Origin of the sequence: Rossellomorea aquimaris (genome assembly GCF_020171925.1) — a bacterium.
Taxonomy (GTDB): Bacteria; Bacillota; Bacilli; order Bacillales; family Bacillaceae_B; genus Rossellomorea; species Rossellomorea aquimaris_F.
Genome location: NZ_JAIVAR010000001.1, coordinates 230686 through 346028, shown reverse-complemented (window position 1 = coordinate 346028; position 115343 = coordinate 230686). Strand labels below are relative to the sequence as shown.

96 protein-coding genes, 1 tRNA gene, 1 riboswitch and 1 other annotated feature (2 of these 99 only partly in view) are annotated in these 115343 nt (G+C 41.8%); of the genes, 12 read left to right on the top strand and 85 right to left on the bottom strand.

All coding sequences use genetic code 11. From position 1 onward, the window contains the following. The 19 genes from metH to LCM10_RS01540 all read right to left on the bottom strand — a co-directional run. Positions 1 to 994 carry the start of a methionine synthase gene (metH, locus tag LCM10_RS01630; protein ID WP_224874100.1) on the bottom strand. The gene continues 2456 nt to the left of window position 1, outside the view, so the window shows 994 of its 3450 coding nt (coding positions 1-994); it begins with the start codon at positions 992 to 994; its stop codon lies beyond the left edge, outside the window. Beyond that, positions 975 to 2825, bottom strand: coding sequence for a bifunctional homocysteine S-methyltransferase/methylenetetrahydrofolate reductase (locus LCM10_RS01625; protein WP_224874098.1), 1851 nt, complete (start codon positions 2823 to 2825; stop codon positions 975 to 977). The genes metH and LCM10_RS01625 overlap by 20 nt, the downstream gene beginning before the upstream one ends. A 17-nt stretch (positions 2826 to 2842) precedes the next feature. Beyond that, positions 2843 to 4027: a cystathionine beta-lyase gene (gene metC / locus LCM10_RS01620; protein ID WP_224874096.1), complete on the bottom strand. Its 1185-nt coding sequence runs from the start codon at positions 4025 to 4027 to the stop codon at positions 2843 to 2845. After that, positions 4020 to 5141: a methionine biosynthesis PLP-dependent protein gene (locus LCM10_RS01615; protein WP_224874094.1), complete on the bottom strand. Its 1122-nt coding sequence runs from the start codon at positions 5139 to 5141 to the stop codon at positions 4020 to 4022. The genes metC and LCM10_RS01615 overlap by 8 nt, the downstream gene beginning before the upstream one ends. Before the next feature lie 92 nt (positions 5142 to 5233). Beyond that, a riboswitch (SAM riboswitch) is annotated at positions 5234 to 5336 on the bottom strand. 146 nt (positions 5337 to 5482) lie between these two features. Continuing rightward, the gene (locus LCM10_RS01610) at positions 5483 to 6478 is read right to left on the bottom strand and encodes a tryptophan--tRNA ligase (RefSeq protein ID WP_224874093.1); all 996 of its coding nucleotides are present in this window, start codon (positions 6476 to 6478) and stop codon (positions 5483 to 5485) included. 47 nt (positions 6479 to 6525) lie between these two features. Next, positions 6526 to 6771, bottom strand: a binding site (T-box leader). Positions 6772 to 6823: 52 nt separating this feature from the next. After that, positions 6824 to 7450 carry a metal-dependent hydrolase gene (locus tag LCM10_RS01605; protein WP_224874091.1) on the bottom strand — a complete coding sequence of 209 codons (627 nt, stop codon included), beginning with the start codon at positions 7448 to 7450 and terminating at the stop codon, positions 6824 to 6826. Positions 7451 to 7532: 82 nt separating this feature from the next. Then, on the bottom strand, positions 7533 to 8162 hold the full coding sequence (locus LCM10_RS01600) for an NUDIX hydrolase (protein ID WP_224874090.1): 630 nt from the start codon (positions 8160 to 8162) through the stop codon (positions 7533 to 7535). A 53-nt stretch (positions 8163 to 8215) separates the two neighbouring features. Continuing rightward, positions 8216 to 9136, bottom strand: coding sequence for a GNAT family N-acetyltransferase (locus tag LCM10_RS01595; RefSeq protein ID WP_224874088.1), 921 nt, complete (start codon positions 9134 to 9136; stop codon positions 8216 to 8218). Between the two features lie 106 nt (positions 9137 to 9242). Beyond that, the gene (locus LCM10_RS01590; RefSeq protein WP_224874086.1) at positions 9243 to 9806 is read right to left on the bottom strand and encodes a VanZ family protein; all 564 of its coding nucleotides are present in this window, start codon (positions 9804 to 9806) and stop codon (positions 9243 to 9245) included. Positions 9807 to 9902: 96 nt separating this feature from the next. Next, positions 9903 to 11792: a selenocysteine-specific translation elongation factor gene (gene selB / locus LCM10_RS01585; RefSeq protein WP_224874084.1), complete on the bottom strand. Its 1890-nt coding sequence runs from the start codon at positions 11790 to 11792 to the stop codon at positions 9903 to 9905. A 377-nt stretch (positions 11793 to 12169) separates the two neighbouring features. Next, on the bottom strand, positions 12170 to 12763 hold the full coding sequence (locus tag LCM10_RS01580) for an SCO family protein (protein ID WP_224874082.1): 594 nt from the start codon (positions 12761 to 12763) through the stop codon (positions 12170 to 12172). Positions 12764 to 12922: 159 nt separating this feature from the next. Then, positions 12923 to 13216, bottom strand: coding sequence for a hypothetical protein (locus LCM10_RS01575; RefSeq protein ID WP_224874080.1), 294 nt, complete (start codon positions 13214 to 13216; stop codon positions 12923 to 12925). A 121-nt stretch (positions 13217 to 13337) separates the two neighbouring features. After that, the gene (locus LCM10_RS01570) at positions 13338 to 14486 is read right to left on the bottom strand and encodes a Ger(x)C family spore germination protein (RefSeq protein ID WP_224874078.1); all 1149 of its coding nucleotides are present in this window, start codon (positions 14484 to 14486) and stop codon (positions 13338 to 13340) included. Continuing rightward, entirely contained in the window at positions 14467 to 15945 is a 1479-nt protein-coding gene (locus tag LCM10_RS01565) for a spore germination protein (RefSeq protein WP_224874077.1), read from the bottom strand. The genes LCM10_RS01570 and LCM10_RS01565 overlap by 20 nt, the downstream gene beginning before the upstream one ends. A gap of 12 nt (positions 15946 to 15957) precedes the next feature. Continuing rightward, positions 15958 to 17037 (bottom strand): endospore germination permease, encoded by a 1080-nt coding sequence (locus tag LCM10_RS01560; protein ID WP_224874075.1) that lies wholly within the window; start codon positions 17035 to 17037, stop codon positions 15958 to 15960. Between the two features lie 444 nt (positions 17038 to 17481). After that, the gene (locus LCM10_RS01555) at positions 17482 to 20613 is read right to left on the bottom strand and encodes an AAA family ATPase (protein ID WP_224874073.1); all 3132 of its coding nucleotides are present in this window, start codon (positions 20611 to 20613) and stop codon (positions 17482 to 17484) included. Next, positions 20610 to 21755, bottom strand: coding sequence for an exonuclease SbcCD subunit D (locus LCM10_RS01550; protein WP_224874071.1), 1146 nt, complete (start codon positions 21753 to 21755; stop codon positions 20610 to 20612). Before LCM10_RS01550 ends, LCM10_RS01555 begins: the two co-directional genes overlap by 4 nt. A gap of 164 nt (positions 21756 to 21919) precedes the next feature. Continuing rightward, positions 21920 to 22057 carry a YvrJ family protein gene (locus LCM10_RS01545; protein ID WP_224874069.1) on the bottom strand — a complete coding sequence of 46 codons (138 nt, stop codon included), beginning with the start codon at positions 22055 to 22057 and terminating at the stop codon, positions 21920 to 21922. A gap of 174 nt (positions 22058 to 22231) precedes the next feature. Next, positions 22232 to 22759: a hypothetical protein gene (locus LCM10_RS01540; protein ID WP_224874068.1), complete on the bottom strand. Its 528-nt coding sequence runs from the start codon at positions 22757 to 22759 to the stop codon at positions 22232 to 22234. Positions 22760 to 23621: 862 nt separating this feature from the next. Here LCM10_RS01540 and LCM10_RS01535 point away from each other — a divergent pair. The 5 genes from LCM10_RS01535 to LCM10_RS01515 all read left to right on the top strand — a co-directional run bounded on the left by LCM10_RS01535 (position 23622) and on the right by LCM10_RS01515 (position 28711). Then, positions 23622 to 23718: transfer RNA gene (locus tag LCM10_RS01535), tRNA-Sec, on the top strand. Between the two features lie 1017 nt (positions 23719 to 24735). Then, on the top strand, positions 24736 to 25326 hold the full coding sequence (locus LCM10_RS01530; protein ID WP_224874066.1) for a recombinase family protein: 591 nt from the start codon (positions 24736 to 24738) through the stop codon (positions 25324 to 25326). 1472 nt (positions 25327 to 26798) lie between these two features. Beyond that, positions 26799 to 27302, top strand: coding sequence for a DUF697 domain-containing protein (locus tag LCM10_RS01525; RefSeq protein WP_318247478.1), 504 nt, complete (start codon positions 26799 to 26801; stop codon positions 27300 to 27302). A 7-nt stretch (positions 27303 to 27309) separates the two neighbouring features. After that, on the top strand, positions 27310 to 28116 hold the full coding sequence (locus tag LCM10_RS01520) for a hypothetical protein (protein WP_224874064.1): 807 nt from the start codon (positions 27310 to 27312) through the stop codon (positions 28114 to 28116). A 223-nt stretch (positions 28117 to 28339) separates the two neighbouring features. Continuing rightward, a complete protein-coding gene (locus LCM10_RS01515; protein WP_224874063.1) occupies positions 28340 to 28711 on the top strand; it encodes a hypothetical protein in 372 nt (123 codons plus the stop codon). Between the two features lie 129 nt (positions 28712 to 28840). Here the strand turns inward: LCM10_RS01515 and LCM10_RS01510 are convergent, their stop codons facing one another. The 7 genes from LCM10_RS01510 to LCM10_RS01480 form a co-directional block, all read right to left on the bottom strand. After that, entirely contained in the window at positions 28841 to 29521 is a 681-nt protein-coding gene (locus LCM10_RS01510) for a hypothetical protein (protein WP_224874062.1), read from the bottom strand. Between the two features lie 17 nt (positions 29522 to 29538). After that, positions 29539 to 32106 (bottom strand): UvrD-helicase domain-containing protein, encoded by a 2568-nt coding sequence (locus LCM10_RS01505; protein ID WP_224874061.1) that lies wholly within the window; start codon positions 32104 to 32106, stop codon positions 29539 to 29541. 77 nt (positions 32107 to 32183) lie between these two features. Beyond that, positions 32184 to 32717, bottom strand: a complete 534-nt coding sequence (locus LCM10_RS01500) for a hypothetical protein (protein ID WP_224874060.1) — start codon at positions 32715 to 32717, stop codon at positions 32184 to 32186. 23 nt (positions 32718 to 32740) lie between these two features. Then, positions 32741 to 33703 carry a DNA-processing protein DprA gene (dprA, locus tag LCM10_RS01495; RefSeq protein WP_224874059.1) on the bottom strand — a complete coding sequence of 321 codons (963 nt, stop codon included), beginning with the start codon at positions 33701 to 33703 and terminating at the stop codon, positions 32741 to 32743. 16 nt (positions 33704 to 33719) lie between these two features. After that, on the bottom strand, positions 33720 to 35219 hold the full coding sequence (locus LCM10_RS01490; RefSeq protein ID WP_224874058.1) for an HAD-IA family hydrolase: 1500 nt from the start codon (positions 35217 to 35219) through the stop codon (positions 33720 to 33722). An 18-nt stretch (positions 35220 to 35237) separates the two neighbouring features. After that, positions 35238 to 36515: a cold shock domain-containing protein gene (locus LCM10_RS01485; RefSeq protein ID WP_224874057.1), complete on the bottom strand. Its 1278-nt coding sequence runs from the start codon at positions 36513 to 36515 to the stop codon at positions 35238 to 35240. Between the two features lie 1172 nt (positions 36516 to 37687). Continuing rightward, entirely contained in the window at positions 37688 to 39016 is a 1329-nt protein-coding gene (locus LCM10_RS01480) for an ATP-binding protein (RefSeq protein ID WP_224874056.1), read from the bottom strand. A gap of 286 nt (positions 39017 to 39302) precedes the next feature. Here LCM10_RS01480 and LCM10_RS01475 point away from each other — a divergent pair, with 286 nt between their 5' ends. Then, a complete protein-coding gene (locus tag LCM10_RS01475) occupies positions 39303 to 39731 on the top strand; it encodes a DUF2621 domain-containing protein (RefSeq protein ID WP_224874055.1) in 429 nt (142 codons plus the stop codon). A gap of 152 nt (positions 39732 to 39883) precedes the next feature. On the opposite strand, the gene LCM10_RS01470 is transcribed toward LCM10_RS01475, so the two are convergent. From LCM10_RS01470 to LCM10_RS01460, 3 genes are all read right to left on the bottom strand, one after another. Continuing rightward, positions 39884 to 40363: a CcdC family protein gene (locus LCM10_RS01470; RefSeq protein ID WP_224874054.1), complete on the bottom strand. Its 480-nt coding sequence runs from the start codon at positions 40361 to 40363 to the stop codon at positions 39884 to 39886. Between the two features lie 108 nt (positions 40364 to 40471). Continuing rightward, positions 40472 to 40834 (bottom strand): response regulator, encoded by a 363-nt coding sequence (locus tag LCM10_RS01465; RefSeq protein WP_224874053.1) that lies wholly within the window; start codon positions 40832 to 40834, stop codon positions 40472 to 40474. 202 nt (positions 40835 to 41036) lie between these two features. Continuing rightward, positions 41037 to 41744 carry a cytochrome c biogenesis CcdA family protein gene (locus LCM10_RS01460; RefSeq protein ID WP_224874052.1) on the bottom strand — a complete coding sequence of 236 codons (708 nt, stop codon included), beginning with the start codon at positions 41742 to 41744 and terminating at the stop codon, positions 41037 to 41039. A gap of 256 nt (positions 41745 to 42000) precedes the next feature. On the opposite strand from LCM10_RS01460, the gene LCM10_RS01455 reads away from it, so the two are divergent. Further along, positions 42001 to 42177 (top strand): Spo0E family sporulation regulatory protein-aspartic acid phosphatase, encoded by a 177-nt coding sequence (locus LCM10_RS01455; protein WP_224874051.1) that lies wholly within the window; start codon positions 42001 to 42003, stop codon positions 42175 to 42177. A 72-nt stretch (positions 42178 to 42249) separates the two neighbouring features. Here the strand turns inward: LCM10_RS01455 and LCM10_RS01450 are convergent, their stop codons facing one another. The 9 genes from LCM10_RS01450 to LCM10_RS01410 form a co-directional block, all read right to left on the bottom strand. After that, positions 42250 to 44058 (bottom strand): ABC transporter ATP-binding protein, encoded by a 1809-nt coding sequence (locus LCM10_RS01450; RefSeq protein ID WP_224874050.1) that lies wholly within the window; start codon positions 44056 to 44058, stop codon positions 42250 to 42252. Next, positions 44040 to 45812 (bottom strand): ABC transporter transmembrane domain-containing protein, encoded by a 1773-nt coding sequence (locus LCM10_RS01445; protein WP_224874049.1) that lies wholly within the window; start codon positions 45810 to 45812, stop codon positions 44040 to 44042. The genes LCM10_RS01450 and LCM10_RS01445 overlap by 19 nt, the downstream gene beginning before the upstream one ends. 126 nt (positions 45813 to 45938) lie before the next feature. After that, positions 45939 to 47063, bottom strand: coding sequence for a CamS family sex pheromone protein (locus LCM10_RS01440; RefSeq protein ID WP_224874048.1), 1125 nt, complete (start codon positions 47061 to 47063; stop codon positions 45939 to 45941). 163 nt (positions 47064 to 47226) lie between these two features. Continuing rightward, positions 47227 to 47445, bottom strand: coding sequence for a YneF family protein (locus tag LCM10_RS01435; protein ID WP_224874047.1), 219 nt, complete (start codon positions 47443 to 47445; stop codon positions 47227 to 47229). Between the two features lie 84 nt (positions 47446 to 47529). Continuing rightward, the gene (gene sirA, locus LCM10_RS01430) at positions 47530 to 47967 is read right to left on the bottom strand and encodes a sporulation inhibitor of replication protein SirA (protein WP_224874046.1); all 438 of its coding nucleotides are present in this window, start codon (positions 47965 to 47967) and stop codon (positions 47530 to 47532) included. A gap of 264 nt (positions 47968 to 48231) precedes the next feature. Further along, positions 48232 to 50235: a transketolase gene (tkt, locus tag LCM10_RS01425; RefSeq protein WP_224874045.1), complete on the bottom strand. Its 2004-nt coding sequence runs from the start codon at positions 50233 to 50235 to the stop codon at positions 48232 to 48234. 511 nt (positions 50236 to 50746) lie between these two features. Further along, on the bottom strand, positions 50747 to 50980 hold the full coding sequence (locus LCM10_RS01420; protein ID WP_224874044.1) for a DUF896 domain-containing protein: 234 nt from the start codon (positions 50978 to 50980) through the stop codon (positions 50747 to 50749). Between the two features lie 82 nt (positions 50981 to 51062). Continuing rightward, the gene (locus tag LCM10_RS01415; RefSeq protein ID WP_224874043.1) at positions 51063 to 51722 is read right to left on the bottom strand and encodes a recombinase family protein; all 660 of its coding nucleotides are present in this window, start codon (positions 51720 to 51722) and stop codon (positions 51063 to 51065) included. Between the two features lie 13 nt (positions 51723 to 51735). Then, positions 51736 to 52059 (bottom strand): LysM peptidoglycan-binding domain-containing protein, encoded by a 324-nt coding sequence (locus LCM10_RS01410; RefSeq protein ID WP_224874042.1) that lies wholly within the window; start codon positions 52057 to 52059, stop codon positions 51736 to 51738. A gap of 158 nt (positions 52060 to 52217) precedes the next feature. Between LCM10_RS01410 and lexA the strand changes: the two genes are divergently transcribed. After that, positions 52218 to 52838, top strand: a complete 621-nt coding sequence (gene lexA / locus LCM10_RS01405) for a transcriptional repressor LexA (protein WP_224874041.1) — start codon at positions 52218 to 52220, stop codon at positions 52836 to 52838. Between the two features lie 94 nt (positions 52839 to 52932). Here the strand turns inward: lexA and glnA are convergent, their stop codons facing one another. From glnA to hflX, 4 genes are all read right to left on the bottom strand, one after another. After that, positions 52933 to 54267 (bottom strand): type I glutamate--ammonia ligase, encoded by a 1335-nt coding sequence (gene glnA / locus LCM10_RS01400; protein WP_224874040.1) that lies wholly within the window; start codon positions 54265 to 54267, stop codon positions 52933 to 52935. Positions 54268 to 54306: 39 nt separating this feature from the next. Further along, positions 54307 to 54723 carry a MerR family transcriptional regulator gene (locus LCM10_RS01395; protein WP_224874039.1) on the bottom strand — a complete coding sequence of 139 codons (417 nt, stop codon included), beginning with the start codon at positions 54721 to 54723 and terminating at the stop codon, positions 54307 to 54309. A gap of 147 nt (positions 54724 to 54870) precedes the next feature. Beyond that, the gene (locus LCM10_RS01390) at positions 54871 to 56139 is read right to left on the bottom strand and encodes an aminotransferase class I/II-fold pyridoxal phosphate-dependent enzyme (protein WP_224874038.1); all 1269 of its coding nucleotides are present in this window, start codon (positions 56137 to 56139) and stop codon (positions 54871 to 54873) included. Beyond that, positions 56139 to 57410 (bottom strand): GTPase HflX, encoded by a 1272-nt coding sequence (hflX, locus tag LCM10_RS01385; protein WP_224874037.1) that lies wholly within the window; start codon positions 57408 to 57410, stop codon positions 56139 to 56141. Before hflX ends, LCM10_RS01390 begins: the two co-directional genes overlap by 1 nt. A 192-nt stretch (positions 57411 to 57602) precedes the next feature. Here hflX and LCM10_RS01380 point away from each other — a divergent pair, with 192 nt between their 5' ends. Further along, positions 57603 to 58211 (top strand): trimeric intracellular cation channel family protein, encoded by a 609-nt coding sequence (locus LCM10_RS01380; protein WP_224874036.1) that lies wholly within the window; start codon positions 57603 to 57605, stop codon positions 58209 to 58211. Between the two features lie 93 nt (positions 58212 to 58304). Here the strand turns inward: LCM10_RS01380 and spoVK are convergent, their stop codons facing one another. From spoVK to LCM10_RS01330, 10 genes are all read right to left on the bottom strand, one after another. Continuing rightward, positions 58305 to 59246, bottom strand: a complete 942-nt coding sequence (gene spoVK, locus LCM10_RS01375; RefSeq protein ID WP_224875567.1) for a stage V sporulation protein K — start codon at positions 59244 to 59246, stop codon at positions 58305 to 58307. A gap of 377 nt (positions 59247 to 59623) precedes the next feature. Continuing rightward, positions 59624 to 59857 carry an RNA chaperone Hfq gene (hfq, locus tag LCM10_RS01370; RefSeq protein ID WP_224874035.1) on the bottom strand — a complete coding sequence of 78 codons (234 nt, stop codon included), beginning with the start codon at positions 59855 to 59857 and terminating at the stop codon, positions 59624 to 59626. Positions 59858 to 59883: 26 nt separating this feature from the next. Continuing rightward, positions 59884 to 60843, bottom strand: coding sequence for a tRNA (adenosine(37)-N6)-dimethylallyltransferase MiaA (gene miaA / locus LCM10_RS01365; RefSeq protein ID WP_224874034.1), 960 nt, complete (start codon positions 60841 to 60843; stop codon positions 59884 to 59886). Between the two features lie 674 nt (positions 60844 to 61517). Continuing rightward, on the bottom strand, positions 61518 to 63908 hold the full coding sequence (locus tag LCM10_RS01360) for a penicillin acylase family protein (protein WP_224874033.1): 2391 nt from the start codon (positions 63906 to 63908) through the stop codon (positions 61518 to 61520). Between the two features lie 129 nt (positions 63909 to 64037). After that, on the bottom strand, positions 64038 to 64571 hold the full coding sequence (locus LCM10_RS01355; RefSeq protein ID WP_224874032.1) for an MFS transporter: 534 nt from the start codon (positions 64569 to 64571) through the stop codon (positions 64038 to 64040). Further along, entirely contained in the window at positions 64568 to 66016 is a 1449-nt protein-coding gene (locus tag LCM10_RS01350) for an FAD-binding oxidoreductase (RefSeq protein WP_412103354.1), read from the bottom strand. Before LCM10_RS01350 ends, LCM10_RS01355 begins: the two co-directional genes overlap by 4 nt. A 234-nt stretch (positions 66017 to 66250) precedes the next feature. Beyond that, positions 66251 to 68143 carry a DNA mismatch repair endonuclease MutL gene (mutL, locus tag LCM10_RS01345; protein ID WP_224874031.1) on the bottom strand — a complete coding sequence of 631 codons (1893 nt, stop codon included), beginning with the start codon at positions 68141 to 68143 and terminating at the stop codon, positions 66251 to 66253. Positions 68144 to 68156: 13 nt separating this feature from the next. Further along, positions 68157 to 70793 carry a DNA mismatch repair protein MutS gene (gene mutS, locus LCM10_RS01340; protein ID WP_224875565.1) on the bottom strand — a complete coding sequence of 879 codons (2637 nt, stop codon included), beginning with the start codon at positions 70791 to 70793 and terminating at the stop codon, positions 68157 to 68159. A 131-nt stretch (positions 70794 to 70924) separates the two neighbouring features. Further along, positions 70925 to 71560 (bottom strand): DedA family protein, encoded by a 636-nt coding sequence (locus LCM10_RS01335; protein WP_224874030.1) that lies wholly within the window; start codon positions 71558 to 71560, stop codon positions 70925 to 70927. 106 nt (positions 71561 to 71666) lie between these two features. Beyond that, a complete protein-coding gene (locus tag LCM10_RS01330) occupies positions 71667 to 72518 on the bottom strand; it encodes a hypothetical protein (RefSeq protein ID WP_224874029.1) in 852 nt (283 codons plus the stop codon). Positions 72519 to 72658: 140 nt separating this feature from the next. Here LCM10_RS01330 and LCM10_RS01325 point away from each other — a divergent pair, with 140 nt between their 5' ends. Then, positions 72659 to 73585, top strand: a complete 927-nt coding sequence (locus LCM10_RS01325; protein WP_224874028.1) for a VanW family protein — start codon at positions 72659 to 72661, stop codon at positions 73583 to 73585. 48 nt (positions 73586 to 73633) lie between these two features. On the opposite strand, the gene LCM10_RS01320 is transcribed toward LCM10_RS01325, so the two are convergent. The 13 genes from LCM10_RS01320 to LCM10_RS01260 form a co-directional block, all read right to left on the bottom strand. After that, entirely contained in the window at positions 73634 to 74011 is a 378-nt protein-coding gene (locus LCM10_RS01320) for a glyoxalase (RefSeq protein ID WP_224874027.1), read from the bottom strand. Positions 74012 to 74175: 164 nt separating this feature from the next. Further along, the gene (locus tag LCM10_RS01315; protein WP_263621352.1) at positions 74176 to 75522 is read right to left on the bottom strand and encodes an aspartate aminotransferase family protein; all 1347 of its coding nucleotides are present in this window, start codon (positions 75520 to 75522) and stop codon (positions 74176 to 74178) included. Positions 75523 to 75540: 18 nt separating this feature from the next. Further along, the gene (locus LCM10_RS01310; RefSeq protein WP_224874026.1) at positions 75541 to 77007 is read right to left on the bottom strand and encodes a CoA-acylating methylmalonate-semialdehyde dehydrogenase; all 1467 of its coding nucleotides are present in this window, start codon (positions 77005 to 77007) and stop codon (positions 75541 to 75543) included. 185 nt (positions 77008 to 77192) lie between these two features. Beyond that, complete coding sequence (locus LCM10_RS01305; protein ID WP_224874025.1) at positions 77193 to 78785, bottom strand: PucR family transcriptional regulator; 1593 nt, start codon at positions 78783 to 78785, stop codon at positions 77193 to 77195. A 231-nt stretch (positions 78786 to 79016) separates the two neighbouring features. Continuing rightward, positions 79017 to 79220, bottom strand: a complete 204-nt coding sequence (locus LCM10_RS01300) for a hypothetical protein (protein ID WP_224874024.1) — start codon at positions 79218 to 79220, stop codon at positions 79017 to 79019. A 69-nt stretch (positions 79221 to 79289) separates the two neighbouring features. Beyond that, a complete protein-coding gene (locus tag LCM10_RS01295) occupies positions 79290 to 80762 on the bottom strand; it encodes an NCS1 family transporter (RefSeq protein ID WP_412103370.1) in 1473 nt (490 codons plus the stop codon). Between the two features lie 140 nt (positions 80763 to 80902). Continuing rightward, on the bottom strand, positions 80903 to 82330 hold the full coding sequence (hydA, locus tag LCM10_RS01290; RefSeq protein WP_224874022.1) for a dihydropyrimidinase: 1428 nt from the start codon (positions 82328 to 82330) through the stop codon (positions 80903 to 80905). A gap of 15 nt (positions 82331 to 82345) precedes the next feature. Next, positions 82346 to 83632 carry an NAD-dependent dihydropyrimidine dehydrogenase subunit PreA gene (gene preA / locus LCM10_RS01285; RefSeq protein WP_224874021.1) on the bottom strand — a complete coding sequence of 429 codons (1287 nt, stop codon included), beginning with the start codon at positions 83630 to 83632 and terminating at the stop codon, positions 82346 to 82348. 23 nt (positions 83633 to 83655) lie between these two features. Beyond that, positions 83656 to 85038 carry an NAD(P)-dependent oxidoreductase gene (locus LCM10_RS01280; RefSeq protein ID WP_412103353.1) on the bottom strand — a complete coding sequence of 461 codons (1383 nt, stop codon included), beginning with the start codon at positions 85036 to 85038 and terminating at the stop codon, positions 83656 to 83658. Between the two features lie 51 nt (positions 85039 to 85089). Continuing rightward, on the bottom strand, positions 85090 to 85980 hold the full coding sequence (locus tag LCM10_RS01275; protein ID WP_224874019.1) for a nitrilase-related carbon-nitrogen hydrolase: 891 nt from the start codon (positions 85978 to 85980) through the stop codon (positions 85090 to 85092). Between the two features lie 413 nt (positions 85981 to 86393). Then, positions 86394 to 87842, bottom strand: a complete 1449-nt coding sequence (locus tag LCM10_RS01270) for a carbon starvation protein A (protein ID WP_224874018.1) — start codon at positions 87840 to 87842, stop codon at positions 86394 to 86396. A gap of 268 nt (positions 87843 to 88110) precedes the next feature. Next, positions 88111 to 88626 (bottom strand): ankyrin repeat domain-containing protein, encoded by a 516-nt coding sequence (locus LCM10_RS01265; protein WP_224874017.1) that lies wholly within the window; start codon positions 88624 to 88626, stop codon positions 88111 to 88113. 90 nt (positions 88627 to 88716) lie between these two features. Beyond that, positions 88717 to 90882 (bottom strand): DNA topoisomerase III, encoded by a 2166-nt coding sequence (locus tag LCM10_RS01260; protein ID WP_224875563.1) that lies wholly within the window; start codon positions 90880 to 90882, stop codon positions 88717 to 88719. A gap of 137 nt (positions 90883 to 91019) precedes the next feature. On the opposite strand from LCM10_RS01260, the gene LCM10_RS01255 reads away from it, so the two are divergent. After that, positions 91020 to 92006, top strand: coding sequence for a YeiH family protein (locus tag LCM10_RS01255; protein ID WP_224874016.1), 987 nt, complete (start codon positions 91020 to 91022; stop codon positions 92004 to 92006). Positions 92007 to 92201: 195 nt separating this feature from the next. On the opposite strand, the gene LCM10_RS01250 is transcribed toward LCM10_RS01255, so the two are convergent. From LCM10_RS01250 to miaB, 3 genes are all read right to left on the bottom strand, one after another. Further along, on the bottom strand, positions 92202 to 92738 hold the full coding sequence (locus LCM10_RS01250) for an outer spore coat protein CotE (RefSeq protein WP_224874015.1): 537 nt from the start codon (positions 92736 to 92738) through the stop codon (positions 92202 to 92204). 435 nt (positions 92739 to 93173) lie between these two features. Beyond that, entirely contained in the window at positions 93174 to 93605 is a 432-nt protein-coding gene (locus tag LCM10_RS01245; protein WP_224874014.1) for a RicAFT regulatory complex protein RicA family protein, read from the bottom strand. 1 nt (position 93606) lies between these two features. After that, positions 93607 to 95175, bottom strand: a complete 1569-nt coding sequence (gene miaB, locus LCM10_RS01240) for a tRNA (N6-isopentenyl adenosine(37)-C2)-methylthiotransferase MiaB (protein WP_224874013.1) — start codon at positions 95173 to 95175, stop codon at positions 93607 to 93609. A 263-nt stretch (positions 95176 to 95438) separates the two neighbouring features. On the opposite strand from miaB, the gene LCM10_RS01235 reads away from it, so the two are divergent. Beyond that, positions 95439 to 96524: a hypothetical protein gene (locus LCM10_RS01235; RefSeq protein ID WP_224874012.1), complete on the top strand. Its 1086-nt coding sequence runs from the start codon at positions 95439 to 95441 to the stop codon at positions 96522 to 96524. A gap of 416 nt (positions 96525 to 96940) precedes the next feature. Here LCM10_RS01235 and LCM10_RS01230 read toward each other — a convergent pair whose 3' ends face one another. From LCM10_RS01230 to LCM10_RS01150, 17 genes are all read right to left on the bottom strand, one after another. After that, positions 96941 to 97807, bottom strand: coding sequence for a 2-oxoacid:ferredoxin oxidoreductase subunit beta (locus tag LCM10_RS01230; RefSeq protein ID WP_224874011.1), 867 nt, complete (start codon positions 97805 to 97807; stop codon positions 96941 to 96943). Between the two features lie 3 nt (positions 97808 to 97810). Then, on the bottom strand, positions 97811 to 99553 hold the full coding sequence (locus LCM10_RS01225; RefSeq protein WP_224874010.1) for a 2-oxoacid:acceptor oxidoreductase subunit alpha: 1743 nt from the start codon (positions 99551 to 99553) through the stop codon (positions 97811 to 97813). 609 nt (positions 99554 to 100162) lie between these two features. Further along, positions 100163 to 101086 (bottom strand): dipeptidase, encoded by a 924-nt coding sequence (locus LCM10_RS01220; protein WP_224874009.1) that lies wholly within the window; start codon positions 101084 to 101086, stop codon positions 100163 to 100165. A gap of 239 nt (positions 101087 to 101325) precedes the next feature. Continuing rightward, a complete protein-coding gene (gene spoVS / locus LCM10_RS01215) occupies positions 101326 to 101586 on the bottom strand; it encodes a stage V sporulation protein SpoVS (RefSeq protein ID WP_224874008.1) in 261 nt (86 codons plus the stop codon). A gap of 135 nt (positions 101587 to 101721) precedes the next feature. Next, a complete protein-coding gene (locus LCM10_RS01210) occupies positions 101722 to 102525 on the bottom strand; it encodes a TIGR00282 family metallophosphoesterase (RefSeq protein WP_224874007.1) in 804 nt (267 codons plus the stop codon). Positions 102526 to 102679: 154 nt separating this feature from the next. Continuing rightward, the gene (rny, locus tag LCM10_RS01205; RefSeq protein WP_224874006.1) at positions 102680 to 104239 is read right to left on the bottom strand and encodes a ribonuclease Y; all 1560 of its coding nucleotides are present in this window, start codon (positions 104237 to 104239) and stop codon (positions 102680 to 102682) included. Positions 104240 to 104571: 332 nt separating this feature from the next. Next, on the bottom strand, positions 104572 to 105609 hold the full coding sequence (gene recA / locus LCM10_RS01200; RefSeq protein ID WP_224874005.1) for a recombinase RecA: 1038 nt from the start codon (positions 105607 to 105609) through the stop codon (positions 104572 to 104574). Positions 105610 to 105919: 310 nt separating this feature from the next. Further along, positions 105920 to 107155 carry a competence/damage-inducible protein A gene (locus LCM10_RS01195; protein ID WP_224874004.1) on the bottom strand — a complete coding sequence of 412 codons (1236 nt, stop codon included), beginning with the start codon at positions 107153 to 107155 and terminating at the stop codon, positions 105920 to 105922. A gap of 189 nt (positions 107156 to 107344) precedes the next feature. After that, positions 107345 to 107923 carry a CDP-diacylglycerol--glycerol-3-phosphate 3-phosphatidyltransferase gene (gene pgsA, locus LCM10_RS01190; protein ID WP_224874003.1) on the bottom strand — a complete coding sequence of 193 codons (579 nt, stop codon included), beginning with the start codon at positions 107921 to 107923 and terminating at the stop codon, positions 107345 to 107347. Positions 107924 to 107979: 56 nt separating this feature from the next. Next, positions 107980 to 108876 (bottom strand): helix-turn-helix domain-containing protein, encoded by an 897-nt coding sequence (locus LCM10_RS01185; RefSeq protein WP_224874002.1) that lies wholly within the window; start codon positions 108874 to 108876, stop codon positions 107980 to 107982. Between the two features lie 19 nt (positions 108877 to 108895). Continuing rightward, entirely contained in the window at positions 108896 to 109687 is a 792-nt protein-coding gene (locus LCM10_RS01180) for a DUF3388 domain-containing protein (RefSeq protein ID WP_224874001.1), read from the bottom strand. A 204-nt stretch (positions 109688 to 109891) separates the two neighbouring features. Beyond that, positions 109892 to 110149, bottom strand: coding sequence for a DUF3243 domain-containing protein (locus LCM10_RS01175; RefSeq protein WP_224874000.1), 258 nt, complete (start codon positions 110147 to 110149; stop codon positions 109892 to 109894). Between the two features lie 79 nt (positions 110150 to 110228). Next, entirely contained in the window at positions 110229 to 110945 is a 717-nt protein-coding gene (ymfI, locus tag LCM10_RS01170) for an elongation factor P 5-aminopentanone reductase (RefSeq protein ID WP_224873999.1), read from the bottom strand. A 60-nt stretch (positions 110946 to 111005) separates the two neighbouring features. Next, positions 111006 to 112295, bottom strand: a complete 1290-nt coding sequence (gene yfmH, locus LCM10_RS01165) for an EF-P 5-aminopentanol modification-associated protein YfmH (protein WP_224873998.1) — start codon at positions 112293 to 112295, stop codon at positions 111006 to 111008. Positions 112296 to 112297: 2 nt separating this feature from the next. After that, positions 112298 to 113572 (bottom strand): EF-P 5-aminopentanol modification-associated protein YfmF, encoded by a 1275-nt coding sequence (gene yfmF / locus LCM10_RS01160; RefSeq protein WP_224873997.1) that lies wholly within the window; start codon positions 113570 to 113572, stop codon positions 112298 to 112300. 298 nt (positions 113573 to 113870) lie between these two features. Continuing rightward, on the bottom strand, positions 113871 to 114830 hold the full coding sequence (locus LCM10_RS01155) for an ABC transporter permease (RefSeq protein WP_224873996.1): 960 nt from the start codon (positions 114828 to 114830) through the stop codon (positions 113871 to 113873). Continuing rightward, positions 114831 to 115343: the end of an ABC transporter permease gene (locus LCM10_RS01150; RefSeq protein ID WP_224873995.1), read on the bottom strand. 537 nt of this gene lie beyond the right edge of the window; the window shows 513 of its 1050 coding nt (coding positions 538-1050); its start codon lies off the right edge, out of view; its stop codon occupies positions 114831 to 114833.

Here is a 115343-nt window from a genome sequence, read left to right as displayed (position 1 = left end):
TGTCTTCGTAAATGAATGGTTCGATTCCTGATACAGCATGAGCGTGTGAGTCACTTGGATCCCTTGGTTCAAACTCCTTAGCCAATTCGGATAATGACTGGATATGTGCGGGAGTTGTTCCACAACATCCCCCGATTACATTCAGCCATCCCTTTTCAAGGAATCCCTTCATCTTCAAGCTGAGGGACTCGGGAGTTTCACTGTACTGTCCCTCCTCATCCGGTAGTCCCGCATTTGGGTAACAGCTCACGTAGGTTGTCGCGAGATTTGACAGTGACCTTAGATGATCGCGCATGAATTCCGGTCCGGTTGCACAGTTCAATCCGACAACAAGGGGATTCAGATGTTCGAGTGATAAATAGAAGGCTTCGATATTCTGCCCTGCCAATGTCGTCCCCATCGGCTCGATGGTTCCGGATAGAAGTATCGGGATTTTTCTTCCGCTTTCTTCAAATGCAGCTTGAATCCCCAAGTTTGCCGCTTTCACATTCAATGCATCTTGACTCGTCTCGAGCAAGAGGACATCCACACCGCCATCAAGAAGCCCTAGCGCCTGGATCCGGTAATTTTCTTCGAGCTCATTGAATGTTATTCCCCCAGTGACTGACAATGTTTTCGTCGTCGGTCCCATCGAACCTGCTACAAATCTTGGCCACTCCTTAGTCGTGAAGGAATTTGCCGCTTCCTTTGCAATTTCGGCCGCACGTTTGTTTATTTCGTAGGCTTTTGAACCCAATCCATATTCATCCAGTACGACAGGAGTACTCCCGAATGTGTTCGTTTCAATTACATCCGCTCCTGCAAGTAAATACTCACGATGAATATTGAAAATGATTTCAGGTACGGTCAGGACAAGGTGTTCATTGCACCCATCCAAGTCTTCTCCCCCGAAATCGATCGGTTTCAAGTCGGCATCCTGGATCATGGTTCCCATCGCACCGTCAAGGACAAGTATCTTCTTTCTAAGCTGTTCTTCAAATAAAGTGATGGCCATAAGGAACCTCCTCTCCCAAGCTAGATATTTCTTTCATATAGTGAAGCAGTTCTAGACTCATATCGTAACGCACAAAAGGGGTAATCAAATAAATCCCATTAAACAACGCAAGGGCATGCTCCAATAGTTCCTTGGCGACCTGCATGCCGACTGCCCTTGCAAGAACGGGATCAGATCCCGCATCCTTCATCCTCTTCCTTGTTACATCAGGTACTTTAATACCTGGTACTTCATGATGTAGGAATTCTGCATTTCTCGAGCTCAATAATGGCATGATGCCAATAAAGATCGGTCTTTCCAGATGCCTGGTCGCTTCGTGGATTCTGTGCATCTCTTCAATGCCGAATACTGGCTGGGAAATAAAATAATCAGCACCTGCCTTCACTTTTCGTTCGAGTCGTTTTACTGATGCGTCCAAATGTTTAAAATTAGGGTTGAAAGCAGCACCTACTGAAAACTGGGTCTTCTGTCGTAGTGATTTACCCGAAAATGAAATCCCTTCATTGTTCTGCTTAATCAGTTCAATCAATTCAAGGCTGGAAAGATCGTAAACAGAAGCAGCACCGGGAAAATCCCCTATCTTCGCAGGATCACCTGTGATGGCCAAAATATTGTGGATTCCCAATGTATGAAGGCCCATTAAATGGGACTGGAGTCCAATCAAATTCCGATCCCTGCAAGTGATATGAACGAGTGGTGTCAAATCAAATCGCTCTTTCACCATCGTTCCTAGGGCATCATTGCTAATTCTCGGTGAAGCCAGTGGATTATCTGCTAGAGTGATGGCATCGATCCCTGCATCCTTAAGCGCCTGTGCCCCTTGGAAGAACTTCCTGGTATCGAGATGCTTGGGTGGATCGAGTTCCACGATCACGGTCTTTTTTTCCGCCACTTTTTGATGTAGAAGCTTTTCATCCAGAGCCGGGGATGACAGTTCGACCTTTTTTTGAGGTTTCACCGTTTTTTGTGTCACAGGAACCCTGCTTTTCAGTTTTTGGGAAACGGCCTTGATGTGATCGGGTGTGGTACCGCAACATCCACCAATGATCCTCGCCCCTTGTTCCCTCAGTTCGTTGCTGATCTCCCCAAAATATTCCGGTTCTGCGGAATAATAGAACCTGCCTTCCTGGTAGTCTGGCAGACTTGCATTCGGATAGACTGATAGATAAGAATGTTTTGGGATTGGAACTTCTTCTAAAGAGGAGACCATGTGATAAGGTCCCATCCTGCAATTGATCCCAACGACATCCGCCCCCAAAATCTCCAGATGCTGAAGGGCTTCAGGAAGCAGCATCCCATTTTGAAGCACTCCTGTTTCATGCAACGAAACTTGTGCAATGACGGGAATATCCGTTTCACGCTTGGCAATCTTAAGGACAGTCGTCAATTCTTCAAAATCATAATACGTCTCAAGGAGGATGCCATCGACCCCTTCAAGCATCAAGCAATATAGCTGCTCACGGAAGCTCCTTTTTATTTCATCTATTGAAATACTTTGTTTGATGGCCCTTATACCACCGATCGTCCCTACAACATAGGTGGTATCTCCTGCCGCCTTTTTAGCGAGCCTCGCAGCTTCGGTGTTGATCTTTTTTACCGAATCCTCCAATCCATAACGGGAGAGCTTCTCATAATTGGCTCCGTACGTGTTGGTCTGGATAATATCTGCCCCAGCCTCTATATAATCTTTATGGACTTTATATACTTCATTGGGGTGTGATAGATTCAATTCCTCGAAACATCGGTCCACTCCGTATGAATATAACAGCGTACCCATCGCACCATCTGCTATCAAGATGTTTTCTTTCAACGATTGTATGAGCGGTTTCACACACGTCCCTCCTTCTGTTAGAAGTTGATCACTTTACTCACTGTTGATTCGCGAATTCGATCCAGCCCCATACTCAGGTCTTCGATCAACTCATCGACATTTTCGAGACCAACCGATAGCCTTAGTAGACCATCCGTGATGCCCCGCCTTTTTCTTTCTTCTCGAGGCATGGAGGCATGCGACATCTTCGCCGGATAGGAGAGAATCGTCTCGACTCCGCCAAGGCTTACTGCAAAAGCTGGGAGTTGAACAGCCTTACTCAATTTGCGAACGGCCTCACCATTTTCCAGACGGAAAGATAGTACAGCACCAGCCCCCCTTGATTGGCGTACATGAATTTCACGCCCCCTATGATAGCTCAATCCGGGATAGTATACTTCCTCCACTTCCTTTCTCGCCTCTAGGAAGCGGGCGATTTTCCATGCACTTTCTGTTGATTGACTGATTCGTACATGAAGGGTTTTCATCCCCCTGATCAGCAGCCAGCTGTCCTGTGGTCCGAGTACAGCACCGAAAGAATTCTGCAGGAATGATAGCTTTTCAGCAATGTCTTCATTCCCAGTCACGACCAGACCCGCAAGGACATCACTGTGTCCCGCCAAGAACTTGGTTGCACTATGAAGAACTACATCAACCCCTAGCGATAAGGGTTGTTGAAGCAACGGCGTCATGAAGGTATTATCGAGGAATGTGAAACAGCCGTTGGCCTTTGCCAACTTCACAACACCTTCTATATCGGTAATATTCAAAAGGGGATTTGAAGGGGTTTCCATGTAGATCACTTTTGTGTTCACCTTAATCGACCGCGCCACTTCATGGAGATCTTTCATATCAACAAACGAGTACTGTATCCCAAATCTGTTCAGCACTTCTGTAATCAAACGGTATGTGCCTCCATACACTTCTTCTGATATAAGAACATGATCTCCCTGGGAACACATCAGAAAACAAGTGGAAATTGCAGCCATTCCTGAAGAAAAGGCAAATCCTTTTATGCCTCCTTCCAACTCGGCAATCACTTTTTCAAGGACTTCCCGCGTAGGATTACCAGACCTGCTGTAATCGTAACGGCCGAAAAGGTCAATGTCCGTCTGATGAAAGGTAGTGGAATGATAGATCGGTGTTGAAACCGCTCCTGTATGGTCCTCTAACGCGCTAGAATGCAGAAGGGCGGTTTGCTGGGAGTAATGGTTTTCATTCATGGATGATCACCTCACCTGATAATTGATGAAACACATTCTCCAAATCCGAAATAATGTCTTCAATATGTTCAATGCCAACTGAGAATCTTAATAATCGGTTGCATATCCCAAGTGTTTCCCTTTCCTCTTCCGGGATATCAGAATGGGTCTGTACTGCTGGAAACGTAATAAAACTTTCTACCCCTCCAAGACTCTCCGCAAAAGAAACGAGTTCGAGTCTCTCAAGGAAAGGACCGATCCATTCTTTCTTCAAGAGCCTGAACGAGAGCATCCCTCCCTTGCCTGGATAGAACACATCTGTCACAGCAGCATGTTCTTTCAAATATCCCGAAATTCTTTTGGCGTTTCTTTCATGCTGTGCCATCCTGATCCCCAATGTCTTCATTCCGCGTAACAAAAGCCAACTATCGAACGGAGAAAGCACCGCACCAATCGAGTTTTGAATCGAATAAATCTTTTCCCCCAGTTTGTCATCACGTACAATCACTGCACCAGCGAGGACATCATTGTGTCCTCCAAGGTACTTCGTAGCACTATGAATGACGATGTCAGCACCTTCAGTGATCGGCTGTTGGAGGATGGGGGTATAAAACGTATTATCCACAATCAGTAAGAGGCCATTTTCTTTTGCAATCCTTGAAACGGCGGAAATATTCGTTTCCTTCATCAGTGGATTGGTCGGGGTCTCCACGTATATCGCCCGAGTTTGCTCATTGATCTTTTCCGTTATTTCATGCTCGACACCTGTCTCTACAAGATGAACGGTGATCCCGTATCTTTCTTCATACTGCTGAAATAAACGGTAGCTGCCACCGTATAAATCCTTTGATGCAATCAACTCATCCCCTGTTGAGAACAAACTCAGCACTGCTTGGATGGCTGCCATCCCGGAACTGAAAGCGAATGCCCTTTCTCCCCTTTCCAATTGTGCAAGTGTATCCTCTAGAATGAAACGGGTCGGATTCCCAGTGCGTGAATAATCAAAACCCGTAGAATGGCCCAGTCCGCTATGTTCATATGCAGTGGATAAATGAATGGGGGGACTAACTGCGCCCGTTACGGTATCCCTGCGTTTTCCTGACTGGACGAGAATGGTATCGATATGTCTGTTCATCAAACTCTCTCCTTTTTTCATTGGTCTTTTCGAAAAGAGGATATAAAAAAGCCTTCTTATGAAAATAAGAAGGCTAGGATTGATCATTCTCCCTCTTATCGTTCAAGTTGATTTCAACTTGCTGGAATTAGCACCATGCATATGCTGGTTGCTGAGGCTTCGTCGGGCCAGTCCCTCTGCCTCTCTGGATAAGAATATATGCAATTTTCATTCGTCACTTTAGTAAAATAACTTTCTCATAACTTACATCATACTTTATTAAATGTCAATGAAAATTATGAATACTTCGTCTATTTAAGGGGTATAAATTCGGATCTCGAAGAATCACTACTTCGATTTCATTACATGATCCCTATTTTTTTCTTAATCTCAAGCAAAAATGGCCTCGTTTTGCTTCTGGCTTTATCTGCACCTCTCAACAGGATCTCTTCCAGTTCATCAGGCGATTCCATTAGCTCAATATATCTTTTGCGCGGTTCCTCCAACGCGAGCTCCATGACCTTGAAAAGCTCTTTTTTCGCTTCTCCCCAGCCGATTCCTGTACTGAACTTTTCTCTCATCTCTTTTATCTGGGCAGTAGAAGCAAACTCTTTATACAATGAAAAGATGATGGATTGGTCTGGATCCTTAGGCTCATGGGGCGAGGACGAATCCGTTTTAATTTTGTTGATCAGTTTTTGCAGTTTTTTAGATTCTTCAAATAATGGGATGGTATTTTGATAGCTTTTGCTCATCTTCCTTCCATCTAATCCTGGAATGACTGATGTTTCTTCCCTAATGAAATACGTAGGCAATACAAATGTTTCTCCGTACGTATGATTAAAGCTTTCTGCAATATCCCTTGCAATTTCTACATGCTGAATTTGATCTTTTCCAACGGGAACCACTTCACTTTTGAAAAGCAGGATATCTGCTGCCATTAAGATCGGATAGGTAAACAAGCCCATATTCACGCTATGATCCGATTCCCTTCCAGCCACTCCATTATCTTCGACGACGGACTTATACGCATGTGCCCGGTTCATCAAGCCCTTTGGTGCAAAACAAGCTAAAATCCAGCTTAATTCGAAAATTTCAGGAACATCCGATTGCCGGTAAAAGATCGCTTTCTCCGGATCGAGTCCCAAAGCCAACCAAGTGGCCGCAATACCACGGCTTAATTGCTTCATTTCATCCCTGTCGTGGATTTTCGTGAGCCCATGATAATCCGCAACGAAATAACTGGGCTCGAATTCATCATTCTTAGCCAGTTCCAAGGCTGGCTTGATCGCTCCGATATAGTTTCCGAGATGAACCTTCCCAGTCGGTTTAATCCCTGTCAATACTTGCTTTTTCATACGATTCCTCCTCTTCCAATCAACACAAAAAGGGCTCCCCATCCTACTATAAGGACGGGAAACCCGTGGTGCCACCTTCATTCGTTCACAATCAGCAAACGCACTCATCCGTACAGGGGAAGCCTTCCCCGATACACGGTCCCTTTTATCGGTGAGACTGTCCGCCAATACCTACTATCATTTCAGTTTGGATGCTCAGAAGCCCATTCAGCCGTTTTCCCACACTGATTCTCACCCACCATCAGCTCTCTGAAGTGTTTCAACCACTTACTTTTCTTCTTCATTGCATAAGTATTTTCATTTCCAATATTTTATACTAAAAGGAAAAATTGGTCAATACACTCGTTAAAACTCTTTTGATGATAATGGGAGAAATAGCTTAACCCCTCTTTTATTAAAGGGAAGAAGTTTCATATCCCCTATCAAATGACTAGCATATCCGAGCATCGCTGCCTCAAAGACACCCTCGAGGACAAGGGATGATTCTAAATTGCTTGCGATGAATCCAAAAAAGACGAAACCAAGTATTGAATGGGTATATGTTCGATGTGGAATGAGTGAAGCGACGATGATGTACAATCCAAGGAGCAAAAGCCAAATTTCGTTCAGATGCCACCCGGCTGCTGTCACACCTATTCCGGTAAACATCAACATTCTCCTCTGCGTGATCATGGTCGAAAGCAATAAGATCCCGACTCCATATCCGATACCAATCCACTGCTCCCGACCTTGTTCTTCCAGGAAACTATATACCATCATCAAGATGCTGATTACTCCGGCAACGGTTCTGATCATTTTCGGGGAAAACGTCATTTTATTGCTTAGCTTCCCATCGATATCAAGATCTGGGATCAACCCTGAAATCCCACCGATTGTCACAAGTACGGCTGTCGTGCTGAAATCTCCCTGCACGGAATTTGCAGTGATAAATCCTGCAGCTGCACCTGCTGCCATATGTGCTGTTCCGTTCACAGCTCATCACCTCATTCTACTTACACTGAACTACATATCATACTAAAAATGAGGCGAATTGCAAATGGGAATCTAGAATCATTTACGACATTACGTTAGTTATACATTCCATCAGCTTCTTGAAATACGAAGGAGGGTGTGCAACAAAATCATCCATGGTAATGGATCTATGTCTATATGTTTTTTCAGTCGTCCCCTCTACACTGAACCCATCTGCTCTGATTTCCTTCTTTTCACCTGAAATAAGCTGTTCAAAGTGCCTGAGTTTCGTCCTGAAGATCCCTGATACCTCATCGGTTTGAAGCTGAAAGCACTCAAGTGACACAGGCTTTGTATAGATGAAAACATTCGCTAACTCGCGGTCCAGGATACCTGCGCTGGTTAATTCTTCTTTAATGACGCCTGCAAAAATAAGCTCATTGAAGCCGATTCCAAGACCCAATTCCTCCTTGACTTCCCTAACGCCATCCTCCATGGATTCATGAGACTGAATGTGACCTGCTGCCGTGATGTCCAATAGCCCGGGGTAATCTTTCTTTTCATGACTCCTCAACTGAAAATAAATCGTATATTCTCCGCTTATTTTGTCACAATGAACAAACCAGCAGTGAAAGGTTTCATGCCAGTCCCCCCTCGCATGGACATCCCTACGACTTGCCTCTCCTATTCTATTATACTCTTCATCGTAAACGGATAATCTTTCCTCTCCCATTCCTACCTGCTCCTTTGTCAAATGCTACTGTTACATCTCAATCAAATCTCTGCTTACCGTATAGTCGTTTTGTATGCCTTCAACAGCTCTTCCACCGGAATATTGTTTATCTTCATCCCTGACAGGTTACAGCCGCTAATCTCCACACCCTGTAAATCACAGTCTTTGAAATGACTGCCTCTCAAATTACATCGATCAAAGGATATCGGTTTTTCCCCTTCGCCTAAATCCGTATCTTTAAATCTGACACCATTGAGCGAAACATGTGTTAATTCGGTATTGGAGAGGTTCAGATCTGCAAAAAGTGAGTATGTAAGATTGATATTCTGGAACCTTCCCACACTTACATTGCAATTATTCAAGTGGATATTCATAAGGTTTGCATTACTGATTGCAGATTGTTCCATGTTGACCCCATAATATTCCGAACCTCTCATATCACACTGTTCAACACTCGACCCGGAAAGATCTTTTCCCCTCAACACTCTTTTCCCATCCTTACATAGACCAACTTTCTTTTCGTAGCAAAACTCGTCTTCACTTTGAAATGTTCTTTCAAAACCCTTCTTCTCATAAAAGTGATGATTGTTGATTTGCCTCGCTGAAGTTTCAAGATTCCAGATTCGAACTTCTGTATATTCTTTTTGAATCAAATCAAGGGCTATCGAACCTATCCCTCTCCCCTGAAGATCAGGGTGGATATAGATCCGGTCGATTCTCCCATATGATGTTCCAGAAATGGTGACGGTAATCGCCCCCACTATCTCTTGTTCAAATAAGACTTTGTACACTTCCAGCATTCGAATCATATACTTGTTCTTCTCTACAGAATCATAGCCAGGAGGCTGTATATTGTAATCGACTATGTCGGTTTCATCAGACAACCATCTTTTCCTTTCGCACTCGAAGGCTTCTCTCTTAATCTTCGTTAGTGTTTCAGCATCTTCAAGAGTTGCTTTCTGAATCGTAATCATGACCGATCCCCTTTCAATTGTAGCCCCCTCATTTTAACATATTCTTCCGTTTTTGGATCTAACAAAAAGAGCATGAACCTTCGTATAGGTTCATGCTCCTTGGTTTCTATCGATTATTCAACTTCCACACTCTGTAGATGAATGCCGCAATGACAAACAAGATCCCACCTATCAGTGATCCCAGTGTATTCATTAGCCAATCATCGATATCCGTCGACCTGCCCAAAGGGAGGAAGTATTGGGTCAACTCTATAAAGAATGAGAAAAGAGCCCCAAGAAATGTTGCTTTTAGGACAACCGCTCTTTGGTGACGCATCCACCAGCTGGAGAAGAACGCAAATGGAATAAAGAGCACGATATTAGCCAATAAGTTGCGGATCGGTACATCGAGATGATTTCGATACAAGAGATTCAGCTTGAGATTTGAGAAAGGGTCCATATTTGTCTGGCCTTGTCCTGCGCCGCTCGCTCCCCCTTCACCGATAAATGGGGATAAAGTGATCAGGCATATCCCCCCGATGGAGATGGAGAGCAGTAAAACAGGAAGGAGATTCATCCATCTTCCTTTCCCCTTTTTCCTTTTCCATATGGAGGCGGCCAGGATTGAAGTAATGGTCGTCAGCGCTATTATGGGGATGACCCATCCGAATGCACTCCATAGTTCATGCATCTTTCATTTCCTACTTTCTTCCTTGAATAAGTAATGCTTTTGACACGTCCATAAGGTTTTCTATTCCCGAACTAATTGGGCTAAAACCTCTCCGCGTCATTCTTTTGTAGAAATCCACTTCCTCTTTTCATCGATTCTGACAGTATACCCTTCTTTATCCAACCGTTCGAGGAAAGGAATCATATATTTTCGGGATAGGTCCAAGATGTCCTTTGCTTGAGCAATGGAAAATTGACTTCCTGTCCGTTCCCTCAACATTGATACGGCCCGAGTATAAGATTCATGAGCATATGCATACTTGTCATCGAGGGGGGTCACCCACTTCTCCTGTATAAAGAAACGATAAAAATCCTCCCTTAGTGATGCAGGGATACCTGCAGATTCGAAGTATTCTTCCATTTTATTTACATGGAGGCCATCCTCCAAGAGGGCACGATGGATTTGCATGCACCTTTTTTCCCACTGCTTAGGTATTCGGGGAACGAACCCATCCATACTCAATATTCCACTTTCCTTTGAAATCACATTCTTTTGCAGCAACGTTTCAATGCTTACTTGAATGACAGAATCAGGGTAAGTACGCAGCAAGGTTGTCAAATGGCCGCTGTTGATTCCTTTTTCAAGAGAATTCTCTTCATGATAGGCACGAATCGCTCTTGTAATGGAATTTCCACAGTCCTCCACAATGCTTTCATGGGTCACTTCACTTCCACGTAGTATGATCCATCCAGGCTCTTTGAGAATTTCAGTCAATTCATGTTCACTTATAGATGCTTCATTAAGAATGGATTTCTCCGAGAGGCTTTTCTTATTCTGGAGAAGCTCAAGGATCCTATCTTCTGGCGCACCTTCCATGATGGAACGCAATTTTAAGATCGTATCGTTACCAAATTTGTATTTCTCTCCATTGGGGTTTATGACCCATCCCCCGCCTAATGTTTCGGATGGGGTCGGCCTTCTTATGATGAAACGATCGCCCCTTTTCACTACAATTTCTTCACTAAGACGAATCTGACATAGAATGGATTTCTCCATTCCTTCAACATGATTACGGTCAAAGAAAATCAGTTTACCTATCACCTCGGAGGTCCCTGTATGGAATGTAACCTCCATCCGCTGCTTAAGTCCAAGCCTGCTTCCCCTCAATAAATCCAATGAAATATCGATTGTATCCGTAACAGTAAAGTGTGATGAAGAAACCAGCACACTTCCTCTCTTTACATCCTGATAATTAACCCCTGCCAGATTGATCGCTGTCCGCTGACCAGCGGAACCTTGTGTGGTGGCCATGCCATGAACTTGAATTTGCCTCGCTTTGGCCGTAATCCCCTCCGGTAGGATACGAACATCAGTACCTGTCATGACCATACCTTCATAGATTGTCCCTCTAGCGATTGTGCCTTGTCCCTTGACTGTGAAGACCTGATCAATCGGTAGCCTGAAATCGCCTTCTGTTCCTTTGACAGGTACTTCTTTCACATGATGCAAGATTGTATGCCTCAACTCGTCTACACCTTCACCGGACAGGCTGTCAACCATCAGGATCGGTGCCCCTTCAAAGGGTGAACCTATTAGTTCTTCTTGTATTTCAGCTTTGGCAAGCTCCCTTAACCCCTCATCCACTTTAGAGGCTTTCGTTAGCACCACGATTCCCTTTTTAATTCCAAGCAGTGTAAGAATATCAAGGTGTTCCCTTGTTTGAGGCATGATCCCTTCATCACTAGCGACAACCAGCAGCATCAGGTCAATGCCAGCTACCCCTGCAATCATTCTCCTGATAAACCGTTCATGCCCGGGTACATCAACGATTGATAACTGCAAATCCTCTTCCTCATAAAGAGGAGCAAAGCCTAGTTCGATCGAAATTTGTCTTTCTTTCTCTTCTTTTAGCCGATCGGTATCAATATCGGTGAGTGCTTTTGTCAACGTCGTCTTACCATGATCAATATGACCTGCTATACCGACCGTATAAAAGCGTTTATTCATTCTTCGCACCTTCTTTCACTCATTAGGAACGATTGTTTTTATAATGTGAGAAAAGCACTCCCGACATCAATGCAAAGCATGCAATGAACAGCATGCCTTTCACATTTTCTCCTTCAGCAAATGACTTTATGGTCCAAAGAATGATGACCAGTGTGATGACAAGGTCGAAGATAAAGATTCCTTTTCCTTTTCGAATTTTCTACACCCTCTTTTCAATAATTCCATCCTTTATGTACAATCAAGCTCTCTGTAGTTCCAAGTTATATTCTCTATATTATCATTATCCCATACACTTAATGAAACAAAAACAGTCAAGGTAAAATCAAGTTCCGGGTTTATGGAGGAACTTGATTCACCTTGACTGACAAGACTTGCAATCAGTTGGACCCTTCATTGATCAAGGTTTTCATGTCCGCAGTGATTTCATCATATGGGACATCGGCATTTCCACTGTATGTCTTAACGACCACACCTTCTTTATTCACAAGAAAGAAACTGGTGTTATGGATGACCTGATCAGAATTTGGATCCTTTGCTACGATTGATTTGAAGGAATGCTCAGCGAACCCTTTGATTTCATCAAATTGATATCCAGTAAGCAATTCCCACTTACTCGTATCTGCTTCATATTCCGATATGTAGTCCTTTAGGATTTGAGGCTTATCGTGTTCGGGATCTACACTGAAGGAAACAATCTTGTAATCCTCCACTCCCTCTTTCTTCAATTCTTTTTGAAGTTTCGTAAGATTGAACGTCATTGGGGGACAGACTGTTTCACAATTGGTGAAAATAAAGTCAGCAATCCATACTGTTCCGTTTAAATCCTTGAGACTCACCTTTTCATTATGTTGATTCGTATAAGTGAAATCAGCGATCTCATAATCTGTTTCTGCTTGGAAGTCACTATTACTGCAACCAGCAAGGAGAATCCCAATCAGAAAGATAACTGCTGCCATGTTTATTTTAGACATTTTCCTCTCCTCCGCTTTGCCTGTCATTCACACTCTATGTTAGTGGAATGATGTAAAAAATACAATGCGCTTTCACTGAGTTTCAATGTCCATTTTGTGAAATTCAACCATCCTTCCAGACTCATTCGCACCATGCTTCATTTGGGATGGAACCTTTATTCATTCTGTTTCCTTTACCTTTTTCTTTGAAAATAAATAATGGAGGATGTAGCCATGAATCACCATGATGATGAGAAAGGCTAAAAGATAATAGAATACCCCCATGATCCCTCTGGAAAAATCCTCTGTATAAAGCCACCAAACCGACGCCAATAACAGGAAGAAAAATTGCAGGGCAACCCCTTCTAAAAACGGTTTTTTATAACTGTTGAAATCCAACAGTCTCTTCCAACTCCACCCGATTGCCACTCCGGCAGATACTAATAGCAATATGATATAGATGCTAATATTCATTTAGTCAATTCTCCTTTCCTTACCCTCCCCCTATGTTATTTCATCATAGTGGAAAATGAAAGATAATATGGAAAAACACATGTAATTGGTGCCTCCACACTTCCAAACGACTCAATGAGCATCATTTCACGTATCGATAAGCATTGAAATGCTTAATGTTCAACTTTACTTTCACATTATCGAGGGAATTTTCCGTAAGATAAAAGGATCGATTCTTTTCCAAGTTCTTATACTCTTCGGGATGAGAACGATACCATTTAACCCCTACATCAAGTACATCCATCTCATGATCTAATCCCTCGGAATATACTCTCTCAATTCGATCTTCGAGGGATTTCTGCAGTTTCGATTGCAGTTCGGTATAAGGGACTTCTTTAATCTTCTCTAATAATTCCGCTTCAACCCCGATTTCCAAATCAAAGGTGGGCAGTCCAGAGTTTTCTCCTTTATAGTTCACTTTCGGTTTCTTAGCAGCCAAGTTGAAAGTGGAGAGTAATTCACCATCCTCGTACAGAGGGTAATTAAGGGTGTTTTTTTTGTTTCGGAGCCAATCAACAATGATTGAATCCTTTGAAGAAAGGATTCCCTTTAATTCTGAACCTTGAAACACGCGATATCCATCCAGGTATAGGGCAGGCACAACTTCACCAGCTTTCCAAGACTTCGTATCAATTTTAATACTAGGTAACATTGATGTACCCATCGGTTCATAATACTCCCTTAAAAATGTCATCAAGCTGCTTGAATCAACATCGTTCTGTAGGCTCTCAGCACTTTCATCCGTCAGTAAGACAGTGTAGACGGGCGGATAATTAAATAATCCCTTTGCATTGAATATATCCTCTATATTCATATCGGTAGAGAAGATTCCAAGGCTTGGTCGTAGAGAACGATTCCTCCCTATATCTTCCAAAACCTCTTTGAACTTATATTTTAATAAATTATCCGACAGAACGAGGCTTTTCGTATGACCGAAAAATAACGGGGGCCTCGACTTTTTATACAGCTTGCTTACGGCAATGTTCAGTGTTTCCCCTTTTTCAGATCCGACATAAGCAGGGATCAATTCAGGTGACCTCGCCCCTTCCTGCTTCGCTACGTTGGCAAAGTTCAACCCTTGTAAGTATGCTGTGTATTCATCCTTCACCTCATCGTAGTCCAAACCAATCGTTGTGATATAAGTCAGATCCTGGATGTTTTTCGAACCGGTACAACCTGCTAGAAGCAACGTACACATAGTAATTACAAGGCTACTTGTTCTTTTTTTCATTATGCAAGCCCCCGTTCCTTGTTAAATCGTCAGGACTGGTGGAAAGAGTTCGTTTCTTATAAAGTTGGGGAGGCAATCTGAAATAGGACTTTATAGCTTCCATCAGACTGATTGGAGCAGATGTAGCAAAATATGGTACACCGAATGAAGTTAATGAAGAAATATAAATGACGGTCAGTATAAATATCATTACGACGCCAAAAAGGCCAAAAAAAGTGCTGACCAACAATACAAGGAACCTTAATACTGTCGTGCCATATTTAAGTGATTGGTTTACAAGAGTAAAGGACGAAATATATGTTATGGCCCCGATCACCAGCATCGTTGGAGAGGTAAGGCCCGCACGGATTGCTGCATCCCCTACAATAAGCCCACCGAGAACAGAGACGGTTTGGCCGATGGCCCGCGGAAGTCTTACCCCAGCTTCATTGAAAAACTCGAATAAGAAGAGGACGATAAACATCTCAACAGGTGCAGAAAGCGGGAGACCGAACCTCGACATAGAGATCGTAGCAACAAGGAGATACGGTATTTGTTCAATATTATAAGCGGAAAACGCAACCCATAATCCAGGCAGGAATGCCGAAATCACCATTCCATAGATACGGACGACCCTCTCTAAAGAAACGTATACGTAATTTGTGCTTGTGTCTTCTGGTGATTTGATTAACAAATTGAGGTGAACGGGGGCTATGGAAACAGTCGGGAAACCGTCCACAAGGAGAGCGAATCTTCCTTGATTCAATGTATCGACGATGAAATCCGGCCTGCCTGTATAATCAAAGCTTGTGAAGATTGAATAAGGGTTATCATCCAGTAAGGTTTCGACTTGTTGGTTACCGGTGATCACATCGACATCAATTTTTTTTATCCGCATATGCAATTCATCCAGGATCCGCTCGTCAATGACGTCATCCAAATACATGATGGCAATCTCTGTTCGGGCCCTTTTACCTATCGAATATTTTTCAACACAGAGAGAAGGCGTTAAAAGTCTTCTTCGTATCAGGGATATATTCGTATTCAAATCTTCAACAAATCCATCTTTCGGTCCCCTGATGGAAGTTTCAAGAGAGGACTCTTCAGGCTGCCTCTTCGCAAGACTGCCTGCGTGAATACTTATGATTCTTCCTTCCAAGAAAAACAATACGTAGCCTGTTAGTAAGGATTGGGACAAGTCGTCCAAGGACTGATCTGTATTCTCTTCAACTTGGAAAGCGCTCATCATCTTATCTATATAGGATTCTCCGGGAAAATCTTCAAGCTTTGAAAGGATATATTGATCTAGATAGTGTCGATCCACTAGGCTATCAAAATATACAAGCGTTACGGCTTTCCCCATGAAGAAATGCTTCTTCAGGATAAAGTCTTCACTATGCATGAAGATCCTCTTGATTTCTGCTAACGTATCAGAGGTTCCTTCAGACGACTGTATTTCTTTTATTACCTTTTTCTTCATACGAAACATCCTTTACTTAATGAATCGGAGTATGACCGCGGAGATGATGATTTGCACTGTAAATAAGACTACTGAAGCAGGGAAAAATACTTTGTATAAAAGTTCATAGAAATTATAGGTATCTACATCGATGATCACTAAACCTAACAGTGCAACGAAAATTGGAATCAACACTTTCAAGGAAATGCGGTATTGGTCTTTTCTTTTGATGAAGAATGAAGCAACGAAGAACATAAATAAGCTAATCCTTATCAGTGCCCCGCAAAGCCATTGAAATAGAGCGAAGAAATCCAAATGGGTAATGAATTCACCGATTGATAGGATCCTCCATTGTTCATACGCAGGATACCTCATATATGCAGCTTCCACCTGTCCGAACTCCATGATGGCTGCCGTTAACGGTCCTAACATCAAACCCATGAAGATCAACCCTAGAACAATCACATGGTGTAATTTCATTCTGCCTTCACTATAAGGCTGTAAGAGGACGATTAAATACACTTCAAATAAACCACTTAAGACGTATATAATCCCTTTCATGACAGGATCATATCCGTGGCTGAGGATTGGAAAAAGCAAGCTCGGATCTTTCATGTTCGTATTTGTAAAAGCAATGAAAAAACCAAATAGCATGACAAGTGGCAGCAAGAAACCACTTGCGATCGCCATATGCTTGACACCTGACCACGTAATCAAAAAGCTGATGATGAAGACAGATCCCACTACTAAAATGGAAGGAACATCTGCCAGGAAGTATGTGCTTAACCATAGTATTAAATCATCAAAGGTGATATATGCACTCATCAGTAAAAATAAAAACAGCGGAAGAGAGAATAAAAAAGCAACCCACCTTGGCCATTTTTGATTAAGCAGGTGAAAGAAACCCTCTTTCGGAGAATTCTTTAGAATGTAGTAGATTAAGAAAGACATGAAAAGCAAAATTGGATAGGAAATGAGGATACTGATCCACCCATCCCTGCCCGCTGCGATTAAAATACTTGGGATGAGCATGACATGATTCAATAGCCCTGTTGAAAGGATCAACAATAATAGGAGTTGTCTAGGAATCAGAATTGGACGAAGACTTTTCATTACATTTTCCCCACATCAATAAGTTTTACTTCTATTTATGTCCTAGTAGACGGAATTAAAACATCATTGTCACAACCTCTGGGGGGTGTTTGCTTTTTGCTTTCTCTTTTTGTATTTAATGGGTGGGCAAAGCGCCTTTATTGTGGAACGGTAAATAAACAGGAGAAGTTGACTGATTATATAACTACGAAGAGTGTTTTTTTTGATCAGGGACTTTGAATGTCTTCCGTTGTATTGGTGTGGGAAGGAAGGGTGGGATCCGTACCAGGGTATTTTCAGTGATCATTTTCTTCGGTTGTTGGGTTGTGATCTATTAGGGGCATCGTTTCAATCATTGAGGAGAACAAAGGCAAAGTGCCCCGGAATCAATTCCGGGGCACTTTCTTTTGATAGCTTGTAAAAATGAATCGAAATTGATGTTCCACTGAAACGGCCACTGATTTTTTAAGCCATGAATTGAAACTCCGTACGACTTCCGCTTTTGGAAGAAATGACTTCCAGACGGGCATCGATTCTCTCTTTCAACTCCGGAACATGGGAGATCAACCCTACAAGCCTCCCGCTGCTCTGAATATCCATAAGTGCCTCGATGGCATGATCAAGGGACTCGGGATCGAGCGTCCCGAAACCTTCATCGATGAACATCGTTTCAAGCGATACACCACCTGCATATTGCTGCACAACATCAGCCAGTCCAAGCGCCAGGGCGAGGGATGCCTTGAAGCTTTCTCCACCTGATAATGTTTTGACGTGCCTTTCCTGACCAGTGTATTGGTCGAAGACAAGAAGCTCCAGACCACTTTGGACATTCCCCTTGCTTCTGTCTGTCTTACGGATCAAGTTGTACCTTCCTGATGTCATCTTTATCAAGCGCTCGTTTGCGATCCTTAAGATATCTTCAAGGAAGGAGGCCAATACGTATCTTTCAAATGTGATACGGTTCGTATTCTGTCCCCTTGCAATATCGGCAAGATGCCCTACTGCTTGATAAGCTTGCTCAAGATCCTTCATCTGCGTATTAATCTCTGTCACCCTTGAGAGGATGTTTTTGTTTTCCTCTGTCTGTGATCTGATCAGATTGAGTTCCTCATTGGTATTCTTCATGGTCTCTGTAACACTCTTTAATGCTTCTTCGATACTAACAATTTCAGGCTTTTCCTTATTTTCAAGCTGCTTGGTGACATCCGAAAGACGATCTTTGACTGATCGCAATTCTTCCCCGTGCTTCTTCACCTTATTCTCAAGGAGATTCATTTCCTCTTCAGATTTCTTGGCTTCCGTGAATGCACGGTAATTGGAAAAGCCTTGCTCGGTAAGCAGCGAGAGGAAAGAATCCCTCTCCTGTTTCATATCGGCTTCAGCTTTCTCCACTTGCAAACTTTTTTCTTTCACTTGTGAAACGATGACACTTTGTTCTTTTTCACAGGCAAACAAATGAGATTGAGCCTGTTCAAAATCAGCTTTCATTTTTGCTAAAGTATTTTGTGTCTCTTTCAATAATGTATCGAAATCATCCTTCGAATTAAGTTCTGAAGGAATGGATTCCCTGACTTTGTCCAGTGAGGTTTTCTTTGTTATGAAGGACAAGTGCATCTCTTGCTGTTCTTCTTGAAGAATTCTACTTGCCTCTTCAAGCTCAGTCAGCTTTTCTTTTCCTTTCCTCACTTCTTCCTTCATTTTTTTTAGTTCTTCCACTTCCTTCGTCTTTTCAGCAATGTTTGCTTGAAGCCTCTTTGCCTGTAGACGAATTTCCTCAATGACTTGTTTGTAATTATCGTGAGTGATGTTGACAGATTGTTGTGCCCTGTTGAGAAGGGTTTCGAGCTGTTCCTGCAATCCTTCCACTTTTGTTTCTTCCTGTGCGAGCGCAACGCTCATCTGTTTCTCTTCGGATTGAAGGGACTGCAGGGTTTCCCTTGCACTATTCATATCCTCCTCAGATGGGAGATGATGTGTGTCAAGCGCTTTGTTCGGATGGTCGTGTGAACCACAAACCGGGCACGGTTCCCCGTCCTTGAGGTCTCTTGCCAGGATGGCAGACTGGGCAGAGCGCCACTCGTTTTCAAGATAGAGAAGTGAGTCTGACGCATCCTTGACGCGCTTACCTATTGCCAACCACTTCTTGTTCATGGCTGAAGCATTTGCTTCAGATTCCTTTAATCGTCCGGAGTATACTTCGATTTCATTCAATACACTTAGTAATGCATCATTCTCCCGTAAGGACTTTTCAAAGGAATACAATTGACTCTGTACATCCTCAAGTTTTTCGATGCGATTTTCCCTCATTGCGATTCCATCTTTTAAGAACTTGATTTGTTCGCTCTGTTTGTCGATGGCCCTTACCTTTTTTTCACTCTTTTCTTGAATCTCCTTTAGTTCGGATTGAAGCGCTGTCAGGGAATATACGTCCTTTTGTATTGTTTCCAAGTGGTTGATTTTCCTATTAAGCTCTTCCCTTAGTTCTTCCTTTGCCGATTCGTCCTGATACCGTTTTTTGGCAAGCTTTGTTTTTTCGGCTATTTTAAGCTCTTCCGTCTTCAGCTGCTCAAGCTCTGTAGTGAATTCTTTGAGGACACGATTCAACTTGTGGCAATATTCGTCCTGTTTTGTGAGAATCGATGCCTTGTGAGCAAGCTCTATTTCCTTTTTCACAGCCTCAATTTCAGGTTTTCTCTCCTCTAGGCTGCTAAGGTCGGCCGATAATTTGTCTCTATATCGAAATTGTTCCATTAGATTATTGGCCTCTGCAAGCTGTTTGTTTAGATCATCTCTTTTGTTCTGAATCTCTTGATACTGCTCTTGCATTTCTTTCAACCGGATCTCCATCTCTTCTATGTGCGAAGGTAAAACGGTAAGAATTTTATTATCATTGAGAGGCTCTTCCAGTAACAGCCCTTTTAATTCTTCATTCTCCGCAGGGTGGATCCTGATTAATTCCCGGGTTCGTGTTTCAACGGATGCTTCCACTGATTTCCTCAAGCTGTCGGCCTCTGATTTCAACCCTTCCTGGATCAATTTGTATAGCTGGGTGTGAAATAGTCTCTGCAGGATGAGTTCCTTATCTTTACTATCAGAAGTCAGCAGTTTACGGAATTCCCCTTGAGGAATCATTAGGATTTGCCTGAATTGATTGGCATCGAGTTGGATGAGCCCTTTCACTTTCTCATCCACTTCCCTGACATTGGCGGCTAGGAGCTGTTCTTCTCCTTCATCATTGTAAGTATACAATTCAGCACGGGCGTTGATGGTTGTGAAGCCTTCTCCACGTGCCTTTTTCTTTTCCTGCTGTGGAGATCGCCATATTCGATATGTCTTGCCCCTTAAACTGAATAACAACTCTACTTCCGTCATGTCGTCATCGCTTGCAAATTGACTTCTCAATTCCATCGGGGTACGGTCTTCCCCGCTTGCTTTCCCATAAATCGCAAATGAAATCCCATCAAAGATGGTGGTTTTACCTGAGCCGGTTTTCCCTGAAATGACGAACATCGTACGGTTACCCAGCTGCCTGTAATCGATCACTTCCCTTTCAGCATAAGGACCGAATGCCTGCATGGTGAGCTTTAACGGCTTCATCCTTCAAACACCTCCTGTCTTGCTTTTTCAATGACTTTCAATAATACCTCTTCTTTTGAATCAGTAAATTCACCAGTTGTCATGTCTCCATAAAATTCTTTGAATAATTCAAGTTCCGACTTCTTTTTATCATCCAATGCTTTAAAGTTGTTCTTCTTTCTCGCATCAGTCAACTCCCTCTTGCGCTCAAGATGGAGTACATTGGGGTATACTTGACGCAGCTTGTTAATCGGGTCGATCAGCGTTCCTTCATCATGAAGGGTGATCTTCAAATAATCATCCACTTTCTGTGACTGATAAAAATCAGGGTGAAGCAATTCTTCCATGAATCCTTCAAGCTCTCTCATATCCTGCTTTGGATTCAACACACGCTCTGTTAATTTGAAGGAACCATCCCTCTCCATTTCAATGACCGTAACTGATTTCCGCTGCTTAGCCTCCGAGAACGAATACTTAAGCAGCGACCCTGAATACCGGATTGTATCATGCTTGATCGCATCGGGACTATGCAGGTGTCCTAGCGCGGTATAATGGAAAGGTTCGAAAAGCTCGCTTCCGACACACCCAGACCCACCTACTGATAACGTTCTCTCTGAATCGGTCGTCTTACCGCCTAAAACAAATGCATGCCCAACGAATACATGGGGTTCATCAGGGTCCATTTCCCCCTGGATCCGATTCACAATGGCAGCCATGGCATCATGGTGGGAGTGGATGGAATCATCCCCAAGCATTTGCCTGACAGTACCGGGTTCTGCATATGGAACGCAATGAAAGTTTACCCCCTTCACCTTTACAGGGGTAAAGTCTTCCGTAAGCTTCCCCTTTAAATAAAATCCGCTGTGCTTGTACCAAGAAGAACCGAAGGAAAGGCGCTCAGCACTGTCATGGTTCCCGGAAACCGCGATGATCGGCGTATTTAATTCAACATTGATCCTGTACAGGACTTCATCCAATAGTTCGACCGCTTCAGTGGGTGGTACGGAACGATCATACAAATCACCTGCAATCACAACGGCATCGGGTTGCTCCTCCTTAACTAAATCAATGAATTGTTCCAATATGTATCGCTGTTCTTCCGTCATGTAGATGCCGTGAACCAATTTACCTAGGTGCCAATCGGCTGTATGGATAAACTTCAACTTTCAGACCCCTTTCATTAAAATCTCTTTAACTCAGATTATATCAAATCGTCATATCACCCGGAAAAGGAATTGTTTCCAAGTGAGAACTCATGTTCTGATTATACACCCAGATACTATATTTTTCCACTTAATGTAAGAGGGAGACCTCGGTCTCCCCCATCTTATTCCCTCATTCTTTGAGGCAGTGTCTGTAGCGACGTTACAACGGCATCAAGCTTTGTTTCGATACGATAAAGCAGATACATTGTGACGACGATTGGAAAACCCACCTCTGAAATAAAAGATATGATCGCATCCATTTCCCTTCCTCCTTTCACTATCTATATAGTGAAAAAAAGGAGAGAAGGGTACGGGAATTGAAAGAAAACGGAATATACCATTCGAAAATGAAGCTTCTCGAATAGCTCTTGCAAATCAAAAAAACGAATCCGCAATATGGATTCGTTTTTTAAATATTTATCATGAATTCTTTCTTAGCCGTTTAAGTCATTCATAAGACTTGAGCTTACCAAGTCAGCTTTTTCAAGGATTGCTTTGATCTGATTCTCGGCTTCCATCATCTTTTCATCAGCTGCTGAAAGATCAGCCTCGCCCTCTTGTTTAAGAGCTTCTGCTTTCATTGTATAAGATTCTGCCAGAGTTGACTTGAACTCTTCCAAGTCTTTTTGGTAATCATCCAGACCTTCAGGGATTTCGATCCCCTCAACAGCTTTTGCAGACTCTTCAGCTGAAGCAGCTGCTGAATCCTTTAGCGTTTTAAGTTCGTCGCCTGTTGGAGGTTCTTCTCCTCCGACTGCAGCTTCATATCCATTCAAGTCGATATCCGTACCATTTACTGTCGTAGTCAAATTAAGGTAGAAGTCCATCAAGTCTCCAGCTGCATTTGTATTTTCTTCACTGGACTTTGCCGCCTCTTCTTTAGCTCCTTCATCGGAACCAGCGTCGGAACATCCAACTAATAATAATGATAGACCTAATCCTAAGAACCATAGTTTTTTCATCGTTCAGATCCCCTTTTCTGTGTCTTTTTATTATGTGCAGGATTGATAAGTAATCGCTTACTTTTGCTTTTATATCCGGCAAAATGTATCTTATCACGGTGATAATCGCTTGGTAAAGAAATATTTTCTACTTTCACTAAAGTTCTAATTTTACAAATCTTTGAAATAAACAGGGAATTTGGACGGCGTGATTTAGGGTCCATTTATAGACTGAATTCCGCCGTTGATTTCCGTGTAAAAGTTCGCTCTCCGCGGATGAGCCGCTTGAGCATCTGGGGTCTCACATTGGCCACTTTTCCCGTAGGAATCCTCGTTTTGCACTCCCATCAACAGCTGGAACAGGTACTGAAAATGGTAAATTCATTAGTGGATCATTAATTGATGAAAGCCTATATTATGGTGAGCGAAGCTACAATGAAAGTGGGCAAATTATTCATAGATCCTCCTAGTCTAGCTTTATTTTTCATTAGACGTATAGTAAGGATTAACGTTTTTGATTATTTAATTGTGAGAATTTCATACCCGGTGTTTTTCTGGCCATTTTTTGAATTTGCGCGCGGATTTTGGGATTTGTGCGCGATAATTTGGATTTGTGCGCGATTTTTTCGATTTATGCGCGAAAATTTCATTTTATGCGTATTTTTACAAAAAAATCCATATACTGAACCAGCTACCGTCTCTGACTACTTCTCCCCCTGGACAAAGCGACGTGCACGTCAGTCAATAACTGAAACAGATAATGACTAGTAATTAGCTCTAACACAGCTAAATCCTTGATTAGTAACTCACCTCACAAAAATGAAAGAGATTATGTTTGAATAAGTTACATTGTCATGATATAACTGATTTAGACATTTTTTATGGGGCTGATTGTTGAGCTGGTGCTTGCCTAGGTCTTCAAAACCTCTTGGGAGGCGCGTGCCGTCTCCGCTGGGTTCGATTCCCAGGCAGTCCCGCCAAATCCACTTTTCTCTCCACAAAAAAACTCCAGGTCATCACTCCCCTGAAGCTTTGCTAGAATTTATAAGCTATATAATGGCTCTCTTTTTTTCCTCTCTTGCTGCTGAGCGGCATCGAACTTGATTGAGAATGTCGTCCCTTCTCCTTGCTCACTTTGAACATTAATATCCGCATTAAAATATATCACCATTAAAACATCATAAGGTTTGTAATTAACTCACCATATCAGGTTTAAAAATAGCGGAACATAAAAATTTGATGACTTAATATAATGATAATTATGTAATAGTTCTTGGTAAATAAAGCTAATTAAAGGAACACGATTTTGAGTCGTGAATTTACCATTCATACCTTTTAACTATCAATTATAGACATAATACATCAAAGTAAATGAAAATACCATCATTAAAAGGCTTCTCTCTTTCAATTTCACTCATTTTCAAACTTAAACAGTAATCTAAGTTTTTTAATAAAGATTTATCAGTATGAATGCTGTATTCCTAATTCTAGGTGACTTTAAATCCCATAATAATTTTTATAGCCTAAAAGTTTTTGAGGCTATTGTATATTTTCTTCATGCACCAGATCGTACTTAGTAACCCCCCGTCCCCCCTCTATACTCCCTCTCACTCTATTACTACTTTAAAATCGCTATTATTGAATTGCCTTATAACTATAAGTACTGATCTATTGAATTTTTTCTTTTGTTTCTATTCACTATCTCTGTTGAACTTTGATGTTGTTTTTTCCACTTACTTCCTTATAAGTGCCACTACCTCCACCCATCTTCTCACTTGTAGAGATAACTATACATATATGCTTTCTAATTTTCCTATATTATGGATCAGCCTCAAATGTCGATGAATACTATTGATCGTGTTCCAAAATTTCTTTGAATTAAAATCGATCAAAAACTCTACACTTATTGACACTACATTAAAATCCCAGTACTATAAGATTCGTTCAGTATCAAAAAGTCGTATCAAGTGATTACATAAAAAAGGGGCAAATAAACAATGATTTATGGATATGCAAGGGTAAGCACTAATAGGCAGGAATTAGACCTACAGATTAAAGGACTTAAAGAGGCAGGGGCTACAAAGATATTAAAAGAAAAGATCAGTGGTGCTAAAGCTGATAGAAAAGAATTAACTAAAGTATTAGATGAAATAAAAGCTGGTGATACTCTTATAGTAACTAGGGCTGATCGTATTGCACGTTCTCTATCTCATTTAGAAAAGATCGTCACAGACTTAACTAACAGAGGCGTATCGGTGAATATCCTTAACATGGGTATGTTTACAGTGGAGACCATGCAAAACCCCATGACTAAGCTGTTATTTAACGTACTAGGGGCATTTGCTGAGTTTGAACGTTCAATGATACTTGAAAGAACTCAGGAAGGAATTAAGGACGCTAAAGACAAGGGTGTTAAGTTCGGCAGAAAGTCTAAGAAATACACTATAGAAGGATCTTTATTACATGCTATTGAACAAGTTGAAGCGGGGGCAATGTCTCAACCTGAAGCGGCAGAATTTGCAGGGTGTAGTGTAGCAACTTTCAAAAGGAGATTAAAAGAATATAGAGTAGAAAAGACGACACCTTAAAAGGTAATCGTCCTTTTTTATTGGTTTGTGCATACTTTTCCTTTGAATACTTTCAAACCTTGTCCTACCCGGGAATGTGCATTTTTTATTTTCAGAGTGCACAACTATGCACAACAGGAAAGTGGTATTACAGAAGTATAATCTATTCAAACAAGGTCTTAACTTTCTCAGGTTGCCTATATTCGTAATCTAGAAATGCAAAATAGCAATCTTTTCGACTCTTGCCATTCACTATACTTTTAATGGTCAATCTAGATACAGGAATCCTTTCTTCTATTTGATAAGGTTGCAAACCCTTCACCCTATTTAAGAACAATATTTTATAAACATCCTTGTCTTCTAGCTTAACATTGTTGAAACTCTTTACTATATCCTCCTCTATATTTAAACATGTGGTACTAGTAACCAAGTTATTTAAAAACATACCCTCAGCTACGCTTCGTGTGCTTGGGCTACCGCCCAACCAATTATATTCACCTTAATAAACATGGAGTGTGGTAGCTTTAGCTATCACATGGAGTGTTATAGGGACGTAAGTTATTTATACTTTTTTAGTTCTTTCTTATAAGGGAGCTCCCAAAAACTCTTATATATCAAGGTTTGTAGCAATCCTTTATACCTTTTCTTGAATAGCATTTTTCACTAACATTCTCTAATTTACTTATAGATTATTACTTAGGTACTCTTCTAGTAATGTCCTCATTCTTCTGCTAGGAATATAAACATAGATCGACTCGCCTTTTCTTATCCTACTTCTAAATAACCATTGAAGTAATTCAGATAAAGCAAATAAATCCTCATCTATCCTAACTCCTTTACTGCTAAAGAATTTTTTTGTTATTGGATTCATATAGCGGTTTGCGAAGTAAATACATGTAGACTTATTTGCGTAGTCATTCGTAGCCCTCACTGTTACCTCAACAAATTGTTTCTTTAAGTTTTTAGGACAAACCGTCTTCTCGAATTGTTTAAATGTTGTCCACATCACTTCATTGCTGGGAACCTTTGCTTTATTATGATAAAAATTAAATCCATTAATCCATTATTCCTTAGAAGTTTTTGCTGCTTTGAATTTCCCACTAAGTTGGTTAATTTGTTTTTCTAAAAGAAGAATGTTTTTCGCCCACTTTATTTAAGTTTGTTTTATCAGTATTTGCTGAGTAATAGATTTGAATTAGTTCTCTTAGAAGCCGTTTATCTTCTTTGTGTAATGGAATATAATCAACCAATCTATAATAACCGTTTATTTTCGCTACTGAATAAAATGTGTAGTCGACATGGAACAGATCATAATAGTAACTCTGGATTTGTCCCTTGAACATATAGGTGAGTACATAGACCTCTTCAAACCTTTTAATAGAATAAGAATATTGTAATATTTCCTTTCAATTAAAAAGAGCAGAAGTTAACAAAACTTCCGCTCTAATTCATATAACGTTAATTATGTGAAGTTGTTAATAAAGAAGTTATGAATCAAATCCCTTTCCAAAGAGTTTTTTGAAATAGAAAATAACGAAGAGCTTACACAAGATGAAAAGGTAAACAAAATCATTGGTACCACTTCACTGATTTGTGCACCTGTCGCCATTCAGCCGATCCCTTTTGCAGATATTTTTATTCTTATACCTATTCAGGCATTTATGGTACATAAAATTGCAAAAATCAGAGGCATCAATCTGAAGGAAAGCGGTGCAGTAGATGTAGTGAAATACTTAGGTGGTGTTGTTGGAGGAGGTTTTGCTGCTCAGCAGACAGTCATCGGTCTCTATAAATTAGGACCCCCAGGCTTTGGAGGTCTTATGTCAATCCCACTGGTGGCCGGACTTACATTTAGAATGGGAAAAACAATGGACCTTTACTTCCGGGAAAAGACAAAAGGGAGAGAACCGAACAAGGAAGCAATGATTAATGCCTTCAAGTCTGGAAAAAGGGAAGGAAAGAAAATCAATAAAGACGATGTTAAAAACAAAATGTAGAGTATGAATGGAAAAAATTATAAGAATCATTAAGAAGAATTGGGATGAAATTGGAATTGCCACAGTCCTTGGTCACTTCCACTCACAAGGATCACAAATTGATATAGAAGAACACGGCTATATAATTGAAGCCTTGAAGCGGAGTAGCAACGAACTGCAAGAAGCTGATATCAATGAATTGCATACATATGTCCAGTCCCTCGAAGAAGAACAGATACCTGGACTGATTTCAAACATTAAAGGAATTGCTCATGAAGTCTATTATGTCGAAACGGAAAATGAAGACGGGGATGCCCTCCAAGCTTTTATATTCGAAGATACGAATCATGAAGATTATGATATTGTCGTTTATGACCAGGTCGGTAATTCCGATATTTTCCAAATGAAAGCTACAGACTCAGAGGCCTATGCCAACAGCGCAATTGAAGAAGTGGGAAGAGATCAGGTCATACTGACAGAAGAACTTGCAGGAAAAATGGGCACCGCTTCATCCGGAATAAGCAATAAAGAATTGACATCGGATGTTGAACAGGTCGTGGACCAGCTCCTTAAAGACCATTCAGTGAGGGACTACCTTCCTACTCTGTCTGCATGGTCAATAGCCCTTATTGCTTCTTCCCTGACAAAAAGGTATATAAATAAGCAAATCAATAAAAAAACCTACTTCCAGCTAATAACCATCTACTGTGGAGCAAAGGTATCCAAGCTTGCTATTATCATTGCTGCAATCTGTATTGCCGGTGTAAAAATTGTAGCAGGAGCCGTGCTGTTCCTGAAAGTCGCCTTCAGCGTCAAAAGTACCTACAGCGCATAAAAGTGAGTGGGAAAGCACATTATCCCGATTAGCATACCTCCTGTGAGTTCTCTGACCTAACTGGATAATACATATGGACTGATAATATTTTGGGAATATTGTTAGCTAGAAAACGAGGAAGGATTTACGGCATAGTAAATTGAGGGATACCTTTAATTCCTTATACTAACTATTATAGATAAATCTAGCCTTATTTTATATTAATACTCAGGAGGAGATAAGTGTGTTAAATTTAAAAGACCTTGAACCAGCTTATATTTCACTTTATGTGCCTTTTAAACAAGTAGAGTCTGTTGCAAAAAAATTAATTAAAGATATTATTGGGAGAGAACTTCCTGTAACTGTGAAGGGGGAGGACGAATATCCTGAACTAAGAATACTAATAGAAATAGATGATAGCTTACTTACAGATGATGAGGTTGTTTATCTATCTTCAAGAGGATTCTCAGCTGATCAACCCTATAGAAGTGCTCACTTTGTTTTGGAAGAGATACTTGATGGGGCACGATATGAGATACTCCCAAGATTAGGCCATGATGATGAATTTGGTACATACTTCTTAGTTGAAATTGGATATGAATATTATATAGACTAAGGAACCTAAGTCTTCCAACTTATACCTTTATGTAACTTCAAGATTAATTAGAACAGTATGTAGGACCCCTAACCTTGGCTCCTACATACTTATTATTTTTATACTAATAACTAAAAGAGACAACTTCATTTAAAAAGGTAAGTCATCGTCATTTATATCTATTGGTTTTTCATTCTGAGACTTTAATAATTCTATCTCATTTTCCAGTAAAGATATTCTTTCTTCATATTCTTCTTCAATCTTTTTAATTTTGCCTCCTAAAGTACTTACAAGCTTTCGTAATCTTATAAATTCATCATTGTTTTGTGGAGGTGCGGGATAGTGCCCACCTAAATGTATGTTTTTGGTTTGTTTCTCTACTCTTTGGAGAATCTCTAAAAGCTCATTTTGCTTTTGGGCCGCCTCATTTGAATTGCCTGCTTCTTTTATTGATTTGTTAAGTGAACTTGTTAACTTTTTCATTTGATTATCAATTTTTGCATTACTGTTCTTTTGTGCATCCACTAAATTCTTTTCCATAACCTTAATATGTTCGGTTATTTCTTTTGAAACGACTGACTCTAGGTTTTTTAAGATTTCAAATTCATTATAGGCTTTAATTTCCTTTAACTGTTCTATAGCTTTTTGTGACAAATTAGCAATTTCTGAAGCAGATATTTTTTCATCTACTAAGTAAAGCACATCTCGGAAATCATCTGTCATATCTGTAAAGTTTGTTATCACTTTTTCTAGCTCTTTTGAGTGTGTGGAAGCTTCATCAAATGACTTTATTAACTGATTTAATGTTTTTGATTCTGCAGCTGTTACCATGTTATTATTCTCTCCTCTTAACTATTTAATGCAACTAATAAGTTTTTTGCTTTTGTTGACTTATGTACAACTTCTTTCATACTATGAGAAAAAGGTTTTATTTCATTATTAATATATCTCTTCGTTAAATCCTCATTTTTTATCGCCAATAACACCTTTAGAGGATTAGTTTTTAGACGCATCATTTCCTCATAAATGTTATAACGCTCATATTCATTCGACATTAGAATAGCAGTGAGAAGCGCTTTAGCATCTGTACCGAGCTTTAAATAAGATATTGCTTCATCATACTCATTAAGTTTTAAAAGTCGTTCTCCACATAAGTTATAGTCTTTATTACTAAGAAACTCCATTTTTATCTCACAGCGTTTAATCCCTTTCTCTGCTAATGTTCTAAGTGACTCATCTTCTTTAATTAGTAAATCTCTATAGGCTTCTATAGCGTTCGTATACAAATTATCATCCTCAAGTTCCCTCGCATTTGCGAAGAACTCATCATAAGAGGATTCTTTTTGAAGAGACAATTGATTAATGTCAAATTTAGATACGACATCTACCTTATCCATTAACCAGTTTATAACACTATCTGAAATATTATCTTCTATCATACCTAATACATCTCTAGCACGGGTTATCCCCACATAGAGAATATTAAAATAAAAGCGATACATTTCTGAATTTAATTTTTTATTCCCTTTCACTTTCTCAAATATCTCATCCCACTGTTGCTTGTAATCTGACAAAATATTATAAGTGATTATATATTTTTTCTCTATACCCTTTATTTCAGAAACCGTTAAAATACTGGATGCCAATTTAGGATACTTTTTCTTAAGTTCCTTTTTTGCCATTGCGCTCCCAACTACAATAGATACATAACTTTTGTCCTTTATATAAGAAAATAAATCCTCTTGTTCACCTATATACAAATATGGCTTTTTAGTATTACTGCGTACAGCATCTTCTGTATATTCGTAATCTAACTTGGAAGTAAACGAATTTCCTCGGAGTTCCGCTACTGCATTTGCAAATTCCACAATATTTTTGCTGGAACGGTAATTATTTGTGAGTATTTTTTGTTCAAAACTTGTCAATCCTCCAAGAAACCCAAAGATACTTTGAATTCTTCCAATTTTAAAGAACGTGGGGTTAATAGTCTGATTAAAATCACCACAGACATATACATTTTTCTTAGAAATCAACAATTGACATAAAAAATATACCTGTAACTCTGTTAAATCTTGCACTTCATCAATAATCATATAATCGTACTGTGGCTTACTCCCTGGAAGCAGATTTCTCACTAGCTCTCCTTCTTCAATAAAGTTCTCTTTACGAAGCTGCTGAACATAGCGATCAAATTTTTTAAAATGTTTAGCTACCTTTTCTCTGTCTTCTTTAGAAAATAAACTATAATGTTCATTTAGTTTAATATACTCCTGGTCACTAAGCATTCTATTTTTACTTATTACTTGGTTATATTGATTAATGACTTGTTGTCTAAAGGATTGACTTTGTTCCTTATGTTTACTTAAGTATTCGCAAACGGCATTTAATTCTTTATCAAGTTGAAAACTTTTTTTCTTATTATCTAGTTTGATGTACTTTTGATTTTGTAATTCCTCTAAGAGCTCTTCATCAAAATCAACTGTCGGAAGGTTCAGTTCATATTGCCAGTTGGTTCCTATCATCCCTTGCAAGATCCCTCGACGTTCCTTCCATAGTGAACTAGCTTCAAAATTCTGTACTGGACTATATTCATTGTACCATTCACTAAATTTCTCATAAGTTATTATTTTAGCGCTATTACCAGACATTTTCTCTAAGTATTCTTCTACAGTGAAAAAATCAACTTTATTTTTAAATTCTTCCCGTGCCAAACCATATAATTCAAGAGCAAGTTTTTCAAAAAGGCGTTCTGTTCTATCCTTTAAATTTTTAGAGAATGTAAAATAACAAATTTTAACGTCTGAATTTTTTACAGTTTGTAGGAACTCTACAAGCTTGTAAACACCAATCGTTGTTTTTCCACTTCCTGCAGATCCAAATACAAATTCACCTTTTTCTTTCAGTTTAACAATTTGTTGTTGTTCTTCATTTAAATGATAAAAATACCCTTCCTCTCCAAAAACATCTGTTAACTGATCCACATTAAAGATTTTAACAATGGAATCTTCAATTGAGAGGCTTTTTATATCTTCTTTAACTTTGTCCTCCACTGAATTAGACTTGTCAGTGTATTCCCTTACTTTTTGTTTTCTAAAGTTACGACCTTTAGCTGTTCTTATTTGTGAATCGTGTTCACAATACTCCAATAAAACAATACTATCATGATAATTTTCACCAATAAAAGGCAGTTTACTACCATATGTATATAAAATACGATCACTTCTACCTACAGTAAATTTATATATTACCTCTTTTAGTGATTCTACTTTTTTTGAACCATAACCTTTTGAGACTAACTTAAAGTTATGATTATTATCCTTAAGTTCGCTTAGTAGCGCCATAACTCGCTCATTTACTTGAATTTCTTTATCCTTAGGGACAGATTTATAAAATTTTTCCAGCGCTAAAACCCTCATGTTTTCCCAACTTTCAATACTCGCTTATTTTGATATAAAACAATAGTTAACTAGGTAAGATTCTTTAGTTAGTTTTACTATTGAGTAAGAGTCTTTGGCCTTGAAAGAAAACTAAGTTCACCTTCAAAAAGATACTGAACATAATCAAACAAATTAAAATCACCTTTTAAATACTGACATTCTAAATCGGAATCTACATTTTTTATGATTTTAACCCATACTTCTTTATTGTCTATTTTAACTTCATAACTTGAATGTTTTTCTCCATCAAGAATTTTTAAAATCTTTATTTGATAGTTATTCTCTAAATATTCTATATAAGGATCGTACTCTATTACATTCTTCTTTTTGATTGGAAGGATGGTCGACAAAATTTCATAGTGTTGAGGTTCTACTGGATGAATCAGACGTGCAGAAGTACACTTGAACACTTTATTATAGTAGACGCTTATACGTCCTATCCTGATGCCTCTTGTCGCAATCTCAATAATAAAATGGTAGTTATGGTCTACCTTAGATTCAATATCAATGTTATGTTTGTTAAGTTCGCCTTTTATGGCAGAGTATAAATCGTCAGCATTTTCAAATAATTGTTCCTTTAAACTAATCATAAATAACCACCTAGTAGTACTACTTAATCAAATAACCCTATTTGTAAATCTTCTTTTATTTCTGCTTCTTCTGAACCAATCAGTTCCTGCAAACGCTTTGCAATTGATTTTTCAATTAAAGGTATATCGTGGCTGTTGTTAATTTGTAAGGCACCTTCACTTAACAGCTTAACAATTCCTCTCGTTGCGGGAACCTCTTCCAGGGGAGTAGGACAAAAGAGCAAACGGTTTTGCTTTAATGCAAAATTTATTGTATGTTGAGTACCGCCTTCAATATCCGTTTGAACAGGACAAACTGCTATAGATAATCCACTTTGGATTCTATCTCGCTGAACAAAAGCTGCTCGAAAGGTTTTTTTCCTCATAGGATATTCAGATATTAATAACCCATCATTTCTTAAGATCTCATCAGCTAACTTTTTATTTTCTTTAGGTGCAATTGTGTCTAGCCCATTTGCTAAAACAGCAATAGTCTTCCCCTCAACTTCTAGTGTTCCCACATGAGCTTCAGTATCAATACCTAATGCTAAGCCACTTATAATGGTGTAACCTCTTTCGGAAAAAATTTTGGATATCCTTCTGGCCATTTTCTTCCCTGTGTCTGTTGGAGTCCTTGTTCCCACTACGGCAATACTTTTAGTTGAATTTAGTAGCTCTACATTACCTTTGCAATATAATACAATTGGAGAATCATCGATTTTTTTTAGTAATTTTGGATAATTACTATCCACAATCGTAACTATTTTAATATTATTTTCTTCGTGTAATTGAATTGACTTCTTAGCTTGATATACATACTCTTTCATCATTTCAATATCGGATAAGCTTTCACTAACCTTTTTGTTACGAACTACTTTTTTTATTTCCTCAAGAGTATCTCCTTTAAAGTCTGAGATGGTTAAAGTCGGAAATTTTAAATATATTTTTTTAATTCTTTTAGTTCCCAAACCTTTTACATACGTAAGAGCAATCCATATAGGATTCATATTGCTCACCCTCCCATTATTTGGTTTTCCCTAAAGCAAGCTTTGTTACATGTAATGCACCTGCTTTTAATAGAAGTTGCTCAGTTGCGTTTAAAGCACTTCCGGTAGTTGTTATATCATCTAAAAGTAGAATGTGGTTCCCCTTTATCTTAGATTCATTCCGAACAATCATAGTATTTAAGTGTGCTTCAATACTCCTGTTGCCACCTTGAGAACTTTTTTCCTTTGATTGATATCTAAAAAGACTATCAATCGCATCAATTGCTTCATTACTTATTAAACCCTGAGCGATCCTTCGAATCCCTGTATAGATATTATCTTTATCCGAAGAAGGAACAAAGCAAATTGCGATACCATCAATTAAGATGTTTTCAAATCTTTCTAAGAAATATTTTATTCCAGATTCTTCTTTGTTTTTGACTTTAATAATATTTAATGAAAAAAAATCATCTTTCCTTTTCTCGGGGATGTAAGAATCCAGATAAAAAATTTCACTTTTACGGTCAAATAGCATATGATTACACAATTCTGCTTCAAAATTACTAATCTGATTTACTTTTTCTAATAAGTCTCTACCCTTTGACAAACCATTTACCACTGATTTTTCCATCCAACGTTTTGATATATTAATCTTTGAAAGTTGTAGACCCTTAGTTAGAATTGTTTGACCAAAGTGAAATTGAGCATGTGGTAATTCTAAGTTAGCTGCAGTTCGAAAAAATTTTTCTGCTTTCTCTGTTTCCCCGTTTGTTTTATATTGAAAGCCAATCTCATAAATTGCTTCAGGGGTCATCATCTTTGCTGACTCCCAGAGGTAAAAGTCAGCATCTTTATCCCCCTCCACAAATAATGGATTCTTTTTAAGTAATTTAGACAATTTATATTGTGCTTTTCCATTCCCTAGTTCACTTGCTTCTCTCAATAAACCTAAATACTTTTGACCATTGTTCTTCTTCTTTGCTTCAAGCGCTTGTTCATAGTTAACATCCTTTTTTTTATGAAGAGAAATATCATCATAATTATGTATATACCTACTAAGCTGAAGGTAGTCAGAGATAATTACCTCAGGCATATATGGAACAAGTTCTTCAACGTGTTGATTGTCTACACAAAAGGCAACTGAGTGGTAACCAGCAACTTTTGCTGATACCACATCACAAATATCATCGCCTATGTACATACATCGTTCTGGTTTAATGCTCAGCTCTTGGGCACAGCTTAACAATTGGTCAGGATACGGTTTATTCCTTCCGTATTTCTGATAAGCAACTATATGATCATAAGCAATTTGATGATATTCTAGTAGCCTACTTGCATAAGAAAGAGGAGAGTTTGTAACAATACCTATTTTTTTATCTGATAGGGATTGAAAAAAAGCTTGTACATAGGGGTATACTCTAGTTAAATGAAAATTTTCAAAACATTGATCCCAAGCTTGCTCGTCTCTCCATTTTTTCAAACCTGAAGTTTCTATTAAGGTTTGATCTAAATCAAGAATGATCCCTTCAAAAGCCATACAATCCCTCCTTACTTATTAGTTTTGTTTAATTATGATAATTTCAACTGCTTCCTTCGACTCTCTTTGCTTCTTTTGATCAAAAGAATTAATAATATGAAAGCTTACTTTATTTTCAACCTTGATATCTCGCTGTTTGACATTACTTACTCGGAAAAACAAATCTTCTCCATCAGTAGAGGTAATAAACCCAGCTTTTCCGCTTGCAATTAAACTCTTTACAATTCCTGTTCCCTTAGGGATCGACTTAAGTTTAGTCTGCTTCCAAAACCTAATAAGTTCATGCTTAATGTCTTGAGGAATACTCTCCTTTTCCTGGAGCAATTCAACCCGGTCAGTAATACGTTGATTTACAGGCCAATTATTCTCAGCTCTAATCTTAGAAACAAAACAATAGTGTAATAATGCCTCTTTGGGCTTGCTATTTTCCTCCAGGATAGTACCCATATGCAATAAAAGCTTTATTTTATGCTTAAATTCCCCACTTCTTTCTAATAAGGAATATGAGCCCATTTCCAAAGCTTTTTCGAACTCACCCTTTTGCTTGTATAAATGGAAGAGCTCTTGATAAACTGTCCAATGTTGTTTTTCACGGCTAATCAAAAGCAGTCGTTTAATTGCACTGTCAGTATTTCCAAGTTTACTAATTGAAACTGCTTCTTTAATGCGGAACCAAATGTCATTATTATAATGAAAAGAGCTTACTGAAGACAAAGCCTCTTGAACTAATTGAACACAGTTCTCATACTGCTCAGTTTCAAAAAGTGCTTTTATCCGGTGTTGATACCAAGACTCCAAGGGAGATGCTAGCTCCCTTTTTTTTCCATGGTTGTCTGTAAATGAGAAAACTTCCTTAGATAACATTTTGGGATTTAGTTTTTCAGTCCAAAATAAAATTTTATTAAAATCTGGAGATGGTCTATTTTTCAGAAATTTTAGTACATCAAATACTGTTTTTTCAAAAGCAGAATATCGTTCTTGTTTTGTAATATTGACTATAAAATTAGCGGTTGATATTAATTGTTCTTCATTATCTGCTTTCTTTATTATATGTTTATTTAAATTCCAACCATATAAATTGATATTAGGCTCAAAATCAGGAAATTTTTTAATAAGAAAACTATTTACTTTAATAGCATCTTCTAATTGATCTTGCTTAGCTAAGGTCTTGCAATAAAAATACCAAGCCCATTCATTAAATGTTTCAAGTTCAGTTTTATAAGCCTTTTGGAAATATGGGAGAGCTTCTTGGTACCTATTCTTTTTAGCAAGTTCAATCCCTTGATTTAGGTTCATTAAAAACACCCTTTATTAAATTTCTACAAAACCATGTTTAGTTTTGCTGCATATATATCATTATAGTAGTTTTAGCCTATTTTTTGTTAAGTTTTTGGTAATTTTTATCTCTGTTAATAACTTAGACAGCCACTGAAGTTATAATTTTATATAGAAACCTTTTTAAACTGAAGGTTATATTACATGCCAGCAAAATACTTTCCTAAAGCAAGTTCCAGTTTTTTGAATCCATTTGCTTAACATTATATCGGCAATATTTACGCTAATTAAAACAAACGTGAAACCAAATATACAATTCTGTAAATGTAAATAATGGAAAAATATACATTTACTATTTAGTCAAGATTAAAATAGGAAGGCAGAACATTAAGGGAGTCAGTGATAGGGAGATATGGTCAAGTAGCAAAAGGCATGAAATCGAGTTTAGGAATAAAGTTAAAAAACACAAGCTATGATTTAAAATATATCTGTTAAAATAGTATGTATTATCTATTCATAATTTGGTTACACTAAGTAAAGTTATGTCTACCTAACATGACATAACTCCCAAGGACGTTATCCCATAACTCTCTATCCCGCCCTTTAAATTATAGGAACAAAACGATAATCCAATTTTCTCAAACTTCTATTATATACTATAGGAAGTATGGGAAAAGTTCATAAGATCAACCCTATTTATGGCTTAGTTCTTATAAATAATCATATAAGGAAATTAAATTCAAATTTAAATTGAGAATATGAAAAAAAGCATGAAAAGGCACATTAATTGAAATTAGCAATAGAGAAAGATAAAATGGCATAAGTTCTAGGATTTTTTGTAGTATTTTTATCAGCTGTAAATTTTTATGAAACAAGATAAATGAATACTTTAAGTTGCAACCTTAAAAGAATAGCTGTAAATGAGATTGTCTTACCATAAAATCTCCTCTAATATTTTTTCAATTTTTATACTTAATTTCTAAAATTTAACAATTATGTGTATAACAACATAACATTCATTCCTCTTATTTTAAAGTTTATTAGAAGATTTAATATAAGACACTTCCCTCAATAACCTCTTGGGAGGCGCGTGCCGTCTCCGCTGGGTTCGATTCCCAGGCAGTCCCGCCAAATCCACTTTTCTCTCCACAAAAAAACTCCAGGTCATCACTCCCCTGAAGCTTTGCTAGAATTTATAAGCTATATAATGGCTCTCTTTTTTTCCTCTCTTGCTGCTGAGCGGCATCGAACTTGATTGAGAATGTCGTCCCTTCTCCTTGCTCACTTTGAACATTAATATCCGCTGAATGATCTCGAAGGATGCGCAAACAGATTGTAAAGCCGAGTCCTGTCCCTTTCGTTTTCGTCGTAAAGAATGGTTCACCCAATTTATCGAGAATGTGCTTTTCCATGCCGACCCCTTCGTCCTTGAAGATGAGTTCTACTTTGTTGAAATCCGTTAATTCAGCTTTGATCAAGATGTTGCCTCCATGCGGCATTGCTTCGATGGCATTCTTGACGAGGTTGATGAACACCTGTTTAAGTTGATTTTCATCCCCTCTTATGTACAGCTCTTCCTGCTCGAAGGATGTTTGAATTTCGATATTATAAAGAATGGCGTTTGTGTTAAGCAGCTTGGCTACATGATCGAGTGTTTCAACGATATTGATGCGTTTATAGGTAACCGATTGAGGTTTGGCAAGGATGAGTAATTCGCTTAGTACCAGCTCGATTCTCTTAATTTCAGAAAATACGATTTCAAGATACTCTTTCGTCTTTTCGTCTGCATCATCTCTTAAGAGCTGTAGGAAACCATTGATTGAGGTAAGGGGATTTCTCACTTCATGAGCGATGCCGGCTGCCAATTGACCTGCTACTGATAATTTCTGTGATTCAATGGCGAGCGTTTCGTTCATCTCCAGAAGCTCTTCTTCGTTATGTACTCTTTCAGTGATATCTGATATCGTCCCGACCGTACCAGCGAGTTTCCCATTTTCATCGTAGTTCAGTTTAATATTCACTTCTCCCCATCGGAACTGACCATTCCTCATCTGAAAGGAAAAGTCCATTTTCGCTTTCTCAATCCTTTGACTGATGCTCCTTCTCAGCACTCTTAGAAACTCATGCCGTTCATGGAGGGAAATGAAGTGCAGAGCATTTTTATGTAAGCTTTCCTTCAGCTTATATCCCGTGAATTCTTCCCACGAATGGTTAAGGAATTGAAACTCACCCTTCGAATCTGTATGGAATACCACTTCTGAAATATTTTGCAGGACAAGCTGCAATTCTTCATTCAGATTTTTGACCTGTTCCTCACTCTTGCTGAGTGCTTTGACTGCTTCGTTGCTATCATCATAATTCTTGCCTGTGTAATACCCCATAAACAAGATCAGTGCTGAAAACAGCAAATCCACTTGCCATGTGAAGGAGTAATCAAGAACAAAATGATAGATAAAATCCCAAACAATCATTAATAGAATCCCAGCTGTTACAAACAAGATTCTTCCTTTATACTTTGCCACTTGAATTCCCCATCCTTCCTGACCGGCATCATCTTTCGAAAAAGATAAAATTTTCACGATATTTGTTATATATTAGTATATCATTTCGTATTCAGTACAGTATAGATGTCTTTTTAGATTTCTATTGAAAATCTTGTCACAGCCTTCATCGTTGTCTATAATGAAAGACGATACATATTCTTGGATTCTTTGACGCTGTTGAAAGATTGGATAACGGGGCGACTGATTTTCGACGAATCTGATAGACAGCGTTCCACATAAGCGCTTAAATAAATGAGGTGAGAGTATGCAGCTTGAAGGCTGGTTTTTGTATTTCATCCTATTTTGGGTTGTATTTTTGGTGGCTTCCTTTGCCATTGGCGGCTTCTTTATGTTCAGGAAATTTTTGAAGAGGTTTCCTAAAGAAGATGGAAAGTCCGATATGGACTGGGAAGATTACTATGTCAATAAGACAATACATCTCTGGGACGACAATGAAAAGAAGATGCTTAACGAGTTGGTGAGTCCGGTTCCTGAATTGTTCAGGGATGTGGCAAAGCATAAAATAGCAGGCAAAATCGGAGAATTGGCACTTAACGAGAAGGCTCCCAGTATTTCACAGGAACTAGTGATTAAAGGGTATATCATGGCGACGCCGAAGCGTGATCATAAGTTCCTCCGCAAGAAACTGGATGAAATGCAAATTGATGTAGCACCTTTTGAACATTTATTCTAATTCCACATAAAAGGACGGAAGTACATGGGTTCCATTTTGGTGATACCATTCATTCTTTATTTCATCTTTACATTGACTGCCCTCTTCCTCTTTGTAAAGTGGAAGAAGACAAAGAAAAGGTAAACGAGGTCACTCGTTTACCTTTTCTTTTTTTATATGGAGTTTGTAGTCAGATCTTGATTTTCCTGATAAAGCTTTCGATATTGGACGTACATTGCAATGCGCCAAGGTACAATCATACCGAAGGCAAGGATCCAAAACATCCCGCTAAGTGCACCGTAGTCAATCGTCGTACTGAGTATGGACTTGGCCACGATCCTGATGAGTAGGAGACCGATCAGGATAAATGCAAACGCTTTGGAGCGTTTTAAATAAATATCATTGTCCCTTATTTCGAATTTAGATGTCTTGATCAGTAATAACGAAAATAACATCCCGACAGTGAGGGCTTCCAGCAGTTCCCCTAGCGTCACTCGAAAGATGGGAAATAGAAACATTAGGGCGCCTGTACTCATGAAGATCGGCGGCAAAATGATCTTTTTCGCGCTTACCGGCTTTTTCTGAGCCTTCATCCGGATAAATAAAACAAAAAATCCCATACATATTGCTATGATGGAAGAAGCAATCATCATAAACGATCATCCTTATCTTTCTTCTTGTATATCTATAGTATAGCTTATTTTGCGTGAAAACGAAAACAACAATAAGGAGGCTGAGAATCTCTCAGCCCCCATCTCCCTTTAAGAACCTAACACTCGTTTAATCGCATCTTCTACCCTTACGTCATCGAACGGTTTTACGATAAAGTCTTTCGCCCCGTTTTCAATAGCTTCAACGACGATTTTTTGCTGTCCCATTGCTGAACACATGATGACTTTGGCTTTAGGGTCTTCCTCCAGGATTCTCTTTACCGCTTCAATTCCGTTCATCTCAGGCATCGTTATGTCCATGGTAACCAGATCAGGTTGAAGTTCCGCATATTTTTCAACAGCTTCTGCGCCATTTTCTGCTTCACCTATCACAGTGTGGCCGCTTGTTGTTAGCATGTTTCCCAGTGTTATTCTCATAAACTTGGCATCATCCACTACTAGTATTGTTGCCATAGGTGGTTCCTCCTTATTACCGCTTCCGCTGTTTCTAATTTCTCATACTTTAGTCCTATCTATTTCTTACTATATCATTAATCTTCAAACAGTTTCAAATGATTCCATCTTATTTTCCGAAAAAAAAGATTTCTTTGAGAAGCTTCAAATCGAATAAGTCATTAAAAAAATCATCCCCAAAAGTAGGTAGAAGCCTATATCTCTAAAAACCTTGGAATCCTCCGAATATGGAAGTGAAATAGGATAGGATGACAGTCATCCAATCGAAGAAAAGCATAATACCGACTGCAATCATGATGTATCCGCCAATTTTGACGATTTTTGCACTGTTCTTTTTAACCCATTGCATTCTTCCGATGAAGAAAGAAAGAATGAAAAATGGAATCGCGAATCCTAGTACATACGCTGTCATGTATAATACACCGGATCCTGGATTCGTTGCCGCTAAAGCAAGCACAGAGGCAAGGATGGGGCCGGTACATGGTGTCCATCCCGCTGCAAATGCCATACCGATCAATACCGATCCAAGGTATCCGGATGGACGGTTCTTAAATTCAATACGGCGTTCTTTCATAAGCATCTCAGGTGTAAACACACCGATGACGACCAATCCGAAAACAACGATGAAAATGGCACCAAGCTGTCTGATCAAATCCTTATAATCGAGGAAGAATTCACCTACAAAGGAGGTGCCGAAGCCGATTGCAATGAATATGACTGAAAAGCCCAATAGAAAGAATATGGTATGTAGAAGGCTCCTTTTTTGCAGCATCGCATTGTCCGTTTTTAGTTCACTGACACTCATCCCTGTGATATAGGAAAGGAATGCAGGGTATAGAGGCAGACAGCAAGGGGAAATGAAACTTAAAAACCCCGCACCGAAAGCCAGGAATAGGTTGATATCTGCCATAGTCACAACTCCTGTTTTTAATAATATAATTCTATTCTAACAAACAATCGCCCATACTATGAGAATCTATTCTGTGAACGATTTGTGACCATTCAATTACAAATCACTTCACCTCTTTCCAAACGTGTTTCAAACACTTTAAAAAGTAATTTTAGCTTTGAAAAATCATCCTTTTTTCGTTATACTAATAAAAAGTTACAGTTATTACTAGTTTTGTATTCCTGATGTAAGGAACTACAAAAGAAAGGAAACAGCCGTGTCTAAACAAGAGCTTCTGGAACGTATTGAAAAAAAACGTGCTCAATTAATTGATATAGTAGCTAAAAATGGGCTCTCCTCACCAAAAGCCATTCAATACAGTCAAGAACTGGATTTATTATTGAATCGTTATCATACAAACTACAAAAATAAATATTCCACTCAAGTCAGTTGAAATAGACTGATCTTCCGGAATAAATAAAAAGCAAATAAAAAAGCAGACCAATCTGGCCTGCTTTTCTTTATTTCATGATATACCCTTTGAAACTTCTTCTTCCACACCTTCAACAAGGCCATTTTGCAATAAAAACATTTTATGATAGATTCCTTTTTGAGTGATCAGCTCTTGATGTGTCCCTCTCTCAACTACTTCGCCTTTATGAAGGACAAGGATGAGATCTGCATCCTGAATGGTGGATAATCGATGGGCGATGGCAATGGTGGTCCTCCCTTTCCTCATCTTGAATAGCGCTTCCTGGATCAATTCTTCCGTCTCTGTATCGATATTCGCCGTTGCTTCATCAAGTATGAGGATTTTAGGTTCTGTCGCGATGGTCCTTGCAAATGCGATCAACTGTCGCTGCCCGCTTGATAACGTGGCTCCCCTTTCTACCACTTTACTTGAATAACCATCCTCTAGTTGTTCAATAAAACCATTTGCCTGAACGAACTTTGCGGCTTCCATAACGTTTTCCATCGTCAAATTCTCGTTATGGAGCTTAATATTATCCTCGATCGTACCATAAAAAAGGAAAGGATCCTGAAGCACCAATCCCATCTTCTCTCTCAGCTCACTGATCGGATAGGATTTTATGGACTTCCCGTCAAGGAGGATCTCTCCTTTGGAGAACTCATAAAATCTCATCAGCAAATTGATGATCGAGCTCTTACCACTGCCGGTATGGCCTACAAGCGCCACTGTCTCACCAGGATTGGCTGTGAATGATATATTCTTCAGCACTTCTTTCTGTCCATCATAGGAGAAAGAAACATCCTTGAAGGTGATTTGCCCATCCTTGATCTCACTTTGGCTTTCATCAACTCCAGATTGTGATGGGCAAATGTCTTCCTCATCCAACAATGAAAACACTCTGGAAGAAGCGACGATTGCCTGCTGAAACATTGAAAGTCGCATCATGATTTGGTTGACTGGCTCAAAGAATCTGTCAAGATAATTAACAAAAGCATATAGGACCCCAATTTCAATGGGCTCACTGAAGGATGTTACACCAAAATAACTAAGGACCATGATGAGCGCCGCTACGTAGATGAGGTCTATTGCAGGCCTCAATAATAACCCATCCACTTTAATATTCTTCAGGCCAGCTGCGTAATGCTTCTCATTGATTTCTCCAAATTCTTCCCGCAATCGTTTTTCTTGCCGGAACGCTTGGATGATCGACATCCCTTGTAGTGATTCACTCAATTTCGCGTTTAGCTGGCTTAACCTTTCCCTCATATCCTGATAGAAGACCGAACTATACTTCCTGTAAAGTACCATGATATAAAAAATAAGGGGTAGTATAGCTAAACAGAATAGCGCAAGGACTGGATTCAAAATAAACATCGCAATAAAAATACCCGTTAGTAGAAATGCTCCTTGAATAAAGGAGACCATGACACTTACAAACATATCCTTTATTGCTTCCGTGTCATTTGTGACCCGTGAAACGATACTGCCGGCAGGGGTTCTATCGAAGTATCTCATCCCTAGGCTCTGCACCTTCGTGAACACTTCCACCCTCAGCTGTTGAATGATCATCAAAGCAATCTCCTGAAATTTCAATAGCTGGAAATAAGAGATCAATACATTCCCTATCTGAATGCATATATATGCCGAAGCCAAGGCTACAAGCGGCCCGTATGGAAATATCCTCGGTGTCAGATAATCATCAATGAATACTTTAATGATGATCGGTCCGAGAACATCACCGATTGTCGTGACCAATAACAGGAGGAAAGCAGTGAGTATTTTCTTTTTATGAGGCTTCGTGTATCTCATCAACCGAAAGAAAATGTCACGCTGCCCGTTTTTTGTCATTGAGGTGTTTTCCATTCCTCATCTCCCCCTCTCTCCACAAGATCCTCTAACTGCTGCCTTACATACATCTCCCTGTATTTCCCTTTCATACTCATTAAATCAGAGTGAGTCCCTCTTTCAATTATGTTCCCTTCATCCAATACAACAATAAGATCGGCATGTTGAATGGCACTTAATCTGTGTGCAGTGATGATGGTCGTTTTACCTGCTCTATTTTCCTTTAAGGACGATAGGATTGCTTCTTCCGTCTTGGCATCCACGGCAGACAAAGAATCGTCAAGGAGCAGCACTTCGGGGTCCATAAGGAGGGCCCTTGCAATTGAAATTCTTTGCTTCTGCCCACCGGATAATGAAACACCCCTTTCCCCAACGACTGTATCATATCCATCGGTGAATTCCCTGATATCATCATGGATGTGGGCAGCCTTTGCAGCATCCTCCACCCTGCTACTTGAAATCAAAGGATCCGTGAAGGCTATATTTTCATAAATAGTAGAAGAGAATAAGAAATGATCTTGTGGGACGTATCCAATTGATTGTCGTAACGACGAAAGCTTATATTCTTCAATTGACCGTGAACCAATTAGAATTTCTCCTTCATATCCATCGAATTCCCTCAATAGGAGACGTAAGACCGTGGTTTTTCCCGATCCTGTTTTTCCGACCAAGCCTATTGTACTGCCTTTACTAATTGTGAAGTGAATACTGTCCAGGGCTTTCTTATCCTCGCCAGGATAACGGAAAGATTCGATCTTATACTCAATGTCCCCTGACGGAAGCTCTTTCAGCTCATTGCCCATATCCCCAATCTCGACTTCTTCCTTTAACAAATCCGATACCCTGTCGTAGGAGGCCCTGCCTCTTTCCACGATGTTGAAGAGCCAGCCAAAAGCTAGCATCGGCCAAATCAGCAAACCAAGGTATGCGGTGAAAGAAATCAACTCACCGATTGTCAATTCTCCATTCACAACCATCCTGGAACCAAAGACGATGGATAGGAAAAAAGAGAGACCGACTATGATGGAAATGGTCGGATCGAATAAGGAGTCAACTCTCGCAACCGCAACGTTCTTATCCACAACATCCCTTGATTGTTCTGTAAACGCCTCAATATCCTCCTTTTCCTGCCCAAACGTCTTGATTACCTTAATTCCAGAAACGCTTTCCTGCGTCTTATCATTCAATGCAGAGAAGGCTTCCTGGGCCTTGTGGAATCGTTTATGGAGCAGAGTGCCATAGTAATTCGTCAACAGTGCCATGAACGGCATCGGAATCAAGGCAATCAATGTAAGCTTCCAACTGATCGTAAACGCCATGGCAACGATGACAAAACCTCCGGTTGCAAGAGAGTCAACCAACGTCAATACTCCGGAACCCGCCGTTTGCTGAATCGCCTGCAAATCATTCGTCGCATGAGCCATTAGATCCCCTACCCTTCTCTTTTGATAAAAGGACGGAGACATCTTTGTAAAATGGTGGTACAACCGGTTCCTCAGCAAGCGGGATAACTTAATGGCCGAACCAAAGATCATGATCCTCCAAACGAACCTGAGTCCGTACATCGAAAGAGCGGTGGCAATGAGAATGAGCATCCATTTCCAAAGCTGTCCTGATGTAAGTTGATTGCTCTTGATACCGTCGACGACAATCCCAACAATCTTTGGAGGAATCAACTGAAGAAATGCCACAAACAAAAGGATGATGATCCCAATTAAATAAGATTTTCTTTCTCGGATGAAAAACCACTTCAAATCTACAAACACTTTCATACTGTATCCCCCATGACCGAAATAAAAAGACTCTTTATTTTATCAAATTTTCCGAAAAGCAGGAATATTAATTTTCACTGAATAAAAGAAAAAGAGCAGCCAGTGAGTGCTGCTCTTCATCCTTCATCATTCATGAATTTCAACGAATGGTTCCTGATCCACTTCTTTTACAATCGTTGCTTTTAACCCTTTTGGGGTTTTCACATACAGATAAACTGGCATATGAGGGAAGTAATCAACGATTTCAGGCCCGATTGCCTGTGCAAATCCAATAAGCTCAGTTTCCTTGACCATACCAGTGTGGACATCAATCACAAGTTGATTCAAATTATCTTTTTTGTATAATGCTTTTCCTACAAATTCAATATCCTGGTGAGAAAAGAACTTAGAAACATAATCCTCCAAATCCCTGATGCGGTTTTGAAGATCCCTGTCTTTTTCCTCCCCTTCTTTGCTTGGGAAGTAGTAATATTTCTCATTGATTTCTGTCCATTTTTTAATTGATTTGTCGTTGTCATCCACATAACTGCTTATGAAATAATTACCTGGAACCACGCTATTGATGGGTTGTAATTTATAGATTGAAATGAATATCGGGACATTTTTCAACTCTTTTATGGAACGGACCCTGCTGACTACTTTTTTAGCCGCTTCTTTCCCATACTCCTCGAGTTTCTTGTCATCGATGACCTTTTCATCAAAATGCATCAAACCCTTAGAATCCTTTACACGTATGTAATCAATCTTATTCATGGCGAAACCAAGGGATATGCCTTTAATCTTCCCTTTGGAATCTACATAGTTCTGCTCATGTATATAGGCAAGGTACATCGGGTTCTGCTTCTCGCGCTCCAATCGTTCTTCCCAGCCCATGCCACTTTTTATCTCTAAAGCGGGATTAAGCCCTTCTTTATTTTCTTTTGATTTCCTTCCCAGCCAAGAACTAATATCCTTCAGGTACTGCCCTTCTTGATAGATCATATCTTCCGGAGAAAAATGATCCTTTGATAGTGACATCAGTCCTGTTTCAATTTCATCCATATCACTTCGATTGTTGATCATCATGGTAATCAGTCCCCGATTGACGGACTTCTTCTGTTTATTAATCTTATATGTCAGATATTCCCGCGCATCACTTGCAGCGCTATTCTGTATTTCAAGTGTCTCTTCATCCATCACTTCTTGAGGTTTGTTATTGCATCCTGATAACAGAACCAGAAATGACAATGATGCAATCATCCATTTTTTCATTGATCTCCCTCCGAACCTTATTCTATCACAAAATCCAATTCATACTGAATGATACAGATGAAGTTTTTTCTACGGGATCATTTCGGTTCTTTCTAACCAGTTCGCCATTTTCATGGAAGAATCAATAGAAAGAGCACTCAACCGGAGTGAGTGCTCTGACCTATTATTTCATATTCTTGTTCATTGCGTTCATCATTTGATTGATTTTCTTTTGTGATGGTTTTTGTCCCATCTGCATCATCATCATGCGAAGCATTTGTTCATTAATAGGCGGGTTTTTCTTTAAGTAGCTCATCATGTATTTACGAGCAATGAAAAATCCTAGTGCAACTCCTGCAAGTAATGCAATAACTGCGACTAGAATAACTAGCCAAGTTGACATGTTCTTACTTCCTCCTTCATGTTGTCCTTATAAAAGTGTACTAAATCAAGGAACATTATACAATATTTCTGTCATAATTTCTTATTAATATATAAATTTTCTTTGTTTAATAGGCTTCAGCCAGCCATACCGCTCATTATGAAGATCTATGGCAAGTAACTGCCCCATGTTCCTTCTTAATATTTCAAAGAAAACATATTCACAATCATGAGGTCCCCATGATTCGATTGAAATTGACTTTTCGTTCAGCAGCAGGGTCGCACCTGAATCTTCTCTTTCAATCCGCGCAGTCGTGTCGATCCATTTCGATCCATCAACCTTTGCCATTTCATGTTGCAAAAACCTTTGAGTAGGAAGATATGGGATGGGCTTGGTGATGAAGTCTACTTGTTTAGCGATGATCTTATGCATTTCTCCAGTACTTGATTCCCAATCTGAAAAAAGCCCAAAAAACATTCTTTCGCGTCCGTAGTAGTGGTTGGCAAATGGTTCTTCAATCCAATAGATTTGATAGTTTCTCACCTTTTTCTCCCCCCAACATTACCTTATATCAAGTATAAAGGGTTAGAGGACTTGTCCATGTCATAAATTGGAGAAAAAATGCACTAGTTTTGTCGAAGCTCATATTGAACCCTCCCTGTGGGGGTGACTCTTTTGTATTCCTACTGTTACAAGACCTTCTCAACATTCGAATGCAATGTATTTCACCTTGAACTTATGACGTGTAGAAAAAGGCCAGCTCCCTGCGGTCTTTGCCTGGGAGCTGGCCAGAGAATCATTCAAATCTTATTGAAGTAATGCTTTGATCCTTGAAACAACATTATCAGCAGTAAAGCCATATTCCTCAAGGACTTTATCTCCAGGAGCAGAGGCACCATATCCATTGATGGCTAAAATATCCCCTTCAGTCCCAACATAACGATCCCATCCAAGAGGTGATCCCATTTCAATTGCAAGGCGCTTCGTTACATTCTTCGGAAGGATTGAGTCCTTGTACTCTTTTGACTGCTTCTCGAAGCGATCCCACGAAGGCATGCTGATGACAGAAACACTGATGCCATCCTTCTCTAGAGCATTTTGAGCTTCAACGGCCAAGCTGACTTCGGAACCTGTTGCAAGCAATAACGCATCCGGTTGCTCTTTACCAGCAGGTGAAACAACATATGCACCCTTAGCCACACCGTTATAAGCCTTTTCAGCAGAACCCTTTAATGTAGGCAGATTCTGACGCGATAATACAAGCATGGTCGGTTGGTCTGTACTTTCCATGGAAAGCTTCCAAGCTGCCGCCACTTCATTTCCATCGGCTGGTCTGATGACACACAGGTTAGGCATCGCACGCAGTGAAGCCAATTGTTCAACAGGTTCATGCGTTGGACCATCTTCCCCAACAGCAATACTGTCATGTGTAAATACATATGTCACTGGTAGACCCATAAGGGCTGCCAGACGGATTGCCGGCCTTAGATAGTCGCTGAACACGAAGAACGTTCCGCCGAACACTTTCAAGCCACCGTGTAAAGCCATTCCATTCATCGCAGCACCCATACCGAATTCACGGACACCGAACCAGATGTTTCGGCCGTCATAGGATTCTGGAGTGAAATCAGCTTCTCCGCTGATCATTGTTTTATTAGAGCCTGCCAAGTCTGCAGATCCACCGATGAAAGAAGGGAGCTTCTTAGCAATTGCATTAAGTACTTCACCGGAAGAAGCCCTGCTTGCAAGTGAAGATCCTTCTTCATAAACAGGAATTTCACTATCCCAACCATCAGGCAGTTCGCCTTTGATTGCAGCTTCCAATTGAGCAGCGAGCTCAGGGTTCTCATCTTTATATTCCGCGAACAGGTTCGCCCAATCTTCTTCTTGCTTGGATCCATTTTTCTGGATTTTTTCTTCGAAACGGCTGTAAACTTCATCAGGAACATGGAAATCCTGCTCGAACGTCCATTTATATGCTTCTTTAGTAAGCTTCATTTCGTCTTCACCAAGCGGAGCACCATGAACAGCCGATTTACCTGATTTATTCGGAGCACCATATCCAATCACTGTTTTCACTTCAATCATGGTTGGACGATTTGTATCTGCTTGAGCTTCTTCGATTGCTTTTGAGATCTCTTCTAGGTCATTTCCATCTTCCACTCTGATATATTGCCATCCATAAGATTCAAAACGGCCCTTCACACTTTCAGAGAATGACTTATCCAAGTCTCCATCCAAGGAAATATCATTTGAATCATAAAGGACAACCAAACGGCCCAATTTAAGGTGAGCAGCCAAAGAAGCAGCTTCTGAAGAAACACCCTCCATCAAGTCTCCATCACCACAGATGGAGTATGTGAAGTGATCGACCATATTGTATTTCCCTTTATTGTAAGTTGCAGCCATATGCCTTTCTGCAAGCGCCATCCCGACTGCCATCGCGATTCCTTGGCCAAGTGGCCCCGTAGTCGCCTCTACACCAGGAGTGTGTCCATATTCAGGGTGTCCAGGAGTTTTGCTTCCCCATTGGCGAAACTCTTTCAAATCATCCATCGATACATCATAACCGGATAAATGAAGGAGGCTGTATAATAGCATGGAACCGTGACCGGCAGATAATACAAAGCGGTCCCTGTTGAACCAATCAGGATTCTTAGGATTATGGTTCATAAAGCGTGTCCATAGCGCATAAGCCATAGGAGCTGCACCCATAGGCATTCCTGGGTGACCTGAGTTCGCCTTTTCAATGGCATCCATCGATAATGTTCTTATTGTATTGACTGCTAATTGATCTGTGTTATCAAACATATGTAAGACATCCTTCCTTTTCAATCGTTCCTTATTAATATTAATCTTCTTCGGTAGTTTATACAACTAACTTGAATGATAACATGACTTTGTAAAGTTGAGAAATAAAAACGTCTAAGGAACCGGGTATTGACCTTTCATCATATGCCGCTTCCGCTGTTACACACAGCTTTTGTTTACCAAGCAAGCATAGACTTTACATATCGTTTATTGAATAATAAGTGAAGTAAGATTAATTACAGATTACAAGAGGCTGGGACATAACGAAAAACTCTATAAATAAAGGCGAACAATATCCGTTTCAGTTTTAATACCGCTAATGATGTCCGCGTAAGACTTCGCTTTCCACGGGAGACTTCGTCTTCCATTCCAATCAACCGCTATACAGAAGTAAAGTCTAATCGCACAGTTATTCAAATAAAAAACCCGGACTAATTTGCCTCTCAGCAGACAGATTAGTTCGGGTTTTACTTTGTCTGAAACACTTTTGTCCCAGCCTCTTTTTACTAAATTAGTGCATCTTGCGTTTAGTTTGGATCTCCCTGATTTTTTTAGGGGTCACTTCATTACCTGCAGAGTCAAAGATTCGGGTGTTTTCGATTGTTCCCTTCATCGATTGACGGAATGTTTCCAGGTATTCTTTACGAAGTTTGGTTTGTTCCTTCGCTTCACTTTCAGTCAAGCCAGTGGCTTTTGACTTTTTTGCAAGTTCATTTATTCGATCCATTTTCTTCTTGGAAAGCATGATAAAAACTCCTTTATAGCAATGATCCTTATACCGGCCTCTCAATGAAACATACCGATATGTTACTAGATAACTGCCTCTATTACAAGGAATTAGTTTCATCCATCGTTTCCATATACTCTCTGAATCTCCTATGTACAGTCGCTTTCGAAATATTGTATCCAAAACCTCTCAAAGTGGCCGCAATTTCTGTGAAAGTCAAATCATTCTTTCGAAGACGGACAATTTCTTCAACAGGTACTTCGATTCGCTCCCTTCCCTCTTTATTTCCTTTATTCTTCAGATTCTTATACGGTCGAAAGCCTTTTTCAACAGCCCTCTTCATCCCTCTTTTAATCTTTAGGTTATGAAGCTTTCTTTGATATTCTTCCACCATGCTTACGATATTGATGACCATCGAGTCGGACTCTGATAGATGTAGCTCCCCATTATGAGTCTGGCTAATGATCTTAACCTCTTCCTTCAGTATACAGTGAATTAGAGCGATCTTTGCATTTCCTCTACCAATTCTTGTTTCATCCTGTATCAATACTGCTTCGATGTCATTCCCTTTGATCGAGTCAAGCAGGGTGAGGATACCGGGGCGGTCCAGTTCAAATCCACTCGCCTGGTCCTTAATGACTGCTTCGACTTCATATTGAAGCTCATCCGCAAGACTCAATAACTCCGCTTCCTGTCTTTCCAGTGAAGTTTCCTGTGTGTCTTTCTTCGTACTTACCCTGCAATAAATCACGGCTTTCATTCGTTCTCACCTTCTACTTGTTATTCATGGCAAGCTGGAGCTCCCGGTCAGAAAACGTTGTTGATTCAACCGGTAACACAAGTGACATGCCAGGTTCTATGCTGTATGAGATCAGGTCGTTCTCTTCCCCGACCCATCTGATGAATTCTTCCCTTGTCATAGAATAATCATCTTCGAATCTTTCTGCAATAGTCCAGAGTGTATCACCCTTGCCAACCTTGACAGTTTCATAGGACGGTTGATCCCCGTTTGAAAAAAGTAAAAAGCCGGCTGAAGAAAATGAAAAGACAAAAAGGATGATGATATATGAGTAACGATTCCAAATATGAGTTAGCATTTAAACATACCTCCATACGAATGTTTGTTCTGTTATTTGTAATCTCATTGTAATACGAACATTCGTTTGGTGTCAACAAAAATTCGAACTTATGTTTGTATCGACTGGAAAGACATGCTATAATGGGAACATAAGATCGATAATAGAGGTGCGTGAAAATGACTAAATTGTCTAAACGACAGCAGGATATACTGCAATATATCAAAGTATCAGTAAAAGAAAAGGGTTATCCCCCTTCCGTACGTGAAATTGGAGAAGCGGTCGGTTTGGCTTCAAGTTCCACTGTACACGGTCACCTAGCAAGGCTAGAAAGCAAAGGACTCATCCGCAGGGATCCGACGAAGCCAAGGGCAATCGAGATCCTCGACCTTGAAGAAGATGCGATCCCACGTCAAAAAGTAGTGAATGTGCCACTCATTGGTAAAGTAACGGCCGGTCAACCAATCACGGCCGTGGAGAATGTCGAGGAATTCTTCCCGCTTCCAGAGCGATTGGCACCTTCAGATGAACAGGTTTTCATGCTTGAAATCATGGGTGACAGTATGATTGAAGCAGGTATCCTTGACGGGGACTTTGTCATTGTCAGGCAGCAGCAGACCGCGAATAACGGAGACATCGTGGTCGCCATGACCGAAGAGGATGAAGCAACGGTAAAACGATTCTTCAAAGAGAAGGATTTCGTTCGATTACAGCCAGAGAACTCCACGATGAGCCCAATCATCCTACGAAATGTTTCCATCCTAGGAAAAGTCATCGGCGTTTATCGCCAAGTTCATTGAATGAAAAAGACGCTATGTTAAACATAGCGTCTTTTTTATTCACTCTACACACAGACAAAAAAGAGAGCCGGGGCTCCAGCTCTCTTTAATATTCTTAATACATTTGGATATATTGTTCTCTTTCCCAAGGGTGTACTTGTGTACGGAACATATCCCATTCGATTTCCTTCGCTTCCACGAAGTGTTCGAAGATGTGTCCACCAAGGGAGTTGATGATTACTTCATCTTTCTTAAGCTCTTCCAACGCAGCATGTAATGTTGCCGGAAGATCGATGATTCCAGCTTCTTCACGTTCTTTTTTATCCATAACATAGATATTACGGTCAATCGGCTTTGGTGCTACCATTCCGTTCTTGATTCCATCCAGTCCTGCCGCAAGCAGTACAGACATGGCAAGATATGGGTTAGCCGCTGGATCGACACTACGTACTTCAACACGTGTACTGATTCCACGTGATGCAGGGATACGGATTAGTGGACTACGGTTGCGCGCTGACCATGCAACATAACAAGGTGCTTCATAGCCCGGAACAAGACGCTTGTAAGAGTTTACAGTCGGGTTCGTGATGGCTGTGAAAGCAGTTGCGTGCTTGATGATCCCAGCTAGGAATTGACGCGCTGTCTCACTTAACTGTAAATCGCCATTTTCGTCATAGAAAGAGTTCTTTCCTTCTTTGAATAAGGACATATTACAGTGCATACCGGAACCATTTACTCCGAATAGCGGTTTTGGCATGAATGTTGCGTGAAGACCGTGCTTACGTGCAATTGTCTTTACAACAAGCTTGAACGTTTGGATATCATCACATGATTTCAATGCGTTCGCATATTTAAAATCGATTTCGTGTTGACCAGGTGCAACTTCGTGATGTGAAGCTTCAATTTCAAAGCCCATTTCCTCAAGCTCGAGCGCGATGTCGCGACGGCAGTTTTCCCCAAGGTCAGTTGGTGCCAAATCAAAGTAACCGCCATTATCATTCAACTCAAGAGTAGGTTCTCCACTTGCATCCAATTTAAAGAGGAAGAATTCCGGTTCAGGCCCAAGATTGAAATCAGAAAATCCTAGATCTTCCATTTCCTTCAACACTCGTTTAAGGTTGTTACGTGGATCTCCTTCGAATGGAGTTCCGTCTGGATTATAAATATCACAGATCAGGCGTGCGACCTTCCCTTTTTCCGCTGTCCATGGGAACACAAGCCAAGTATCCAGATCAGGGAAAAGATACATGTCTGACTCTTCAATACGAACGAAACCTTCGATTGATGAACCATCAAACATCATTTTATTATCCAATGCTTTCTCTAACTGACTGAAAGGGATCTCAACGTTCTTGATTGTCCCTAGGATGTCTGTGAATTGTAAACGAATGAACTTAACACCTTCTTCATTCGCCAGTCTAATCACATCTTCACGAGTATACTTTGCCATTTACGTAATTCCTCCTCAGATTTAATTAAAGGTTATTTATTAATGAAAAAAGCGTGACATATCCCCTTGACGCAAAGATGCCCGATTAAACTTACGGGAATGCATCAATTCGTTCCTCAGTAGTTTACGGAGCTGATCGTCTGAGAGGTCTTGCCTTGCCTTTTCTTCCTCTTGCTTGCTTGAATCAGATACTACTTTCTTTTCATCGATGGCAGATACAGAGAAAATTTTCTTGATCCCTGCCATGTTTACCCCTTGATCTAACAAATCTTTAACTTCTAATAGTTTATCAATGTCATTCAAGGAAAAGAGCCTACGATTGCCCTCTGTCCGTGCAGGAGTAATCAACTCATGCTCTTCGTAGTATCGAATCTGACGAGCCGTTAAGTCCGTGAGCTGCATGACAATACTGATAGGAAATAGTGCCATCGTTCGACGAATTTCACTTCCACTCATCGCGATTCCTCCTTTTCTTTTCCTTCATGACTTCATTATATGTAATGTCAGAAGTTCTGTCAATGAAATGTTAGAAAAACTTACATAAGAATTCAAACAAAAGGATAGTCATTGTTAGACTATCCAATTATTGTTCTATTATCCTATTTAGATTGTTAGTAAACCTTTTTCGAGTAGTTGATCGATTGCCGAACTTACTGCAATCTTCACGTGTGAGTAAGTCAAACCACCTTGCACATAGGCTGTATACGGCGGACGGATCGGACCATCGGCAGATAGTTCGATGCTTGATCCCTGTATGAATGTACCAGCTGCCATGATGACATCGTCTTCATAACCCGGCATATAATTGGGATATGGCGTAAAATGTGAATTGATAGGCGACGCAAACTGGATTGCCTGGCAAAATGCAATCATTTTATCCTTATCGTTGAATTGGACAGATTGTATTAAGTCGGTGCGTTTGTCCATTGGAGAAGGATTTGTATCCATTCCCAATTCCGTCAACAAAGCAGAAGTGAAGACAGCACCCTTCAGTGATTGAGCAACGACGTGCGGTGCAAGGAAAAAGCCTTGGTACATCTCTTGAAGACTATATAACGAAGCTCCTGCCTCTGCTCCGATACCCGGCGAGGTCATTCTGTACGAGCAGACTTCGACAAGATCTTTTTTCCCGACAATGTAGCCGCCCGTTTTGGCAAGGCCGCCGCCCGGATTTTTAATGAGTGATCCTGCCATCAAATCTGCCCCTACATGGCACGGTTCAAATTCCTCTACGAATTCACCGTAACAATTGTCCACGAATACGACGATTCCGGGATTAATTTCTTTGATGAATGAGATCATTTCCTCGATTTCTTCTATAGTAAATGATGGACGGTTAGCGTATCCTTTGGAACGCTGAATACCTACCATTTTTGTTTTCGATGAGATGGCGTTTTGAACTTCTGCATAATCCACTTTTCCATCTTCATCGAGGTCCACGCATTGATAGGATATGTTAAAATCCTTCAGTGAGCCGGTCCCTTCCCCTCTGATTCCAACAATCTCTTCCAACGTATCATAAGGTTTTCCCGTGATATAGACCAATTCATCCCCAGGTCTTAGCACACCGAATAAAGCGATTGAAATCGCATGGGTACCAGAAATGATCTGCGGTCTCACAAGGCCTGCTTCCCCCCCGAATACATCCGCATAAATACATTCAAGCGTATCCCTTCCTATATCGTCATACCCATATCCTGTCGAGGGGATGAAATGAGAATCACTTACCTTGTGTTTTTGAAACGATTTGAGCACCTTAAACTGATTACTCTCGGCACGCTCATCAATTTCTTTGTGAATATGCTGAATGGACTCTTCTACTTCATTTATGAGTGGCTTTAATTTTTCTCCATGCATTAATTGATTGAACATTACTTGCTTCCCTTCTGCTTCTTTTGATATTGTTTCAAGTTTCCGCTAATCTGGTGGTCCTCGAGATAATAGCCAGACACCTCGTACAAGCTAGTATCTTCAATGAACTCAAGTTTTTCCAAGATGGTCCCCCCTTTTAGCTTTGCAAGCAACTTCCCTTCATTTGCAGGGATAAAGGCATGATAAGAGTTCATTTGTTCCTTTACGATACTCTCAATTTTCTCTAGAATCCTTTGTCGATCTCCTTCGTCGATTGCACTGACTTCGATGTGGTCAAGTCCGCCGTCAGGGACAAATTCCGGATGGCGGATATCTTGCTTGTTGTACACCGTTATAGAAGGCAAACCATCTGTCCCAATTTCTGAAAGTAATGACTGTACGGTTTCTTCATGTTGGTGATAATCGGGATTGGAACTATCCACAACCTGCAACAAGAGATCCGCTTCTTTCACCTCTTCAAGTGTAGAGCGGAATGCGGCTATTAATGAGGTGGGAAGATCCTGTATAAATCCAACTGTATCGGTCAACAGGACAGAAAAACCGCTCGGTAAGATCATTTTTCTTGTCATCGGATCCAAAGTCGCGAACAATTGGTTTTCTTCAAATGAGTCTGCAACTGAAAGCCGATTGAATAACGTAGATTTGCCAGCATTGGTATATCCGACAAGCGCAACTTGGAATGCTTTATTTTTCTTTCTTCGCTGTCGATATCTTTCCCTGTGCTCAACAATCGTCTGTAGCTGTTTTTTTATTTCATTTATCCTACGATGGATATGCCTTCGATCGCTTTCAAGCTTGGTTTCACCTGGACCCCTCGTACCGATCCCTCCTCCAAGTCTGGAAAGAGATGCCCCTTGTCCGATCAATCTTGGCAGCAAGTACTGCAGTTGGGCTAATTCCACTTGCAGAATCCCTTCCCTGGAGCGCGCACGTCCTGCAAAGATATCAAGGATGAGCTGCGTCCGGTCAATGATTCTTGCGTCAAGTACTTTGGACAAGTTCCTAACCTGACTAGGAGATAGCTCATCGTTGAAAATGATGATATCAGGTTGGAGTTCCTCTTGAAGCAAGGCCAGTTCCTCCACCTTGCCTTTTCCTATATATGTACTTGGGTGAACACGGTCCCTCTTTTGAGATAGGGTCATGACAACTTCACCTTGTGCCGTCTCTGACAATTCTTCAAGTTCTTTCATACTATATTGAAATCGGAGGTCATCCTCATCAAGCTGACAACCGACCAAAATGATCTTTTCACGTTCTTCTTTCTTCAATAAACGCCCTTCTCTCTATAAGAATAATCTTATGAATTTCATCTTATCAAAACTCTAAGAAGAACTCTATGTTTAAACCAATAAAAAATGGTTGCAAACGCATGATTTCATGTTAGAATCAGTATGTTTGAATGAAACAAATCAACCCAATCACTATACATACAAAGACGGATAATGATAGGAGGTATACGGATGACTTGGGAAGTATTGAGCATTGTCGGAACCATTGCATTCGCTGTATCTGGAGCGATTGTCGCCATGGAAGAAGAATACGACATTCTAGGGGTATATATCCTCGGAATCGTCACAGCGTTTGGTGGAGGTGCTGTCAGGAATCTGCTGATCGGTGTTCCTGTATCCGCCTTATGGGAGCAGGGCATGCTCTTTCAAATTGCCCTTCTATCCATTACGGCTGTTTTCATCTTCCCGAATAATCTATTGAAACACTGGAGAAGATGGGGGAACTTCTTTGATGCGGTCGGACTTTCAGCATTTGCCATCCAAGGGGCGCTATATGCTTCAGAGATGAGTCACCCTCTTTCTGCCGTGATCGTTGCCGCCGTGCTGACGGGAAGTGGCGGTGGAATGATCCGTGATTTATTAGCTGGCAGGAAACCGCTCGTTTTACGGTCTGAAATTTATGCTGTCTGGGCAGTCATGTGCGGTGCCGCCATCGGACTCGGTGTTGTAAGTACGGCGATTGAATTGTATACATTATTCATTTTGACAACCTCATTGCGGGTACTGTCTTACTCATACAAATGGCGCTTACCAAACAGAAGCCTTCGGGCTCAGGGATGATATGCAACAGGCTGTCGACGTTAAGTCGACAGCCTGTTTTGTTGTTATTCGTTCTGAATTCTGGAAAGGAAATGGCTCCATGAACCCTTTCCATCAGTCAACAGTATTCTTACCAAATACGAGATCATTGCTTCTGATGGTGATCAAGTCATTCCTGCTATAACAATTTTCCATAAGTAGTCTCATCGCCTGGGTACGAATCGACTTCTCTAATACATTCCGGACATGCCTTCCGTTTGAGAAAGCCATAGGGGATAACGTATTCTTTGCAGCGTATAAATGGTCCCTCATTTTACGTTCTGCATCGGAACTCAATACGTATTGTTTCTCTTCAAGCATTCTTTTGCCGATTTCCATGAGCTGCTCGACAGAATAATCAGGGAAATGGAACACGAGTGGAAATCTTGACTGAAGTCCTGGGTTCAGCGTAAGAAAATGATCCATTTCCTTTGAGTAACCCGCTAAGATCAAGATGAATTCATGCTGTTTATCCTCCATGTGTTTAACCAGTGTATCGATTGCTTCTTTACCGAAGTCCTTCTCCCCACCTCTCCCCAAGGAGTAGGCTTCATCTATGAATAAAATCCCTCCCAAAGATTTTTTGATCAAGTCTCTCGTTTTCTGTGCGGTATGCCCTATATATTCACCAACCAAATCGGCTCTTTCTGCTTCGATCAGATGCCCTTTCGAAAGAACATTCATCTTCAAGAAGAGCTTACCGATGATTCGTGCTACAGTGGTCTTTCCTGTGCCGGGATTCCCCTTGAACATCATGTGAAGAGCCTGCTTCCCTGCTTTCAATCCCATCGCTTCCCGTTTCTTGTTTACATATATCCATGCATAGATCTCTTTCACCATCTTTTTCATTTCTTCCATTCCGACAAGAGATCCCAATTCGTCTTCGATCTCTTTCAATGCCACATGCTCTTGAGGGAATGACTGTGAAATCGAGTCAGGCTTCAACGTATCCCTTACTGAATTCCTTTTTTGTGAATTAAGCACAATGCTTATTTGGCCATTATTATTCATTCTCATTGGTTGCTGTTCCAAATGTTTCACCTCACATTTCTATAGACATGTTGCGCTAGGAGGGCTTTTGGGAGACATACACCTATAAAATCTACGTATTATTAGTGAATTTTTTAAGTTGTTTACCGAAATGAAAAAAACGCAGAATCCTGTCATTTCATGCGCTTTCCCGAGAAATATACAGAAATCTGTGTCCTTTTATTAATGAATCCCCACATGTACAGCAGGATTCTCATATCATTCTATTCAGACTTTGACCTTTTCATTAGTTAAAAGTGATCTTTTTTTGAGAAGATTCTTATCATGTAATATACTGCATATAAAAAAAGCCGCTTGGATTTACCAAGCAGCTTTAGGAGTATCATTAGACACGAACTAAACGATTAATTGTTTTCTTCAAAATTTATTTGAACGTTGCGCTGAGGGGCAAATGTTGAAATAGCATGCTTGTACACAAGCTGTTGTTTCCCTTCACACTCAAATAGGACGGTGAAATTGTCAAATCCTTTTACATGCCCACGGATCTGGAATCCATTTAAAAGGAATACCGTACATAATGAATTGTCTTTGCGCAATTGGTTAAGGAATTGGTCTTGGATATTAATGGAATGTTTCATGTTTAGTCCTCCTCTTCTATCTCTACTTACTTATTCGACTTTAGTTGAAGCTTTCCTGCAATAAATTCTGAAATCTCGTTAATAATTTTGCCCTGATTGTTCACATCGGTTAAATCAAACCACGTTACATCCATTTTATTTCTGAACCATGTCAACTGCCTCTTGGCGTATCTTCTAGAATTCTGCTTAAGCTGCTCGCTCGCCCTCTCGAGACTCACGTTCCCCTCCAGATATTGATACATCTCTTTATACCCGATTGCCTGAACAGACTGAACGTCCTTCACGCCTTTGTCAAATAAGGTTTTCACCTCATCTAATAAGCCTTCTTCAATCATCAGATCGACCCGCTTATTGATTCTGTCATAAAGAGTCTGCCGATCCATCGAGAGACCAATGATTGCGGCATCATACAGGAGGTCATGGGTCTGCTTCTCCTGATAGTCCGTCATGGTTTTCCCTGAAGAATGAAAGATCTCCAATGCCCGGATCACTCTTCTTACGTTGTTCGGGTGGATATTACCTGCTGCTTCCGGGTCGATTCTTTTCAATTGCTCATATAGAGGTTCGATTCCATCGTCTTTGACTTGCTTCTCAAGAATGGAGCGGTATTCCGGATTTCCCGGTGCATCAGTGAACTGGTAATCATAAAGGACGGATTGAATATATAAACCTGTCCCACCGACAATCATAGGGATTCTGCCACGGGAATGGATGTCGGAGATTTTCTCCCGGACCAACTTCTGAAATTCCGCCGTGGAGAAAGAATCCTCAGGATCTTTAATATCAATCAAATGATGAGGAACCCCTTGCATTTCTTCCTCTTTGATCTTTGCAGTCCCGATATCCATGCCCCTGTAAATTTGCATCGAATCGCCGCTGATGATTTCAGCATCAAATCGTTTAGCGAGTTGAATACTTGTATTTGTCTTACCAACGGCAGTCGGACCGATCAGTACGATTACTTTTTGTTTGGTATTGTCTGACATACTTTCACTCTTTCTATGTAAAACTTCCTTTACAAATTATCGTACCATAATAGTTTATAATTTCACATCTTGTTAGTATATCCTTTTTCTCTTTTTTTAAACAAGGATGCACAGGACGCTGATGATTGAAGTGCTGGATGGATGGAGGTTGTTGACATGTTGAGCTCGATGGTACTAGTCGATCGAGGACTAATCCCCGCACATTTCTAGTTTTAATTGACCCTTAGCGTGAAAATCCGTCTGGTGATAATGTCAAAGTATTCAGAGTCGATTCGGCAACGGGTATCGGATGGTTGCAAGTGGAGTTAAAAAGCGGTTTTGATAATATATTGGGATTTTTGATAATAAAAGGTACGGTTTTGATAATAAATTCTATTTTTTGATAAAATATTCACCGTTTTCGATAATAAATCGACCATAATACAATAAGGGGTATAAGATTCAACTTGATATTAGGTGGATGAAGCGATCGTCAAGTTTAAAAAAGTGGGTTTTGATTAAAAAAGACAAATTTACGGTCTTAAAAAGAGGAAAAGTGGATGCTTTTTAGTGATTCGGATAATCAAACGCTCATCAACAGCCACCACACCTTCACACCATCTCATCAACACAATTCCCGCATCCCAAAAGAGAAAAACGCCCTGCCCTTTAAAGGACAAAGCGTTCACCAATCGTTATTCGGCCTTCAAAATTAACTTGTTCTTACTGTTTGAAGCTGATTTTGATAACGAAGTCAGATGGTAATTTCCTTCTACCCAGTCATCAATCTGATCGTCATACCAGTCACTCTTGAAATGTCCAGCCTGGCCTGGTCCTACAATGTGATAACCTTCTGAAAGGTCGGAAGCATCAACAACAAACCTCCAGGAGGCCCCATGATTGGCGATTCCTTCCTCATTATAGCTTGCTGCCTGGACCGTGACTCTACTACCTCCGACCGGAACGGGGTCTTTTCTGTTGAAGAACCACTCCAACACTGGAGAAGCACTTGAGATGGGATGTTGGAAATACACCTTATGATAATCCCCCCATTTCCATTTCTCCATGGATGTGCCATAAGTATTCTCTAATTCAGAAATGGATTTTTCAAATGTTGACTGTAAGTACGCAGCATGACCGCCGAACGGTTCAAACCAAGACGACTCTTTTCCATTATTCGCCTGTCTTAAAAGTTCATCCACCACACTTTGGCGCCCCTCGAATAAGTCCATCATCTCATCAGGGATCTCCTCTTGGAACATGTCCCTCGAAATGTGGTTCATCCAGGAGTGAAACAGAAGGGGCGCCGCCTCGTCCTTATCATCTTTATAATCCCAATCTTTCAGGATGGAAACTGCTTGCTTTTGCTGTGATGTTAAATCTTTATCATTGAGCGCGCTCAATAACCCAGGTACAAATTCTGCAGCGTGCAGATTGACTTGATCCATTTGGAGTTCCTTCATATCATCAATGGTCAGGTTGTCTTTCCCTTCCAAGTATTGGGCGATCCTCATATACCGGTATGGTTGTGCCCAATGATGGCTGATATGATAAGGATAGCTGTCATCGATCACCTTATTGTTGGCAGTCGCCACAAAGCCTTCCTTCGGGTTCACGACAGAAGGGAGTTCATCGAACGGAATGAAGCCACTCCACTCGTAATCAGGGTCCCATCCTGGCGCGGGCAGGAGGCCATCGCCTTTTTTGCGGACCGGGATTTTCCCGTTTGCTTTATAGGCAATTGTCCCATCTTGATCTGCAAAGACAAAGTTTTGTGTGGGAGTATGAAAATCTTCCAATGCCTGTTCGAATTCTTCCCAATCACTCGCCTTGTTCATATTCAAAATCGCCTGTAATTCAAGACTCGGATCCAGCGCCGTCCACCTGAGCGAGAGTGCATGCTCCTTATCTGACTGATGAGCAAATTCGGAAATGATTGGTCCATGTCTGGTGATCACCACTTCGTATGGAATCGCTTCCTTATCTTTCACCTCGATTGGTTCTTGAATCACTGTTGCTTTCTCCCACTCATCATCGTATTTAAAGAGGTATTGATCCTGTTCATTCCGTTTCTCCACATATAAATCTTGAACATCCGGCCCTGTATTGGTCACACCCCACGCAACCTTCTCGTTATGACCCAAGATGATCCCCGGGATCCCTGCGAAAATAACGCCACTGACATTCAATTCCGGTGCCTGTAAATGCATTTGATACCAAATGGAAGGTGTCCCTAGCGATAAATGGGGGTCATCGGCAAGCAAAGGCTTGCCATTTTTCGTTTTTTCGCCACTTACCACCCAATTATTGCTTCCATTGAACTCAGGAGGGATGATAGCCGATGCAAATGAGTCCTCCATATCAATGTTCACATTACCGATTGAAGAAAGTATTTCCGGTGCATCTTCCGGATAAGAAGGGAACAGCCCATACGCCTTCTCCTCTGGGAGATTTCTCAAAGCCCAATACCTGAAAGCCTGACCTTGCCAGTGTCCTCCCAAGTCGAATGCCATGTACTTTCCTATTGTCAACGAATCCACAGGGGTCCATCGCTCTGGTTTATATCCCAGGAGAGTAAACTCTACCGGAAGAGACCCATCTTCTTTTGCCTTCTCCATATATTGATTCACACCATCTGCATACCATTCAAGGATCTGTTTTGTCTCATCGGGATACATCGTATATGAAACTTCAGCAGCCCGCCTCAATCCCAATGTACGAAAGAACTTGTCACGATCGATCGTTTTTTCGCCTATGATTTCGCTTAGTCTTCCGGATGCCTGCCTCCTGCTCAAGTCCATTTGAAATAATCGATCCTGTGCCTGTATATATCCTTGTGCCATAAATAAATCCTTTTCATTATCCGCGGAAATATGAGGTACACCTTGATCGTCCCTTATAACCGATACGTTTCCTGTCAAATTCTTGACAGTGATTGTTCCGGTAGTCGTTGGTAAAGATTTCTCCACATACATATTCACTCCAATTAAAACGCTTACAAAAAGAAAAATCACTATTCCAAACGACCACAGAAAGATAACTGACTTCTTCTTCTTTTTAGGCTGAAGCTCTAATCCCCCATTCATTTAAATCCCCCTCGATCACCATGATTGAATATTCAGAAATCGTTTCTTTTTTTATATTGGCTATTAAAGTAGTAAATCCTGCTTTTCTCCAATAATTGTGTGATGTGACAAGGACAAATGGTCCTATCCTCATTTTCCATCATAATAGACAATCAGACATATGCCACTTGCCAGGAAAAAGAGAGAGCAGCCATAAAAAATGGTGCCGATTGTAAAATAATTCAGCATGTATCCAGTCGCCATGACAGCGATGCTCGAGCATAATGACGTCCAAAAATGATAGTGACCGATCAAAGCCCCTTTCCTATCCCCATGCCCCATTTCACTGATCACCAATTTCTCACTCGTCTTCTGTAAAGCTCCAAGAATGCCGAGTATCATCTGAATCAGATAGACCATTTCTATGGAAGTGATCGAAGGGATGACCAGAAAGACAAGGCTCATTCCGATTGCGTAAAGTATAAGAAGCCTTACGCCGCCGGAATGATCTGCAAGCCTCCCGATTACTCTGTGACTGAGGGCAGCACTCAACGTGAACAACCCATAAGCAAACCCAAATGAAGAGAACGACCTGCCGATATTCTGAATGAACAATAAGTAAAATGGGAACGAAACACTCGCAGCGGTCATCGCGAAACTCTGAGATATGACGAACCACCTCATAACCCATACTCCTCATAAAATTGATTGATGAATCTCTCCTTCGGATCAAGCTTCCTCTTCATATCAAAGAAATCATCACTATTTGGGTATGCTGCTCTCATCTGTTCTTTCGTCGGATATTGATAGTATGGTAAATAGTAGCTTCCACCGTGTTTTAACGTAATGTCAATCATCCCCCTGACTGTTTCACCAGTTTCAGAGATTTCCTTTTCACTTAATCCTTGATTGATCAGGAGGACCAATGCAAACATATCTCCTTTACTGTAAGACATTGCCGGCTCTTCATTCTGTTCGACATAGCGGACGGTGATATTGATCAGATTCAAATCCCGCTCCTGTAAATAGTTCTTCATGTCGTCAATATACACTTCATATTCATCGATTGGTACGAAATATTCCTGCAGGATATCGGTGTCATCTTTCCCCTCATACTCCATGAATTCCGATTCAGAGCGCATTACATTGTTCCTTGTTACAAGGTCCCCGTCACGTGATAGAAAAAAGCGTTTCTGCATATCCCAGAATGCATTCTTACCCCAATCGAAATCACGGGACAACCCGAGAAGGAACTTCGTTGTGGATGTGAACCTCTCCCCTTTTAAATCACTGTGCTGACTAAGCTTTTCCTGATGATCATCCACTAAATAATCTGTCACATACATTTCTTCAAAGAAGGTGTTGGGTGCTGTTGAAATCCTCGCAAGATGCATCTTGACATCACCATCCGATTGAACATCTTTTTTGAAATAATCAGTGTACCGTTCAAAAGACATTTCCCTTGTCCTCATCCTATACAGCTGATCCTCGGCCAGCTGAAGTTCCACATCCAGTATGACCCCGAACAGACCATAACCCCCGATCACCAACGGCAAATATTCACTGTTCTCCGTCCTCGATACTTTAATGACGCTTCCATCCGCCCTTAGCAATCTGAACCAATTGACGGTGTCGATCAATGATCCATTCCGGATGTCCCTGCCATGTGCGTTGACGGAAAGTGATCCCCCAATGGTGAATATGTTTTGAGATTGCATTACTTTTACGGCCAAACCATAAGGATTGACCGCTCGTTGGATATCATCCCAAGTGGCACCGCTTTGGACTCTTATCGTTCGATTACCTGGGTCGACATGAAGAATTTTATTATATGAGGTCATATCCAAAACGACAGCATCCCGGTAATACGTATGTCCTCCTTGACTGTGTTGCTTCCCTGCTATGGAAATCTTCAAATCTTCTTCATTTGCATGAAGGATCGTATTGACCATCGATTGTTCTTCCTGACCCTTCACGACTTTCTTGATTTTAGTAGGCATCAGTCTACCTACGTCCGTCATGACACTTTCATCTTTGTTTACGTTGATCATGACAGCAATGGATGAATAAGCAAGTAATAGGGCTAGAACAAGAAAAAAACTCTTTTTCTTCTTACGATTCAAGAACATTTCCAAAACCCCCAATCCATTCCTTTTAGTGTAATATTACACTAAAAATAAATTAATTCAATACCTTTTTCAACCCTCTTTTCATAAGAAAGACTAACGAGTCTAGTGGGCAAGCCGTGCTCTATTCGGTTTCAGAAGAAGCGATAAACCGAATCTAATTAACATAATAAAATTATCGTAACTTTAAAAGCGGTCAAAAAAAAGAAGCCCGTTTGACCAGACTTCTTTAATCTTCTACATGATGCGTTTAAACATTTTTTCCATTTCATAAGTGGAATAGTGAATGATGATTGGACGTCCATGAGGGCATGTAAACGGATCTGTCGTGCTTCTCAACTCATCGATCAGTGCAAGGATTTCATCATTGCGGAGATGGTGATTAGCTTTAATGGATCCCTTACAACTCATCATGATTGCAGCTTCTTCACGGAGTTTTTTGATATCCACCCTGTTCATCTTCAGCACTTGTTGAATCATATCTTCAATGGTTTCTTTCTCTTCCCCTGCAGGAAACCATTGAGGATGCGCGCGGATAATGAAGCTATTCTGTCCGAAGTCTTCAAGGAATACACCCACTTCTTCAAGTGCCGCACGATTTTCGTTGATTTTAATTGATTCATCTGTTGAATACTCCAATGTAAGGGGTACTAGTAGCTCTTGCAGCTCTTTTTCCACCCTTCCAACCTTTTCCTTGAAATATTCATATTTGATGCGTTCCTGTGCAGCGTGCTGATCGATGATATAAAGGCCCTGATCATTCTGGGCAAATATATAGGTTCCATGCATCTGTCCCACTGGATAGAGCGGAGGCACACGAGGTGCTTCGGGGATTTCGGGTTCCATTGTATCCTCAGTAGATACTCTGTTTGATTCATGGTACGTAGTAGATGGTTTCCCACGATCATCGGATGCCTCTGCCTGTCTATCCCTCTGCCAAGAAAACGCATCTTCTCTTACTTCTTCTGGCATGCTCTCTTTCATTATGTCAATCTTTTCTTCTCTTTTGGAGGTCCAATCGCTAACCGGTGTTTCTTGTCTCCGTTCACCTTTTTCAGGTGATGGCCTGTGATCCAAATCCAAAAACGTCTGTTCAGACTTTGCTTTTGCGGGCCTTGGTACAGGTGCCCCCGAGGGAATAAGCTCCTTTCGTTTAAACACACGCTTGATTCCTTCTGTCACAAGCTCATTTAACTCATTTTCCTTACTTAATCTTACTTCCATCTTTGAAGGATGCACATTCACATCCACAAGGACCGGATCCATTTCAATATCCAATAAGACGATCGGGTGACGGCCAATCGGCAGGAGGGTGTGGTACCCCTCCCCAATTGCTTTTGCCAGCGCGAAATTTTTAATGAAACGACCGTTGATCATGGTGGAAATATAGTTTCTGGATGCCCTTGTCACCTCTGGCATGGAGACGTAGCCTTTAATTCGAAAGTCAAGTGTACTCACATCGATGGGGACCATTTTCTTCGCTATCCCGACACCATATATGGCAGCCAATACTTGAAGGACGTCACCATTCCCATTCGTATGGAGAAGTGATTTACCATTGTGAATCAGTTTGATGGAAACTTCCGGATGGGCAAGGGAAATACGGTTGACCACATCACTGATGTTCCCGAGCTCCGTATGGATGGTCTTTAAATATTTTAGCCGTGCCGGTGTATTATAGAAAATCTGTGACACCGTGATATCTGTTCCTTTTCTGGAAGAAGTACTTTCAAACGATTTGATTTCTCCACCTTCAAGCTCAATGGACGTACCTGGTCCTTCACCCGTACTGGTTCTCATCGTGAAATGAGAAACCGATGCGATACTCGGCAATGCCTCTCCCCTGAAACCAAGGGTTCGTATCCGGAATAGGTCATTTTCATCTTTGATTTTACTTGTCGCATGTCGCCTGAACGCCGTCTTAACGTCTTCTTCTTCTATACCATCACCATTGTCGATGATGCGGATGGAGCCTAATCCTGCTTCTTCAATATGGATTTCAATGACATTGCCATTTGCATCTATACTATTTTCCAAGAGTTCTTTAACGACTGATGCTGGCCTTTCAACAACCTCGCCTGCGGCAATTTTGTTAGAAAGCGAGTCATCCAGTTGAAAGATTTTTGCCACATTTACACCGCCTTTAGTTTTTTAACTTTTTTTGTATCCCATAAAGAGTGTTCATCGCATCGAGCGGAGTCATTTCCAATATATCGAGTTTCCTCAGTTCATCGATCAGTTTCTTTTCTTTTGCACCGAGTGCTGTTTCTTTCTTTTTATCCTTCTCCTTCTCTGATTGGAAGAAGGAAAGCTGTGCACTATCATCATGAATCGTGACGGAATCCATTTTACTCTCTCTCGTTGCCGCCGTTTCTTGAATTGGAGTGGTAGCATGATCTTCTTTTTGCCGCTCAAGCTCAGTCAGGATCTCATTGGCACGACGGATCAATGCTTGTGGGAGATCGGCCAGTTCTGCCACGTGTATCCCATAACTCTTGTCGGCAGCTCCCTCTTTTATTTTATGAAGGAAGACCAATTTCCCATTTTGCTCCATCGCACTTACATGGACGTTCTTCACTTTGTTTAACTCTTCTTCCAGAACCGTCAGCTCATGATAGTGTGTGGAGAACAAGGTTTTTGCCCCGATATTCCCATGGATATATTCAATGATGGCTTGAGCAAGCGCCATACCATCATAGGTGGATGTACCCCGTCCAATTTCGTCGAATAATATCAAACTCTCCTGTGTAGCATTGACGATTGCATTCTTAGCTTCGAGCATCTCGACCATGAACGTACTCTGGCCAGAAATCAAATCATCTGCTGCACCGATACGGGTGAATACTTGATCGAAAATCGGAAGCTCTGCCTTTTCTGCAGGAACATAACATCCGATTTGAGCCAGGATTGAAGTCAGGGCGATTTGCCGCATATACGTACTTTTACCTGACATGTTCGGACCAGTTATCAAGAGCATTTCCCGATCGGCATCCATGAAGCAATCGTTAGGTACATACTCCTGTGCACCCATGACTTTCTCAACTACCGGATGACGTCCGCTTTTGAGAATGATTTTGCGTTCATGATTAAAAGTGGGCTTATTGTAGTGCCGTTTTTCACTTATTGTTGCAAAACATTGAAGAACATCCAGTTCACTGACGAGCCTTGCTAATTTCTGGAGACGAGGGATGAATTCCTTTACCGTTTCACGAATTGTCAAGAACAGTTCGTATTCGAGATCCACCGATTTTTCATCTGCCTGTAGGATAAGTGATTCCTTTTCCTTTAATTCGGGCGTAATGAAGCGCTCCGCGTTGGTCAAGGTTTGCTTCCGCTCATAACGACCCTCTTCCAAATGTTGAAGATTGGCCTTCGTCACTTCGATGTAATATCCAAATACCCGGTTAAAACCGACTTTCAGTGACCTGATTCCAGTCCTTTCCCTTTCCTTACGTTCAAGGTCAGCAATCCAGCTCTTTCCATTTTTGCTTGCATCTCGGTATTGATCCAGTTCTTCGTTATAACCTTCTCTAATGATGCTGCCTTCTTTAATCGAAAGAGGCGGATTTTCAACCAGGGATTGCTCCAATAAATCTGTGAGTTCATCACAGGGATCCAATTCTCTTACAAGCTGATCCGTAGCTTCATTTTCCATTGTCTCCACAAGATGCCTCAAGACCGGGATTTGTTGCAACGACTTTTTCAATTGTATGAGATCACGTGCATTTACGTTGCCGAATGCTACTCTTCCTGCAAGACGTTCCAGATCATATACTTCCTTCAGAAGTTCCCTCAAGTCCTGTCTTTCAAAGAACCTTTCCAGGAGAACTTCGACGACTGTTTGACGTTTATGAATCTCGTTCAAATCAATCAAAGGACGGTCGATCCATTGTTTGAGGAGGCGTGCCCCCATGGCTGTCATCGTCTCATCCAATAGCCAAAGAAGTGAACCTTTCTTGCCTTTGGATCTGATCGTTTCGGTTATTTCAAGATTCCTTTTGGAGTAATAATCCATTTTCATGTATTGATGTATTTGATAGGTCTCTACCTCTTGTAAATGATCCAGGCTCCTTTTTTGGGTCCGGAACAGATATTGAAAGAGTCTTGCAGCGGTCACCTTCAATTTATCTTGTTCAAGGCGTGCCAATAGATGAGCGTATGGAGGGTCGATCGTTGAGCCTTGCTCAAACGAAAGGGTCAATTCCTTTCTCTCATTTATTTTTGCCTTGAATTCATCATCGATGTCGGCAGGGAGGACGACTTCTTTTGCACCGATGGTTGATAATTCATTCAAAAGGGGCTGAATTCCTTCTGTGATCAGTGTCACTTTTGATTCACCAGTGGTCAGGTCGCTGTAAGACAACCCGAAAGTGAGGTCGCCAAATGGCGTCACGGAAGCAATATAGTTATTCTCCTTATCATTCAACCCCTTGGCATCCATTACGGTACCTGGAGTGATGAGCTGTACGACTTCCCTCCGCACGACTCCCTTTGCTTGTTTCGGGTCTTCTGTCTGCTCACATATTGCTACTTTGTATCCCTTTTCGACTAAACGCTCTATATAATTCGGTGCAGAATGATAAGGCACCCCGCACATAGGGATTCGTTCCTCGCTTCCCCCATCTCGACTTGTCAGTGTGATTTCCAATTCCTGGGATGCAGAAATCGCATCTTCAAAGAACATTTCATAAAAATCGCCTAAACGAAAAAATAAAAAGGCATCCTGATACTCTGCCTTCACCTGTAGATATTGCCTGATCATCGGCGTATATTGAGTCATGGTTCGAATCAAACCTTTCATGCTAAATCTGCTTTTCTCGACTACTCATTATATCACACCCACCAAAAAATGAATCAATAAAAAAGCCCCTTGGGATAAGGGGCTTTTGGTAAACGGTTCATGGGGAGGTTCTAAGATTCTCCCTGCTTTCCAAAGCTCGGTGAAATGTTTTCACTCGAAGCTTTATTCGCCTTCCTTGACGAATACAAAAATTTGTAAGCAATGAATGTGATGAGCAGAATGGCTCCTCCTCCGAATAGATAGTTTTGAACCGAGCTCATGATTGCTTGAACCGATTTCAAGTGACCGTTTTTACCGATGATGAGCATGATGAAGGTTACGGGGAAAATGCCCGTTAACGTCAACATGCCAAATTTAATCTTGTTCACCTTACTGATTCCTGATACATACGAAACATAATTCCCTATCCCGAGAGGACGTGAAAGAGCAATGCTCCAAACTCCGTACTTCCTGAACCATTTTTGAGCTTTTTCTACCTTCTTTGTACTTTTTTCACTTGTTTTGTCTTTGATCGCATGTTTCAATTTATAACCAATCATATACGGTATATAGCTGAAGATGGTATAAATCAGACTGCTGATGATGGCAAGTGTGATCAGCTTTCCCCAAGTAGGCTCCAAGAGGTAACCGTATGTCAATGTGATGAGCGCCCCTGGAAAAGGTAGAGAAGAAGCTTCCAGCGCATTTCCTGCAAACAAGCCCCACATCCCCAATTCCTTGATGACATTTATGATAAAATCCAACATGATCTTCTCCTCCACGAGTCGTAGTAGTACTCTATTCCCCATTTGCGGAAGAAAAAACTTCATGAGCATATCTTAGTTGGATGTTCCCACTTTTTAAAATCCAGGACTACCTCAACGAATTCCAAAGTGCTTTCCCATCAATTACCCATTGATCCTCGGGACTGTTCCTTCGAATGATCACTTCGATCCTTTTTACCGACTGTGACTTGTCCTTTGAGATCCACTTCATCCTTGCCGTCACATTTAGCCCAAAGATTCCGTGTAAATCTTCAGAAGGCAATAATGAAAGCTCAGTAAAGTCGATGTATTCAATTTCTTCAATCAGTTTTTTTGCCATGTCCTTCTCTTCTTGCAACAACACATATGACAGGAGATCATTATCGTGCTGATTGATTGCAATTTCCATGATGAAAAGACTTTCATATGGATCCATCTTGTGGACATACCGATGCAATTCACCCGCAGCTTTTAGGATCATCAGTTTATGAGCGAAATCGGGAGTTGGAGTCTTATGAGTTGTGCTCCCAAAAAAGTGAATGCAGAAGTGTCCAGGAAATCCATTCTGGAGGGCTCCTGCCCCGTGTGGCATCCCATTCATGGATGCCGGGATCAAACGGTCACGGTATAGGACAAGAATCGCCCTTCGATCCCAGCTCCATGTACCGTTATAGATTTTTTTCATCATCTTTGTGTCTTTATTTGTAATGGGTTGCACATCGGCATGCTTACTTCCCGCCCTTCGTTGCACATTGAAACTGAGCCCCGTCTCTACATCAATGACGGTAAAAAACGACTTATTCGGTATCATTTCATCGACAATCCCCCATGGCAATATCTCACTCGAGAAAGATGGGGATAGATCATACATGCTATGGCCTGCTGTCACCATCTCACCCTTCACTTTACCGTCCAAAGTGAACAACAGGAGAAGAATGGGTAGCGTTTTAAATAATTTCATGCTGAACCAAACCTTTTTTTTCTATAGTTTTCGAATGAATGAACATTGAATGAGAAGTAATTATTGGAAGAAACGGTGATTGTTTTTCTACATGAAAGTCAAGAACCGACTCATACTAAATTTGAAGGGATTGGTTTCAGATGCAGCTATTATCAAAACTCCTATTAGTCAGTTTTCTCTCTTTACCTGTATTCAAAGGGGAGTTGAATGACCGAATCGACATCTTCTTTCAGGAAAGCCCTGTTTATTCATACAGTAAAAATGGATTGTTTTTTAAAGAATTGGATGAACCTCTTCCTGATCCAATCATGATAGAAACAATCGTGGACGAAGTGGATAAAAAGATTAGCGTTCTACCCCATGATGCTTATTTGAATGATGAAAATACTATTGTTCAACAGGAAAATGGGTATTCTGTTCACAGGAAGAAATTAAAGAAACAGTTAGTTCAAGCGTTATTCACAAAAGGGAATGCCAAAATCGACATACCATTGAAGATTGACTATCCGAGGGTGGACAGTGAATTACTTTCCTCCATCCGGGCCAAACAGATTGGACATTACGTCACTTATTTCAATAACTTGAACAACGAGCGATCCAATAATATCAAATTAGCCGCTGCCAAAATCAATAACACTGTCGTCTTCCCGGGAGAAAAATTCTCATTCAATAAAGTTGTAGGAAAGCGAACGAAAGAAAAGGGATACATGAAGGCACCCGTGATTGTCAAAGGGGAGTTATCTGAAGATATCGGCGGAGGCATCTGTCAGGTATCGTCAACCCTATATAATGCAGTCGACTTTGCTGGTGTACAAATCGTGGAGCGTTATCATCACAGTAAAAGGGTACCATATGTGCCGGAAGGAAGGGATGCCACTGTCAGCTGGTATGGTCCCGACTTCTCATTTCGCAATACCTACACACACCCCCTCTTGATCCGGGCAAGAATAGATGGGGGACAGCTTATGGTTACCGTTCATTCTTCAGAGCTGGTTACTGTAAAAAAGAGGGACGTCCCTCCCTCATCAAAACATCTGCCTCCGGAATTCCGAAAGGACGAACATTGAATAGAAGAGTGGCTGGGACCAACAGGTTCATAAGTCCCAACCACTCTTCTATTCACTTTTTTCATATTCAAGGAATTCGATTCGGTTTCCGAACGGGTCGGAGACGAAAAATCGCGATCTCCCTTGGATTGGAGCATCGTCTTTGACTTGTACACCTTTTTCCACTAATGCATGGCGCAATTCCTCCAGTCCTTCGACAAGTAACCCAGGGTGAGCTTTCAGGGCTGGAACAAAATCTTTCTGAATGCCTACATGAATCTCCTGGGAACCAAACTCGAACCAGCAACCCCCTCTTCCTTGTAGGTTTTCTGGTTTGGGTATTTCTTTTAATCCTATCTTTTCACCATAAAACTCCCTAGCAAGATCCTCACTATGTTCAGGTGCCGCCAATTGAATGTGGTCAATCCGTTTGAACGTTATCGTCATGTCTTCCCCTCATCCCTTTACAATGTTTAACATTTCCATTTTACCATATCATTCAAATCGAGACGTTCTTTTTACACAGTTCAACAGGTTTCAGGGGTTGTTCAAAACTGTTCTCCTTTCTAAAAAAAAGAACAGCCGCTATTTGCAGCCGTCCCGATTTGTAATCATAATTGACTGATTCCCTCAACCACCGTCTCAACCAATAATTCGAGGTCTTCCACGTCGATTGTCAATGGAGGGGATATCGTCAGGACATTGTTATATCCCGCTACAGTTGCTCCGTTTTTCCCGATGATGATTCCCTTTTGCTTACAATATGCAATCACCTTATTCAGTTTATCAACCTCTAAAGGAGCCTTGGAATTCAGGTCCTGAACGAGTTCAATGCCAATCAACAGGCCTTTGCCTCGTACATCCCCAACAAACTGATGATCCTGGAGCTTGTTTTTTAACGTATTCAATACCGTTTCTCCAAGTTCCGCTGATCTGTTAAAAAGATCTTCCGTTTCCATGATTTCGATATTCTTCAATGCAAGCGCACAAGCGGCAGGGTTGCCCCCGAATGTATTGATATGGCGTAAGTAATCATATTCTTCAGAGCCTTTGAATGCTTCATATATTTCCCGTTTAACGGCTGTTGCAGATAATGGTAGGTACGCTGATGTTATGCCTTTAGCCATCGTGATGATATCCGGTTTCACATCATAATTCATGAATCCAAAAGGTTTACCTGTGCGGCCAAACCCGCAAATCACTTCGTCGACGATCAGGAGTGCACCATGTTTCTCACACACTTCTTTGGCTGCTTTCATATATTCGTCCTGCGGAACCAATATCCCTCCACCTGTTATGATCGGTTCCATGATCATAGCGGCGACGGTTTCACTGAGCTCCCACGTCATCGCCTGGTCGATGGCTTTCACACCAGGCAAATCATGCGGAGACTTCCCTGCCCATTCATCCCTGTACGAATCAGGAGGCGCAACATGGACGAATCCGGGAGCAAGTGGTTCATATTTATACTTTCTTTGAGCCTGACCCGTAGCAGCGAGGGCCCCCATCGAATTACCATGATAGGACCTGTATCTCGATATGATTTTATATCGTTCCCCTTCGCCCTTTTGCTGATGATATTGCCTTGCGATTTTAAATGCAGTCTCGTTTGCTTCCGATCCGCTGTTTGAGAAAAAGATGACATAATCATCGCCAAGTAGTTCATTGAGTTTTTCTGCGAGCTGGATCGCCGGCTGATGACTTTGGGTCAACGGAAAATACGCCATCTTCTTAAGTTGCTCGTATGCTGCTTCTGCAAGTTCTTGTCTCCCATATCCGACGTTCACACACCAAAGGCCGGCCATTCCATCAAGATACCTTTTACCTTCATTGTCCGTTACCCAAGATCCATTCGACTCTGTGACAATCATCGTTCCTGCGGGATTGTATGGCTTCATGGAGTGCCAAATGTACTGTTCATCCTGCTTCAGCCAGAGATCCTGATCAGTTTTCACCAATGGGAAGCCCTCCTTTAATTAGAAATCGAATCTCGAAGTGATCATTTTCTTCCTTGTAAAGAAATTTACTCCATCTTTTCCGTTTACATGCATGTCACCATAGAAAGAATCTTTCCAACCCGAGAATGGGAAGAATGCCATCGTTGCCGGAACTCCGACATTGATTCCAAGCATTCCAGCATCTGCTTCCTCCCTGAACTGCCTTACCGCTTTTGCATCTTTAGTATAAAGGGTTGCACCGTTTCCAAAACGTGATTTCCGAATATATTCAAGCCCTTCATCCAGATCATTTGCCCTGAGGAGACTCAATACCGGAGCGAACATCTCTTCTCTTGCAATGGTCATATCTGGGGTCACATGATCGAAAATGGTTGCACCCAAGAAATTCCCACTTTTATGCTCCTCCATATCCTTTCTCCCGTCGCGGATCAAGGCTGCGCCTTCCTCCAGTCCCTTCTCAATATAGGTAAGAGTTCTTGCGCGATGTTCCTCCCTTATGACAGGAGTCAACAGGACTTCCTCCCCCATCCCGTCACCAATCACGATTTCATCCGCTTTCTTCTGCAGGGCATCAATGAAGGGTTGGTTATCACCTACAACCACTACGGCACTGCAAGCCATGCATCGCTGTCCTGCACTCCCGAATGCCGAGCTGATGATATGTTCAGCAGCCTTTGCCATATCCGCATCCGGCATGACGATATGATGATTCTTCGCACCGGATAGTGCCTGTACCCGCTTACCGTGCGATGCAGATTTTTCGTATACGTATTTTGCCACAGGCTGTGAGCCGACAAACGAAATGGCTGAGATGCCTTGATGTTCGATTAAACCGTTTACGACGTCATGTGCTCCATGCACCACATTCAGGACCCCCTGAGGAATGCCCGCTTCCGAAAATAATTCTGCAAGCCTGTTGGCAAGGATCGGGGTCCTTTCTGACGGTTTAAGTACAAACGTATTCCCACATGCAACGGCTAACGGAAACATCCACAATGGTACCATCATCGGGAAATTGAACGGGGTGATTCCGGCTACAACACCGAGAGGATAACGGAACATTTCGGAGTCGATATCTTCTGCGATGCCGCTGAGTGTCTCTCCCATCATCAAGGTCGGAGCTCCACATGCAAACTCCACGCACTCCAAGCCCCGTTGGACTTCACCGTATGCCTCTTTATAAGACTTACCATTCTCCTGGACCACGAGCTTAGCCAATTCTTCATGATGATCAGACAATAATGTATGATATTTATAAAGGATTCTCGCTCTCTTCGGAACGGGGGTTTTCTTCCAGGACTCAGACGCTTTTGCGGCTGCCTTTACCGCCCGATCTACATCTTCTTTAGTCGAGATGGGGACCCTTGCGATCTCTTGGTTCGTCGCGGGATTCACTACAGGGATCGTCTGGGAACTAAGAGATTCCACCCATTCCCCATTGATGTAGTTCTTCATTTCAAGTGCGCCTTTTTTCATTACCGTCATCTAAACTCACTCCTCCTTAATTACATGAAAGATTGCTCAAATTAGACCAGAAAGGTATTAAGCGTTTTAGTGTACTAAGTCCATTATGAAAGAAGTAGAAAATGCTTTCATTAGACATAGTGTAAAGGAACAACGGCCGATTCATTGACATTTTGTGTTTCAGCTGACACATGCAGTCTGATCCATCATTTAATTGCTGATAGTCTCTTCACTTTTTTGGTTGGTTCGAGATAATCATGCGCTGCCAATAAGAACTCAATCGCTAATCTTTTTTCTGAAGACATATAATCCTCACCAAGCAAGTCTTCAATCTTCTTTAAGCGATGGTAAAGGGTCTGCCTGACGATAAACAATTTCTTCGCCGTTTCCTGCTTAGAGCCCTGACAACTTAAAAATGTTTTTAACGTTAGCAATAAACTGCCGTCATGTTCTTTGTCGTGAAGGATGAGCGGTTTCAAATATTCTTCAATCATCCCCCAAAGGTTCACATTGTTATTGACAACAGATATCAATCTGTATAGATGTAAGTCATCGAAGAAAATAAATGGATGTTCTAGGCTTACTTTGGAACTAAACATTTTACTTTCTCTCGCGGTTTTATAACTCACATGAATGTTCATCATCTCTTCTTGATAATTACCAATGGAAATGACGTTGTTTGGCCCATTTTCCAAATAGCGGGATTGGCTTATTTTCTCTAAGGCAATTTTGGCCCTCTTCTTCCAGTCGGCCTGCTTGCGGGTATCCAGAAGGATGAATAATAAATCATCCCCCTCTCTTTCAGTCAAAGCGTGGAAGCCTTGCTGGAGAAATATGCTTCTTGCGACTAAATTGAAATAGGTTAAATCCTTCTGCTCTCCGATTTCATCGAAGACACATACCACTCCTCCATGGATCTCCATTTTCAGATTCCTTAAATAAGCCTCAAGGGTCTCATGGGATTGCTCCCCCTTCAACCAAGACATGATCCACTTCGATTCTTCCATTCTCTTTTTCTCGTTAAAGTAGAGCTCTCTCATCAAAAATTGGGCAAGTGCGGTCGAAGTGCGGTCCAAAAGAAGGACATCATATTCACTAAAAGGGTGATCTTCTCTATAGATAAAAAGTTCTGCATATTCTTGATCGAATAAAATGACCTTTGCCGATGTGAAATCGTTTCTGGGATGCTTCAGGTGTTCGTCAAAACGTTTTCTGACAGTCATTTCTTCCTCACGTTTCATAAAAGGATATAGTTGAGGTTCTTGTTCTTTCATTTGTAAAATGACCGGCACACCAAGTTCTTTATGTAAAACTGATAATATTTCTTGAGAATGATTTACGGACAACAGCCTCTTATTAAGTACTTGAGCAAAATCATCCAATTTCTTCATGATTTCATATTGCTGATTGATAAGGATCGAGTGAATGTCTTGAGTGATGCTGACGAAGGGGACTTCCTTTTCAAACACGATAATCGGGAAATCATTCCGATCAGCCAATTCCTTTACGGAAGATGGAATGGATGAAAGATTGGTTTCCAGTTCGATGCATAAAGCTGCTGCATGGATTTCGATCAATTGGTGGATCAAGGACAAAAAAGTGGTTTCCTCTTTTAAGGCCAAACCGGTTGTGAGGATCAATTCGTTGCCGTTAAGTAAATTTTTTATGGATGTCACTTCTACGACATGAACCCATTTGACCTGACGATTCAGCCCTTTTTTTCCTGCAATGACCTTGGAATGCTCGAAATATTTTCTCGTTAGAAGCGAGTCAACGGAATGATAAAATTGACTTTTCATCGTACCCTCCTTTGTTTTTGCCCAGGAATGATGATTCGTTTCAACTAGTCTACTTTCATTGACATTGTTGACTTTGCAGAAGCAAGTAACGGTTGATATGCACTTCATGTGCCCACAGTAAGCTAAGTCTTGTACGAAATTGGGTACTGGTGTTGAAAAGGGGCATAAATTAGACTTTTCCTTACGATTTATGAAAGACAAAAAGGATTGGATGGACCAATCCTTCACGTCTCATGAATGAATTAACAGGTATGAAAAATATTTTCGAGCATTGGCTGTTTTAACATGAAGCGTTGCACTACGCTTGTTCTCGGTGTGTTTAAACAAAACGAACGCCCCGCTTAGGTTTTCAGTCACTTTCTCGATTTTAAACCCTTTCTGAATGAGGAAGTCGATTTTATCCCTTTCATTCATGAATTCCTGGTACTCGGACATGTACATTCCCCCTTAGTGATCTTGGTAGGTAAGGCTTCCTTGGAATTTGCCCTCGGAAGCCTGGATGAATCAGATGGTCGTGCCGGTTCCGGCCGGTGCTTCTGCAACGGAACTGCCTGTTTCAAGATCGATCTCCCAATCCCGTCCAGCAGAAATGCCTAAATATTTCCCATCATCAGGATCAACTAATTCAGCCTGTTCATATTTTTCAAACCACCAATACTTCGCCAGAACGTAATAGCAAGCAGCTCCCACTCCAAACCCTACAAGGAATGAAAAGCTTGGGACGAAGTAAGATGCAACCGCTCCAATGATCCATGAAATAAATCCCGCAAGGTTTACCCCTTTCATGTACTTGAATTGTCCGTGATCCTCATAAAGTGCCGGGACATTGACTCTTCTCTTTCTGATCAGGTAGTAATCGGCGACTAAGATCCCAACAATCGCTGACAAGATACCTCCTACGAATAAAAGAACAGGAATGATGACACCGAATAAATTCCAAGGTTGCACAAGCGTCCCTACTAGGCCAGCAGTAAAAACCCCTGCCCAGAACGGGAATTTCGGTCCCCCAACGTTCGAGAAAATCGTTGCTGCCGGGACCACATTGGCTGCAATATTAGTAGACCACTGTGCAAGCACGATCATAAGAAGGAGAATCCCAAGCACGAGCCCCCCTGCTGCCTCCTGCAAAGCGATGACAGGATCATAATTCAATACAGCAACATATGATACCGCACCGATCAGTACCATGAACGTCTGTGTGATTGGAAGAGTGATCATATTCCCGATGAGGGAGCTTTTATTGCGTTTGAACCAATTTCTTTCATTACGTGGCGCTTTCATAAACCGGGATATAGAAGGTATATCGGCTGCAAGTGTCGCCCAGAAACCCATATTACTGAAAATGACCACGAGGAATGCGGTAACAGCGGCTCCACCGGTCACCGGACTTTCCACCCAGCTCCAGATATCCCTTCCGGCTGCGGCAGCCGAATCGGAAAGGGACGAGTACATCCAAACTGAAATCAGGATGATGACGGGAGCAGCGAGATCTGCAAATCTTTCTACAGCTTTAATGCCGAGAGCCGTGTTCACTAATTGCAATAAAGCAAAAATCAGGAAACAAACAAACCAATTATCGAATCCATATAATAGATTGAGGATTCCGTTCATGGCAGTGGCACCGAAATACGTGTTGATCCCGAACCACATGGAAGCGGCAACTCCACGGACCACGGATGGAATATGGGTCCCGATCGTTCCGAACGGTGCCCGCATATAGACAGGGAAAGATAAACCATGTTCGATCCCAATATCGCCTGTCAGCGTAATGAACAGACCGATTGCCAGAGACCCGATCAAAGTAGCCAGCAGGACGAGTGGGAGAGGCAATGACATGACCCCGGCTCCCCCAATGGCGAAAGTGGCCAGTACGACCACCATCCCCACCCACATGAAGGAATAGCCCAATTTGGTTACTTTTCGTTCATTCTCTTTTACAGGCAGTAAGTCAGGTGACTTCAAATAGCTTGTTTTCAACATGAACACTCCTTTTTGTTTGATTCAGATGGCTTAACAAATCGAATCCAAGAGAGGCATGGTAGAGAAGGAGAGGTGACCCTTCACCCACCATGCAGGAGCTGTTCTACTAGTAAGCAAGATTCATAAGTCGATTGATACTAGGATTTAGAAGGTTGTAGTGATTCGCTCTCTTCTTGTGACAGTTGTTTACCGTATCGAGCTCTCTTAATATATTTCCCTTTGCCCAATTTTCCCACGAACTGTCTTTCCTTGATGACGTAATCCCCTCTTGACAATACAGAGACCGCCTCCCCCTTCATTTTCATTCCCTCAAACGGATTGTAATCAGCAGCCATATGATGGTCTTCTGCCGTGATGACTCTTTCAGCATGAGGGTCGAAAATAACGATATCAGCATCGGATCCCACCGCAATCGTCCCCTTCTGAGGGTACAATCCGAACAACTTCGCACTTCGTGTGGACATGATATCAACAAATTGATTCAAGGAAATCCTGCCTTTTTCAACACCCTCAGAATATAAGATCGATACACGGTCCTCAATGATCGGACCACCGTTCGGGATCTTGGTGAAATTCCCCAGCCCAAGGTCTTTCTGTCCTTTAAAATCAAAGGAACACTGGTCAGACCCCAGCGTTTGGAGTTCTCCGCTCTTCAACGCATTCCATAACACTTCCTGATTCCACTTCTCCCTGAGTGGCGGAGACCACACGTACTTGGCACCTTCGAAGTTCGGTCTTTCAAGGTATGATTGATCCAGTACTAAATATTGAGGGCATGTCTCTCCCCATACATTCAACCCTTTGCTTCTTGCTTCTGCAATCTGTTTCACTGCTTCCCCGCAAGATACATGGACCACATACAATTGAGAGTCAGCAAGCCCCGTTAATATCGCTGCCCTGCCTGTCGCCTCACCTTCAAGCTCCGGTGGTCTCGTCAAGGCATGATAGATTGGGTCCGTTTTTCCTTCTGCCAATGCTTTTTCAGTCAAATATTCGATTACATCACCATTTTCCGCATGGACCATGACCAGTGCACCCAATTCTTTCGCTGCTACCAGAGTCCTGAATAATGTTTCATCATCGGCCTGAAAGACATTTTTATAGGCCATGAATACTTTGAACGAAGTGATACCCTCTTTATCGATCACTTCAGGAAGCTGTCCCAATACCTCCTCATTGATCTCACCAATCATTAAATGAAAGCTGTAATCGATGACGGCTTTGTCCTTGGATTTGGCATGCCATGTATCAATCGCACCTTGCAGGGGCTCACCTTTATTCGTCAAACAAAAATCGATGACTGTGGTCGTTCCCCCGAATGCTGCCGCGATGGTGCCTGTTTCAAAGTCATCCTTTGAAACCGTGCCTCCGAATGGCATTTCAAGGTGGGTATGAGGATCGATTCCGCCAGGGAATATAAACTTTCCTTCGGCGTCTATGACTTCTGCATCACTGAGATCGAAATCCTTTCCAATGCTTACGATCTTTTCATCAACGATTAGGATATCCGCTTTATACGTATCTGCTGCTGTGACGATTGTTCCGTTCTGGATTACTTTCTTCATTGTTCAACCTCCTGATTATTTCACTGGATTCGTTTCACACTGTGCTAATTTACCGAGCGCAGACTGTCGTTCATTCCAAGTCATCGGCATTTGCCCGCTAGGTACTTCCACCATATCGATCGCTCCATCCACCGGACAGACAATCGAGCAAAGATTACACCCTACACAATCTTCTTCACGCACTTTCAAATAACTGTTGCCCTCTGTGTCTTTAAGCATATCAATGCATTGGTGTGACGTATCTTCGCAGGCGATATGGCATTTATTGCAGTTGATACAAACATCCGTGTTTATCTTCGCTACAACACTGTAGTTAAGGTCCAGGTTTCCCCAGTCGGAATATTTAGGTACGGATTTCCCCACCAATTCCTGAACGGAAGAGATCCCTTTTCCATCCAAGTAATTGTTCAACCCATCAATCATATCCTCTACAATCCTGAATCCATGGTGCATGGCTGCTGTACAGACTTGGACACCTGATGCACCCATCAGCATGTATTCGACTGCATCCTGCCAATTTGAGACGCCTCCCATCCCTGAGATCGGAACATTGATTCTCGGAATACGTGCACATTCAGCCACCATATTCAGCGCGATTGGTTTTACCGCAGGACCGCAATAACCTCCATGAGCACCTTTTCCGGCTACATGTGGGATTGTGTTCCAACTATCGAGGTCCACACCTGCTAGGCTGTTGATGGTATTGATCATACTGACCGCGTCAGCCCCACCCTTAACAGCTGACTCGGCTGTGACGGTGATGTCCGTGATATTCGGTGTCAATTTGACGATTACTGGCGTCTTGGCCACTTCCTTGACCCAAAACGTTTGCCTCTCAACCAGTTCAGGCACCTGTCCGGATGCTGCCCCCATCCCTCTTTCAGCCATTCCGTGGGGGCAACCGAAGTTCAGTTCCAACCCATCCACTCCGACGTCTTCCACTTTCTTCACAATTTCATGCCACTTCTCCTGTTTAGGCTCGACCATTAAAGAAGCGATGATGGCGTGGTTTGGAAAACGCTTTTTCGTTTCATAAATTTCTTTTAAATTCACTTCCAAAGGTCGATCCGTTATCAGTTCGATATTATTGAAACCCGCTACTCGCTGTCCGTTAAAGCTAACAGCAGCAAAACGTGATGACACATTGATAATGGGTTCCCCGAGCGTCTTCCAAACCGCGCCTCCCCATCCTGCTTCGAATGCCCTTTGTACTTGGTAGCCTGAATTAGTTGGTGGAGCTGATGCCAGCCAAAATGGATTCGGTGATTTGATTCCCGCTAAATCGATATTTAAATTTGCCATCTGTTTCCCCCCTAGAACAAATCTTAATTCACCTGAAGCGACGTCAAGCTTTTATGAAGTTCGTACGCAGCTTGCTTACCTTGTTGAGCAGCCGTCACGACCATCGCTTCCCCGATCCCTTTACCGAATATGACATCCCCACAAGCATATACTTTCGGATTTGAGGTCTGGAGTGTCTCCTTATCCACTTGGACAACCCCGTCTTTATGTTCTAATTGGAATTGGTCAATCAATGATACATGCCTTGTTTGCCCGATTGCTTTTATTACAGCATCCACTTGTAATGTGAATTCCGATCCTTCTACCGGAACCGGACGGCGCCTCCCATCTTCCCCCGGCTCACCCAGCACCATCTTTATGCATTCAATGCCGGTTACCTTTCCTTCTTCATTTCCGATAATTCTCTTTGGAGCTGTCAACCACCGGAATTCAACGCCATCCTGTTTGGCAAATTCATATTCAAAATCATAAGCGGTCATCTCTTCTTGTGTGCGCCGGTAAAGGATCTTCACATTTTCAGCCCCCAACCGAATGGAACAAGTGGCTCCATCGATCGCTGTATTGCCTGCTCCAATTACGGCCACCTTTTTACCTATATACTCTTTCGTGATTTCACCGTTTTTGGTTGACTTCACGAACTCTATTGCATCCAGGACCCCATCAAAATGCTCCCCTTCTATGTTTAAAGGTGGTACATGGGACATACCAGCTGCCAGGATGACAACATCATGTCTTTCAAGTAGCTCTTCTGCTGAGATGTCCGTGCCAACCCTGGTATTCGTCCGTATATCCACGTTCAGCTTCTTGACTTGTTCCACTTCCCAATACGAAATGCTCTGCGGAAGTCTAAACGAAACGATACCGTACGTATTTAATCCCCCTGCTTCCTTCGCAGCCTCGTAAATGGTCACTTCATAACCGAAACGCGCTAATTCCCTAGCTGCGGAGATACCGGCAGGACCACTTCCGACAATCCCCACCTTCTTCCCGTTCGGTTCCCCAGCATTGAATAAGACGGCTTCATTATGTCGTGCCCAGTCAGTGGCATAACGCTGAAGGTCCCCGATCATGATCGGTTTCGTTGAATGGTTAAGGACGCAAGCCCCTTCACATAATTCTTCCGTTGGACATACTCTCGAGCAACTGGCGCCTACAGGGTTTGAACTCATGATGGTAGTAGCAGACCCCTTGAGGTTACCCGAGGCGATTTTCTTAATGAAAGACGGAATGTCTATTCCAGTTGGGCACGCATTGATACACGGTGCATCATAGCAATATAAACAACGATTGGCTTCTTCCACAGCCTCACGATTGGTTAACCCTTTATGTGCTTCTTGAAAGTTCCCATCAATATCTAGTAATGATAGTGTCTTGGACAAATTGGCTTCCCCCTTTTCCCCATTCATTTAATCATTCCATAGGGTCAAACAATTATTGACTGATCTTGAATGATCCCGTTATGGCAGGAGTGCTGTCATGTCGTTATACGTTTCTGGTCTTCGATCACGATAGAATTGCCATGTATCCCTTACTTCCCGGATCAGTTTCTTATCCATTTCACCGATGATGACTTCATCTTTATCCCTGCTTCCTACCGAAACAAAGCCCCCACGTGGGTCTACCAGATAAGATTGGCCGTAGAATTCTCCCATGTTCCATGGTCCCTCATGTCCGACCCTGTTGATTGCACCCAAGTAATACCCGTTGGCGACGGCATGGGCGGGCTGTTCCAGCTTCCACAAATATTCTGATAGGCCTGCAACCGTTGCAGATGGATTAAATACAACTTCGGCGCCCTTCAATCCCAACAACCTTGCACCCTCCGGGAAGTGACGGTCGTAGCATATATACACACCGACTTTTGCATAGGCCGTATCGAAGACTGGATAACCGAGATTACCAGGTTTAAAGTAATATTTTTCCCAGAAGCCATAACCTTCACTGCCCACCGCAACGTGCGGAATGTGCTGTTTTCTATATTTGCCAAGGTATGACCCATCCGCATCAATCACGGCAGCCGTATTGTAATACGTGGCAATGCCTTCCCTTTCATAAATAGGGAGGATGATCACCACATTCAGTTCTTTCGCTAGTTCCTGAAAACGTTTCGTTGTTGGTCCATTTGGAATTTCTTCCGCGGAATCATACCATTTTGGATTTTGCTCCGAACAGAAATAAGGACCATAGAAAATTTCTTGTAAACAAATAATCTGTGCTCCTTTCTTTGCTGCATCCCTGACTAAGTTGATATGTTTCTTGATGGACTCTTGTTTGTGTACCTCTACCGGTTCGTTTCCATCTACATCGTGAGACGCTTGTATAAGCCCTATTATCACTTTGTCTGACATCCATATTCCTCCCAGTCTATTCTATTTATCAAAATAGTAAGCGCTTTCATGTTTTTTTATGCATGAAGTTCACCTACTAGATTACACAGCCTTTGTAAAATCTGAATATTTTGTCTTTTCACCCCATTTTAACTTGTACATATTTAAATTGCACTATACAGTTTGTAAAACCAACTTCATTGAGTATTTGTCAGTATGTAAATTCTAAAAAAAATCATTCTCATATTAGGGGCTAATTAAACGTTAGCATAAGTAATTTGCGAATTTTGTAAAATACTTGCACACCTCCCTTGAAACAGCTCGCTTTTTATCGACAATCTTCTTACCAACCCCTATCAAACTTTACGGAGCAAAAAAAGAGGTTATCCCTAATGATCCAATTTGTTTTGATCATAGAGACAACCCCTCTGGAATTATGAATTTAATGTTTTTATATGAAGAGATTCCTGCTTTACAGGGCGATATTTAAAGATTTGACGAATGAACCAGCCTAGTACGGCAACCCAGATGACAGCACCTATGATCATGGACTCTTTATACGGAAGGTGAAATCCTTCCGGTGCATAAAAGATATATGAGCTTACCACCGCCGTCATGAATAATGCAGGGATACTGCAAATCCAGTGAAACTTCCGGTTTTGCAATAAATACACTGCAGCAGTCCATAACATAACGGTTGCAACCAGCTGATTCGACCAACCTACATATCTCCATAAGAAGGTGTAATCAATCTGCGTAAGAAGGAAAGTAGGGATTGCCACAGGGATGACGAGCAAAACGGGCAGCCATTTTCCTTTCAGTTCTTCTTTTTTCCAATCAGACAGTAAATCGAAGAGCATCATTCTAGAAGAACGCAATGCGGTGTCACCAGTCGTGACTGGAAGAATGATGACACCAAGTATCGCAAGGATCCCACCAAGGGTTCCGAGTGTCGTTTTACTGATTTCATTCACTACCCCAGCAGGACCTCCGGATGCCAAAGCTTCTTGGAGACCACCGGTTCCATTGAAGAATGCCATTCCGGCAGCTGCCCAGATCAATGCGATGATCCCTTCTGCCACCATTGCACCGTAAAAGACCTTCCGCCCTTCACTTTCTTTTCTTAACGTTCTGGCGAGAATCGGACTTTGAGTGGAATGGAAACCGGAAATCGCACCGCATGAAACAGTGACCATCAGAAGTGGCCATAATGGCAATTCATCTGGATGCAGGTTCTGTAAAGTAAGGTTAGGTACTGGATGCTCAAAGAAGAACAGACCGATTCCGATGCTAACAGCCATAAAAATGAGCACTGCCCCAAAAAACGGGTAAATCTTGCCGATAATCTTGTTGACCGGCAGAACGGTCGCTACGATGAAATATGTAAATATGATGATTAATGATGCCATAAAGGATAACGGGGTCACTTCGGCCATTAATTGTGCGGGTCCGGATGTGAATGCTGCCGCTACCAAAATCATTAAAATGATGGAAATGATATTCATGACGTTGCTAACGTGCCTTCCAAGATATTTACCTACAAGTGAAGGAAATTGTGCACCTCCGTGGCGCAATGACAGCATTCCAGAGAAGTAGTCATGCACCGCTCCAGCGAAGAGGGTACCGATAACGATCCAAATGAACGCGACGGGTCCGTATAATGCACCTAGAATGGCCCCAAAGATCGGACCAAGTCCCGCGATATTCAATAATTGCACTAAGCTCGCTTTCCACCAGCTCATGGGCATATAATCCATTCCGTCTTCCTTGGAATAGGCGGGGGTCTCGTTTCGGTCATCAATCCCGAAAATCCTCTCGACCACCTTTGAATAAATCAGATAACCGGCTAATAAAATTACGACTGATGCAAGAAATGTAAGCATCTAGATGTCCTCCCTTCGGATGAAATTAATGTTCATTTTAATACGGATCCCGACAAATAACAACAGAATTTTTAGAAAATATTTTCTTTTCTGATAAAACAATAGATCTATGAACTTACTAAAACGCTATTGTGCCAACAATGAAAGGGATTACATTAAAATATGTTTTTTTCGATCATCCGAGCTTGATTTCATCAATAAGGTGATCCCCCCTAATCACAAAGAAGAGCATATCAACATAATTCTGATATGCTCCTCTATACTAGTATTAATTTTGGAATCGATTGTATGCTTTCATAAAGCCCTTATTACCCCTGGACACAGCAATTTCATATGCCGTCTGGGGTGAGGAGGTTTCATTTCCTTCGTTCATGCCTGCATGATTCTCTAAAAGAAGAGTCACCAGTTGTTCATCTGCATCAAATGCGGCGATATGAAGAGGTGTGTAGCCTTGTGAATCCGTTATATGTACATCTGCCCCTTTTGACAATAAGTATTCGACCAAATCACATGATGCCCCTCCTGCAATGGCAGCGTGCAAGGCAGTGTTGGATGGTATATAGGGAATCTTAGAATTTGAAACAGAGTTGATATCCGCACCGAAGTTCAACAAAAGCTCCACTAAGTCCTGGTGTCCATAATGCGCTGCCACCCCGAGGGCGATCAACCCATTTTCATCTTCCGCATTACATAAATTTGTGTCCGCCTTCAATAAATCTTCTACCGCTTCATTGTTTCCTTCCTGAATCGCAGCAAAAAAACCTTTTACCGTAACCGGTGTCATGTTCATTCCCCCAATATGAGTATTAAGAATATTCTATCAATAGACAACAAAAAAAGATAGGGACTTTCCCTGTGTCCCTATCCCATCGTTTTACTTGTCCAATTTCAGTTTGGCCAGTGCATCAGCCAATGCCGTATTGACCGGTTCGTCTTTTTGTTGTGTTTTCAGGTATTTATTAACGTCCCTTTTACTTGCTTTGTTATGCTTTTCTTTTTTCCTTCGTTCATTGAAGGTAGTTAGTTTCTCTTTATGTCCACATACACACACAAATAGCTGTCCTTCCCCTTCTCCACGAAGTTCTAAACGCTTATGGCACTGAGGGCATCTTGCATTCGTTTTTTTGCTGACATTTTTACGATGACCGCATTCCCGGTCTTGGCAGACTAGTTTCTTGCCATTCTTATTCTTGATTTCAAGCATCAGGTTTCCGCAATCGGGACATCGTGTCCCAGTAATATTATCATGTGAATATTTTTTATCCGAATTTTTAATTTCATGGACAGATTTTTTTGTATAATCTTTGATCTCTTTAATGAAATCACTTTTCTTCAAAGAGCCTTTAGCAATTTTGTCGAGCTTCATTTCCCACTCGGCCGTAAGGGAAGGAGAACATAATTCATCAGGGGCAAGCTCCAATAATTGTTTTCCTTTGGAAGTCAGATAGATTTCTTTCCCCTTTTGCTCCATTGCGCCTGAGTTGAACAATTTCTCGATGATGTCTGCCCTTGTTGCAACGGTACCAAGCCCTCCTGTCTCACCGATCGTTTCAAGAAGCTTTTTATTTCTTTCTTCCATAAATTTCACGGGATTCTCCATTGCCGCCAATAAAGTCCCTTCGTTGAATCTTCCAGGTGGATTCGTCGTACCTTCCGTCTCCTCAATAGAAAGAAGGTTCAATTCATCCCCCTTCTCCATCTTACCGAGAAATTGGTCTTCATCTTGTTCGAATCCGTAAACATCCTTCCAACCCGTGTCCTTGACGCGCTTACCTTTCGTTTGGAAACGTTCCTTCCCTACTTTCAATTCAACCTTCGTTTGTTCATATTGATAAGGTGGCAAGAAAATGGCCAGGAATCGCTTTACGATCAGGTCATAGATCTTGACTTCCCGATCCTGCAGCTTCTGAAGGAATGGCGTCTCCTCCGTCGGAATGATCGCATGGTGGTCACTGACTTTACGGTCATCAACATATGCATTCGATAAGTTTACCGAACCCTTCAGCGCTTTATTGGCAAAAGCCCGGTAAGGCTGTACATGAATCGCTTGCAGACGATCCTTTAATGTATCAACGATATCCGAGGAAAGATGTTTGCTGTCTGTACGTGGATACGTGACAAGCTTATGCTGCTCATACAGCTTCTGCATAATGGATAACGTTTCTTTCGCACTGAAGCCATACAACTTGTGTGCATCCCTCTGTAGTTCGGTCAGGTCATAAAGCGACGGGGCATATTGCTTTTTAAGCGTCGTTTTCACTGACTCTACAGTACCTTTGTCCGCTTTTTTTATAGTGTTGAGGATTTCGGTTATTTCTTCCCTTGAGAAGGTTTTCGTATCTCCATTGGTATTCGTCCAAAGGAAGGTACCTTTGTCGCTCGCTGCTTTAATCCCGTAATAAGGTTTCGGTTTAAAGTTCCTTATTTCCTCTTCTCGCTTTGCAATGATACTCAATGTAGGGGTTTGTACCCTTCCGCACGATAACTGGGCATTATGCTTCGTTGTCAAAGCCCTTGTCGCATTCATGCCAACATACCAGTCTGCTTCAGATCTGGCCTGGGCTGCTTCATATAAATTTTCGAACTTCCCTGCATCCTTAAGGTTGCTGAAGCCGTTTTTGATCGCTTTGTCTGTTACAGATGAAATCCAAAGGCGCTTGAGCGGTTTATCCACCCTGGCTTTCTCAATGATCCATCTTGCCACTAGTTCACCCTCACGGCCTGCATCGGTGGCAATGACGATGGATCCCACATCTGAACGATTCATTTGAGCCTTTACGGTATTGAACTGCTTACCTGTCTTCTTAATGACCACCAGCCTCAATGACGGTGGTAACATCGGAAGATCCTCGATTCTCCATGTTTTATACTTATCATCATAGGATTCGGGATCTGCCAGTGTGACGAGATGTCCCAGCGCCCATGTCACGATATAATCCTTGCCTTCTAGAAATCCATTTCCACTTTTTGTGCATTGAAGCACTCTTGCTATATCCCGCCCGACAGAAGGTTTTTCTGCCAGGACCAACGTTTTTTTCATCATTAAAAATCCTTTCCCCACTAATATTATGTATGTTTCCATTCTATCATAAGAGTCAAAGAAGCAATCGTTCGCCATCACCTAAATATTATATTATACTTAGGAATAGATTTTCTAAAGAAGGAGCTATTCACACCTTGAATCTACATCTCGTAAAGAAACTTCCGAAAGAAGCTTCCGGGCTTTTTTTCATCATAATAATCGGTAGCATTGCAAAAGTGCTGGGTGCCTGGTTTCCATTGATTGGGAGTATATTATTCGCTATTCTCATAGGAATCCTTCTCCGTAATGTAACCAATGTCCCTGAATCCTGGGATGCAGGTATCACTTTTACGACAAAGAAGCTACTGAAAGTGGCGATTGTATTCCTAGGGGTGGGCTTGAGCCTAGTGGAAATCATGAAGATCGGGCAATCTGCACTATGGATCATTCTGGTTTCCGTCACGCTCGGCATCACGGTGACATTCTTCGTCGGTAAACTGCTTGGCGTCCACCCAAGACTCAGTTTATTGATCGGTATCGGAACGAGCATTTGTGGGGCTACCGCCATTTCTGCCGTTAAAGGGATCATCGGTGCAAAGGAGAACGAAACGGCTTATGCATTATCCACCATCGTTTTCTTTAACCTGATCGCCTTCTTCTTGTATCCTTATATCGGCCATTTACTTCATTTAGGGGAAGTCCCATTCGGTATATGGGCTGGAACAGCCGTACATGATACGTCCTCGGCAGTTGCAGTCGGGTATCGTTACGGGGATCAGGCAGGCGAAGTCGCCACTACGGTCAAACTGGCAAGAACCTTATTCCTCATTCCAGTAATGATTCTGTTACCTTTCATGTTTCAAAGGGAGGCATCTCAAAAAGGCACATCCTTAAAACAGGCAATCCCGTGGTTTGTGTTGATGTTCCTTGGAGTTTCGCTTCTTCATACCATGGGATTGATCCCAGTAGTGATTGAAGAATTCTTACAATCATCTTCTAAATTCATGATCATCATGGTCATGGCAGCAGTTGGTCTTCAAGTGAACGTGACCGACCTCACAAAGCTGGGCTTTAGACCTTTACTGACTGGTTTGATCGCATTCATCACATGTGCGGTGATCAGCCTGCTTTTATTGATCTGAGTTGACACAAAAGGCAGCAATGCACGCATTGCTGCCTTTTGTCAACCAATAAAAAAGAGCATCCATGAGACGCTCTTGGAAGATGTTCATATCGTGTTCACCCATGTACAGATACTGCTATCTCACATGAGCCATCTCTTTACCATCGTGATAAGGAATAGAAAAACTAGGAAGAGGCCTTCTTCCTAGTACAGACTATTCTTCTACTCCCTCTAAGAAGTCTGGATCAAGCTCTTCAAATTCTTCATCGTCTAGGTCGCAATCCCAGTCGTCATCTTCGCAGCCTTCTGGATTGACGAGCACACAGACCTTTGTTTCTCCGATAACTTCCACCAGGAATTCACGTTCCACATGAACAATGATTCTGTTACCGTTTGGTGAAATCACCGCTTCGCAGCAATTCGGCTGTTGAAGTACGCGAGCACATATTTCAATATCATCCAGGGCATCAGGATCACGGTATTTGAGCTTGATTTCATCGCAGTACTCGACTCTTTCAGTTACAACGGACGTTTTCGTGTTGTTACTGTGAGAGTACCATACATTCACCTCAAATGAGCCGTGAATTTCCACCTTCTTGCCTACTTTGTGTGCTTCATACTTATGGTTGATGATCCAGCAGCCTAAAATGCTCGATGGATTATGCGGCGGGCTAATCGTATGATGAGACTGCGTGAATTTGCGTCCCTTCGCTACGACCGCTTTTGTAATAATCTCTCTATATTCTGCCATTCGAGCGTACCTCCTCATTCATTTTCAATTCATCTTATGCGACTGTCTAGGTGTTTGTGCGAGAAAATTTTATTGCATAATGGGATTGTTGCGAGATAATGTATTGTATGCGAATACCCATTGAATGTTCCCTAAAAGGTATTTGAGGGGTGAAATAATAAGGAGAATAATAAGCTGGTCATATGCACCATATATACTATTACTGTTTTTCTTTCAAGGTATCACTTTCCGCAGGTAAATGGTGAGCGTCTTGGACTTCGCCTGCCGAGTCGCACCTCATGCGCTTTTCCACGGAGGTCTTCCTCTTGCACTTCAATCAAACCTTGCAAAGGACCAAAAGCTAAATCGATTTCTTTATGGCTCATAACAAAACAATGCCATGAAGATGAGCATCTTCATGGCATTGTTCTTATTACTATCGATCTAATTATCGTTTTATGAGCAGCTGCCCGGTGTGGAGTTTTTCACCTGGGATCCAGTTTCTCCGCGAAGCAGGTCTCCTCCTGTAGATTCAATGATGTGATCAGTGACATTGTTGGAAATAACAGATGCAACGATTTGCAGTAGATCATTTACGTCTGTCTGAGACTCTTTGAACTGCTGAACAACAGGAATTTCATCGATTTCCTTTTCAAGGTTCTCGATTTTCTCCTCAACCATTTTCAAAGCTTCAGTCTTGCCGTAGTGCTGGAAATTGACCGCTTGCTTTTGAAGGCTTTTGATGCTGGCGATCATTTCTCGCACTTTTTGGTTTTCATGGATTTGCGATTCTGCCCGCTTGAAGAAATCCACCTCTTCTGTTTCTGCAATCATTTCTGCCAATTCTTCGGCTCTTTTCATAATATCATCTTTTGTATATTTTGCCATTTTAGTTCACCTCTGCCGCTTCTAGAAATTCTGAGCCGATTTGGCCCTCTTCAATCATTTCACCGTCTAGTGACCAGGATTTTGCATCCGTGATTTTCACTTTAACGATTTTTCCAATCGCTGTTTTCGGTGCTTTAAAGTTTACCAGTTTATTTCTGCGAGTATACCCTGCAAGGATATCAGGATTTTTCTTACTTTCACCGTCTACAAGGACCTCGACTGTTTTCCCTTTATATTTCTTAAGGGCTTTTAGAGAGTATTCTTGAACCACTGCGTTTAAACGTCTGAGTCGGTCCTTTTTCACTTCCATCGGTACATTGTCATTCATCTTTGCCGCAGGAGTACCTTCCCTTGGAGAATAGATGTACGTATATGCTGATTCGAATTCGACTTCACGGTACAGTGAAAGTGTTTCTTCGAATTGCTCTTCCGTTTCGTTTGGATAACCGACGATGATGTCAGTCGACAGTGCCACATCAGGCATTGCTTGTTTAATTTTCCGCACAAGCTCCAAGAACTGTTCACGGCTGTATTTCCTCGCCATGATCTTCAAGACCGGAGTCGATCCTGATTGGACTGGAAGATGAATATGCTCGACCAGATTGCCCTTTTTCGCTAGAACCTCGATTAAATGATCGTCAAAGTCCCTTGGGTGGCTTGTTGTAAAACGGATGCGTGGGATATCGATTTTCCGGAGCTCATCCATCAAATCACCAAGCCCATAGTTCTCTAGGTCTTCTATGTCTTTCCCATATGCATTTACATTTTGCCCGAGGAGGGTGATTTCCTGGTATCCCTGGGCGGCCAAGTGCCGTACTTCTGCAATGATTTCCTCTGGTCGCCTGCTACGTTCCTTCCCACGGGTGTAAGGCACGATACAGTACGTACAGAATTTATCGCAGCCGTACATGATGTTGACCCAAGCTTTGATATTGCCTCGTCGGACTTTGGGAAGATTCTCGATGACATCTCCTTCTTTGGACCAAACTTCAACAACCATTGCTTTGGACATATAGGCATCTGATAAGATTTGTGGAAGGCGGTGAATATTGTGGGTTCCAAAGATCATATCAACTTGTTGGTATGTCTTAAGAATCTTGTTCACAACCGCTTCTTCCTGGGACATACATCCGCAAACCCCGATCAAGAGATCAGGCTTTTCCCGCTTTAAATGCTTTAAGTGACCAAGCTCACCGAACACCTTATTCTCGGCGTTCTCCCGGATGGCGCATGTATTCAACAGAATGACATCGGCGTCTTCGGTTGTGTCGGTCGCTTCGTAGCCCAGTGCCATAAAGATCCCGGCCATGACCTCTGTATCATGTTCATTCATTTGACAACCGTAAGTACGAATATAAAACTTCTTACCGTTTCCCAATCCTCTATATTGATCATCGATTGTGAAATCATTATGATATTGTATTTCTTCTTTTCCCCGTTTTTTTGCATCTTTCAGTGATGGTGGAATATAAACGCTTTGGAAGTATTTGCTGTAGTCCTTTTCGGTCTTATTCTCAGAAGGAGTACCAGACTTCGCTTGCTGTCCATGTTTGCGTTGTTCTTCGTTCATGAAAATTCCCCTTTCTAGCTCTATAACAAACGAAAAATAAACCGTTTTCTTCTATTATAAAATCCGTAATAGTATAGCTGACAATTAGACTTGCACATTATAACAGTATAAAGGTTTTTTTAGGCTTATACAATAGAGAGGCACAACTGTTGAAAATTGTTCTAAACTTCATCCTTCCCTGTGAAAAATGGGCAAATGCACAAGGAACTGGATACCGTTTCGATGCATAACGTAAAGTAAGACAAATACCCAAGGAGGAAATTATGATCGAGGAACATCTCAACTCTCCCATGTACGCGATCGCCAATCAAGAAAAGCACTATCTGCAATCTGAAATCCACCGGCTAATGAAGACAATTGATGACATCAAAAATAGCTACTCCTATGCAGCGGCGACTCATTATAAAGAAGTCATCAGGAAAAAGGATGAAGAAATCGAACAGTTAGCCACACAAATCAGAGTGAATGAAACGACTGAGCAAGAGTTGGTCCTTGAACGAAACAGATTCAAGGAAGGTAAAGAGAAAACTGAAGCGGAAATACTCGTCCTTCATGACCTCCTGCATGAAAAGGAAAAAAGATCAGAAGACCAAATTCATAGAATCAATGAATTGGAGAAAGAGCTTCTACAATTAAAATTGGAAAAACAGCATCTTTCACAATCTTTATCCGAGACTGAAGAATCGAACCGGGAACGAGCGGCTCAGAATGACTTACTCCTTAAAGATAATAATCAGCTGATTAACAAAGCAGAAGGTATGAAAGCGCAAATAAAAAGTCAGAAAGCCCATATCAACGATTTAAATCGCGCCGTAATAGAATCTGAAAAAACAAAAAAAGAAATCATCGTCCTGCTGACCTCAAAAACAGAAGAGCTGGAAAGGCTAGTGGCCGAACGCAAACATACCATTACTTCATTGGAACATGCCAAGGAACAGTTGATCATGGCAGAAAAAGAGAAAATGGAATTCATAAAGAACATCATACATCAGTACGAAAAGACGATAGAAGACAATGAATGGTGGTTCGGAGCACAGTTCGCCGATATTGATAAACGCTCCAAAGAGCAAGAGCAAAAGATGGAGCGTATGGAGGGTGAACAGGAAGAACGGTATACAAAGCAACAGGATGAGTTCTTCTCTAAATTCCAAGAGGTAGAAGAGAAATTCCATCAGTTCATAGGGGAAATGGATTCATTGAAGCAAGGAAATGAAGAAATGACCAATCAGCTATTTCAATTGAAACATCTGATGACTAAACAAAAACGTGATCAAAAGCATTATCTACAAAATCTTGCAGTTCCATCAGACTTCGAAGAAGAGACTGCCATTCAATCCAAAAATAACTAAGTCACTATCAGTTCAGTTTTTAATACCGCTAATGATTTCCGTGCAAGACTTCGCTTTCCGCGGGCGGTTGGTGAACCTCCTCGTCGCATTCGCTCCGGCGGGTTAGAAAAGCGGAAGCGGCTTGCTCAGAGGCGACAAGCGTAAGACAGGCGAGCCATAAAGGCGCTTTTTGCCTTTTTGGCTGGCATGGCTTATGTCTCGAGCCTCTAGCCGCTGGAGCTGGACATGTTTCACCTAACTCGCTTTTCCCCCAGGAGTCTTCGTCTTGCACTCCAACCAACCGCTAGACAGAGGTAAAATCTAATCGTACAGTTATACAAATAGTTGAAAACCCGAACTAAATTGCCCTTAAACAGACAAATTAGTTCGGGTTTTACTTTGTCTGAAACACTTTTGTCCCAGCCTCTTTCTTACATTTACATAAATTCTTTTAACAACCCATCAAACGTTTTATCATCCAGCTTCAAGTCGTGGCTGCTCAATGGTTCATCTGAATATCCACTGACAAGTTCCTGATAGGAAGGCTGTTCAGTATTCTGATAAATCAGACCTGTTACCAGACCATCATTCTCCATGAGGGTATTCATTGCCTGCTCACGGTTTGAAGGATCATAGCCCTCTACATCCGAAAGCTTCGTCAAATTCTCTTTGAACCAGTCATACGTGTTGATCTTATTGTACGTAACGCATGGACTGAACACATTAATAAGTGAGAATCCCTTATGATTCAAGCCAGCCTCAATCAAGGCCGTCAGTTCTTTCAAATCAGAAGAGAAACTTTGTGCAACGAACGTGGCACCCGATGTTAAAGCCATTTCCATAGGAGCGAGAGCGGGCTCGATCGATCCTTGGGGAGTGGACTTGGTTTTGAATCCTGATGAAGAGCGAGGGGATGTCTGGCCCTTCGTCAATCCGTAAATTTGATTATCCATTACTATATAGGTAATATCCACATTCCGGCGGATCGCATGGATCGTGTGTCCAAGGCCAATCGCAAACCCATCCCCGTCACCACCCGAAGCGATAACGGTCAGATCCTTGTTTGCCATTTTCAACCCTTGAGCAATCGGAAGTGAGCGCCCATGAATTCCGTGGAAACCATATGAATTGATGTAGCCTGAAATACGGCCAGAACAACCGATTCCCGAAACGACCGCTAAATTTTCAGGATCAAGACCGACGTTTGCTGCAGCACGTTGTATCGATGCCTGTACAGAGAAGTCCCCACATCCAGGACACCAATTGGGCTTTACATTATTACGAAAATCTTTAAAGGTAGCCATGGATCAGTTCAACTCCTTACATCTTGTATAAATTTCTTGTGGTAAAAATGGCGTTCCATCGTATTTTGTAAGGTTCTTGATTTTCCTGCCATAGCCAACGTTCATTTTAATGATGCTTGCCAGCTGGCCAGTTGCATTATGTTCAATAACCGCCACTTTCTTCGCTCTCTCCATCAAAGGCTCGAGTTCCTCAGCCGGGAAGGGATGGACAAGGCGGATATGGGCATGGTTCACTTTAATTCCATCTGCTTCAAGACGTCCCATGGCTTCTTCAATGACGCCGCGAGTGGAGTTGAATCCGACCAATAATAGATCCGCCTCTTCATGAGGGGCATGAATATGGATCGGTTGATTAAAATTGATTTTTTCGATCTTACGCATACGCTTATCCATCTGCGCTTTCCGATTTACCGGAGATTCAGAAGGTTTTCCCGTTTCGTCATGTTCGACGCCGGTCACATGGTGAATCCCATTTTTCATACCAGGTGTAACACGTGGGGAGACGCCATCTTCCGTGACTTCATATCGCTTGAAGTATTTTTTCGGCTCGAGTTCTTCGAGTTGGGATTCATTTTCAATCAGCTTGCCTCTACGAATTTCCACTTTACTATAGTCAAGGGGTTCGACAGTCTGCTTGCCCAATGAAAGCTGAAGATCGGACAAAATGATGACCGGACATTGATATTCTTCAGCAAGATTGAACGCTTCGACAGTATCATAAAATGCTTCTTGAACAGTACTAGGTGCCATGACAATCTTCGGTATTTCACCATGTGTACCGTAAATCATGGCCATTAAATCTGATTGCTCCTGCTTTGTAGGCAATCCTGTCGATGGTCCCCCACGCTGGGTATCGACGACCACAAGCGGCTGCTCTGTCATTCCTGATAGACCGATCGCTTCCATCATGAGTGAAAGCCCAGGACCTGCCGATGCTGTAAACGAACGGATCCCTCCGTAATTCGCCCCGATCGCCATGGTTGCCGCAGCAATCTCATCCTCTGTCTGGATGACCGTCCCTCCGACCATAGGTAACTTCTTGATTAGGTACTCCATGATCTCAGAGGCAGGGGTGATTGGATAGGCGGCCATCAACCGGACGCCACCTGCCAAAGCCCCTAACGCGATGGCATCGTTTCCGATCATGAACATCCGTTTCTTGCCGTCTGCTTCTTTCAATTTTAGAGAACCGACTTTTTCTCCAAGTTCGGATTTCATCTTTTCAAATCCTTGCTTGATCGCTTCCATATTCTTTTCAACGACCGTTTCACCTTTTCGACCGAAGATTTCTTCCACTACTTCCTTGAATACATCGGGCTCTAGGTCCAATACAGCACATGTGGCTCCGACTGCGACCATGTTTTTCATCAAGGATGTCCCGAGTTCAGTGGCAAGCTCTGTAAACGGCACGATGTACAACGACGCATCTGTATCCTCCGGTTTTTCCGGTTTGAACTTCGCGTCAGCAATGATGACACCTTCACTATGTAGTTCTTTATAGTTTACATCAATCGTCTCCTGATCAAATGCTACTAAAATATCTAAATCATCCGCAATGGCCCGAACCTGACTTGTGCTCACCCGGATTTTATTATTTGTATGTCCTCCCTTGATACGCGAGGAGAAATGGCGGTATCCATATAAATAATAGCCAAGGCGATTCAATGCCATCGAGAAAATTTCCCCGGTGCTCTCAATCCCTTCACCTTGCTGTCCGCCAACCTTCCATGAAAGTTGTTCTTTCATCTATTACACCCCTTCTTACAGGTCTCTTATTTTCAATCACATACCTGGATTCTAGTAAAATCCTCAGAAAGATGAATGGTAATGATTTCTCTCGTACTCTAAATAAGTTTATCACTTTTTGTAGTAAATCACTACCGTCTTGATTTACCCCCATTAAAAAAGAGACTGGGACATAACTAAGAACTCTAAAAATAAAGACAATCAATATCAGTTCCAGTTTTTAATACCGCTAATGATTTCCGTGCAAAACTTCGCTTTCCGCGGGCGGTTGGTGAGCCTCCTCGTCGCATTCGCTCCTGCGGGTTCGAAAAGCGGAAGTGGGCGTTTTGCTCCCTTTGAAAAATGTTCTTCGCCTTTAGAGGCGTTTTGTGCCTCAAAAGGCGAAGGTTAATTTTCAAACGGGAGCAGACCACTGGAGCTAGACACGTCTCACCTAACTCGCTTTTCCCGCAGGAGTCTTCGTTTTGCACTCCAATCAACCGCTAGACAGAGGTAAATCTAGTCGTACAGTTATACAAATAGTTAAAAACCCGAAAGATTTGTCGTCAAACTCACAAATTCGTTCGGGTTTTTCTTTGTTTAAAACACATTTGTCCCAGACCCATTCTGCTAAAATGATATTCGTTTGTGGAAATTTCCAAATAAGAAGTTCTCAATCTGCCTGTCATTGTAATATCGTTGCAACGTTTCAATCAAATTATCGTAATACCGGTATGACGACAGCCCTTTCACCGTCTGGTCAATCCCGTCAAAATCCGAACCGAAACCAATATGATCTTCACCACCCAAACTGCAGATATGTTCCACATGCCTGACGATATCCGTTAATTCTGCATTCCCTTTTTTGTTTAGGAACTGGGGGACAAACGTGATGCCTATTACACTATCTTTTTGGATGAGAGCCTCTATTTGATCATTCCTTAAGTTCCTTGGGTTCGGACAGATGGAGTATGCATTTGAATGCGAAGCAATCGGATAACGCGCAACTTCGATCAAATCCCAGAAGGATTTTTCACTCAGGTGGGAAACATCGGCCCACATCCTTTTTTGATTGAGGAATTCGGCCATTTCATATCCGAAATTCGTCAATCCACCCCCCCTTGGTTCCAAAGCACCGTCTGCTGCAGCATTTGCCCAGTTCCATGTTAATCCGACAGACCGGACTCCTAGGCGGTATAGGATCTCCAACTTACCTATGTCTTCCTCCACTGCTTCAGCACCTTCGAGCGTTAACATGGCACCAATTTCATGTTCTTTCAGATTGGCGATCTCTTTCTTGGACGTAACGAATTTCACATCTGGGTGCCGATCGATGATTCGATTATGGAAGAGATTCACCATCTTCAAAGCCGCTTCGAATCTTTGGCCTGCTTTTAAGTAGGAGGGTATATAAATGGCGAACAACTGAACCTTGCCGCCGATTTCTTTTAGTTGCGGATATGTAATGTGCAAGTCATCCTTGGATTGGAATGAAAGTTTATCGGGATCGATGTAAAGTTTCATTAAAACATCGCAGTGAGCATCAAATATCATTCATTTCCACCCCTTCTCTATTCTACGTATCTTATGTATCGGTTATCTTAAAGTTTCTCTCATTCCAGCGTACCTGCTATATCAGTGAAGTGGCTTTAGGAAGGAAATATAAAAAGGCTGTCCAATAAAGGAAATCTTTAACGAACAGCCTTCTTCAACCATATATTCCCGAATTTAAAGGACGGGAAAATCAGTATATTACGATTACACGGAACAACAATCAGTTCGGCGTTTTCCCGTTATCTCGGTTCCACGATCAACTTTATGGCCGTTCGTTCTTCCCCTTCAATCTGTATATCTGTAAATGCCGGGATACAAATTAAATCTAAACCACTGGGAGCAACAAATCCCCGTGCTATGGCAACTGCTTTGACAGCTTGATTCAACGCTCCTGCCCCGATTGCCTGGATCTCTGCTCCCCCTCTCTCACGAAGAACACCGGCAAGCGCACCAGCTACAGAATTAGGATTAGATTTTGCTGAAACTTTTAATATTTCCATTCCTTTTCCTCCTTGTCATTTCCCCCATACCGCATGTCCGTGGTAAAGAACAAACTTGGTATAAATGATTCCACTGCTACTATATTCAAGAAATGGACAATTCATTCCGGTATGGTTGAAAAAGGAACGAAAACATCAATATTCAGCCATAAAAGGGTGATCCTCATTGATCAAAATCCGCTCGATACGTTTCGCTTTTCCGGATTTATGATCAACATCAATCAAACATGCACTTAAAATCTTTCGTCCATCTTTCGGTACCTCGAATCTCACAGGGAGACTCGTTTGAAATCTCTTCAATACGGATTCCCGATTCATACCGAGCACTTCATCATAAGGGCCTGTCATGCCGACATCGCACATAAAGGCTGTCCCATTAGGCAGGACTCGATTGTCTGCGGTCTGAACATGTGTATGTGTTCCGATGACCGCTGATACCCTACCGTCCAAATGCCAACCCATAGCCTGCTTTTCACTAGTCGCTTCTGCATGGAAATCAACAAAGATTACGGATGTTTTCTTTTTTGCTTGATCCACTAATTCATCCACGATTTTAAAAGGATCATCAAGCGGAGGCATAAACGTCCTACCTTGTATATTAATGACAGCCACCGTCTTGCCGAATGCCTCTCCGAAAACAAGTCCGGAGCCTGGTGTACCTTCCGGGAAATTGGCCGGGCGCACCAATTTCTTTGAAGAGTCGATGAAACCGAAGATCTCCTTGTTGTCCCATGTGTGATTCCCCATTGTCACCATATCGGCACCGTCCTGCAGAAGCTTTTTATAAATCTTTTCCGTAATCCCTCTACCTGACGCGGCGTTCTCACCATTTACGATGGTAAAATCCGGCTGATGCTTTTTCTTGAGTTTCACCAGATATTCAGAAATCATTTCACGGCCCATTGAGCCGACTACATCTCCAACAAATAATAGTTTCATGATAATTCCTTTCTTCATATGTATTTGAATCTGTATCGTTATGTCGTTTATTGTATCACATTTAACCTTTTAACTATTCATACATCCATACGGTTGGAATACAAATAAAAAAGCTGACCCCGAAAGGAATGGTTCCTTTCGGGAGTCAACCTCATTATTTCGCATATTCCACGGCCCTTGTTTCACGGATGACCGTTACTTTAATGTGACCAGGGTAATCCAGTTCATCTTCGATTCTCTTACGGATATCCCGTGCCAATCGGTGGGATTCCAAGTCGTCGATGGCTTCCGGCCTTACCATGATGCGAACTTCACGTCCTGCCTGGATGGCAAAGGACTTCTCGACTCCTTCATAAGACTCTGAAATCTCCTCCAGCTTCTCAAGGCGTCGAATGTAGTTCTCAAGGGTTTCGCTTCTCGCTCCAGGTCTCGCCGCAGATAAGGCATCTGCTGCTGCTACAAGTACAGCGATGATTGAAGTAGGCTCTGTATCACCATGGTGGGAAGCGATACTGTTGATGACAACAGGATGCTCTTTATACTTCGTTGCAAGTTCTACACCGATTTCCACGTGGCTTCCTTCCACTTCATGGTCAATCGCCTTACCGATATCGTGCAGCAATCCAGCACGCTTGGCAAGTCTTTCGTCTTCTCCAAGCTCGGCTGCAAGCAGCCCAGAAAGATGGGCGACCTCGATTGAGTGCTTCAATACGTTTTGACCATAACTTGTACGGTACTTCAAGCGGCCAAGGATCTTGATCAAATCAGGATGCAGTCCATGGACTCCAACCTCAAAGGTTGTCTGTTCACCGATTTCCCGGATATACTCGTCCACTTCCCGGCGTGATTTATCGACCATTTCTTCAATTCGTGCAGGGTGGATACGTCCATCCTGTACTAATTTTTCTAAAGCAATTCGAGCGGTTTCCCTGCGGATCGGATCAAAACCGGAAAGGATAACCGCTTCAGGAGTATCGTCAATGATTAGATCGATTCCTGTCAATGTTTCCAGCGTACGAATGTTACGTCCTTCTCGCCCAATAATACGACCTTTCATCTCATCATTCGGCAGATTCACAACACTAACCGTCGTCTCCGCCACATGTTCTGCGGCACAACGTTGAATTGCAAGTGAAAGGACTTCTTTCGCCTTCTTGTCGGCATCTTCCTTCGCACGTGTCTCGTGTTCCCTGACCATGATGGCAATATCATGGGAGAGCTCATTTTCAACACGGTCCAGGATGATTCCCTTCGCTTCATCACGAGTCAAGCTTGAAATACGTTCAAGCTCTGTTTGCTGTGATCGTACCATCTCGTCCACTTTGCTTTCCATCTCTTCAATATGTTGTTGTCTTTCGTTAAGAGCTGCCTCTTTTCTTTCCAGTAAAGCTTCACGCTTATCAAGCGTATCGTCTTTACGGTCGAGGTTTTCCTCTTTTTGCATTAAACGATTTTCTTGTTTTTGCAATTCATTTCTTCGTTCACGAAGTTCATTTTCCATTTCAGTGCGAAGTCTATGATTTTCGTCCTTTGCTTCCAATAGTGCTTCTTTCTTCAGAGCATCCGCCTCGCGCTTAGCATCTTCTAAAATCTGCTCTGCTGAACCTCTGGCACCAGCAATCTTTGCTTCAGCAATGGACTTACGAATAAGGTATCCAACAACTACACCGACGATTAGGCCAAGCAAAATGGAGATGATTGTAATAGGTTGCATTATTTCACCTCCTCTTGCTATGAACTTTCATCATGTCTTTTACATGTCGGCTTGTACATTGCTCATTTGAACTCAATATACAGCGCTAGGCTTTCAAATATTCATTCGAAAAATTTGTAAAATATACATGTTAATTTTAAATCTCAGAAAATTTATTGTCAAGGGGTTGTCCTGTCTAACACTGGATTTACAAAGGAATTCTTACCTTTCGACAAAATCCGATAAAAACCAGCTTGTTTGTTAACATAATATAATTATGTTCATCATGGGAAATTTGGAGTAAAAAATAAAGAGAAGCAAGCATGAACCTGCTTGCTTCCCCACTGTCAAACTTAATCTTCCAATAGATTTAGTTCGCCTTGATCTTCCGCTTCCGCCGCACCTGTGTCCAATCCGTAATGTTCACGGATCTTCAACATGATTTCGTTGCGGATTTCAGGATTTTCCTTCAAGAAAATCTTCGCATTTTCACGACCTTGTCCTAGGCGCTCTTCGTTATAAGAGTACCAAGCACCGCTCTTCTGGACGATATCAAGCTCAGAGCCCATGTCGACAATTTCCCCTTCTTTGGAAATCCCTTGTCCGTACATGATATCCACTTCCGCGACACGGAACGGAGGAGCGACTTTGTTCTTCACGACTTTGATTTTCGTTTTATTACCGACCATTTCGTTTCCTTGCTTAAGTGTTTCGGCACGGCGTACTTCCAAACGTACGGAAGAATAGAATTTCAACGCGCGTCCACCAGGAGTCGTCTCGGGGTTTCCGAACATGACCCCGACCTTTTCACGGATCTGGTTGATGAAGATCGCAATTGTTTTTGATTTATTGATGGCACCCGATAGTTTACGAAGTGCCTGTGACATCAAGCGGGCTTGAAGACCTACGTGTGAATCTCCCATTTCCCCTTCGATTTCGGCTTTAGGAACAAGCGCTGCCACAGAGTCGATAACGATGGCGTCCACCGCACCGCTTCGTACCAATGCTTCGGCAATTTCAAGTGCCTGTTCTCCCGTATCAGGTTGAGAGAGCAACAGTTCGTCTATGTTCACACCAAGCTTCTGTGCATAAACAGGGTCAAGTGCGTGCTCGGCATCGATGAATGCTGCCTGGCCGCCTTGTGCCTGCACCTCAGCAATTGCATGTAGTGCTACAGTTGTCTTACCTGATGATTCCGGTCCATATACCTCGACGATCCTTCCACGTGGGTATCCGCCAACTCCGAGAGCCGCGTCAAGTGCAAGTGATCCACTTGGAACGGTTACTACTTTTCTGTCAGTTTGTTCCCCAAGCTTCATGACAGAGCCTTTTCCAAATTGTTTCTCTATTTGTTTCAACGCCATATCTAAGGCTGCTTTACGATCGCTCACTAATCTTCCTCCTTTGAATATAAGACTTCAAGACAACTTATAAGCTTGTCTCAAATCCAACCTATCTATACTATAAACCATGTTTTAAGAGAAAACAAGAAAAAAATCGAACATCCATTCGGTTTTTATTTTGGCAGTTTACTTGATGAATTTTGTTCAAAGCTCTTCCCTCAGGAGTCTTCGACTTACACTCCAATCAACAATTAGAATAGGTAACTATCAGCAATATTCTTTAACAAATCCGTTCGACTAAAAAAGAAAACTGCCCCCTTTTTGATTTCTCAGGGGAGGCAGATTTCTAGAGAAGCATTCATGATAATTCTTTTAATAAATAATGCCAGCCATATTTCGCTGTTCTTTTACGGTTGGAATTCCTTCCTCCGGCGAGGTTGAGGAGAAATGCCTTTGTGCCCCTGCCCTTGATGGAAAGCCCGACCCAGACAGTGCCAGCCTTTACTCCGTCAAGATCTTCAGGGCCCGCCACTCCAGTGAAACTGATTCCGATATCGGATGAAAATAAACTCCTCACGTTGTCCGCAAGTTCCACCGCAGTTTGTTCACTGACTGCTGTGTACTGTTCGAGTGTATGCTCCTTAACGGATAACACGTTTTTCTTTATGTCATCCTGGTAACATACCACTCCTCCTTTTAATACATCGGATGCGCCTGATATCGAGGTGATCTCGGATTGAAAAAGGCCGCCCGTCAAACTTTCCGCACATGCCAGAGTCAACCCTTTTTCCCTTAATACCCTCATCCCGACTTCAACCAGGGAGTCCCTGTCATACCCGTAGAAATAGTCTCCTGTGATATCCAGGATCTTTTCTTCCACAGCATCAAGCAGGGAGGCTGCCACTTCTTTTGACTCATGCTTCGCCGTCAAACGCAGCGTGACTTCCCCATCTCCTGCCAGAGGTGCGATCGTGGGGTTCGTCTGGGCGTCTATCAAGTCTTCCAGTTCGGTCTCCAACTGCGCTTCACCGATTCCAAAGAAGCGGAGGACCCTGGAAGAAATGACTTCCTTCCTTTTAAGCGTATGTAGGATAGCTGGAATCCCATACTTACTGAACATGGGGCGCATTTCCGAGGGAGGTCCGGGAAGCAGCATGTAAAGTGTATCTCCCTTCTTATAGAGCATACCAGGGGCCATGCCATGTTCATTCTTCAAACTTTTAGACCCATCGAGTATGAGTGCCTGCTTTTCATTATTCGGTGTCATTTCCCGATTCGTTTTTAGGAAATACGACTTTATCGACTCCAAGGCCTCTTCATCCATCGATAAACTTGTCCCAAGTACGCGGGCGATCGTTTCTTTCGTTAAGTCATCCTTTGTCGGTCCAAGCCCTCCTGTGAAGATTAGAAGATCGGCTCTTTCCTGTGCAACTTCAATGGCTTGTGTCAAACGGGCCGGATTGTCCCCGACGCTTGTATGGAAAAATACGTTGACACCGGCCTCAGCCAACTGCTCCGAGATATATTGGGCGTTGGTATTGGCAATTTGCCCTAACAATAATTCAGAACCTACTGCAATGATTTCTGCATTCATGCCCTTTCCCCCTTCTTGGATAACGTATCATTAGTAAGAATGATCTTCTCCTTTTCCAGAGACCATCCTCTTAGACCTTATTCTCTTTTAAGCTATACCCATATAGAAAAGAGATGATTCATGTTGAATCATCTCTTATAGATTATACCCGTATGTCACAGTCGTCCAGTTAATTGACTACGCCATCCCTTATTTGGAATTGACGAACGCCTGCTTATTATGTTTGAAATAATCCCATCCGGACCAGATCGTAAAGAACATGGCTACCCATAATGCAATCGTGGCAAATGGAAAATGGATTAATTCAAAGATGGCATTATGGAGCAATAGGGCTGATATCGCAATGATTTGCGCCCAAGTCTTGATTTTCCCAAGCTGACCCGCTGCCACCACTTCTCCTTCTCCTGCCAGAACAAGACGCAATCCGGTAACGGCGAATTCACGGCTGATGATGATAATGACGATCCAGGAAGGTGCAAGGCCGAGCTCGACCAACACAATCAACGCTGCAGATACCAATAGCTTGTCTGCCAATGGATCTAAGAACTTCCCTAAGTTAGTGACCATATTGAGCTTTCTTGCATAATATCCATCGATCCAATCGGTGGTCGACGCGATAATGAAAATCAATGCGCCAACGAAATGTTTCACCGGCATTTCTGCCCCTAAAAAAAGGATTTGTCCCCAGTTCAATGGCGCAAGCATGATGAGTAAAAATAAAGGAATCAAAAAGATTCTTGAAATTGTGATCTTATTAGGTAAATTCACCTTTCTACCTCCAATGCATAAAACAGAATGGTTAATGGGTCAGTCCAAGAGCCGCATCACTGTGAATCTGAAGCTGTGTATTGAATGACGATATCCTGTCTGACTGTATCAGTCGGGATTTCATATTCCAGCAGCTCTCCATTGACGATGATATCAGTGTTTGCAGCATTGCCGATCACAAGATACGCTTCGGTGTCGGATGACAGGTCAATCTCTTTCTTATCACCTTCATAAAGCATGCCTTGGAACAAGGATTCTTGCTTTGAATTTTCAACAGACACCCAGGCATCCCCTTTGGCTGCCAATTCGATTTTGAACGGTTTGGCGTCTTTCAATTCATACGTTGTGACCGTTCCTTCAGTCTTGACCGCTTCTAGTGACTGTTCGACACTCTTATCTTCGTCCTTGCTTTCTTCTTTGTCTTCTTTTGTAGACCCGCCATCGGATTCTTTATCATCTGCCGCTTCATTGCTATCGGCTTCTTCTTCAGGTAAATCCTTTTGGTCGACAGCGACTGGTTCTTTATCGGCTGTATCGGCGTTATTAGATTCATCGCCTACCTTGGTTTGCACGAATACCCACAGGGCGATCAAGAGACCGATGATCAATAAAGCGACCAAGAGCTTCGGAATGACATCGAATACCTTTGATGAACTACCCGAGACACCTTTCCGCGATTGTACGCGGGAAAGATTGACTGGGATTTCATCATCATATGTGGCTGGGATTTCATCCTTGTATTCATCGAAGATCACTTCCGGCTGTAAGCCGACAGCTTCACAATATTGCTTGATGAAAGCACGTACATAGAACTTTCCAGGCATGATATCGTAATTACCTTCTTCGATACCGATCAAATATCTTTTTTGTATCTTTGTAATTCTTTGCAAGTCGTCCAGACTATAATCCTTGGCCTCGCGTGCTTCCTTCAGACGATTTCCTAATTCCGTCACTATTTAACACCTTCCAATATTAAAAATCAAAACCTCCAAAATCCGAATTTTGAAAAAGGTTATTTTGTTCCACAAGTTCGTATGTAATTTCTTCTTCGGGATTGTTTCTAAGTTCAATGATGTAATCAAAGTCATCTAATGTGTATTCAGAGTTTTGCACAAAGACATCTGGGTGTTCGATGACTTTAACGGCAGAAAGACGCATGATTTCCCTGACGAGCTGCCAATGCTTCTCACTGGCCCGCCTTGTTGAAACAATCCCATCGAGAATGAACAAGTTATCAGACGAGTATTCGTCTTCAATCAGTTTGCTTCGGATTGTCTGCTTCAACAACGTGGAAGAAACGAATAACCACTTCTTATTGGCACATACGCTTGCTGCAACGACTGATTCAGTCTTTCCGACCCGGGGCATGCCCCTGATGCCTACAAGCTTATGACCTTCCTGTTTGAATAACTCGGCCATGAAATCCACTAACAAACCGAGCTCATCGCGTACAAATCGAAATGTCTTCTTGTCATCTGCATCGCGTTGAATGTATCGCCCATGTCGTACGGCGAGCCTGTCCCTCAATTTAGGTTCCCTTAATTTGGTTACATTAATCGTATCCATTGTTTGTAGGATTGATTCCAGGCGGGTGATTTGTTCTTCGTTGTTAGCAAGAAGGAGCATTCCCCTTCTCCCTTCATCGACACCATTTATCGTTACGATGTTAATAGAGAGCATCCCTAATAATGATGATATATCACCTAAGAGGCCTGGTCGATTTTTCTGTATTTCATATTCTAGATACCATTCTTTTCGATCCACTATGATACCTCCCGAAATTCAATGAACCAACATAATCCGACAAGATAGGGGTTTATCCGATAATTAGTCACGAAACATCTAGCTTATATAATAAATGATTTTCATGTATTAGAAAAGGAAAACCTAAAGAAAACGTGTAATTTCTGCTGATCCCGCTCATTACTCGGAAAAGGCATAGGAAAAGGAGAGGAAAATTCCCTCTCCTTAACGAGTACCGTTATTGTTCACTAGCTTCACCATCATGTTTGCAATGGAATGCTGTTCTTCAGGAGAAGCAACAGACCATAAATCAGCCAAAACCTTTTCTTGATCATTTTTCGGCTCAACCTGTTTAGCGAGGTAATCACCGATTTGGTATGCTAAATCGGAAACCGTTTCGTTTTCCATTCCACCATGCTGTGCTTGATTAAGGCGATCCCCTAAAAAGTTTTTCCAATCTGACCAATTATCCAATACAGACATTGTCATGTACCTCCTCTTAATTGAAATACAATGTTAGTTTGTATCAAGGAGGAAAAAATATTCGCTACAAATGAAATTATTACGTGTGCCAGCCTCCATTTACAGCCAAAGTCTGTCCGGTTATGTAAGATGCATCATCGGAAAGTAAGAAACAGATGGAAGAAGCGATTTCTTTACTGTTGGCAAGCCTCCCCATCGGGATTTCGTCACTGACTTGTAGGAGATCTTCTTCTGAAAAAGACTCCATCATATTAGTGGCAACCGCTCCAGGGGCAACGGAATTGATCCTGACCCCGCTTGGAGCCGTTTCTTTGGCAAGGGCCTTGACGAAGGATAGCTGAGCACCCTTCACTGTCGAATAAATCACTTCGCAAGCACCTCCGATTTGTCCCCAAATGGAGCTGACGATCACGATATTCCCCTTATTCTTAAGCAGGTTAGGAAGTAATCCCTGTATTAAGAGCATCGGGCTTTTCACATGGATGTTGATCATTCGATCCATTTCGAGTTCGGACTGATCTTGAAACAACCCCCAACCAGCCACTCCGCTTGCGTAAACAATGGCATCGATACGGAAGATGGAATCAATGATGCTTTGTACCTGTTCCGGTTGGGTCAAATCCGCTTGAATGGGGATTGCCTCCACTCCAAGGTTCGTTATTTCAGTCATCAAGTCTTCAATCCCGTCCCGATCGGAGTGGTAATGAAGATAAAGATTCCACCCTTTCTTTGCAAGGGTGAGGGCAGTGCTTCTGCCAATACCTCCTGAAGCTCCTGTAATCAGAGCAAATTTCATACATTCTCCCCCAAACATAGATAAGAACCACCCCCGCAACAAGGGCAGTTCCTCTCTTGATTATGACTTTGGCACCACTTGACAAACAGTGAAACGTTCTTCACTGATGATGTAGTCTGCCACTTTTTGAATATCTTCAGACGTCAATGATTCCAGAGTAGGCACGACATCGAAAAGGTCCATCTCATTAAATGCATAACGCGTAAACTGGTTGGCGATAAATTCAGGTGAATTCACCGCTCGAAGGAAAGCACCTATTTTCTTCTTCTTTGTCCTCTCAAGACCCTCTTCGGTGAAGAGCGATTCCGCCTTTGCTTTCAGTAAAAGCTCTTTTAATTTATCAGCCAGTAAGTCTGGCTGATCGGTATCCCCTCCAACGGTTACGAACCCGAATCCGTTTTCCTGGGTATAGTCATAATGGAACGTCTCATCAATGAGTCCTTCATTATAGAGGTCAAAATAATAAGTTGAGCTCTTTCCGAACAAAAGGTCCAATAGGACATTCATTGAAAGTTCCTGCCTAAGCATTTCCTTCCCTTGCTGCGTCGGTTCAGGTGCTTTTAGACCGACCAGACATTTAGGGGACTGAACATTCATTTCGAGGACTTGCTTTGTTTCTGCTACTTCTGCCGGTTCATCTTCGAATCGTCGTTTGATTTCCGGCATTTTTTCATACGGTTTTTTGTCCTGATTCGAACGGACCTGATCCATGATCTTCTCAGGATCGACCGGACCTACGACGAACAAAAGCATATTGCTCGGGTGGTAGAAGGTGTTGTAGCATTGGTACAACATATCTTTCGTGATTGGAGTGATTGATTCAATCGTACCGGCAATATCGATTTTTACAGGATGGTTTTTATACATATTTTGAATGACCCCGAAGTATAAGCGCCAGTCAGGGTTATCATCATACATGGTAATTTCCTGTCCGATAATGCCTTTTTCTTTCTCAACTGTTTTCTCTGTGAAATATGGATCCTGTACAAAATCGATCAAGGTTTCAAGATTTCTTTCTACATCACTGGTGCTTGAGAATAAATACGCCGTTCGTGTAAAGGAAGTGAATGCATTGGCAGAAGCCCCTTGCCGGCTGAATTGCTGGAACACATCACCATCTTCCTTTTCAAAGAGCTTGTGTTCAAGGAAATGAGCGATCCCATCCGGAACCTTCACAAATTCATCTTCATTTAATGGGACAAAGTTATTATCGATGCTTCCATATTTCGTCGTGAATGTTGCATATGTCTTGTTGAATCCCTTCTTTGGAAGGATGTACACATCTAGACCGTTAGACATTTTTTCATAATAAAGCGTTTCTTGTATTTGATCGAAGGAAATTTTCTTCATTTCTATTCCTCCATTCCTGTTAAGAAGTAAATTGTATCAAGTTCCACTTTGTTGGCTGCCGCTACGATTTCTTCCTTCGTCGTTTTCCCGACCTGCTCCAACCAATATTCGAGATTGATCCGCTCTTTAGCCAGGGCATTATGGTAAAGGACTTCAATTAGTCCCCTTGGTGTATCCACGGTTTCTAACATTTGATTCTTGATGACAGCTTTTGTCTGTTCAATTTCCCCGTCCGTGAAATCACCATTCTTCATCGCTTCAAGCTGTTCACGGATGATCCCTACTGCCTGATCATAGTTTTTAAATTCGATACCTGACATGACCATGAGGAGCCCTTTATGACTTTCCAAACGGCTTGCCGCATAATATGCAAGGCTTGCTTTTTCCCGCACATTGATGAATAGTTTTGAATGAGAGAACCCGCCGAAAATCCCATTGAAGACCTGAAGCGCAAAGTAATCCTGATCACCATACTGTGTATGCGTGCGGTAACCGATATTCAATTTTCCTTGTTTGACATCCTGCTTTTCCTTGACTACATTTTCTGCATCTTTTCGCTTCACTTCAGACGAGTCAACTTCAACCGGTGTCCGTTCATTCATTGAGAACAGTCTGTCGCAGAATGCTTCAACCTGATCGGGATCGACATCGCCAATCACATAAAGGTCCATTTGGTCCTCGTTGATGATCTTTTTGTAATATTGATACAGATCACCTGAAGTAATCGCATCTACATCCTCTTTCTTCCCATTGACATGCAGAGCGAACCTTTCATCCTTACACATCTCTTCTACAAGACGAGAATTCGCATATCTCATTTTGTCATCGTAAACAGCTTGAATCCGCACCTTTTGGTTCCTTTTCTCCTTATCTACCGTGTCATCATGGAATTGATCATTCTCGACGTTTGGATTCAGTACTACTTCAGAAAGGAATTCCAGCCCTTTTTCCAAAAGTGGATCCGAATCCTTCAAGAACTTCTCATTTGCGATTTCAACCGAAAAGCTGACGATATGGTACTCACCTTTTTTCGCTAAATCAGTAAAAAAACTGGCTCCATATAGTCCATCAAGATAAGACCGGAGTTTTGTCGTATTCGGGTAAGTCTTTGTACTGCTTTGCATGACGTGGGGTAAGAGGCCGCGGAGTGTGACCGTTTCGTGCTCCAATGGTGCTTTCAACTTCATGACCAACGTATTCGTCTTATACTTATCCGTTTCCACGATATGTAGTGTGTAGCCCTTTTTCTCCTTCACCACTTCGTTAATATTCGTCATTGTACCGTCCTCCTTGTCCATACTTGCACATTTTTAAACGTTAGTACTCGAAAGATATAAACACCTTTATTGTGCGGTATTTTAATTTAACTATACATGTTGCACTAGAAAGAATTCAAGCATCTTCCTCTGCTGGAAAATTCGACACATAGCATTCTTTCATTATATGTTGTCAGGGACCTGTTCAGAATCGTTCTTTACAACAAACACCCTTATGTTCAACATCACCCTTAATTCACGACTCCAACAAAAAAAGTGCCTCTGTTGTTTTCACAACAAAGACACTTTCTAAATCCGACTAACGGCTTCCTTTTACGTATGGTGTACCCAATGCTTTAGGTGCGTCGGCACGGCCAATGAAGCCAGTGAGTGCCAAGATTGTCAACACGTAAGGAGCAATCAACAAGAATACGCTAGGGATGTTTTCGAACAACGGGATACTGCTTCCGATGATACTTAAACTTTGGGCAAATCCAAAGAATAATGCTGCACCCATTGCACCCAGTGGATGCCACTTACCAAATATCAAGGCAGCGAGTGCCATGAACCCTTGACCTGAGATCGTTGCATGACTGAAGTCAGATGAAATGGACTGAGCATAAACCCCTCCGCCAACACCTGCGAAAGCCCCTGAAATGATGACTCCGATGTATCTCATCTTCGTCACATTGATTCCCATTGTATCTGCTGCCATTGGATGTTCACCGACAGAACGGAGACGAAGCCCGAATGGCGTCTTGAACATGATATACCATACAATGATCGAAACAAGGATGGCAACAAAAGGCGGCCAATAGGTATTTGTAAAGAAGATATCACCGATTACAGGGATTTTGTGGAGAAGTGGCACATCCACTTTCCCAAACCCTTCTGAAATGATGTCGGTTTGACCTTTTCCGTAGATTCGTTTTACCAAGAACAAAGTCAGGCCGATGGCAAGTAAGTTGATGGCAACCCCAGAAACGACTTGGTCGGCCCTGAACGTGATGGATGCCACTGCATGAAGGACAGCAAGCAATGCACCCATGACCATCGCAACCAATAGTGCAACCCAAGGTGTCGCAGCTCCCAATGTATCTGAAAATGCCAGGTTGAAGACGATGCTTGAAAAAGCACCAATGACCATCAGACCTTCAAGTCCGATATTGACGATACCGGATCTCTCTGAAAACGCACCACCCAAAGCAGTGAAAATAAGTGGCGATGCCCATAATAAAGTTGACGGGATTAGAATCAATAAAACATCCATTAAGCTCACTTATTTCACCCCCTTTTTACTGAATCGTTGAATGAGGTATCGAATCATATATCCTGATGCTACGAAGAATATGATCAACGCAATAATGATATCAACCAGTTCATTCGGGATACCTGCTTCGAGAGGCATGTTTAACGCCCCTACTTTAAGCCCCCCGAAGAGTAGTGCAGCAAACACAACTCCGATTGCGACATTTCCACCGAGCAATGCAACCGCGATTCCATCAAAACCTACACCCGTGAAACCACCTTTGATTGAAGCATAACCGAATGTACCAAGTCCTTCCATTGCGCCGGCTAGACCAGCAAAGGCACCGGAAATAACCATTGATAGGATGATATTCCCGTTGACATTCATGCCCGCATATTGAGATGCATGCTGATTGAATCCAACTGAACGAAGCTCATATCCTCGCGTCGTCTTTTCAAGCAAGAACCACATGATGAATACGCAGGCCAGGGCAATGAAGACTCCCCAGTGTAAACGCGAATAATCTGTCAGACTCTCAAAGAA

Bases quoted from the DNA above. Each gene is read 5' to 3' on its own strand.
- metC (WP_224874096.1), bottom strand. From the start codon at position 4,027: ATGAATGAAAACCATTACTCCCAGCAAACCGCCCTTCTGCATTCTAGC.
- LCM10_RS01615 (WP_224874094.1), bottom strand. From the start codon at position 5,141: ATGAACAGACATATCGATACCATTCTCGTCCAGTCAGGAAAACGCAGG.
- LCM10_RS01610 (WP_224874093.1), bottom strand. From the start codon at position 6,478: ATGAAAAAGCAAGTATTGACAGGGATTAAACCGACTGGGAAGGTTCAT.
- LCM10_RS01600 (WP_224874090.1), bottom strand. From the start codon at position 8,162: ATGGGAGAGGAAAGATTATCCGTTTACGATGAAGAGTATAATAGAATA.
- LCM10_RS01595 (WP_224874088.1), bottom strand. From the start codon at position 9,136: ATGATTACGATTCAGAAAGCAACTCTTGAAGATGCTGAAACACTAACG.
- LCM10_RS01590 (WP_224874086.1), bottom strand. From the start codon at position 9,806: ATGCATGAACTATGGAGTGCATTCGGATGGGTCATCCCCATAATAGCG.
- selB (WP_224874084.1), bottom strand. From the start codon at position 11,792: ATGAATAAACGCTTTTATACGGTCGGTATAGCAGGTCATATTGATCAT.
- LCM10_RS01580 (WP_224874082.1), bottom strand. From the start codon at position 12,763: ATGTCTAAAATAAACATGGCAGCAGTTATCTTTCTGATTGGGATTCTC.
- LCM10_RS01575 (WP_224874080.1), bottom strand. From the start codon at position 13,216: ATGAATATTAGCATCTATATCATATTGCTATTAGTATCTGCCGGAGTG.
- LCM10_RS01570 (WP_224874078.1), bottom strand. From the start codon at position 14,486: ATGAAAAAAAGAACAAGTAGCCTTGTAATTACTATGTGTACGTTGCTT.
- LCM10_RS01565 (WP_224874077.1), bottom strand. From the start codon at position 15,945: ATGAAGAAAAAGGTAATAAAAGAAATACAGTCGTCTGAAGGAACCTCT.
- LCM10_RS01560 (WP_224874075.1), bottom strand. From the start codon at position 17,037: ATGAAAAGTCTTCGTCCAATTCTGATTCCTAGACAACTCCTATTATTG.
- LCM10_RS01555 (WP_224874073.1), bottom strand. From the start codon at position 20,613: ATGAAGCCGTTAAAGCTCACCATGCAGGCATTCGGTCCTTATGCTGAA.
- LCM10_RS01545 (WP_224874069.1), bottom strand. From the start codon at position 22,057: ATGGATGCGATCATATCTTTTATTTCAGAGGTGGGTTTTCCAATCGTC.
- LCM10_RS01540 (WP_224874068.1), bottom strand. From the start codon at position 22,759: ATGAAAAAACTATGGTTCTTAGGATTAGGTCTATCATTATTATTAGTT.
- LCM10_RS01530 (WP_224874066.1), top strand. From the start codon at position 24,736: ATGATTTATGGATATGCAAGGGTAAGCACTAATAGGCAGGAATTAGAC.
- LCM10_RS01520 (WP_224874064.1), top strand. From the start codon at position 27,310: ATGGAAAAAATTATAAGAATCATTAAGAAGAATTGGGATGAAATTGGA.
- LCM10_RS01510 (WP_224874062.1), bottom strand. From the start codon at position 29,521: ATGGTAACAGCTGCAGAATCAAAAACATTAAATCAGTTAATAAAGTCA.
- LCM10_RS01505 (WP_224874061.1), bottom strand. From the start codon at position 32,106: ATGAGGGTTTTAGCGCTGGAAAAATTTTATAAATCTGTCCCTAAGGAT.
- LCM10_RS01500 (WP_224874060.1), bottom strand. From the start codon at position 32,717: ATGATTAGTTTAAAGGAACAATTATTTGAAAATGCTGACGATTTATAC.
- dprA (WP_224874059.1), bottom strand. From the start codon at position 33,703: ATGAATCCTATATGGATTGCTCTTACGTATGTAAAAGGTTTGGGAACT.
- LCM10_RS01490 (WP_224874058.1), bottom strand. From the start codon at position 35,219: ATGGCTTTTGAAGGGATCATTCTTGATTTAGATCAAACCTTAATAGAA.
- LCM10_RS01485 (WP_224874057.1), bottom strand. From the start codon at position 36,515: ATGAACCTAAATCAAGGGATTGAACTTGCTAAAAAGAATAGGTACCAA.
- LCM10_RS01475 (WP_224874055.1), top strand. From the start codon at position 39,303: ATGCAGCTTGAAGGCTGGTTTTTGTATTTCATCCTATTTTGGGTTGTA.
- LCM10_RS01470 (WP_224874054.1), bottom strand. From the start codon at position 40,363: ATGATGATTGCTTCTTCCATCATAGCAATATGTATGGGATTTTTTGTT.
- LCM10_RS01465 (WP_224874053.1), bottom strand. From the start codon at position 40,834: ATGGCAACAATACTAGTAGTGGATGATGCCAAGTTTATGAGAATAACA.
- LCM10_RS01460 (WP_224874052.1), bottom strand. From the start codon at position 41,744: ATGGCAGATATCAACCTATTCCTGGCTTTCGGTGCGGGGTTTTTAAGT.
- LCM10_RS01450 (WP_224874050.1), bottom strand. From the start codon at position 44,058: ATGGAAAACACCTCAATGACAAAAAACGGGCAGCGTGACATTTTCTTT.
- LCM10_RS01445 (WP_224874049.1), bottom strand. From the start codon at position 45,812: ATGAAAGTGTTTGTAGATTTGAAGTGGTTTTTCATCCGAGAAAGAAAA.
- LCM10_RS01440 (WP_224874048.1), bottom strand. From the start codon at position 47,063: ATGAAAAAATGGATGATTGCATCATTGTCATTTCTGGTTCTGTTATCA.
- LCM10_RS01435 (WP_224874047.1), bottom strand. From the start codon at position 47,445: ATGTCAACTTGGCTAGTTATTCTAGTCGCAGTTATTGCATTACTTGCA.
- tkt (WP_224874045.1), bottom strand. From the start codon at position 50,235: ATGTTTGATAACACAGATCAATTAGCAGTCAATACAATAAGAACATTA.
- LCM10_RS01420 (WP_224874044.1), bottom strand. From the start codon at position 50,980: ATGCTTTCCAAGAAGAAAATGGATCGAATAAATGAACTTGCAAAAAAG.
- LCM10_RS01415 (WP_224874043.1), bottom strand. From the start codon at position 51,722: ATGAAAGCCGTGATTTATTGCAGGGTAAGTACGAAGAAAGACACACAG.
- LCM10_RS01410 (WP_224874042.1), bottom strand. From the start codon at position 52,059: ATGCTAACTCATATTTGGAATCGTTACTCATATATCATCATCCTTTTT.
- lexA (WP_224874041.1), top strand. From the start codon at position 52,218: ATGACTAAATTGTCTAAACGACAGCAGGATATACTGCAATATATCAAA.
- glnA (WP_224874040.1), bottom strand. From the start codon at position 54,267: ATGGCAAAGTATACTCGTGAAGATGTGATTAGACTGGCGAATGAAGAA.
- LCM10_RS01395 (WP_224874039.1), bottom strand. From the start codon at position 54,723: ATGAGTGGAAGTGAAATTCGTCGAACGATGGCACTATTTCCTATCAGT.
- LCM10_RS01390 (WP_224874038.1), bottom strand. From the start codon at position 56,139: ATGTTCAATCAATTAATGCATGGAGAAAAATTAAAGCCACTCATAAAT.
- LCM10_RS01380 (WP_224874036.1), top strand. From the start codon at position 57,603: ATGACTTGGGAAGTATTGAGCATTGTCGGAACCATTGCATTCGCTGTA.
- spoVK (WP_224875567.1), bottom strand. From the start codon at position 59,246: ATGAGAATGAATAATAATGGCCAAATAAGCATTGTGCTTAATTCACAA.
- hfq (WP_224874035.1), bottom strand. From the start codon at position 59,857: ATGAAACATTCCATTAATATCCAAGACCAATTCCTTAACCAATTGCGC.
- miaA (WP_224874034.1), bottom strand. From the start codon at position 60,843: ATGTCAGACAATACCAAACAAAAAGTAATCGTACTGATCGGTCCGACT.
- LCM10_RS01360 (WP_224874033.1), bottom strand. From the start codon at position 63,908: ATGAATGGGGGATTAGAGCTTCAGCCTAAAAAGAAGAAGAAGTCAGTT.
- LCM10_RS01355 (WP_224874032.1), bottom strand. From the start codon at position 64,571: ATGAGGTGGTTCGTCATATCTCAGAGTTTCGCGATGACCGCTGCGAGT.
- LCM10_RS01350 (WP_412103354.1), bottom strand. From the start codon at position 66,016: ATGTTCTTGAATCGTAAGAAGAAAAAGAGTTTTTTTCTTGTTCTAGCC.
- mutS (WP_224875565.1), bottom strand. From the start codon at position 70,793: ATGACTCAATATACGCCGATGATCAGGCAATATCTACAGGTGAAGGCA.
- LCM10_RS01335 (WP_224874030.1), bottom strand. From the start codon at position 71,560: ATGTTGGATTTTATCATAAATGTCATCAAGGAATTGGGGATGTGGGGC.
- LCM10_RS01330 (WP_224874029.1), bottom strand. From the start codon at position 72,518: ATGAAATTATTTAAAACGCTACCCATTCTTCTCCTGTTGTTCACTTTG.
- LCM10_RS01325 (WP_224874028.1), top strand. From the start codon at position 72,659: ATGCAGCTATTATCAAAACTCCTATTAGTCAGTTTTCTCTCTTTACCT.
- LCM10_RS01320 (WP_224874027.1), bottom strand. From the start codon at position 74,011: ATGACGATAACGTTCAAACGGATTGACCACATTCAATTGGCGGCACCT.
- LCM10_RS01310 (WP_224874026.1), bottom strand. From the start codon at position 77,007: ATGACGGTAATGAAAAAAGGCGCACTTGAAATGAAGAACTACATCAAT.
- LCM10_RS01305 (WP_224874025.1), bottom strand. From the start codon at position 78,785: ATGAAAAGTCAATTTTATCATTCCGTTGACTCGCTTCTAACGAGAAAA.
- LCM10_RS01300 (WP_224874024.1), bottom strand. From the start codon at position 79,220: ATGTCCGAGTACCAGGAATTCATGAATGAAAGGGATAAAATCGACTTC.
- hydA (WP_224874022.1), bottom strand. From the start codon at position 82,330: ATGAAGAAAGTAATCCAGAACGGAACAATCGTCACAGCAGCAGATACG.
- preA (WP_224874021.1), bottom strand. From the start codon at position 83,632: ATGGCAAATTTAAATATCGATTTAGCGGGAATCAAATCACCGAATCCA.
- LCM10_RS01280 (WP_412103353.1), bottom strand. From the start codon at position 85,038: ATGAATGGGGAAAAGGGGGAAGCCAATTTGTCCAAGACACTATCATTA.
- LCM10_RS01275 (WP_224874019.1), bottom strand. From the start codon at position 85,980: ATGTCAGACAAAGTGATAATAGGGCTTATACAAGCGTCTCACGATGTA.
- LCM10_RS01270 (WP_224874018.1), bottom strand. From the start codon at position 87,842: ATGCTTACATTTCTTGCATCAGTCGTAATTTTATTAGCCGGTTATCTG.
- LCM10_RS01265 (WP_224874017.1), bottom strand. From the start codon at position 88,626: ATGACACCGGTTACGGTAAAAGGTTTTTTTGCTGCGATTCAGGAAGGA.
- LCM10_RS01260 (WP_224875563.1), bottom strand. From the start codon at position 90,882: ATGAAAAAAACGTTGGTCCTGGCAGAAAAACCTTCTGTCGGGCGGGAT.
- LCM10_RS01250 (WP_224874015.1), bottom strand. From the start codon at position 92,738: ATGGCAGAATATAGAGAGATTATTACAAAAGCGGTCGTAGCGAAGGGA.
- LCM10_RS01245 (WP_224874014.1), bottom strand. From the start codon at position 93,605: ATGGCAAAATATACAAAAGATGATATTATGAAAAGAGCCGAAGAATTG.
- miaB (WP_224874013.1), bottom strand. From the start codon at position 95,175: ATGAACGAAGAACAACGCAAACATGGACAGCAAGCGAAGTCTGGTACT.
- LCM10_RS01235 (WP_224874012.1), top strand. From the start codon at position 95,439: ATGATCGAGGAACATCTCAACTCTCCCATGTACGCGATCGCCAATCAA.
- LCM10_RS01230 (WP_224874011.1), bottom strand. From the start codon at position 97,807: ATGGCTACCTTTAAAGATTTTCGTAATAATGTAAAGCCCAATTGGTGT.
- LCM10_RS01225 (WP_224874010.1), bottom strand. From the start codon at position 99,553: ATGAAAGAACAACTTTCATGGAAGGTTGGCGGACAGCAAGGTGAAGGG.
- LCM10_RS01220 (WP_224874009.1), bottom strand. From the start codon at position 101,086: ATGATATTTGATGCTCACTGCGATGTTTTAATGAAACTTTACATCGAT.
- spoVS (WP_224874008.1), bottom strand. From the start codon at position 101,586: ATGGAAATATTAAAAGTTTCAGCAAAATCTAATCCTAATTCTGTAGCT.
- LCM10_RS01210 (WP_224874007.1), bottom strand. From the start codon at position 102,525: ATGAAACTATTATTTGTTGGAGATGTAGTCGGCTCAATGGGCCGTGAA.
- rny (WP_224874006.1), bottom strand. From the start codon at position 104,239: ATGCAACCTATTACAATCATCTCCATTTTGCTTGGCCTAATCGTCGGT.
- LCM10_RS01195 (WP_224874004.1), bottom strand. From the start codon at position 107,155: ATGAATGCAGAAATCATTGCAGTAGGTTCTGAATTATTGTTAGGGCAA.
- LCM10_RS01175 (WP_224874000.1), bottom strand. From the start codon at position 110,149: ATGTCTGTATTGGATAATTGGTCAGATTGGAAAAACTTTTTAGGGGAT.
- ymfI (WP_224873999.1), bottom strand. From the start codon at position 110,945: ATGAAATTTGCTCTGATTACAGGAGCTTCAGGAGGTATTGGCAGAAGC.
- yfmH (WP_224873998.1), bottom strand. From the start codon at position 112,295: ATGAAGAAAATTTCCTTCGATCAAATACAAGAAACGCTTTATTATGAA.
- yfmF (WP_224873997.1), bottom strand. From the start codon at position 113,572: ATGACGAATATTAACGAAGTGGTGAAGGAGAAAAAGGGCTACACACTA.